The organism is Arthrobacter sp. PvP103 (genome assembly GCF_017833075.1).
Lineage (GTDB): Bacteria > Actinomycetota > Actinomycetes > Actinomycetales > Micrococcaceae > Arthrobacter.
This window is the reverse complement of record NZ_JAFIBQ010000001.1, coordinates 1,086,971-1,199,741: the sequence shown is the minus strand read 5'-3', so window position 1 is coordinate 1,199,741 and position 112,771 is coordinate 1,086,971. Positions and strand designations below refer to the sequence as shown.

Annotated in this window: 107 protein-coding genes, 4 tRNA genes and 1 pseudogene (2 of these 112 cut by a window edge); 72 read left to right on the top strand and 40 right to left on the bottom strand. The window is 65.9% G+C overall.

The annotated features are described in order from the left end of the window. Together gabT and JOE41_RS05520 are read left to right on the top strand one after the other, a co-directional pair. On the top strand, positions 1 to 1,175 hold the 3' portion of the coding sequence (gabT, locus tag JOE41_RS05525) for a 4-aminobutyrate--2-oxoglutarate transaminase (RefSeq protein WP_043430919.1). Its footprint begins 181 nt before the window's first position; only the last 1,175 of its 1,356 coding nucleotides appear in the window; its start codon lies off the left edge, out of view; the stop codon is at positions 1,173 to 1,175. Between the two features lie 297 nt (positions 1,176 to 1,472). Beyond that, a complete protein-coding gene (locus tag JOE41_RS05520; RefSeq protein ID WP_011692923.1) occupies positions 1,473 to 2,342 on the top strand; it encodes a universal stress protein in 870 nt (289 codons plus the stop codon). Between the two features lie 44 nt (positions 2,343 to 2,386). Here the strand turns inward: JOE41_RS05520 and rarD are convergent, their stop codons facing one another. Beyond that, complete coding sequence (rarD, locus tag JOE41_RS05515; RefSeq protein ID WP_245200634.1) at positions 2,387 to 3,451, bottom strand: EamA family transporter RarD; 1,065 nt, start codon at positions 3,449 to 3,451, stop codon at positions 2,387 to 2,389. A 123-nt stretch (positions 3,452 to 3,574) separates the two neighbouring features. On the opposite strand from rarD, the gene JOE41_RS05510 reads away from it, so the two are divergent. The 12 genes from JOE41_RS05510 to JOE41_RS05455 all read left to right on the top strand — a co-directional run bounded on the left by JOE41_RS05510 (position 3,575) and on the right by JOE41_RS05455 (position 16,791). Continuing rightward, complete coding sequence (locus JOE41_RS05510; protein ID WP_209751311.1) at positions 3,575 to 4,585, top strand: DNA topoisomerase IB; 1,011 nt, start codon at positions 3,575 to 3,577, stop codon at positions 4,583 to 4,585. Positions 4,586 to 4,653: 68 nt separating this feature from the next. Next, positions 4,654 to 6,108, top strand: a complete 1,455-nt coding sequence (locus JOE41_RS05505) for an FAD-dependent oxidoreductase (protein ID WP_209751309.1) — start codon at positions 4,654 to 4,656, stop codon at positions 6,106 to 6,108. 101 nt (positions 6,109 to 6,209) lie between these two features. Continuing rightward, positions 6,210 to 7,610: a GAF domain-containing protein gene (locus JOE41_RS05500; RefSeq protein ID WP_011692919.1), complete on the top strand. Its 1,401-nt coding sequence runs from the start codon at positions 6,210 to 6,212 to the stop codon at positions 7,608 to 7,610. Positions 7,611 to 7,733: 123 nt separating this feature from the next. Further along, positions 7,734 to 9,257: an aldehyde dehydrogenase family protein gene (locus JOE41_RS05495; protein WP_209742932.1), complete on the top strand. Its 1,524-nt coding sequence runs from the start codon at positions 7,734 to 7,736 to the stop codon at positions 9,255 to 9,257. 92 nt (positions 9,258 to 9,349) lie between these two features. Beyond that, entirely contained in the window at positions 9,350 to 10,372 is a 1,023-nt protein-coding gene (gene adhP / locus JOE41_RS05490) for an alcohol dehydrogenase AdhP (protein WP_011692917.1), read from the top strand. Further along, positions 10,372 to 10,779, top strand: coding sequence for a DUF779 domain-containing protein (locus tag JOE41_RS05485; RefSeq protein ID WP_011692916.1), 408 nt, complete (start codon positions 10,372 to 10,374; stop codon positions 10,777 to 10,779). Before adhP ends, JOE41_RS05485 begins: the two co-directional genes overlap by 1 nt. Positions 10,780 to 10,954: 175 nt before the next feature. After that, positions 10,955 to 12,502, top strand: coding sequence for an amino acid permease (locus tag JOE41_RS05480; protein ID WP_209751307.1), 1,548 nt, complete (start codon positions 10,955 to 10,957; stop codon positions 12,500 to 12,502). Positions 12,503 to 12,550: 48 nt separating this feature from the next. After that, positions 12,551 to 13,156: a TetR/AcrR family transcriptional regulator gene (locus JOE41_RS05475; RefSeq protein WP_209751305.1), complete on the top strand. Its 606-nt coding sequence runs from the start codon at positions 12,551 to 12,553 to the stop codon at positions 13,154 to 13,156. Positions 13,157 to 13,333: 177 nt separating this feature from the next. Continuing rightward, complete coding sequence (locus JOE41_RS05470) at positions 13,334 to 14,320, top strand: ABC transporter substrate-binding protein (protein ID WP_209751303.1); 987 nt, start codon at positions 13,334 to 13,336, stop codon at positions 14,318 to 14,320. Further along, positions 14,317 to 15,159 (top strand): ABC transporter permease, encoded by an 843-nt coding sequence (locus tag JOE41_RS05465; RefSeq protein WP_209751301.1) that lies wholly within the window; start codon positions 14,317 to 14,319, stop codon positions 15,157 to 15,159. The genes JOE41_RS05470 and JOE41_RS05465 overlap by 4 nt, the downstream gene beginning before the upstream one ends. After that, complete coding sequence (locus JOE41_RS05460) at positions 15,156 to 15,929, top strand: ABC transporter permease (RefSeq protein ID WP_011692911.1); 774 nt, start codon at positions 15,156 to 15,158, stop codon at positions 15,927 to 15,929. Before JOE41_RS05465 ends, JOE41_RS05460 begins: the two co-directional genes overlap by 4 nt. Beyond that, entirely contained in the window at positions 15,919 to 16,791 is an 873-nt protein-coding gene (locus JOE41_RS05455; protein ID WP_209751299.1) for an ABC transporter ATP-binding protein, read from the top strand. Before JOE41_RS05460 ends, JOE41_RS05455 begins: the two co-directional genes overlap by 11 nt. Positions 16,792 to 16,835: 44 nt before the next feature. On the opposite strand, the gene JOE41_RS05450 is transcribed toward JOE41_RS05455, so the two are convergent. The 4 genes from JOE41_RS05450 to JOE41_RS05435 all read right to left on the bottom strand — a co-directional run bounded on the left by JOE41_RS05450 (position 16,836) and on the right by JOE41_RS05435 (position 20,507). Beyond that, complete coding sequence (locus tag JOE41_RS05450) at positions 16,836 to 17,471, bottom strand: DUF2461 domain-containing protein (protein ID WP_209751297.1); 636 nt, start codon at positions 17,469 to 17,471, stop codon at positions 16,836 to 16,838. A gap of 172 nt (positions 17,472 to 17,643) precedes the next feature. Next, positions 17,644 to 19,143, bottom strand: coding sequence for a catalase (locus JOE41_RS05445; protein ID WP_209751295.1), 1,500 nt, complete (start codon positions 19,141 to 19,143; stop codon positions 17,644 to 17,646). A gap of 26 nt (positions 19,144 to 19,169) precedes the next feature. Beyond that, entirely contained in the window at positions 19,170 to 19,637 is a 468-nt protein-coding gene (locus JOE41_RS05440) for a Fur family transcriptional regulator (RefSeq protein ID WP_011692907.1), read from the bottom strand. Positions 19,638 to 19,667: 30 nt separating this feature from the next. Beyond that, positions 19,668 to 20,507, bottom strand: coding sequence for a hypothetical protein (locus tag JOE41_RS05435; RefSeq protein ID WP_209751293.1), 840 nt, complete (start codon positions 20,505 to 20,507; stop codon positions 19,668 to 19,670). A gap of 129 nt (positions 20,508 to 20,636) precedes the next feature. Here JOE41_RS05435 and JOE41_RS05430 point away from each other — a divergent pair, with 129 nt between their 5' ends. Together JOE41_RS05430 and htpX are read left to right on the top strand one after the other, a co-directional pair. Further along, entirely contained in the window at positions 20,637 to 21,908 is a 1,272-nt protein-coding gene (locus JOE41_RS05430; RefSeq protein ID WP_209751291.1) for an MFS transporter, read from the top strand. A 51-nt stretch (positions 21,909 to 21,959) separates the two neighbouring features. Continuing rightward, positions 21,960 to 22,829: a zinc metalloprotease HtpX gene (gene htpX, locus JOE41_RS05425; RefSeq protein WP_011692904.1), complete on the top strand. Its 870-nt coding sequence runs from the start codon at positions 21,960 to 21,962 to the stop codon at positions 22,827 to 22,829. A gap of 133 nt (positions 22,830 to 22,962) precedes the next feature. Here htpX and JOE41_RS05420 read toward each other — a convergent pair whose 3' ends face one another. Then, on the bottom strand, positions 22,963 to 23,454 hold the full coding sequence (locus JOE41_RS05420) for a YajQ family cyclic di-GMP-binding protein (protein ID WP_003804256.1): 492 nt from the start codon (positions 23,452 to 23,454) through the stop codon (positions 22,963 to 22,965). A gap of 239 nt (positions 23,455 to 23,693) precedes the next feature. Between JOE41_RS05420 and JOE41_RS05415 the strand changes: the two genes are divergently transcribed. Next, a complete protein-coding gene (locus JOE41_RS05415; protein WP_011692903.1) occupies positions 23,694 to 23,948 on the top strand; it encodes a hypothetical protein in 255 nt (84 codons plus the stop codon). A gap of 161 nt (positions 23,949 to 24,109) precedes the next feature. Next, positions 24,110 to 24,191: transfer RNA gene (locus JOE41_RS05410), tRNA-Tyr, on the top strand. 134 nt (positions 24,192 to 24,325) lie between these two features. Here the strand turns inward: JOE41_RS05410 and JOE41_RS05405 are convergent. Together JOE41_RS05405 and JOE41_RS05400 are read right to left on the bottom strand one after the other, a co-directional pair. Continuing rightward, positions 24,326 to 25,267, bottom strand: coding sequence for a LysM domain-containing protein (locus JOE41_RS05405; RefSeq protein ID WP_209751289.1), 942 nt, complete (start codon positions 25,265 to 25,267; stop codon positions 24,326 to 24,328). Positions 25,268 to 25,868: 601 nt separating this feature from the next. Beyond that, positions 25,869 to 26,603 carry a potassium channel family protein gene (locus JOE41_RS05400; RefSeq protein ID WP_011692901.1) on the bottom strand — a complete coding sequence of 245 codons (735 nt, stop codon included), beginning with the start codon at positions 26,601 to 26,603 and terminating at the stop codon, positions 25,869 to 25,871. Between the two features lie 60 nt (positions 26,604 to 26,663). Here JOE41_RS05400 and JOE41_RS05395 point away from each other — a divergent pair, with 60 nt between their 5' ends. Next, positions 26,664 to 27,209 (top strand): thioesterase family protein, encoded by a 546-nt coding sequence (locus JOE41_RS05395; protein WP_209751287.1) that lies wholly within the window; start codon positions 26,664 to 26,666, stop codon positions 27,207 to 27,209. An 81-nt stretch (positions 27,210 to 27,290) separates the two neighbouring features. Next, positions 27,291 to 27,704 (top strand): thioredoxin, encoded by a 414-nt coding sequence (gene trxA / locus JOE41_RS05390; RefSeq protein ID WP_209751285.1) that lies wholly within the window; start codon positions 27,291 to 27,293, stop codon positions 27,702 to 27,704. Between the two features lie 108 nt (positions 27,705 to 27,812). Here trxA and JOE41_RS05385 read toward each other — a convergent pair whose 3' ends face one another. After that, positions 27,813 to 28,091 (bottom strand): putative quinol monooxygenase, encoded by a 279-nt coding sequence (locus tag JOE41_RS05385; RefSeq protein WP_011692898.1) that lies wholly within the window; start codon positions 28,089 to 28,091, stop codon positions 27,813 to 27,815. Between the two features lie 102 nt (positions 28,092 to 28,193). On the opposite strand from JOE41_RS05385, the gene JOE41_RS05380 reads away from it, so the two are divergent. Then, complete coding sequence (locus JOE41_RS05380; RefSeq protein ID WP_209751283.1) at positions 28,194 to 29,870, top strand: AMP-binding protein; 1,677 nt, start codon at positions 28,194 to 28,196, stop codon at positions 29,868 to 29,870. Between the two features lie 63 nt (positions 29,871 to 29,933). Here the strand turns inward: JOE41_RS05380 and JOE41_RS05375 are convergent, their stop codons facing one another. Continuing rightward, entirely contained in the window at positions 29,934 to 30,914 is a 981-nt protein-coding gene (locus JOE41_RS05375; protein ID WP_209751281.1) for a DNA-3-methyladenine glycosylase, read from the bottom strand. Between the two features lie 155 nt (positions 30,915 to 31,069). Here JOE41_RS05375 and JOE41_RS05370 point away from each other — a divergent pair, with 155 nt between their 5' ends. Then, positions 31,070 to 31,498, top strand: coding sequence for a VOC family protein (locus JOE41_RS05370; RefSeq protein WP_011692895.1), 429 nt, complete (start codon positions 31,070 to 31,072; stop codon positions 31,496 to 31,498). Positions 31,499 to 31,502: 4 nt separating this feature from the next. Here the strand turns inward: JOE41_RS05370 and JOE41_RS05365 are convergent, their stop codons facing one another. Next, on the bottom strand, positions 31,503 to 32,669 hold the full coding sequence (locus JOE41_RS05365) for an SLC13 family permease (RefSeq protein ID WP_209751279.1): 1,167 nt from the start codon (positions 32,667 to 32,669) through the stop codon (positions 31,503 to 31,505). A 135-nt stretch (positions 32,670 to 32,804) separates the two neighbouring features. Here JOE41_RS05365 and JOE41_RS05360 point away from each other — a divergent pair, with 135 nt between their 5' ends. From JOE41_RS05360 to JOE41_RS05330, 7 genes are all read left to right on the top strand, one after another. After that, positions 32,805 to 34,190: a cystathionine beta-synthase gene (locus JOE41_RS05360; protein WP_209751277.1), complete on the top strand. Its 1,386-nt coding sequence runs from the start codon at positions 32,805 to 32,807 to the stop codon at positions 34,188 to 34,190. 73 nt (positions 34,191 to 34,263) lie between these two features. Next, positions 34,264 to 35,433: a cystathionine gamma-synthase gene (locus JOE41_RS05355; RefSeq protein WP_209751275.1), complete on the top strand. Its 1,170-nt coding sequence runs from the start codon at positions 34,264 to 34,266 to the stop codon at positions 35,431 to 35,433. A 6-nt stretch (positions 35,434 to 35,439) separates the two neighbouring features. Further along, on the top strand, positions 35,440 to 36,744 hold the full coding sequence (locus tag JOE41_RS05350) for a glycosyltransferase family 87 protein (RefSeq protein ID WP_011692891.1): 1,305 nt from the start codon (positions 35,440 to 35,442) through the stop codon (positions 36,742 to 36,744). A 33-nt stretch (positions 36,745 to 36,777) separates the two neighbouring features. After that, positions 36,778 to 37,287 (top strand): helix-turn-helix domain-containing protein, encoded by a 510-nt coding sequence (locus JOE41_RS05345; RefSeq protein ID WP_011692890.1) that lies wholly within the window; start codon positions 36,778 to 36,780, stop codon positions 37,285 to 37,287. Beyond that, positions 37,284 to 38,612, top strand: a complete 1,329-nt coding sequence (locus JOE41_RS05340; RefSeq protein ID WP_209751273.1) for an MFS transporter — start codon at positions 37,284 to 37,286, stop codon at positions 38,610 to 38,612. Before JOE41_RS05345 ends, JOE41_RS05340 begins: the two co-directional genes overlap by 4 nt. 224 nt (positions 38,613 to 38,836) lie before the next feature. Beyond that, the gene (locus JOE41_RS05335) at positions 38,837 to 40,219 is read left to right on the top strand and encodes a glycosyltransferase 87 family protein (RefSeq protein ID WP_245200633.1); all 1,383 of its coding nucleotides are present in this window, start codon (positions 38,837 to 38,839) and stop codon (positions 40,217 to 40,219) included. Then, positions 40,216 to 40,962 carry an SDR family oxidoreductase gene (locus JOE41_RS05330; protein ID WP_011692887.1) on the top strand — a complete coding sequence of 249 codons (747 nt, stop codon included), beginning with the start codon at positions 40,216 to 40,218 and terminating at the stop codon, positions 40,960 to 40,962. The genes JOE41_RS05335 and JOE41_RS05330 overlap by 4 nt, the downstream gene beginning before the upstream one ends. A gap of 18 nt (positions 40,963 to 40,980) precedes the next feature. Here JOE41_RS05330 and JOE41_RS05325 read toward each other — a convergent pair whose 3' ends face one another. Genes JOE41_RS05325 through JOE41_RS05310 form a run of 4 tightly spaced genes read right to left on the bottom strand, consistent with a single transcriptional unit; the run spans position 40,981 to position 45,784 of the window. After that, positions 40,981 to 42,180, bottom strand: a complete 1,200-nt coding sequence (locus JOE41_RS05325) for an acyl-CoA dehydrogenase family protein (RefSeq protein WP_209751269.1) — start codon at positions 42,178 to 42,180, stop codon at positions 40,981 to 40,983. Between the two features lie 48 nt (positions 42,181 to 42,228). Beyond that, complete coding sequence (locus JOE41_RS05320) at positions 42,229 to 43,749, bottom strand: APC family permease (RefSeq protein ID WP_209751267.1); 1,521 nt, start codon at positions 43,747 to 43,749, stop codon at positions 42,229 to 42,231. Then, the gene (locus JOE41_RS05315) at positions 43,746 to 44,966 is read right to left on the bottom strand and encodes a glutathionylspermidine synthase family protein (protein ID WP_209751265.1); all 1,221 of its coding nucleotides are present in this window, start codon (positions 44,964 to 44,966) and stop codon (positions 43,746 to 43,748) included. The genes JOE41_RS05320 and JOE41_RS05315 overlap by 4 nt, the downstream gene beginning before the upstream one ends. Positions 44,967 to 44,968: 2 nt before the next feature. Continuing rightward, a complete protein-coding gene (locus JOE41_RS05310) occupies positions 44,969 to 45,784 on the bottom strand; it encodes a Tat pathway signal protein (protein ID WP_209751263.1) in 816 nt (271 codons plus the stop codon). 175 nt (positions 45,785 to 45,959) lie between these two features. On the opposite strand from JOE41_RS05310, the gene JOE41_RS05305 reads away from it, so the two are divergent. From JOE41_RS05305 to JOE41_RS05255, 11 genes and pseudogenes are all read left to right on the top strand, one after another. Then, on the top strand, positions 45,960 to 47,540 hold the full coding sequence (locus JOE41_RS05305; protein WP_209751261.1) for an ATP-binding protein: 1,581 nt from the start codon (positions 45,960 to 45,962) through the stop codon (positions 47,538 to 47,540). Then, complete coding sequence (locus JOE41_RS05300; RefSeq protein WP_209751259.1) at positions 47,537 to 48,211, top strand: response regulator; 675 nt, start codon at positions 47,537 to 47,539, stop codon at positions 48,209 to 48,211. Before JOE41_RS05305 ends, JOE41_RS05300 begins: the two co-directional genes overlap by 4 nt. Before the next feature lie 94 nt (positions 48,212 to 48,305). Continuing rightward, the gene (locus JOE41_RS05295; protein WP_011692880.1) at positions 48,306 to 48,959 is read left to right on the top strand and encodes an MOSC domain-containing protein; all 654 of its coding nucleotides are present in this window, start codon (positions 48,306 to 48,308) and stop codon (positions 48,957 to 48,959) included. A 433-nt stretch (positions 48,960 to 49,392) separates the two neighbouring features. Next, complete coding sequence (locus JOE41_RS05290) at positions 49,393 to 51,636, top strand: DEAD/DEAH box helicase (RefSeq protein ID WP_011692879.1); 2,244 nt, start codon at positions 49,393 to 49,395, stop codon at positions 51,634 to 51,636. A 248-nt stretch (positions 51,637 to 51,884) separates the two neighbouring features. Beyond that, positions 51,885 to 51,956 (top strand) — tRNA-Thr (locus JOE41_RS05285). A 61-nt stretch (positions 51,957 to 52,017) separates the two neighbouring features. Next, positions 52,018 to 52,094 (top strand) — tRNA-Met (locus tag JOE41_RS05280). A 625-nt stretch (positions 52,095 to 52,719) separates the two neighbouring features. After that, positions 52,720 to 53,523, top strand: a pseudogene (gene yidC / locus JOE41_RS05275) (membrane protein insertase YidC); the annotation flags it as partial. A gap of 127 nt (positions 53,524 to 53,650) precedes the next feature. Next, positions 53,651 to 54,160, top strand: a complete 510-nt coding sequence (locus JOE41_RS05270; RefSeq protein WP_011692877.1) for an RNA polymerase sigma factor — start codon at positions 53,651 to 53,653, stop codon at positions 54,158 to 54,160. Between the two features lies 1 nt (position 54,161). Next, complete coding sequence (locus JOE41_RS05265; RefSeq protein ID WP_209753550.1) at positions 54,162 to 55,091, top strand: hypothetical protein; 930 nt, start codon at positions 54,162 to 54,164, stop codon at positions 55,089 to 55,091. Between the two features lie 120 nt (positions 55,092 to 55,211). After that, on the top strand, positions 55,212 to 55,871 hold the full coding sequence (locus JOE41_RS05260) for an SDR family oxidoreductase (protein ID WP_209751254.1): 660 nt from the start codon (positions 55,212 to 55,214) through the stop codon (positions 55,869 to 55,871). 84 nt (positions 55,872 to 55,955) lie between these two features. Beyond that, complete coding sequence (locus JOE41_RS05255) at positions 55,956 to 57,527, top strand: Na+/H+ antiporter (RefSeq protein WP_209751252.1); 1,572 nt, start codon at positions 55,956 to 55,958, stop codon at positions 57,525 to 57,527. Between the two features lie 76 nt (positions 57,528 to 57,603). On the opposite strand, the gene JOE41_RS05250 is transcribed toward JOE41_RS05255, so the two are convergent. Next, positions 57,604 to 58,806 carry an ROK family transcriptional regulator gene (locus JOE41_RS05250; RefSeq protein WP_209751251.1) on the bottom strand — a complete coding sequence of 401 codons (1,203 nt, stop codon included), beginning with the start codon at positions 58,804 to 58,806 and terminating at the stop codon, positions 57,604 to 57,606. A gap of 385 nt (positions 58,807 to 59,191) precedes the next feature. On the opposite strand from JOE41_RS05250, the gene JOE41_RS05245 reads away from it, so the two are divergent. From JOE41_RS05245 to JOE41_RS05225, 5 genes are all read left to right on the top strand, one after another. Continuing rightward, entirely contained in the window at positions 59,192 to 60,349 is a 1,158-nt protein-coding gene (locus JOE41_RS05245) for an ABC transporter substrate-binding protein (protein WP_245200632.1), read from the top strand. 26 nt (positions 60,350 to 60,375) lie between these two features. After that, positions 60,376 to 61,323 (top strand): carbohydrate ABC transporter permease, encoded by a 948-nt coding sequence (locus tag JOE41_RS05240; RefSeq protein WP_209751246.1) that lies wholly within the window; start codon positions 60,376 to 60,378, stop codon positions 61,321 to 61,323. Next, entirely contained in the window at positions 61,323 to 62,222 is a 900-nt protein-coding gene (locus JOE41_RS05235) for a carbohydrate ABC transporter permease (RefSeq protein WP_209751244.1), read from the top strand. Before JOE41_RS05240 ends, JOE41_RS05235 begins: the two co-directional genes overlap by 1 nt. Before the next feature lie 99 nt (positions 62,223 to 62,321). Beyond that, complete coding sequence (locus JOE41_RS05230) at positions 62,322 to 64,028, top strand: alpha-amylase family glycosyl hydrolase (protein WP_209751242.1); 1,707 nt, start codon at positions 62,322 to 62,324, stop codon at positions 64,026 to 64,028. Between the two features lie 29 nt (positions 64,029 to 64,057). Then, complete coding sequence (locus JOE41_RS05225; RefSeq protein WP_307800666.1) at positions 64,058 to 65,050, top strand: aldo/keto reductase; 993 nt, start codon at positions 64,058 to 64,060, stop codon at positions 65,048 to 65,050. A 3-nt stretch (positions 65,051 to 65,053) separates the two neighbouring features. Here the strand turns inward: JOE41_RS05225 and JOE41_RS05220 are convergent, their stop codons facing one another. The 4 genes from JOE41_RS05220 to JOE41_RS05205 are packed head-to-tail and all read right to left on the bottom strand — an operon-like array spanning position 65,054 to position 68,876. Beyond that, positions 65,054 to 65,974, bottom strand: coding sequence for a TauD/TfdA family dioxygenase (locus tag JOE41_RS05220; RefSeq protein WP_209751240.1), 921 nt, complete (start codon positions 65,972 to 65,974; stop codon positions 65,054 to 65,056). Positions 65,975 to 66,026: 52 nt separating this feature from the next. Continuing rightward, on the bottom strand, positions 66,027 to 66,923 hold the full coding sequence (locus tag JOE41_RS05215; protein WP_209751238.1) for an ABC transporter permease: 897 nt from the start codon (positions 66,921 to 66,923) through the stop codon (positions 66,027 to 66,029). Beyond that, positions 66,923 to 67,801, bottom strand: coding sequence for an ABC transporter ATP-binding protein (locus tag JOE41_RS05210; RefSeq protein ID WP_209751236.1), 879 nt, complete (start codon positions 67,799 to 67,801; stop codon positions 66,923 to 66,925). Before JOE41_RS05210 ends, JOE41_RS05215 begins: the two co-directional genes overlap by 1 nt. Positions 67,802 to 67,844: 43 nt before the next feature. Beyond that, entirely contained in the window at positions 67,845 to 68,876 is a 1,032-nt protein-coding gene (locus JOE41_RS05205) for an ABC transporter substrate-binding protein (protein ID WP_011692864.1), read from the bottom strand. Positions 68,877 to 69,192: 316 nt separating this feature from the next. On the opposite strand from JOE41_RS05205, the gene JOE41_RS05200 reads away from it, so the two are divergent. The 3 genes from JOE41_RS05200 to JOE41_RS05190 are packed head-to-tail and all read left to right on the top strand — an operon-like array spanning position 69,193 to position 71,304. Continuing rightward, positions 69,193 to 70,062 carry a CoA ester lyase gene (locus JOE41_RS05200; RefSeq protein ID WP_011692863.1) on the top strand — a complete coding sequence of 290 codons (870 nt, stop codon included), beginning with the start codon at positions 69,193 to 69,195 and terminating at the stop codon, positions 70,060 to 70,062. Between the two features lie 32 nt (positions 70,063 to 70,094). Next, the gene (locus tag JOE41_RS05195; RefSeq protein WP_209751234.1) at positions 70,095 to 71,057 is read left to right on the top strand and encodes a DUF2797 domain-containing protein; all 963 of its coding nucleotides are present in this window, start codon (positions 70,095 to 70,097) and stop codon (positions 71,055 to 71,057) included. Positions 71,058 to 71,079: 22 nt separating this feature from the next. Beyond that, positions 71,080 to 71,304: a DUF3188 domain-containing protein gene (locus tag JOE41_RS05190; RefSeq protein WP_011692861.1), complete on the top strand. Its 225-nt coding sequence runs from the start codon at positions 71,080 to 71,082 to the stop codon at positions 71,302 to 71,304. Here the strand turns inward: JOE41_RS05190 and JOE41_RS05185 are convergent. Both JOE41_RS05185 and JOE41_RS05180 read right to left on the bottom strand, forming a co-directional pair. Further along, entirely contained in the window at positions 71,294 to 72,943 is a 1,650-nt protein-coding gene (locus JOE41_RS05185) for a SulP family inorganic anion transporter (RefSeq protein ID WP_209753548.1), read from the bottom strand. The two genes, JOE41_RS05190 and JOE41_RS05185, sit on opposite strands and share 11 nt — an antisense overlap. A gap of 5 nt (positions 72,944 to 72,948) precedes the next feature. Continuing rightward, complete coding sequence (locus JOE41_RS05180) at positions 72,949 to 73,326, bottom strand: metalloregulator ArsR/SmtB family transcription factor (protein WP_011692859.1); 378 nt, start codon at positions 73,324 to 73,326, stop codon at positions 72,949 to 72,951. Between the two features lie 195 nt (positions 73,327 to 73,521). On the opposite strand from JOE41_RS05180, the gene JOE41_RS05175 reads away from it, so the two are divergent. Genes JOE41_RS05175 through JOE41_RS05160 form a run of 4 tightly spaced genes read left to right on the top strand, consistent with a single transcriptional unit; the run spans position 73,522 to position 76,847 of the window. Then, complete coding sequence (locus JOE41_RS05175; RefSeq protein ID WP_011692858.1) at positions 73,522 to 73,995, top strand: MaoC family dehydratase N-terminal domain-containing protein; 474 nt, start codon at positions 73,522 to 73,524, stop codon at positions 73,993 to 73,995. A 2-nt stretch (positions 73,996 to 73,997) separates the two neighbouring features. Continuing rightward, positions 73,998 to 74,450 carry a MaoC family dehydratase gene (locus tag JOE41_RS05170; RefSeq protein ID WP_011692857.1) on the top strand — a complete coding sequence of 151 codons (453 nt, stop codon included), beginning with the start codon at positions 73,998 to 74,000 and terminating at the stop codon, positions 74,448 to 74,450. 13 nt (positions 74,451 to 74,463) lie between these two features. Beyond that, entirely contained in the window at positions 74,464 to 75,744 is a 1,281-nt protein-coding gene (locus tag JOE41_RS05165; protein ID WP_209751232.1) for a sugar MFS transporter, read from the top strand. Between the two features lie 35 nt (positions 75,745 to 75,779). Beyond that, on the top strand, positions 75,780 to 76,847 hold the full coding sequence (locus tag JOE41_RS05160; RefSeq protein ID WP_209751230.1) for a UDP-N-acetylmuramate dehydrogenase: 1,068 nt from the start codon (positions 75,780 to 75,782) through the stop codon (positions 76,845 to 76,847). A gap of 25 nt (positions 76,848 to 76,872) precedes the next feature. Here the strand turns inward: JOE41_RS05160 and JOE41_RS05155 are convergent, their stop codons facing one another. Beyond that, positions 76,873 to 77,364: a hypothetical protein gene (locus JOE41_RS05155; protein ID WP_011692854.1), complete on the bottom strand. Its 492-nt coding sequence runs from the start codon at positions 77,362 to 77,364 to the stop codon at positions 76,873 to 76,875. Between the two features lie 116 nt (positions 77,365 to 77,480). On the opposite strand from JOE41_RS05155, the gene JOE41_RS05150 reads away from it, so the two are divergent. Continuing rightward, complete coding sequence (locus JOE41_RS05150) at positions 77,481 to 78,593, top strand: winged helix DNA-binding domain-containing protein (protein ID WP_209751228.1); 1,113 nt, start codon at positions 77,481 to 77,483, stop codon at positions 78,591 to 78,593. Between the two features lie 27 nt (positions 78,594 to 78,620). On the opposite strand, the gene asd is transcribed toward JOE41_RS05150, so the two are convergent. The 10 genes from asd to JOE41_RS05100 all read right to left on the bottom strand — a co-directional run bounded on the left by asd (position 78,621) and on the right by JOE41_RS05100 (position 88,964). Next, the gene (gene asd, locus JOE41_RS05145) at positions 78,621 to 79,751 is read right to left on the bottom strand and encodes an aspartate-semialdehyde dehydrogenase (protein ID WP_209751227.1); all 1,131 of its coding nucleotides are present in this window, start codon (positions 79,749 to 79,751) and stop codon (positions 78,621 to 78,623) included. 135 nt (positions 79,752 to 79,886) lie between these two features. Then, the gene (locus JOE41_RS05140) at positions 79,887 to 80,105 is read right to left on the bottom strand and encodes an NF038396 family protein (RefSeq protein WP_011692851.1); all 219 of its coding nucleotides are present in this window, start codon (positions 80,103 to 80,105) and stop codon (positions 79,887 to 79,889) included. A gap of 4 nt (positions 80,106 to 80,109) precedes the next feature. Then, positions 80,110 to 80,694, bottom strand: coding sequence for a dihydrofolate reductase (locus JOE41_RS05135; protein ID WP_011692850.1), 585 nt, complete (start codon positions 80,692 to 80,694; stop codon positions 80,110 to 80,112). Beyond that, positions 80,691 to 81,494, bottom strand: a complete 804-nt coding sequence (locus JOE41_RS05130) for a thymidylate synthase (protein WP_209751224.1) — start codon at positions 81,492 to 81,494, stop codon at positions 80,691 to 80,693. Before JOE41_RS05130 ends, JOE41_RS05135 begins: the two co-directional genes overlap by 4 nt. A gap of 9 nt (positions 81,495 to 81,503) precedes the next feature. Then, complete coding sequence (locus JOE41_RS05125; protein WP_209751222.1) at positions 81,504 to 81,893, bottom strand: GntR family transcriptional regulator; 390 nt, start codon at positions 81,891 to 81,893, stop codon at positions 81,504 to 81,506. Continuing rightward, positions 81,890 to 83,542, bottom strand: a complete 1,653-nt coding sequence (locus JOE41_RS05120; protein WP_245200630.1) for a hypothetical protein — start codon at positions 83,540 to 83,542, stop codon at positions 81,890 to 81,892. Before JOE41_RS05120 ends, JOE41_RS05125 begins: the two co-directional genes overlap by 4 nt. A gap of 104 nt (positions 83,543 to 83,646) precedes the next feature. Further along, entirely contained in the window at positions 83,647 to 84,597 is a 951-nt protein-coding gene (locus JOE41_RS05115; protein WP_209753546.1) for an NUDIX hydrolase, read from the bottom strand. Between the two features lie 64 nt (positions 84,598 to 84,661). After that, complete coding sequence (locus tag JOE41_RS05110) at positions 84,662 to 86,911, bottom strand: RNA degradosome polyphosphate kinase (protein WP_011692845.1); 2,250 nt, start codon at positions 86,909 to 86,911, stop codon at positions 84,662 to 84,664. 103 nt (positions 86,912 to 87,014) lie between these two features. Further along, positions 87,015 to 87,986 (bottom strand): mycothiol synthase, encoded by a 972-nt coding sequence (gene mshD, locus JOE41_RS05105; protein ID WP_209751221.1) that lies wholly within the window; start codon positions 87,984 to 87,986, stop codon positions 87,015 to 87,017. A 279-nt stretch (positions 87,987 to 88,265) separates the two neighbouring features. After that, entirely contained in the window at positions 88,266 to 88,964 is a 699-nt protein-coding gene (locus JOE41_RS05100) for a response regulator transcription factor (protein WP_011692843.1), read from the bottom strand. Positions 88,965 to 89,240: 276 nt separating this feature from the next. Here JOE41_RS05100 and JOE41_RS05095 point away from each other — a divergent pair, with 276 nt between their 5' ends. From JOE41_RS05095 to JOE41_RS05065, 7 genes are all read left to right on the top strand, one after another. Further along, on the top strand, positions 89,241 to 89,975 hold the full coding sequence (locus tag JOE41_RS05095) for a hypothetical protein (RefSeq protein WP_011692842.1): 735 nt from the start codon (positions 89,241 to 89,243) through the stop codon (positions 89,973 to 89,975). A 169-nt stretch (positions 89,976 to 90,144) separates the two neighbouring features. Continuing rightward, complete coding sequence (locus tag JOE41_RS05090; protein ID WP_011692841.1) at positions 90,145 to 90,759, top strand: FABP family protein; 615 nt, start codon at positions 90,145 to 90,147, stop codon at positions 90,757 to 90,759. Between the two features lie 77 nt (positions 90,760 to 90,836). Then, the gene (locus tag JOE41_RS05085) at positions 90,837 to 91,586 is read left to right on the top strand and encodes a flavodoxin family protein (protein ID WP_209751219.1); all 750 of its coding nucleotides are present in this window, start codon (positions 90,837 to 90,839) and stop codon (positions 91,584 to 91,586) included. 22 nt (positions 91,587 to 91,608) lie between these two features. Continuing rightward, complete coding sequence (locus JOE41_RS05080; RefSeq protein ID WP_209751217.1) at positions 91,609 to 92,694, top strand: folate-binding protein YgfZ; 1,086 nt, start codon at positions 91,609 to 91,611, stop codon at positions 92,692 to 92,694. Further along, entirely contained in the window at positions 92,691 to 93,110 is a 420-nt protein-coding gene (locus JOE41_RS05075; RefSeq protein ID WP_011692838.1) for an ankyrin repeat domain-containing protein, read from the top strand. Before JOE41_RS05080 ends, JOE41_RS05075 begins: the two co-directional genes overlap by 4 nt. Positions 93,111 to 93,263: 153 nt before the next feature. Continuing rightward, on the top strand, positions 93,264 to 93,827 hold the full coding sequence (locus tag JOE41_RS05070) for a PadR family transcriptional regulator (RefSeq protein WP_209751215.1): 564 nt from the start codon (positions 93,264 to 93,266) through the stop codon (positions 93,825 to 93,827). 34 nt (positions 93,828 to 93,861) lie between these two features. Beyond that, positions 93,862 to 95,400, top strand: coding sequence for a DHA2 family efflux MFS transporter permease subunit (locus tag JOE41_RS05065; RefSeq protein WP_209751213.1), 1,539 nt, complete (start codon positions 93,862 to 93,864; stop codon positions 95,398 to 95,400). A 22-nt stretch (positions 95,401 to 95,422) separates the two neighbouring features. On the opposite strand, the gene JOE41_RS05060 is transcribed toward JOE41_RS05065, so the two are convergent. The 5 genes from JOE41_RS05060 to JOE41_RS05040 all read right to left on the bottom strand — a co-directional run bounded on the left by JOE41_RS05060 (position 95,423) and on the right by JOE41_RS05040 (position 99,779). Continuing rightward, entirely contained in the window at positions 95,423 to 96,181 is a 759-nt protein-coding gene (locus JOE41_RS05060; RefSeq protein WP_011692835.1) for a GNAT family N-acetyltransferase, read from the bottom strand. A gap of 130 nt (positions 96,182 to 96,311) precedes the next feature. Then, entirely contained in the window at positions 96,312 to 97,337 is a 1,026-nt protein-coding gene (locus tag JOE41_RS05055) for a 6-phosphofructokinase (RefSeq protein WP_011692834.1), read from the bottom strand. 173 nt (positions 97,338 to 97,510) lie between these two features. Further along, a complete protein-coding gene (locus tag JOE41_RS05050; RefSeq protein ID WP_011692833.1) occupies positions 97,511 to 97,768 on the bottom strand; it encodes a PspC domain-containing protein in 258 nt (85 codons plus the stop codon). Positions 97,769 to 97,771: 3 nt separating this feature from the next. Next, the gene (locus tag JOE41_RS05045; RefSeq protein ID WP_209751211.1) at positions 97,772 to 98,074 is read right to left on the bottom strand and encodes a hypothetical protein; all 303 of its coding nucleotides are present in this window, start codon (positions 98,072 to 98,074) and stop codon (positions 97,772 to 97,774) included. A 1-nt stretch (position 98,075) separates the two neighbouring features. After that, positions 98,076 to 99,779: a PspC domain-containing protein gene (locus JOE41_RS05040; RefSeq protein WP_209751209.1), complete on the bottom strand. Its 1,704-nt coding sequence runs from the start codon at positions 99,777 to 99,779 to the stop codon at positions 98,076 to 98,078. A 124-nt stretch (positions 99,780 to 99,903) separates the two neighbouring features. Between JOE41_RS05040 and JOE41_RS05035 the strand changes: the two genes are divergently transcribed. Continuing rightward, the gene (locus JOE41_RS05035) at positions 99,904 to 101,346 is read left to right on the top strand and encodes an ATP-binding protein (RefSeq protein ID WP_011692830.1); all 1,443 of its coding nucleotides are present in this window, start codon (positions 99,904 to 99,906) and stop codon (positions 101,344 to 101,346) included. Next, positions 101,343 to 102,029: a response regulator transcription factor gene (locus JOE41_RS05030; RefSeq protein WP_307800665.1), complete on the top strand. Its 687-nt coding sequence runs from the start codon at positions 101,343 to 101,345 to the stop codon at positions 102,027 to 102,029. Before JOE41_RS05035 ends, JOE41_RS05030 begins: the two co-directional genes overlap by 4 nt. A 149-nt stretch (positions 102,030 to 102,178) precedes the next feature. On the opposite strand, the gene JOE41_RS05025 is transcribed toward JOE41_RS05030, so the two are convergent. Continuing rightward, positions 102,179 to 103,396 (bottom strand): pyridoxal phosphate-dependent aminotransferase, encoded by a 1,218-nt coding sequence (locus tag JOE41_RS05025; RefSeq protein WP_209751207.1) that lies wholly within the window; start codon positions 103,394 to 103,396, stop codon positions 102,179 to 102,181. A gap of 275 nt (positions 103,397 to 103,671) precedes the next feature. Between JOE41_RS05025 and JOE41_RS05020 the strand changes: the two genes are divergently transcribed. The 10 genes from JOE41_RS05020 (at position 103,672) to JOE41_RS04975 (ending at position 112,297) form a co-directional block, all read left to right on the top strand. Next, positions 103,672 to 103,744, top strand: a tRNA-Trp gene (locus JOE41_RS05020). 81 nt (positions 103,745 to 103,825) lie between these two features. After that, entirely contained in the window at positions 103,826 to 104,110 is a 285-nt protein-coding gene (gene secE / locus JOE41_RS05015; protein WP_043430893.1) for a preprotein translocase subunit SecE, read from the top strand. A 116-nt stretch (positions 104,111 to 104,226) separates the two neighbouring features. Beyond that, positions 104,227 to 105,090: a transcription termination/antitermination protein NusG gene (nusG, locus tag JOE41_RS05010; RefSeq protein WP_011692826.1), complete on the top strand. Its 864-nt coding sequence runs from the start codon at positions 104,227 to 104,229 to the stop codon at positions 105,088 to 105,090. A gap of 131 nt (positions 105,091 to 105,221) precedes the next feature. Continuing rightward, a complete protein-coding gene (gene rplK, locus JOE41_RS05005) occupies positions 105,222 to 105,653 on the top strand; it encodes a 50S ribosomal protein L11 (protein WP_003803853.1) in 432 nt (143 codons plus the stop codon). 176 nt (positions 105,654 to 105,829) lie between these two features. Then, a complete protein-coding gene (gene rplA / locus JOE41_RS05000; protein WP_011692825.1) occupies positions 105,830 to 106,537 on the top strand; it encodes a 50S ribosomal protein L1 in 708 nt (235 codons plus the stop codon). Positions 106,538 to 106,674: 137 nt separating this feature from the next. Beyond that, positions 106,675 to 107,766 (top strand): GNAT family N-acetyltransferase, encoded by a 1,092-nt coding sequence (locus JOE41_RS04995; RefSeq protein ID WP_209751205.1) that lies wholly within the window; start codon positions 106,675 to 106,677, stop codon positions 107,764 to 107,766. A gap of 124 nt (positions 107,767 to 107,890) precedes the next feature. Continuing rightward, a complete protein-coding gene (locus JOE41_RS04990) occupies positions 107,891 to 109,003 on the top strand; it encodes a GNAT family N-acetyltransferase (RefSeq protein WP_043429959.1) in 1,113 nt (370 codons plus the stop codon). Between the two features lie 299 nt (positions 109,004 to 109,302). Next, on the top strand, positions 109,303 to 109,893 hold the full coding sequence (gene rplJ, locus JOE41_RS04985) for a 50S ribosomal protein L10 (protein ID WP_011692822.1): 591 nt from the start codon (positions 109,303 to 109,305) through the stop codon (positions 109,891 to 109,893). A 78-nt stretch (positions 109,894 to 109,971) separates the two neighbouring features. Next, positions 109,972 to 110,343, top strand: a complete 372-nt coding sequence (gene rplL, locus JOE41_RS04980; RefSeq protein WP_011692821.1) for a 50S ribosomal protein L7/L12 — start codon at positions 109,972 to 109,974, stop codon at positions 110,341 to 110,343. Positions 110,344 to 110,515: 172 nt separating this feature from the next. After that, complete coding sequence (locus JOE41_RS04975) at positions 110,516 to 112,297, top strand: 5'-nucleotidase C-terminal domain-containing protein (protein ID WP_307800664.1); 1,782 nt, start codon at positions 110,516 to 110,518, stop codon at positions 112,295 to 112,297. 26 nt (positions 112,298 to 112,323) lie between these two features. Here the strand turns inward: JOE41_RS04975 and JOE41_RS04970 are convergent, their stop codons facing one another. Beyond that, a protein-coding gene (locus JOE41_RS04970; RefSeq protein WP_209751201.1) for an aminoacyl-tRNA deacylase crosses the window boundary here: on the bottom strand, positions 112,324 to 112,771 show its 3' portion. Its footprint extends 68 nt past the window's final position; only the last 448 of its 516 coding nucleotides appear in the window; its start codon lies off the right edge, out of view; the stop codon is at positions 112,324 to 112,326.

Sequence of the window (112,771 nt, the reverse complement as noted above, 5' to 3'; positions counted from 1 at the left end):
TCGACGGCAACTCCTTCATCGACCTCGGCTCCGGCATCGCCGTAACGAGCGTCGGTGCGTCCGATCCCGCCGTCGTCGGCGCCGTGAAGGAAGCCGTGGAGCACTTCACCCACACCTGCTTCATGGTTACCCCGTACGAGGGCTATGTGGCCGTCGCCGAGCAGCTGAACCGCCTCACCCCGGGCGACCACGAGAAGCGCACGGTGCTGTTCAACTCCGGCGCCGAGGCCGTGGAAAACGCCGTCAAGGTGGCCCGCCTGGCCACCGGCCGCGATGCCGTCGTCGCCTTTGACCACGCCTACCACGGGCGCACCAACCTGACCATGGCACTCACCGCTAAGGCCATGCCGTACAAGACCAACTTCGGCCCGTTTGCGCCCGAGGTCTACCGCATGCCGATGAGCTACCCGTTCCGCGAGGAAAACCCGGCGATCACCGGTGCCGAGGCCGCCAAGCGCGCCATCACCGCGATTGAGAAGCAGATCGGCGGCGAGCAGGTTGCTGCCATCATCATCGAACCGATCCAGGGCGAGGGCGGCTTCATTGTCCCGGCCGACGGCTTCCTTCCGGCACTGGCGGCCTGGGCCAAAGAGAAGGGCATTGTCTTCATTGCGGACGAGGTCCAGTCCGGCTTCTGCCGCACGGGCGAATGGTTCGCCGTCAACCACGAGGGTGTAGTCCCGGACATCATCACCATGGCCAAGGGCATCGCCGGCGGTATGCCGCTGTCCGCGATCACCGGCCGCGCCGACCTGCTCGACGCCGTCCACCCGGGCGGCCTCGGCGGTACCTACGGCGGCAACCCGGTTGCCTGCGCCGCGGCACTGGCGTCCATCGGCTCCATGGAAGAATACGACCTCAACGCCCGCGCCAAGCACATTGAAGAACTGGCCACCGGCCGGCTCCGCGAACTGCAGGGTGAAGTGTCCGTCATAGGCGACATCCGCGGCCGCGGCGCCATGCTGGCCATCGAGCTCGTCCAGGCCGGCTCCAAGGAACCGAACCCGGAACTGACCAAGGCCGTTGCCGCCGCCTGCCTCAAGGAGGGTGTCATCATCCTCACCTGCGGCACCTACGGCAACGTCATCCGGCTGCTGCCGCCGCTGGTCATCGGCGATGAGCTGCTGCTGGACGGCCTCGAGGTGCTGGCCGCCGCCATCAAGGCACACGCCTAACACCCCACCAAGACCCGGGACCCCACCAGGGCCCAACCACTGGGACTCCACCCGGGTGCCTGATCCGGGCACCCGGGCGCCAACCGAAGAGCCGCGGACCGACCGTCCGCGGCTCTTCCGTTTGTGCCGCCGGTGCGGGTGTCCATGGATTGTTTTTCGGGCCGAATGTCACCTCTGATTTGAGCCGCTGTGGGCTAGAGTCAGCAGTACCACTGCAGGAACGCAGACCGGCCGACGTCGCCCGGAAACCCCGAGCGAGGCTGGATTCTGCCCCAGACCCAAAGAGGGGTATCACCCATGCGATACGTAGTTGGCTACACACCAAACGAGCGCGGCGCCGATGCAGTTGCCCTGGCGTCCGCGTTGGCCAAGGCACAGGGCGCTCAGCTCGACCTCGTCTATGTGGTGGACAGGGGCCTGCACGTTGCGCACGAGGTGGCGAGCGGCCATGACCTCGCCCGCGAGAAGGCTGTGCAGGACGCGCAGCGCGAAGGGCTTGGCCTGGTCCCGGCCGACGTGCCCGTCGAATTCCACGTTCGCCACGCCGAGTCGTTCGCCGCGGGACTGATCGAGGCCGCCGTCGATATCGAAGCCGGACTCATCGTGGTGGGCGCGGCAAGCAACGGGCTGTTCAAACGCCACACCGTGGGCAGCGTGGCGAACGCGCTCCTGCACGCCTCGCCGGTGCCTGTGGCGCTGGCCCCGCGCGGGTACCGCCGGACCGAGGCCATATCCCGGCTGACACTCGCCGTCGGACAGCGGCCCGGGGCGGATGCCGCCATCGACGTCGCCATCGGATCCGCCGAGCGACGTGGCGTTCCGCTGCGCATGGTCTCCCTGGTGGAGCTGGACGCAGAAGGGGATCCGGGAGAAGTGGTCAACGCGGCCCACATCCACGCCAACACCGTGCTCACCGAAGCCTCGCGCAGGCTCCCCGAAGGACACAAGGTCACGGTGGAAGTGGCCCACGGCCGCACCATCGAGGAGTGCATCGACGACCTCGAGTGGGATGACGGGGAGATCCTGATCGTCGGGTCCTCGCGCCTGGCCGAGCGGAACAAGCTGTTCATCGGCAGCACGGCCAACAAAGTGCTCCGGGCGCTGCCGGTGCCCATGGTGGTTATTCCGCGCGAGTACGAGCGGGTGGACACCGCCATGGCTCCCTGACCCGGCCTGCTCACCACCCCAGCTGAGCGGCCCAGTGGCAGGGCTTAGCTGCCCGTTGGCGCTCCGGCCAGGGCACGCTTCCGCGCCACGGAGTTCCGGCGGGTCGCTGCCAGCATGTCCACGGTCAACACCACCAGCGCAAGCCAGACCACACCGAAGCCGATCCAGCGGTCCAGGGTCATGGTTTCCCTGAACACCACCAGGGCAACGATGAACTGCAGCACCGGGGCAAAGTACTGCAGCAGCCCGATGGTGGTCATGGGCAGGCGGCGCGCGGAGGCTCCGAAGAACAGCAGCGGCACGGCCGTGATCACGCCCGAAGCAACCAGCAGCCAGAAGTGCCCGGGGCCCTGCGTCCCAAGCGTGTTGGTGCCGCTGACTGCCAGGTAGATCATCGTGGCGGCCGCCAAGGGAGTCAGCACCACGGTCTCCATCGTCAGGCTGGTGACGGCATCGGCCTTGGGCCCGATCCGTTTCTTCACGAACCCGTACAGCCCGAAGCTGAAGGCCAGCGTCAGCGCGATCCACGGGAGCTTGCCGTAGGAAATCGTCAGGACCACCACGGCAACAAAGCCGATTCCGACGGCGGCCCATTGGAGCGGACGCAGCGTTTCCTTCAGCACGAACACGCCCAGCAGGACTGAGACGAGCGGGTTGATGAAGTAACCCAGGGACGCCTCCACGGCCTGGCCGGTGGTCACGCCGTAGGTGTACGTCAGCCAGTTGACGGCGATAAGGGCCGCGGCGATGGACAACGGGCCGAGGACGGTCCGGTCCCGGAAGGCAGCCGCCAGGACACGCCATGAACGGGTGACCGTGATCAGCAGTGTGCAGAACACCAGCGACCACACCACCCGGTTGGCCACGATTTCCACCGCACCGGCGGGCTGCAGTACGAAGAAGTACAGGGGCAGAAGCCCCCAGAGCCCGTAAGCGCCGATCCCGAAGAGGACACCCGCCGTCGTGTCCTTGTCCACCGCCTTAAGAACGACGCCGGGGCGGGGCGGCAGTCCGGACGTGCCACCGGAATGCCCGCCGGGAGCGGGCGCACCCGTGGTGGTCAGGGCAGATGCTGGGGCGGTTCCGTCGGGTATAGGCACACGATCCATAACACCACCTCCGTGGACGGTATTCCGCCAACACGGTACAGATTCCCCGCAAGCGGTGTCCCGGGGACTTGCGGTACTCAGTACGCTTACCACTATGAATTCGCATCCTGAGCGGGCCGCACGATGAGGCTCCGCCACAGCAACGCCTCGGGCAGGGGCTACCGGCGCCTGGCCGCGGGAACCGGCTTTACGTACCGCGACCTTGACGGTTCCACGCTTCCGCCGGGCCCCGTGCGGGAGCGGCTGGAAAGCATCGGCATCCCGCCGGCCTGGACCGATGTGTGGATCGCGCCCTACGACAACGGCCACATCCAGGCGACGGGGTTCGACGCCGTGGGCCGCCGGCAGTACATCTACCATCCGGCCTGGCGGGAAAAGAAGGACCGGCTCAAGTTCGACCGTGCCCTTCAGCTCGCCGAATCCCTGCCGACCGCACGCAGGCTGGTCACCCTGGACCTCCGGAGTGAGGGGTTCTCGCGCGAGCGTGTCCTGGCGGGTGCCTTCAGGATGCTGGACAGCGGTTCACTGCGGGTGGGATCGGAGCGGTACACCAACGAGAACGGCAGCCACGGCCTGGCCACCCTGCTGTGCGCCCACGTGAAGGTCAAGCAGGACAGCCTCCGGCTCAGTTTCCCCGCGAAGAGCGGCAAGACCTGGGATTCGGAGATCGACGACGCCGACCTCGCCGCCCTGGTCCGCTCGCTGAAGCGCCGCGGCGGGAACGCCAGGCTGCTGGCGTACAGGAACGGGCGCAGCTGGCACCCTGTAGGCAGCGCGGAAATCAACGAGTACGTCAAGGAACGCACGGGCGCGGACTTCACCGCCAAGGACTTCCGCACCCTCCGCGGCACCGTGGCGGCAGCCGTCAGCCTGGCCCGCACCGGGCCGCAGGCGACGGTGGCTGCGAAGAAGCGCGCCATCAGCCTTGCGATGCAGGACGCTGCCGCGGTGCTGGGGAACACGCCGTCGATCGCCCGGAAGAGCTACGTGGATCCGCGGCTGTTGGACCACTTTTCCGCGGGGGAGACCATCGACCCCCGCCGGACCGGTTCGGCGGAAGCGGAACTGCGCGCCATGCTGTACCGCGAAGGCGACGTCGTATCCATCAACAGCTCCCCGAAGAAAGCCGGCTGAGCAATTAGAATGGGGGAATTGTGCGCTAAGTGACCTGGCGCCGTCTCTCAGTTCCAGAAGGGCTCCCGGTGTCCAATTCGGCCGAAACCACTCCCAAACGTCCCCTCCGCGTCGCGATCGTCGGCGCCGGACCGGCCGGCGTCTATGCCGCGGACATCCTGACCAAGTCCAATGAAGTCAAAGACGGCGACTTCGAGGTCAGCATCGACCTCTTCGAGGCCTATCCCGCCCCGTACGGCCTGATCCGCTACGGCGTGGCCCCGGACCACCCGCGCATCAAGGGCATCGTCAACGCCCTGCACAAGGTCCTGGACCGCGGCGACATCCGCTTCCTCGGCAATGTGACGTACGGCCGCGACCTGAAACTCCACGATTTCCGCGCCTTCTATGATGCCGTGATCTTCTCCACGGGAGCCATCAAGGACGCCGACCTCAACGTACCCGGCGTCGAGCTTGAAGGCTCCTTCGGCGGCGCGGACTTCGTCTCCTGGTACGACGGCCACCCCGACGTGCCGCGCGAATGGCCGCTGGATGCCAAGGAAATCGCCGTGATCGGCAACGGCAACGTGGCCCTGGACGTGGCCCGCATGCTGGTCAAGCACGCCGACGAACTGCTGTCCACGGAAATCCCGGACAACGTCTACCAGGCGCTGAAGAAGTCCCCGGTTACCGACGTCCACGTCTTCGGCCGCCGCGGCCCCGCCCAGGTCAAGTTCACCCCGCTGGAACTGCGTGAACTGAGCCATGCCAAGGACGTTGACATTGTGCTCTACCCGGAGGATTTCGAGTTCGACGAAGCCTCCGAGGAAGCCATCCGGACCAACAACCAGACCAAGACCATGGTCAATACGATGACCAACTGGCTGGTCGAGGAGCACACCGAGGCCGAGGTGCCTTCCTCCCGCCGGCTCCACCTGCACTTCCTGCACAGCCCGGTGGAGATTTACGATGCCGCGGGCAACTCCGCGGGCACGGGCAGGGTTGCGGGCATCAAGTTTGAACGGATGCAGCTGGACGGCACGGGCAACGTCAAGGGCACCGGGGAGTACATCGACTACCCCGTCCAGGCTGTCTACCGGGCCATCGGGTACCACGGTTCCCCGCTGGATGAACTGGAATACGACGCCAAGGCAGGTGTGATCCCCAACGAGGGCGGCCGCGTGCTGGATGAAGCGGGGAATCCCGTCCCGGGGATCTATGCCACCGGCTGGATCAAGCGCGGGCCGGTGGGCCTGATCGGGCACACGAAGGGGGATGCCCTGGAGACCATAGGCTGCCTGCTCGAAGACCGGCTGACCCTGCCGCCCGCGCAGAACCCGGACCCGCACGCCATCATCGCCCTGCTCGAGGAGCGCGGCGTGGAGTACACCACCTGGGAAGGCTGGAACAGGCTCGACGCGCACGAAGCAGCCCTCGGGAAGGCGTGGACCGAAGCGGAAGCGGACACCGGCGTCGTGCGTGAACGCATCAAGGTTGTGCCGCGTGAGGAAATGATCCGCATTTCCCGCAGCGCCGAAGACTAATCCCTGTGGCGGCGGGGCCGGGCGGGAACTAGACTGTCCGGACCAAGCCACTTCGGCATGCCGTCACGCCTGGCACACCGTTGTGCAGGCAGGGGAGTCCAATGAGGAAGATCATGCAGCCGGCTGTCGCGGGCACCGCAGACAGGTACGACGCTGCGGCTCTGCTCCAGCGCGATGCCCTGGCAGGCCACGAGCTGCTGGCCGGACCGGGACCGCTGGGTGCGGGCAGCGCGGGCGGCCCTGCGGGTGTGCGCGTGCCCGGACTGCGCAGCCTGGTGGAGGAATCCTGGCAGCGGTCCGTCCAGTTCCGGGCGAACCCGGACAACCCCGAGGCGCCCCTGGCACTGGACCAGGAAGAGCTCGAGGAATACCGCAGGCAGCACCCCCTGGCCACCATCATGCCAGTCATCCATAAACTCCTGGTCCTCCCCAGCCACGACAGCGGCCTGCTGGTTGCCGTGGGCGACGAAGTGGGCCGGCTCCTGTGGGTGGAGGGCGACGCCGTGATGCAGCGCCGGGCAGAGGGCATGATGTTCGTGGCCGGCGCTGACTGGTCCGAGGCCAGTGTGGGCACCAGTGCCCCGGGCACCGCCCTGGCCGTGGGCCGCAGCATCCAGATTGCCGGCGCCGAACACTACAAGCGTTCCGTCCACCCGTGGAGCTGCACGGCAGTGCCGTTCCACGACCCCGATTCCGGCGCCCTGCTGGGTGTTGTGGACATCACCGGCACCGAGTCAGCCGTCGCGCCCCACACGCTGTCATTAGTGGAGGCCACGGTTGCGGCGGCCCAGGCCCAGTTGCGCGTGGAACGGCTCCAGCTGGCGGCGGCGCGCCAGGCAGCGCCGGCACGACGGCGGACCCAGGCTTCGGCGGCACGGACCGCATCCGCTGCGGAAGGCAGCCTCTACCGCAACAGCCTCCAGCTCCTGGGCCGCGACCAGGCCCTGCTCAGCATCGAAGGCCGCACCGTGGCGCTTTCGGCCCGGCACAGCGAAATCCTGGCACTCCTCAGCGTCCATCCGGACGGGCTCAGCGCGGAGGAACTCTGCACCCTGCTCTACCCGGGAGACGGCTCTTCCATGACGCTGCGCCCGGAGATGGTGCGGCTGCGCAAGGTCCTGCAACAGCTCAGCCCGGAAGCCGTCCCCGGCTCGCGCCCGTACCGGCTGCCCATGGATCTCATGCCGGATTCCAGCCAGGTCCTGAACTGCCTGCAGCGCGGGGCGCACCGCATCGCCCTGGAGATCTACCGCGGCGCTGTGCTGCCGCGGTCCGAAGCTCCGGGCATCGTGGAACTCCGGGACCGCGTTTCCTCGCTGCTGCGCGAAGCGGTGTTGACCGACGGCAGCGCTGATGCGCTGCTGAAGTACGCGGAACTCCCGGAAGCAAAGGACGACGTCGGCGTCCGCCTCGCCGCGCTGAAGCTCCTGCCGCCGCGCTCACCCAAGCGGGCCGCCGTCGTCGCCGATCTCGAACGGCTGGAAACGGAACTCAGCGCCTGACCCGCCAACGTGAGCTGCGTCACTCAGGTTGCAACCTGACTGCAACCTCCCTGCTCCTACGCTGAATGCAACGGCGGCCGCCAGCACAGGCCGCTCATCATCTGCACAGCAAAGGAGCTAGCAATGACTGTCTACGCACAGCCCGGTACCGAAGGTTCGAAGGTTACGTTCAAGGACCGCTACGAGAACTGGATCGGCGGCGAATGGGTGGCTCCCGTCAAGGGCCAGTACTTCGAGAACATCACCCCGGTCACCGGCAAGGCATTCTGCGAGGTGGCCCGCGGCACGGCCGAAGACATCGAGCTGGCCCTGGACGCCGCGCACAAGATCGCACCCTCGTGGGGCAAGACCTCCGTTGCCGAGCGCGCAGCCATCCTGAACAAGATCGCCGACCGCATCGACGAGAACCTCGAGATGCTCGCCGTGGCCGAGTCCTGGGACAACGGCAAGCCGATCCGCGAAACCCTCAACGCGGACATTCCGCTGGCTGCCGACCACTTCCGCTACTTCGCCTCCGCGGTCCGCGCCCAGGAAGGCCGCCTGTCACAGCTTGACGATGACACCACGGCCTACCACTACCACGAGCCGCTCGGCGTCGTGGGCCAGATCATTCCGTGGAACTTCCCCATCCTCATGGCCGTCTGGAAGCTCGCCCCGGCCCTGGCCGCCGGCAACGCCGTGGTCCTCAAGCCGGCCGAGCAGACGCCGTCGTCCATCCTGGTCCTGATGGAGCTCATCGGCGACATCCTTCCCGCCGGTGTCATCAACGTGGTCAACGGCTTCGGCGTCGAAGCCGGCAAGCCGCTGGCCTCCAGCCCCCGGATCCGCAAGATCGCGTTCACCGGTGAAACCACCACCGGCCGCCTGATCAGCCAGTACGCCAGCCAGAACCTGATCCCGGTCACCCTGGAGCTGGGCGGCAAGAGCCCGAACATCTTCTTCAACGACGTTGCCGAAAAGGACGACGCGTTCTACGACAAGGCGCAGGAGGGCTTCGCGCTGTTTGCGTTCAACCAGGGCGAAGTCTGCACCTGCCCGTCCCGCGCCCTGGTCCAGGAGGACATCTACGACTCCTTCATGGCCGATGCCGTGGCGCGCGTGGAGAAGATGATCCAGGGCAACCCGCTGGACACCGAAACCCAGGTGGGCGCCCAGGCCTCCAATGACCAGCTCGAGAAGATCCTCTCCTACATCGACATCGGAAAGCAGGAGGGTGCCAAGGTGCTCACCGGCGGCGCCCGCGCCGAGCTTCCCGGCGACCTGGCCGGCGGCTTCTACGTCCAGCCCACCGTCTTCGAAGGCCACAACAAGATGCGGATCTTCCAGGAGGAGATCTTCGGGCCGGTGGTGTCCGTGACGCGCTTCAGCGACTACAACGACGCCATGGGCATCGCCAACGACACCCTCTACGGCCTCGGCGCCGGCGTCTGGTCCCGCAACGGCAACGTGGCGTACCGCGCCGGGCGTGAGATCCAGGCGGGCCGTGTCTGGGTCAACAACTACCACGCCTACCCGGCCGGTGCCGCGTTCGGCGGCTACAAGTCCTCCGGCATCGGACGTGAGAACCACTCCATGATGCTGGACCACTACCAGCAGACCAAGAACCTCCTGGTCAGCTACAACGAAAACAAACTCGGCTTCTTCTAAGCCGCACTGAACCCGGGCGGGGACTGATTAGCACTGATCCGTCCCCGCCCGCGCCACCCAAGCAATGCTTCAACGACGCAAGGATTTCGCCAATGACGACGACAATGCAAGCTGCCGTAGTAACTGAATTCGGAAAAGACCTCCAGATCCAATCCCTCCCCGTTCCCACTCCGGGCCGTGGCGAGGCGCTGGTCAAGGTCATCACCACCGGGGTCTGCCATACCGACCTTCACGCCGCGGAGGGTGACTGGCCGGTCAAGCCGACACCGCCCTTCATCCCGGGCCACGAAGGCGTGGGCGAAGTGGTCGCCCTCGGCGAGGGTGTCACCGACCTGGCCGTCGGGGACCTAGTGGGCAACGCCTGGCTCTGGTCCGCCTGCGGCGACTGCCAGTACTGCCGCACGGGCTGGGAAACCCTCTGCGAAGCGCAGAAGAACGCCGGCTACAGCGTGGACGGCTCGTTCGGCGAGTACATGCTCGTTGACACCCGCTTCGCCGCCCGGATTCCGGCGGGCTCCGACCCCGTGGAGGTCGCCCCGGTGCTCTGTGCCGGCGTCACGGTCTACAAGGGACTGAAGATGACCGAGGCCAAGCCGGGCCAGTGGGTCACCATTTCGGGTATCGGCGGCCTGGGCCACATCGCCGTGCAGTACGCCGTGGCCATGGGCCTGCGGGTGGCCGCCGTGGATATCGCGGACGACAAACTCGCCCTGGCCAAGAAACACGGCGCTGAGCTCACCGTCAACGCGTTGCACGAAGATCCGGCGGAAGTCATCCAGCGCGAAACCGGAGGTTGCCATGGAGTCCTGGTCACGGCGGTGCACCCGTCAGCTTTCGGACAGGCCATCGGGATGGCCCGCCGCGGCGGGACGATTGTGTTCAACGGCCTGCCGCCGGGCGACTTCCCGGCACCGATCTTCGAGATTGTGCTCAAGGGCCTGACCGTCCGCGGCTCGATCGTGGGCACCCGGCAGGACCTGGAGGAGGCCCTGGATTTCTACGCCCAGGGCAAGATCCACCCCACGGTATCCACCCGTGAACTCTCGGAAGTCAATGCGGTTCTTGACGAGATGAAGCACGCCAAGATCGACGGCCGCGTGGTCATCAAATACTGATGGCAAAGACGAGGCTTGACGCCGCGGTGACGCTGCCCGGGGAGGACTTCTCCCGGGTGGCGCTCACCGAACCGGCTGTGGATCTGCTCAGGAAACTCTGGATCCAGCACGGGCCGCTGATGTTCCACCAGTCCGGCGGCTGCTGTGACGGCTCCTCGCCCATGTGCTATCCGGCGGGGGACTTCATCACCGCCGAAGCGGATGTGCTCCTGGGGCTGTTCGACATCGCCGACGGCGTGGAGCCGAAGACGCTCGAGTTTTGGATGTCCCGGGAGCAGTTCAACTACTGGAGCCACACGCACCTGACCGTGGACGTGGTCCAGGGCCGGGGGAGCGGCTTCTCGGTGGAGGCACCGGAAGGCAAGCGGTTCCTGATCCGGTCAACGCTGATGGACTGGCCGGTCTGAGGGCCTGAGTCCACTAGCGCGGACGTACCGTTGGGGCCCCTCCTGCGAGGGGTCCCAACTGTCCGTCCGCGCTTTTCGCCGTCTCACTATCCGGGATAAATGTGACCGTCCACTGGATGGACACTACTCTTGATAAGTCTGTTTCCAGCAAGCTATCGAGATTGTGGACTTTCCTATGAACCTTTTCCGGACGAAATCCATCGAGCAGTCGATCGCCGACGCCGATGAACCCGGACGCAAGCTGAAGCGTTCCCTGAGCACGTGGGACCTCATGATCATGGGTGTCGCCGTTGCTGTCGGCGCGGGGATCTTTTCCGTCGGAGCCAAGGCCGCTGCGAACTTCGCCGGCCCCGCTGTGACGATCTCCTTCGCCATTGCTGCGGTCACGTGCGCGTTGGCCATCATGTGCTACGCAGAATTTGCCACGGCCATTCCGGTCGCGGGTTCCGCCTACGTCTTCACGTACGCCACCATGGGTGAACTGCTGGCCTGGATTATCGGCTGGAACCTCATCCTGGAGCTCTTCACGGCAGGTGCCGTGATCGCCAAGTACTGGGGCATTTACCTCAGCAAGGTCTTTGCCCTCATGGGCGTGGACATTCCGCCCTCCATCTCGCTCGGCGGAATCGACCTCTACTGGGGCGCATTCCTGATCGTGGCCGTCTTCACCGTCCTGCTGGTGCTCGGGACAAAGCTGTCCGCCCGCGTGGGCAACATCTTCACCCTCATCAAGATCGCCGTGGTGCTGTTCGTGATCGTGGTGGGCTTCAGCTACGTGAAGTTCGAGAACTACTCGCCCTTCGTTCCCGCCTCCGAACCGACTGCAGCCTCCGGCACCGCCGACGTGCTCAAGCAGTCCTTCTTCGGCTTCCTGACCGGAGCCGTCCCGGCGCAATACGGCACGCTGGGCATCTTTGCCGGCGCGGCGCTCGTGTTCTTCGCCTTCATCGGATTCGACGTTGTTGCCACCTCGGCCGAAGAGGTCAAGAACCCGCAGAAGACCCTGCCTCGCGGCATCTTCGGCGGCCTGGCCATTGTCACCGTTCTCTACATCCTCGTGTCGCTCGCCCTGACCGGCATGGTGTCCTACACGCAGCTGGCGGAGGCCAAGAACCCAACCCTCACCACCGCGTTCGAAGCCGTAGGCAACACCGACGCCGCCAAGGTCATCGCCTTCGGCTCCCTGGTGGGCCTCACCACGGTGATCATGGTCCTGCTCATGGGCCTGTCCCGGGTGGTCCTGGCGATGAGCCGCGACGGCCTGCTGCCGCGCTCGCTGTCCAAGACCAGCACCATCCGTGCGACGCCGGTCCGCCTCCAGGTGATCTGCGGCGCGGCAGTGGCCGTCGTGGCCGGCCTGACCAACGTGGATCTGCTCGAGGAAATGATCAACATCGGCACGTTGTCCGCCTTTGTGATGGTGAGCCTGGGCATCCTGGTCCTGCGGAAGAAGCGCCCGGACCTGAAGCCGGCGTTCCGCGTGCCGTTCGGCAAGGTTATCCCGGTGGTGTCCGCCCTCCTGTGCCTGTACCTGATGACAAACCTCGCGGTGGAGACCTGGATTTTCTTCGCCATCTGGCTCGTCATCGGTGTGGCCATCTACTTCGCCTACGGCCAGCGGCACTCCCGGTTGAACGAGAAGTTCGCTGCGGCCAAGGCCGCCGTCAATGGCGTCCCGCAGGCAGTGGCGGATAAGGATGAGGATGCGCTTACCCGCCCCTGACCTCCGGCCCCGGAATTAGCTCTGGCCATGACTCCATAAGATGGAGTCATGGCCAGAGCTGTTAAACCGCAACGCAAGGTGGAGCTGTTGTCTGCCATTCAGGACTACCTGATGGACAAGACCCTGGCCGAGCTCACCTTCCGGAGCCTCGCGGAGGGCCTGGGCATCAGCTCGTACGTGCTGGTCTACCACTTCGGCAACCGGGAACAACTGGTCAATGAGATCATCCGCTCAATCGAATCCAGGCTGGACAGCATGCGCACTACCGACGTGCGTGACATCGACCGGGAAGCGTGGCGGTCCTTCCTGATGGAGTCCTGGCAGTGGACCATGGCCCAGCGCAACCGCCACCTCGCAAGGCTTGAGTTCGAGGCCACGGCGCAGGACGTTGTGGCGGCCTCGCCCCGCGGGACAGCCCAGGACCACTTCCGCATGCTCCACGAAAAAGCACGCGACTGGTTGGTGGTGCAGGGCATCCGGCCGGAGTATGCAGACACTGACGCCCGCCTCTTCACCTCCACTTTCTACGGCTTACAGTTCGATTTTGTGGTGATGAACCAGCCAGAGGAAGCCACCAAGGCCTTCGAACTGATGGTGGCCGTGTTCTTCTCGAACCTTGAACACCGCCTCGCCACGGACGGCCAGCACGTCTGACCTCCCAACAGGGGCAGCCGGCCCTTACCCCGCCGTCTCAGAGCTGTAACAATGAGCCCTAAGCAGATGTGGTTGACCTCACATTCGCTTAGATCCGATTGTTGAACAGCTGTTCGAATGGCGAATGGCTGTGGCTTGGAGTCAGCGCTCCCGGTCAGTGGGCACAAAGGAGTGAACATGAAACGTCGATTTATTGCCGTTCTGGCAGCCGCGTCTGTTCTGGGATTGTCGGCCTGCGGAAGTGGCTCGCCCAGTTCCACGGGAGGCGGAACTGCCTCGGGCACCGCCGGTGGAGGTTCGGACCTGACGAAGGTCAGCGTCGGTGTCATTCCCATCGTCGACTGCGCCCCCATCTACCTCGGAGACAAGCAGGGCTTCTTCAAGGAAGAGGGCCTCCAGCTGGACATCCAGACCGCAACCGGCGGTGCGGCGATCGTCCCCGGTGTCGTCAGTGGCAGTTTCGACTTCGCGTTCTCAAATCTGATCTCGGTGATGGTCGCCAAGGACAAGGGCCTTGACCTGAAATTCGTCGCCAACGGTGCGTCCACCACCGGGGAAAAGGGCAAGGACATCGGCGGCGTCGTCGTGCCGGCAGGCTCAAGCATCCAGTCCGCGAAAGACCTCGCAGGCAAGACCGTTTCGGTGAACAACCTCTCCAACATCGGCGACACCACCATCAAGTCGGTCGTCGAAAAGGACGGCGGTGACCCCAAGAGCGTGAAGTTCGTCGAGGTGGCCTTCCCGGACGCCCCGGCGGCCCTGGCCAACAAGCAGGTGGATGCGGCGTGGATCCTTGAGCCCTTCCTGTCCAAGGCCGTGGCTGAAGGCGGCAAAGTGGTTTCCTGGAACTTCGTCGAGATGAGCCCGGAGCTGGACATCGCCGGCTACTTCACCAAGGGAGACACCATCAAGGGCAAGGCTGAGCTCACGCAGAAGTTCACCCGTGCCATGAACAAATCGCTTGAATATGCGCAGCAGCACCCGCAGGAGGTCCGCGACATCGTGGGCACCTACACGAAGATCGACGAGGCTGCCCGGGCCAAGATTGTGCTGCCGCGGTACCGGGTCGACTTCAACAAGGATGCGTTCAAGACCCTCGGCGACGCCGCCGCCAGCTACGGCACGCTGACCAAGGCTCCGAACGCAGACGAACTCCTCCCGTGAGTTCACAGGCTCCAACCTCCGGTAGTGCCGCTCCCGGCGCGGAGCGGCACTACCGGCGGGTCCGTAAGGTACCAACACAACAACTGCTCGGGGTCGCTGGGATCCTGGGGTTCCTGGGCACCTGGGAGCTGATTCCCCGGCTCGGCATCATCGATGAGCGCTATCTGCCGCCCGCGAGTGAGGTCATCGCCGCGCTCGTTGCCGACTTCGGACTCACCGCCTTCTGGGTTGCGGTCGGCGAGACCATGAAGGCCTGGTTCCTGGGCCTCCTGATAGCCGTGGCGGCGGCCCTGCTGCTCGGCTTCATTATCGGCTCCAGCAACTTCCTCCGGAAGGCCACCAATTCGACCGTTGAATTCCTCCGCCCGATCCCCTCGGTGGCCCTGATCCCGCTGGCCGTTCTGCTCTTCGGCGTGAAGATCGAGTCGTCGCTGCTGCTGATTGTGTACGCGTCCTTCTGGCAGGTCCTGATACAGGTCCTCTACGGCGTGGCCGACGTCGACATGGTCGCCAACAACACGGCCAAGACGTACGGCCTGGGCAGGATGGCCCGCATCCGCTACGTCGTCTTTCCCACGGCCCTGCCATACCTGATGACCGGGGTGCGGCTGGCGGGCGCGGTGGCGCTGGTCCTGGCCATCACGGCCGAACTTGTGATCGGATCCCCGGGACTCGGCCGGGAGATCGCCCTTGCCCAGTCCGGCGGCGCAATCTCCGGCATGTACGCCCTGGTGCTCGCCACCGGGCTGATCGGCGTGCTGATCAACATCCTGATGCGTTTCATTGAGAAGAAGACCCTTGCCTGGCACTCGTCGGTCCGTTCCGAGGTGATCGTATGAAGGTCTTGAAGAACTTCGGCTTCCTGCTGGGACTGCCGGTATTGCTGGTCCTGGTCTGGTGGTCCTCCACCCTGGGGCCGGTCAACTTCTTTGTCCCCACGCCGGCCAGCCTGGTCGGAACGTTTGGCAAGGTCTGGTTCGGCGAGCGTTTCCTCACGGACGTGCTGCCCAGCATAGGACGGCTCGCCGTGGGCGTGATCGCGGCGATCGTGATCGGCGTCGTCGGCGGGGTCCTGATCGGATCGGTCAGATGGCTCCGCGCGCTGCTGGAACCGACGCTGGAGTTTTTCCGCGCCATCCCCCCTCCGGTCCTGGTGCCGGTGCTGATGCTGCTGATGGGCATCACCGACTCCATGAAAGTTGTCGTCATCATCTCCGGGTGCGTCTGGCCGGTCCTGCTGAACACCATTGAGGGCGTCCGCGCCGTCGACCCGGTGCTCTCCGATTCCAGCCATACCTACGGCATCGACGGCTGGGCCCGGGTCCGTTACCTCGTCCTGCCTTCGGCCAGCCCGCAAATCATGGCCGGCGTCCGCCAGTCGATGTCCCTCGGGCTGATCCTGATGGTGATTTCCGAGATGTTCGCCTCGTCCTCGGGCCTGGGTTTCACCATCGTCCAGTTCCAGCGCTCATTCGCCATTCCGGAGATGTGGTCCGGCATTGTGGTCCTGGGCCTGCTGGGTGTTGGCATGTCATTCATCTTCCAGTGGGCCGAGCGGAACATCCTGCGCTGGTACCACGGCCAGAAAGAGGTAGAAAATGCAGCCTGACTCAACTCAAGCGGCCCAGGAAGCGATGCTGTCCGTCCGCGGGGTGAAGAAGGTGTACCAGACCGACGGCGGCGACATCGAGGCCGTGCGGAACCTCACTTTCGACCTGCGCGCCGGCGAGTTGGCGTGCCTCGTTGGCCCCTCGGGCTCCGGCAAGACCACGCTCCTGAAATGCATTTCCGGCCTGATGGCCCCGACTGAGGGAGAAGTCCTGCTCGACGGCAAGCGGGTGACCGGTCCTCCGAAAAAGATGGCCGTGGTGTTCCAGGAATACGGACGCTCGCTGTTCCCGTGGATGCGGGTTCGCGACAACGTGGAACTTCCGCTGAAGAACCAGGGGATGCCGAAGGCCGAGCGCGACAGGCTGGTGGATGAGGCCCTCGAGGCCGTGGGCCTATCCGGCGTTCCGCGGTCCTACCCCTGGCAGCTCTCCGGCGGCATGCAGCAGCGCGTGGCGATCGCCCGGGCCATTGCCTACCAGCCGGAGGTCCTGCTGATGGACGAACCGTTCGCCGCCGTGGATGCCCAGACCCGGGCCGACCTGGAAGACCTGATCCGGGTCGTATGGAAGAAACTCGGCGTAACGGTGCTCTTCGTGACGCACGACATCGATGAATCGGTCTACCTGGGGGAGCGGGTCATCATCCTTTCCAGCTCTCCGACGGTCATCCAGGAAGACATCGTGATCGACCTTCCGGCAGAGCGTGACCAGCTGAACACCCGTTCGCTGCCACGCTTTACCGAGCTGCGGCACCACGTCTATGAGCAGATCCAGCTGGCCAAGAGAGGCCACCGCCCGGCGGCTGCCTCATCAGCGGCGCAGGCTCCAACGACAGCGACCTCCGCCTCCGACACTCCGTAGCCCGCCAGGCGTCGCAAGGCCCGCAGAGCCCGCCGTCACAAAGCTCAGGGTGCGGCGTGGCGGCCCACCCATTCAACGAGCGGCCGGAGCTGTTCCCAGAGCCGGGAAACTTCCTCCGCGGCTGCGGGCGTGGCGAGCCAGTCAGGCTCACCGAGGGCCTTGGCTGCGGACAGCGACTTGTATTTGAGGAGCTCCGCCCGGGGATGGTCCCGCGGAAAGCCCCTTGGCACGGTCTTGAGCCGTTCACCCTCCACAGTGAATCCCGCTTCGCTGACCCTGCGCACGATCTGCGCCAGGGACTCTCCGGTCCCGGTGGCGTCCACCGAGTTCCGGAAGCGGGCCAGCTGGGCGGGCGAGCTCGAATGGCAGCCGCCTCCCACCAGGAGGCCGTCGGCGCTTAGCTGTACGTAGTACCCCACGCCTTCCTGGAAGGACGCGAGCGCTCCCTGGGCCGTCTTGTAGGGGGATTTGTCGGGGGAGAATCGGACGTCCCGGTTCGGCCGGAAGATTTTCGCAGGGCCGAACCTTGGCTCCAGCTGGGCCAGCAGGGCCGCCAGCGGTTCCCGGACGAGCGATTCGTACCGGCGTTTGTGTCCGAGCCACCACTCCCGGTTGTTGTTCTGCTCAAGTTCGGCATAGAAGCCGAATGCTGCGGCGGGGATGCCCTGGAATGTGGTCATGCAGTGAGCCTAGGGCGGCTCCGGCGGCCCGGCCAGTGGCCCGTGGCGCGTATGTGGAAAACAGGGGTAAGAGCCGCACAACGGAAAGAGCAGAACACCCCGCCGCGGATGTCCGCAGCGGGGTGTTCCCATGAATCACAGCCGGGGGCGCCCGGGGCGCCGCCGGAGGAGGCTACAGCTTGTTGGCTGCCTCGGCGTCGGATTCGGTCTGGCCGGCGCCCAGGTTGGCGCGCAGCTTGGCGCCGAGGTCGGCGTCAACGTTGGTCCAGTACTGGATGGCGCGTTCCTTGATTCCGGCGTTCTTCACGCCGCCCACCGCACCGGTGATGGTGTCCAGCAGACGGGCCTTGGCGCCGTCGTCGAACACGTCGCGGTACAGCGTGCCGGCCTGGCCGAAGTCGTTGTCCTCAGCGTGCAGGGAGTGGGCGGAGAGCGTCAGCTCGCCGTCGTTCTCCCAGCCGCCGGCAGGGTTCTGCGGCTCAACAGCAGCGGGGCCGCCAACCGAGTTCGGGGCGTAGACCGGAACGGACGGGGCGTTGAAGTGGTAACGCCCGGCGCCGTCCTGGCTGTAGTTGTTGACCTGGTTCTTCGGCTGGTTCACCGGGATCTGGGCGTGGTTGGTGCCCACGCGGTAGCGGTGTGCATCGGCGTAGGAGAAGATGCGGGCCTGCAGCATCTTGTCCGGGGAAGCGGCGATGCCCGGAACGAAGTTCGACGGCGCGAAGGTGGCCTGCTCGATCTGCGCGAAGTAGTTCTCCGGGTTGCGGTTCAGCTCCATGGTGCCCACCTTGATCAGCGGGTAGTCAGAGTGCGGCCACACCTTGGTGAGGTCGAACGGGTTGAAGCGGTAGGTCTTGGCATCCTCGTACGGCATGACCTGGACGTGCAGGTCCCAGGAGGGGAAGTTGCCGGCGGCAATGTTCTCCTGGAGGTCGCGGATGTAGAAGTCCGCGTCCGAGCCGGCCAGCTCTTCGGCGCGGTCGCCCGTGATGGTCTTGACGCCCTGGTTGGACTTGAAGTGGTACTTGACCCAGAAGCGCTCGCCCTCGGCGTTGATCCACTGGTAGGTGTGCGAGCCGTAGCCCTGCATTTCACGCCAGGAAGCCGGCAGGCCGCGGTCGCCCATGAGCCAGGTCACCTGGTGTGCGGACTCGGGGGACAGGGTCCAGAAATCCCACTGCATGTCGGCGTCGCGCAGGTGGGTGCCCGGCAGGCGCTTCTGGGAGTGGATGAAGTCCGGGAACTTGATGCCGTCGCGGATGAAGAAGACGGGGGTGTTGTTGCCCACGAGGTCGTAGTTGCCCTCGGAGGTGTAGAACTTCACGGCGAAGCCGCGGGGATCGCGCCAGGTGTCGGGGGAGCCGTTCTCGCCGGCCACCGAGGAGAAGCGGATCAGCATTTCGGTTTCCACGCCCGGCTGCAGGAAGGCGGCCTTGGTGTACTTGGAGATGTCCTCGGTGGTGGTGAACTTACCGAACGCGCCGCCGCCCTTGGCGTGGACTACGCGCTCCGGGACACGCTCGCGGTTGAACTGGGCGAGCTTCTCGACCAGGTAGTGGTCGGTCAGGATGATGGCGCCGTCAGCGCCGACAGCCTTCGAGTGAGCATCGGAAGTGACGGGAGCACCGGACTGTGTGGTGGACACAGCGGGCGCAGAGATGTTCAGAGTCATCTTTCTCCTTTGGTTGGGTTTCTTGCTTAGTTTCGTTCGGCGGGTAGCTTTTGGGTGCGCTGGCAGTCCTGGCAGATGCCCTGGTACATGACGTCAGCGATCTGGATGGTCATCGGCTCGGAATTTTCATCCCAGTGCGGCGTGAGGCAGGGCGCATGGCCCACGGCGCAGTCCACGTCCTCCACCCGTCCGCAACTGATGCAGATGGCGTGGTGGTGGTTGTCGCCCACCCGCGTCTCGTACAGCGCGGGGGAATGGGGCGGTTCGAACCGGCGCAGCATATGCAGGTCCGTGAGGTCACCGAGGACCACGTAAACGGACTGTGCGGTCATTTCAGGCAGTTCTTCACGCGCGGCGGCGAGGATGCTTTCGGCCGGCGAGTGCGGGTGGCGTTCGACGGCGGTGAGGACCGCCAGCCGCTGCTTGGTCACCCGGCGGCCGTGGGCGCGCAGGGCGGCTGCCCATGCATCCTGGCCTGCCTCGTGAACTGTCATAGCCCCATTCAAGCACTTATTATGACTAAATCACAATAAGGCTGGGCTAATCTCCGGAGACCGCAGCAACATTTCAAACGGGTTGACGGCTTCACCGGCAGAGCGGCCCAGTGCGTGCAGTTCGAGCCGGCCGGCCGTGACGGCAGTGTCAGGAACCAGGCAGCTGAGGCCGGTCACAGCCTGCCGGAGCGCCAGAGCTTCCAGCGCCGCGGCCAGGGCGAGCAGTTCCCGTGGGGTCACATCCTCCACGGAACCGATGGTCCGTTCCGGTGCGAGGACGGTGTGGTCCGAGCCCGCAGGGGACGACGGCGCCCAGGCCCGGATGGCGGGAAGCGGCGCCTCCTGTTCCTGGGCGGCTTCCGTATCGCCTTCCGCGATGTCTGCCGAACCGGCACCGTCAGCCGCGAAGTCCGGTGTCCCGTCCGCCGTCCCGTCCACCGAGGCAGTTGCCGCTTTCAGCAGCGCGGTGCGGAGCCCGGCGTCGTACTTGTCCAGTTCCTGGTCCGGCGCCGGCTTCCGGCGCTGCGCCGGCAGGGACAGCTGACCGGCGGGGGTGACCGGTTCGCCGTCCCAGCGGCCGAACAGGTGGAACGTGGGGGTGGATGACTCCGCGGCAGGTTCGCCGATAGCGGCGCCGAGCGCATGCCAGCGATGCGCAAAAAGCAGGGTGCAGGTGTCCGCCCCGAGAACATCGGCCAGTGCCCTTCGGGCAGCGTTGTGGCAGCGCAGCCAGTCGGCCGCCGACCTGTGGTCCAGGGTCGTTGCCGGATTGCTCAGGCGGATCATCAGGTGGCCGGCCGTCAGCGGAGTGCGCGGCCGGGTGACCTCCCAGACCGCCGAGCCGAAAAGCAGCCGTCTGGACAACTGCATGTGCATTCCTTCCGCCATAGTGTTTCCCCGCCCGAGACTATCAAGGCCGCGTCCGGCATTCAGGGGCGCCGCAGCATGCAGGCCCCTGAATGGCCCGGATCCCGCTGCCTCCGCCGCTAGAGTTGCCCGGTGGGAAGATTCCTGGCTGACATCACTCCGCTGCGCGAGAGCCCTGACTTCCGCCGGCTCTGGCTTGGATCCGCCGTCTCCAACCTGGGCAGCCAGCTGACCCTGGTGGCGGTGAGCCTTGAGGTGTACCGGCTGACGCAGGACAGCCTCTACGTTGGCTTGCTGAGTATCTTCGCGCTGGTGCCCCTGGTGCTCGGAGGCCTGCTGGGCGGCTCCATCGCCGATGCCCACGACCGCCGCAAGGTTGCCCTGCTGGCGACCACCGTGCTGTGGCTTACCACCGCCGGGCTGGCGGTGCAGGCCTGGCTCGGGCTGGGCAACGTGTGGCTGCTCTACGTGCTGGTGGCCGTGCAGAGCGGCGCCCAGGCCATCAACCAGCCCGCCCGCAGCGCCATCATCCCGGCACTGGTCCGCAAGGAACTCCTGCCGGCCGCCAACGCGCTGAGCATGATCACGTTCGGCCTGGGCATGACAGCCGGTCCGCTGCTGGCCGGCGTGCTGGTGGCCTGGGTGGGCTTCGGCTGGACCTACACGCTGGACGTGGCAAGCTTCGCCTTTGCGTTCTGGGCCCTGCTGAGGCTCCCTCCGATGCCGCCAGGGAAGACCACACACCGGGCCGGGCTGCGTTCGGTGGTGGAGGGTTTCCGCTTCCTGGGTACCAGACCAAATCTGCGCATGACGTTTGTGATCGACCTCGTGGCCATGATCTTCGCGCAGCCGCGGGCCCTGATGCCGGCGATCGGTGCGGTGATGATCGGCGGCGGCGAGGCCACCGTGGGCGTGCTGCTGGCGTCTACAGCAGTGGGCGCGTTCCTGGCCGGGCTCTTCTCCGGACCGCTGGGCGGTATCCGCCGGCAAGGGAGCGCCGTGGTGTGGTCCGTCATGGGGTGGGGTGCCTCCATCGCCGGCTTCGGACTGGTGGTGGTGCTGGCCGGGCGTTCCGGCGCCGACGGTGTGACGTGGTGGCTGCTGCCCGCGGCGCTCTGCTGTGCCCTAGCCGGCATCGCGGACTCCGTGAGTGCCGTTTTCCGGACCACTATCCTCCAGGCGGCGACACCGGACCACCTGCGCGGGCGGCTCCAGGGAGTGTTTGTGGTGGTGGTTGCCGGCGGTCCGCGGATCGGGGACATGCTGGCCGGCGGCGGCACTAAACTTTTGAGTGAAGGTTGGGTTTTGCTGCTGGGCGGGTTGTTGTGCATCGCCGTGGCGTGGACGGTGGCGCGCTGGCAGTCGGGATTCCTGAAGTACGACGCGCGGAATCCCGTTCCGTAGCGGCGCCGCCCAGGCCGTCATTTGAGGGTAGGAACGTCGTGAGGAGGCACAGTGCATAATCACCACAACGGACTGAAGACCGCGGCTCTGTTCGGGGTGCTCTGGGCGGTGCTGCTGGGGCTGGGTGCCGTGATCGGCAGCAGCATGCGGAGCACCACCCCCATCTGGATCATGGCGCTGGTGGGCGTGGGCACCACAGCCTACGGGTACTGGAACAGCGACAAACTCGCGCTCCGCTCCATGCAGGCGTACCCCGTCACCGAGGAGCAGGCGCCCCAGCTCTACCAGATCGTCCGGGAGCTCTCCGCTAAGGCGAACCAGCCCATGCCGCGGATTTACGTCTCGCCCACGCCGGCGCCGAATGCTTTTGCCACCGGCAGGAACCCGCAGAACGCGGCCGTCTGCTGCACGGAAGGCATCCTGCGGCTCCTGAGCCTCAGGGAGCTTCGGGGGGTGCTGGGCCACGAGCTCATGCACGTTTACAACAGGGACATCCTGACCTCGTCCGTGGCCGCGGCAGTAGCCGGCGTGATCACCTCGGTGGGCCAGATGCTGCTGATCTTCGGCGGAGGGGACCGCCGCAATTCAAACCCGCTCGCGGTGATGGCGATGGCGCTTCTCGCTCCGCTCGCGGCGGTGGTGATCCAGTCGGCTATTTCCCGGACCAGGGAGTACGACGCCGACGAGGACGGTTCCGCGCTCACGGGCGATCCGCTGGCGCTCGCCTCAGCCCTGCGCAAGATCCATCAGGGCGTGCAGATGGTGCCGCTCCCGCCGGACCAGAAGCTGGTGAACACCTCGCACCTGATGATCGCCAACCCGTTCCGTGCCGGCGGTGTGACCCGGATGTTTGCAACACACCCGCCGATGCAGGACCGCATCACCCGCCTGGAACTGATGGCGGGCGGCCCGGCCAGCTGAGTTGCCGCCGTCGTACTTCTGACGCGCAAAGTGGTTTCCGACGCGCAAAAAGGCTGGCGACACCCATATACCGGTGTCGCCAGCCTTTTTGAGTAGCGTGTGGATTTTTGCGCGTCGAAAACGGCGGCTCGGTTCAGCTGCGGAAGTTGACGAACTGCAGGTCGGCTTCGTCAAAGTCCTTCAGGAGGGCCATGGTGGCCTGCAGATCGTCGCGGGACTTGGACGTCACGCGAAGTTCATCGCCCTGGATCTGGGATTTGACGGACTTGGGCGCCTCGTCGCGGATCAGCTTGTTGATCTTCTTTGCAAGGTCCTGGGCGATGCCCTCCTTGATGGACGCCTCCAGCCGATATTCCTTGCCGGATGCGTAGGGCTCGCCGGTGTCCAGCGACTTCAGCGAGATTCCGCGGCGGATGAGCTTGGACTGCAGTACGTCCAGGACTGCCAGCACCCGCTCTTCGGAGTTGGCCTTCATTAGGATCTTTTCACCGCTGAAATCGACCTCGGCGCCAACGCCCTTGAAGTCGTAGCGCTGGGCCAGTTCCTTCTGCGCCTGGTTCAGGGCATTGGCAACTTCCTGCTTGTCTACCTTGCTGACGACGTCGAATGTGGATTCGCCTGCCATAACTGTCCTCCTGCTGATCGCCTGGGTACCCCTTCAGGGGCAGTGTTGTCTGCATTCCAGCCTAGTACGGATGGCGGCGAAGTGAAGGCTCAGGGCCCGGGCCGGGTCCGAAGCGAAAACGGCCGCAGCAGACGCGTTCCGGTCGATTCACAGTTACTTCAAAGCGGACGCACGGCGGGAACGAAGTCTTGGCCCCCAGGGTTGGAGGTGTTGGAAGAGTTGTCCCGGAAGGAAAGCACATGCACCAGAAGGCCGTCCGCTACGTCACGCGCTCCACTGCCGCTGCGGCCACCTCCCTCGCCGCTGCGGCCACCTCCGTGGCAGCCGCGGCGGTGGCTGCCTCGATCATCCTTAGCCCCGTGGCCGAGGCTTCCTCCCGCCTGGACGGTGTGCACTCGGATCTAATGCGGGCGGTGCAGTTGAACCAGATCACCGAGGAGCAGGCAGCGAAGTTCGAAGCGAAACTGGCCGGACGCATTCTTGGCGAAGCCTGATTTTTGGCGGATTTCCGGGGTATTCGGAGGCCTTGGCGGCTCGATTCGATTCTTCGGCAGAAGTTCTGTAAAGTTGTCTTGCCCGCGGTTGCTGGAAGCGGAACGGACTGGAAACAGTAGTTCTGACCAAGGAAACCGCGAGTGATCTTCTTTTGAAGTTCGGCAGATTACCCGAGCGGCCAAAGGGGGCTGACTGTAAATCAGCTGGCAACGCCTACGGGGGTTCGAATCCCTCATCTGCCACCCAAAGGAAAAGTCTCCGGAACCATCAGGTTCCGGAGACTTTTTCGTTGTCCGGGACATTCGCCGCCTTTCGCCTGGGCCTTGTGTGCCGTCCCTGGCCTTGCAGGTTCGGCACCTCGGACAAGCTCGGAACGTCAGTTGAGGCCAATCACCAGCATCTGGTTGGTCCCCGGGATGCAGGTCTGCAGGATGACCCGCGGGAAGCCGCCGAAGATCGCGGAGACATTATTGGTGGTGCCGGGGTTTGGCACCTGCCCCCGTCCGACCACCGTGTAGGTCCCGTAGCCGGGAATGCTGACGGTCTCGCCGACGCCGATCCCCGAGAACCGGGCCCATCCTCCGCAGAAGTCATGCTCCGTGATGAAGAGGGCATAGGCATCGGTCGGTGTGAAGTGGATGGGGCCGATGCAGGCGTCCACCATCGACTGTCCGCCGGCACCCGCTACATAGATTGTGCGGACCGCCGGAGCGGGCGCCGGGGCGGGCGCCGGGGCGGGAGCCGCAGCAGGCACCGGTGCCGGGTCGGGTGCCGGAGCGGCGGGTGCCGGGGCGGCGACGGCCGGTCCCGTCAGTTTCAGGACCTGCCCCGGTACGATCGGCGAGTACAGGCCCAGGCCGTTCGCGGCCAGCATGGCGTTCATGTCCACCCCGAAGCGAGCAGCTATTGCCCCCACAGTGTCCCCGGCGACCACCGTGTACAGGTTGGACGCCTCAGGTGCCGGGGCAGGTGCCGGGGCAGGGGCCGGCGCAGGAGCGGGTTCTGCGGCCGGCGCAGGGGCCGGTGCGGCCGGCTCGGGGATGGCGGCTACGGCCGCCTCCGGCGTGCCGGCCCCGGCCGTTGCAGAAGCGGGAGTGTCTGCGGACTTGTCGGCCTCAGGCGCCGGTGCCGGTACCGCCTGCGTGTCGGTGATGCTGGGCGTCTGCGCGGAGGCGGAGTAGCCCACCGCGGCCACGGCGACTGCCGTAACCACAGCTCCCGCGGCCAGGATGGTCCTTAGCCTGGTTCTTCCATTGCGGACCGTTGCAGGTGCCGGGACAGGTGTTCTGTCTTCAAGGTCAAGCTCTTTTTGATCCATCGGTTCCCCCCGAGAGTCAATGCCTTGGGGTCGACAGGACAGCAGGCCCCAGGGCGGCGGTGCGCCGGCATCGGGCGGCCTTGAGGAGCAGCCCGTGGCACGGAGACGCATGAAGTGAACTGCCGAAATGATGAGTAATTTCGGTAGCCCGAATGATTAGACCCGTGCCCATTTAGTGGCCACGGATAATTCCGGAATGCTGCTTGCCCTAGGAATATCGAGTCTATGAATCGGGAGGTAATCACCGCACGAGTAGGAATTACCCGAATATTCGTACATGGCACCCGCGCCTCCGCAGGGTGTACGCAACAGCTTCTTTCCGGGACCGCGGGGACACTCGAAAAAGTGCGGTGGCCTACTCGGCTGGAAGCAGGTAAGAGCCCCAATTTTCGGGTTGGACCGGGCCGGCAGGAGCGCCGCATACGTGGAGATTGGGGACGGTAGTTAATTACGTCATTTCGGAGAAATCCGGGATATTGAGCAAATCTTGATGCTTTTTATAATTCACTCATGTGGATTAATTCCACAAAAAAGGCAGCCATCCGGAAGTAACGACCGGATGGCTGCCTTTTCGAAAATTCTCTTGGGGCTCTGGGGAAGTTTATGGCTCACGTTGGCGGCGCAGCGCCGCCAACTCCTGCCGCAGGGCGGCCACCTCTGCCAGCAGTTCCCGGATGTCCGCGCGAACCGGGACTTCAGCCGACTCGACAGCCGCTTCCGTGTTCTCTTCGACCCTTTGCACCAGCCAGGATGCGATGGACGCCGTGACGACACCCAGGACTGCGATGCCGCTCATCATCAGGGCGGCGGCAACCATCCGGCCAATGGGCGTGACAGGAAAGAGATCCCCATAGCCCACGGTGGTGATGGTGGTGATGGCCCACCACGCGGCGTCGCCGAAGGTGATGATCTTGGCGTCGGGCGCATTTTGTTCGACGTCCAGGACGGCCAGGGCGCCCACAAACACCAGCAGGACGGCCGAGCCGGCCACATAGGTGACCACGCGGCCGCGGAGTGTCTCGCCCACGGTCCGGTGCAGCACGGACAGCAGGGTGACCAGCCGGAGCAGCCTCAGCGGCCGGAAAAACGGCAGGGCAACAATCAGCAGCTCGTGCAGGTTGCGAATGAACCAGCGCTTCCTGTTGTCCGCGAGCCACAGGTTCGCCGCGTAGTCGGCAACGAAGACAGCCCAGGTGATCCACATGACGCTTTCGAGGAATTCGGCCTGCCGTCCTTCGATGTGGCCAATCACCTGCCATGCGTAAGCTGCCAGGAAAATCAGCGCTGTTCCCATCAGAGGCCATTCGGCGATGTCCCTGTAGCGTTGCTGTGTCATGGGGAAATCCTAAAGGGGGCGACCCTTGGCGCTGATGTTACTCGCGGGTAACATGATGGCATGCACCTGCTTTTGCGAACGCTCCTGCTCCTGTTCACGTCCTCGCGCCGGCCACCCCTGAGTATCTGGGACACGTCCTCCCTGCCGCTCCGCGTACTGCCGACCGACATCGACATCGCCATGCATGTCAACAACGGGATGTACTTCTCGCTGATGGACCTGGGCCGGTTTGATCTCATGGCACGGAGCGGGACCTGGAAGAAGATGCGCCGGCAGGGGTGGTCGCCGGTGGCCGCAGGGGAGACCATCGCCTTCCGGAAGTCCCTTCAGCTGTGGCAGCGATACACCATCGAATCCCGGATCATCGGGCTCGACACCAAGGCCATCTATTTCGAGCAGCGCATGGTGGTGGACGGTGAAATCTATGCCCGCGCCCACATCGCAACGCGGCTGGTCAGCAAGGGCAGGCCGGTGAGCCAGGAGGAGATTTTCCGGGAGTTCGGCGAGCCGCCGGCCGGGCTCGAACTGCCGGACTGGATCCATGAGTGGCGCGAGACCAATGCGCTGCCGGGGGCCCGCCGGCCGGCGCCGCACCTCTGGCATTAAGCCGCGGATGCCGGACGGCAAAAGGTGTGCCAAGAGCGAAACGCGCGGGACATCACCGGGCGGCTCGCGTACCGTTGACCCATGGCTACCGTAGACATTACAGGTGAACAGTTCGCATCAACCGTCGAGAACAACGACATCGTCCTCGTTGATTTCTGGGCCGAATGGTGTGGTCCCTGCAAGCAGTTTGGACCCACGTATTCCGCAGTTTCAGAGAAGCACCCGGACGTCGTGTTCTCCAAGGTGGACACCGAGGCCGAGCAGCAGCTGGCCGCCGAAGCAGGCATCACCTCCATCCCCACGCTAATGGCGTTCCGCGAGAAGGTGCTGGTGTTCTCGCAGCCCGGCGCGCTCAATGCCCAGCAACTGGAGCAGGTGGTTGACGCCGTCAAGGCACTGGACATGGAAGAAGTCCATGCGCATGTGGCCAGGTCCCAGGCCGAGGCAGCCGCGGCGCCAGGCGCGCAGGACGGCACGCAGATCCCGGAGGCCTAAGGGTCCGCCAGGCGCCCGTCGCATTAAACACCAACGCGGGGCCACTTCCGCCGACGAACCCAGGTTCGTTCGGGCGGAAGTGGCCCCGCGTCGTTGGTCGGAAAGGGGCTACAGGCGTTCGAGCTGGACGGGTTCGGCCAGCAGGGCGCTCAGCGACTCGTTGAGGTCCTGCACGGCGGTGCCCTTGGAATGCTTGTCCAGGTCCTCTTCGGAAGCCCACTGTTCCGTCAGCACCAGTTTTTCCTCGGTGGCCTCCGTCAGTTCGTACCGGATGCAGCCTGGTTCGTTGACCACCTCGTCGATCGCGATTTCGAGGGCGAGCTTCACGCGGAAGAATTCGCCGTCGTTGGGGATGAACGTTGCCTTCAGGTCAATGGGTGCAGTCATGCGTTTTACAATACCGGCCCGGCCGCCTGCCTCCCCGAATATTTTGTAGGACTTCCTAGTTTTAGGCTTCTATTGCCGGGGCTCTGTTGGTAGCGTGCCAGCATGCGCGCTTATACAGCCGGGGACACTGACGTCCCGCTGCTTGACGAGACAATCGGCCAGAATTTCGAGCGGATGGTGGCCAGGTTCCCGTTCCATGACGCCCTGATCGAGGCGGCTTTGGTACCCGGAGCGGACGCCCGCCGCTGGAGCTACACCAAGCTGAACGACGACGTCGACAGGCTGGCCCGGGCGCTGATCGCCCGCGGCGTCGCCACCGGGGATCGGATCGGCATCTGGAGTCCCAACTGTGCGGAGTGGACCATCCTGCAGTACGCCACGGCCAAGATCGGAGCGATCCTGGTCAACGTGAACCCGTCCTACCGGAGCCACGAACTGGAGTTCGTGGTCAAGCAGAACGGCATGAGGATGCTGGTGGCGGCGCCGTCGGACCGGAGCAGCGACTACACGGCGATGGCCAGGCAGGCCCTCGCCGCATGCCCGGAGTTAAAGGAGCTGGTCTTCCTGCCCGATGGCGGCCAGCCGCAGCTGCAGGCGGGTGATCCTGAAACTGCTGCGGAAATGACGTACGCCGAGCTTCTCAAGCGGGCGGACGACGTCGGGCATTCCGTCCTGAAGGCCCGCCTGGCGGGGCTGGACCCGCAGGACCCCATCAACCTGCAGTACACGTCGGGCACCACAGGGTTCCCCAAAGGTGCCACCCTGACCCACCGCAACATCCTGAACAACGGCTATTCCATCGGCGAGCTGCTGGGCTACACGGAGCATGACCGCGTGGTGATTCCGGTGCCGTTCTACCATTGCTTCGGGATGGTGATCGGGAACCTGAATGCCCTCAGCCACGGCGCCGCGACCATCATTCCGGGACGCACCTTCACTCCGGCGGCAGCGCTCGAAGCGGTCCAGGACTTTGGCGGTACATCGCTGTACGGCGTGCCCACGATGTTCATTGCCGAGCTCGCGCTGCCGGACTTCGCATCCTATGACTTGTCCACGCTGCGCACCGGTGTGATGGCCGGATCCCTGTGCCCTATCGAGGTGATGAACCGGGTCATCTCCGACATGAACATGAAGGATGTGGCCATCTGCTACGGCATGACGGAAACATCCCCGGTATCCACCATGACCCGCGCCGACGACACCCTGCAGCAGCGCACTGAAACCGTGGGACGTACCATGCCGCAGCTGGAGAGCCAGGTGGTGGACCCGGCGACAGGCGAGGTGCTGGAGCGCGGGGAAATCGGCGAGCTGTGCACCCGCGGGTATGCCGTGATGAAGGGATATTGGAACCAGCCGGACAAGACCGCCGAGGCGATCGACCCGGACGGCTGGATGCACACCGGGGATCTTGCCCGGATGGACGCGGACGGCTACGTGGTGATCGAAGGCCGCATCAAGGACATGGTGATCCGCGGCGGCGAGAACATCTACCCGCGGGAGATCGAGGAGTTCCTGTACACCCACCCGTCCATCCAGGACGTGCAAGTGATCGGGGTGCCGGACGCCAAGTACGGCGAGGAGCTTATGGCCTGCATCATCGTCAAACCCGGCGCGGATCCGCTGGACGCGGCCGACGTCGCCGAGTTCTGCCGCGGCAAGCTGGCGCATTACAAGATCCCGCGCTACGTGGAGGTCCGGGACAGCTTCCCGATGACGGTGTCAGGGAAGATCCGGAAAGTGGAGATGCGGCAGGAGGCCGTGGCCCGGCTGGGACTGTAGCCTTCGGGCGTGCCGTGGCCGCACGGGCTTCGCGTTCCCCGGGTGTCCGTTCGCGCTTCCCGCCTAGTGCCGGCGGTGGTCCTGGATGGTCATGCGGGGGCCGAACGTGGGTTTCCGGAAACCGCTGAGGCCGATCATCCGCACCACCCGCTGCCGGTGACCCTGCCACGGCGCGAGCAGCCGCAGCATCCCGGCGTCGTCAGTCCTCCGGCCGGTCAGCGCGGCCCCGACGTAGGCCGCGAGGTGGTAGTCGCCCACCGCGATGGAGTCCGGGCAGCCGTGCGTCCTCTGCACCACCTCCGCCGTGGTCCAGACGCCGATGCCCGGAATGGTCTGCATCCCCGCGGCGGCCTCCGCCGCCGGCGCCGCAGCCAGGCGTTCAAGGGCGACGGCGGAACGCAGCGCACGCATGACCGTGGCGGAACGCTGGGGGCCCACGCCGGCCTTGTGCCACTCCCATGACGGGATGCGCAGCCACTGCTCCGGTGTGGGCTGCAGCCGCAGTCCGGCCGGAGCGGCCGAACCGGCAGCCGGAGCCGGCGCGCCGAAGCGGTACATCAGGTAGCGGTAGCCACGCCGGGCTTCGATGACGGTGACCTTCTGCTCAAGAATGGTGGGCACCAGGGAGTCCACCATCCGGCCGGTGGCGGGGAGCCGCAGCGCCAGGTTCCGACGTCGGGCTTCCACCACCATCCGGGGGAGCGTGGAGTGGAACTCGGGGTGGTCGAACGCGGACCAGTCGTCCCCGCTGCCCAGCAGCCGCGGCGCGCCGGCCACGGCCTCCTCCGACCCCGGTCCCCAGGCCTGAATGTCCACCGCTGGTTCGCCGGGATCCCCGGCGACGGTGAGGCGAAGGGTGGCAGGCCCGCACGGTGTGGTGAAGGCCATCCAGAGCCCGTCCGGTGCGGCGGCGAACGCCGGATCGCCATTGCCGCGCATGAGTGTGGCGAGCGTCTGCAGGAGGTTGAACGGGCCGCCGGGATGCCACCGCAGGGAGGCATCCGCCGCGGCGGCGAGGCCGGCGGGGACGTCTGTGATGGTCATGCCACCATCGTCCCACGCGGGGCTGACAGGTCCGGAAACCGGCAAGGCCGAACGGCCCTGCCGGTCACGGACACCCCGGCCTAGACTCCAGGTGTGGCGTGGACCGCCCGCGCCGGGCCGATTGCGGCCAGAGTGTGGAATGCCAGGTGAAGACAATGGCCGGAGGAGTAGTCCACTTCGAGATCCCTGCCGACGACGAAAACCGCGCGCGGGATTTTTACAGTTCGGCGTTTGGCTGGGAGATGAATCCGCTGCCGGAGATGAGCTACACGCTGATCATGACGACGCCGGTCGATGAAACCGGCATGCCGTCCGCGGCCGGTTCCATCAACGGAGGCATGTTCCGCCGGGAGGGGGAGATGGCGGCACCGGTGGTCACTGTTGACGTGGAGGACATTGACGCCGCCTTGGAGAAGATTGCCGCCGTGGGAGGTTCAGTCTTCCGGGGCAAAATGGAGGTTCCGGGCATGGGGTGGAACGCCTATTTCAAGGACAGCGAAGGGAACATCGTGGGCTTGTGGCAGAACGCCGAACCAGGCCCCGTCGTCAGCCCGGACGCGGCCGAGAACGACATCGGCGCGTAACGACTCAATGCATGCCTGAAGCCACCCACAACGCCACGACGGCCAGGGGAACCGTCAGCGCTGCAGCCACCAGCCCCGCCAGGGCGAATCCGCCCCACCGGATCCGGACGTTCAGCGCCCGCAGCCGCTCGTGCCAAAGCAAGGTCGCCAAGGACGCCCACGGACTCACCAGCGGGCCAAGGTTCACGCCGATAAGTAGGGCGGCCAGCCGGGCCGGCGAGCCCGCCACAGGTTCCAAGGCCAGGTAGGCGGGGAGGTTGTTGGCAGCGTTTGCGGCCCCTGCCCCTAGCCCCGCCAACTGCAGGAGGGCGGGCAGGCTGTCGCCTGATCCGGCCACGCCGGCCAGGAGCAAGGTCAGGCCGTTGGCGTGCAGGGCCTCCACGATCATGAACAGGCCCACCGTCAGCATTAACGGACGCCACGGAACCATGGACCACCGCAGCGCGGCTGGGCGGCGCCGCAGGAAGACCGCCAGCAGGAACGCGGCGGCTGCCATCGCGGGATATTGCACCGGCACTCCGGACACCAAAGCAGGCAGCAGCACCAGCAGCGTGCCGGCTGCGATTATCAGCAGGCCGCGGTCCCGCACGCGGTGGACGGGCTGCGGCCCGTAGGTCCCGCGCAGCTCCCGCCTGAATGCCAGCCACAACAGGGCCAGCGGGACCGCCAATCCCACCAGGGCGGGTGCCCAGACCAAAGCTGCAAAGCCGAGCGGGCTGAGCCCGAGCCTGTCCTGAGCCAAAAGGTTCGTCAGGTTGGACACCGGAAGCAGCAGGGAGGCCGTGTTGGCGAGCCAGATGCTGGTCAGGGCGAACGGCAGGGGCGGAATCCGGGCATGGACGGCCAGGAGCACCACCACGGGAGTCACCAGCACTGCCGTTGTGTCCAGGGACAGGAACACGGTTGAGACGGTGGCCACCGCGATGACCAGGAGCCACAAGGAGAAGACCCGGCCCCGGCCCAGGGCAGCCAGGCGGTCGGTCACCACGCGGAACAGCCCCGCCTCGTCCAGGAGCTCAGTGACCAGTGACATGGCCAGCACGAAGGACAGGATCGGAATGGTGCGGGCCGCCAGATCCCCGAAAGCGGGCCCCGGGAGCGCACCAACCGCCAGTGCGGCCACGCCTGCGGCAAGCATGGCCCCCGGCAGGAGGTAACTCCGTATCTTCATCAGCCACGCGAACCGCTCCACTGCCCAATCGTCCCATCCGCCGCCGTGTGAGTGCGCAAGCGACGCTCGGGTACCTGCACGCAAGGTCTTCCGCCGAGGCAAGGGGAACACGCCGGAGACGGTAACTTTGTACCTATGAAGTACGCCCAGTCCGTCCTGGACCTCATCGGCAACACGCCGCTCGTCAAGCTCAACCACGTCACCGATGGCATCAAAGCCACCGTCCTGGCGAAGGTGGAATACCTGAACCCCGGCGGGTCCATCAAGGACCGGATCGCGGCGAAGATGATCGAGGAGGCCGAGCGGGACGGCAAACTGCTCCCCGGCGGAACCATCGTTGAACCCACCTCGGGGAACACCGGCGTTGGCCTGGCCTTGGTGGCCCAGCAGAAGGGCTACCGCTGCGTTTTCGTGGTGCCGGACAAGGTGGGCGAGGACAAGCGCGCCGTCCTGCAGGCATACGGCGCCGAAGTGGTGGTGACGCCTACCGCCGTCGCACCTGACAGCCCGCAGAGCTACTACAGCGTCTCGGACCGCCTCGTCACCGAGATCCCCGGCGCCTACAAGCCGGACCAGTTCTCCAACCCTGCCGCCCCCGGCAGCCACTACGAAACCACCGGACCCGAAATCTGGCGCGACACCGACGGCCGGATCACGCACTGCGTCATCGGGGCCGGCACCGGCGGCACGATCACCGGAACCGGCCGCTACCTCAAGGAAGTTTCCGCCAACCGCCCCGAAGCCGACGGCGGACGCGTCCGGATCATCGGCGCCGACCCCGAGGGCTCCGTGTACTCCGGCGGAACCGGACGGCCGTATTTCGTCGAGGGCGTCGGCGAGGACATGTGGCCGGCCAACTACGACAAAGCCGTCCCGGACGACGTGATTGCCGTCAGCGACGCCGAGTCCTTCGAGATGACCCGCAGGCTGGCCCGCGAGGAGGGCCTGCTGGTGGGCGGATCCTCCGGCATGGCCGTGGTGGCCGCCCTGAAAGTCGCCAAGGACCTGCCCGAGGGCGCCGTGGTGGTGGTGATCCTGCCCGATTCCGGCCGCGGCTACCTGGCGAAGATCTTCAACGACCAGTGGATGCGGTCCTACGGCTTCCTGTCCGGCGGCGAAGAGTCCTCCGTCGGCGAGGTGCTCAAGTCGAAGACCGGTGAGCTCCCCGAACTGGTGCACATCCACCCGAACGAAACCGTCCGCGACGTCATCAACATCATGAACGAGTTCGGCGTCTCCCACATCCCGGTCCTGTCCCAGGAGCCGCCGGTGGTCATGGGCGAGGTGCTGGGCGCCGTGGACGAGCGAAGCCTTACCTCCAAGCTGTTCCGCGGCGAGGCGAAGCTGACGGACAAGATCTCCGAACACATGGGGGAGCGCCTGCCCGTGATCGGATCGCTGGAAACCATCTCCGCCGCCCGCGAGCTGCTCTCCGACGTCGACACCGTAATGGTCACGTTCGTCGGCGCCCCCGTGGGCATCCTGACCCGCCACGACCTGCTCGCCTACCTCAGCAACTGACCCGGTGGTTGAGCCTGGGCCGGACCAGGATCTCGACAGGCTCGATCACCGGACACCAGCCGAAAGGAACGTCATGTCCAGAGAAAACCAAGGCTTCAACACCCGCGCCGTGCACGCCGGCCAGGCCTTTGAGCCGCGCACCGGCGCAGTGGTGCCGCCCGTGCACTTCTCCACCACGTACGCCCAGGAAGCAATCGGGGTGCTCCGTGCCGGCTATGAATACGGCCGCGGCACGAACCCCACCCGGGACTCCCTGCAGGAACAGCTCGCAGCCCTCGAAGGCGGCTCACACGCGTACTCCTTCAGCTCAGGCCTGGCCGCCGAGGACTCCCTCATCCGGGCCCTCACCCGCCCCGGGGACCACATCGTGCTGGGCAACGACGCCTACGGCGGAACCTACCGCCTGATCAGCCGGGTCCTGGGCGAATGGGGGATCGGCAACACCCCAGTGGACATGGCGGACCTCGAGGCCGTCGGCGCCGCGGTGGCAGCCCACAAGACCCGCCTCGTCTGGGTGGAGACCCCGTCCAACCCGATGATGAAGATCACTGACATCGCGGCCCTCGCCAAGGTCGCGCACGACGCCGGCGCCCTCCTGGTGGTGGACAATACCTTCGCGTCGCCTTATTTGCAGACTCCGCTGGCCCTTGGCGCCGACATCGTGGTGCACTCCACCACCAAGTACATCGGCGGCCACTCCGACGTCGTCGGCGGAGCGATCGTGGTCAACGACGCGGACCTCGCCGAGAAGATCGGCTTCGTCCAGTTCGCCGTTGGCGCCGTCTCCGGGCCAATGGACGCCTTCCTTACCACCCGCGGGCTCAAGACCCTCGGCGTCCGGATGGACCGGCACAGCGACAACGCCCAGGCCGTGGCCGAGTGGCTGCTGCAGCGCCCCGAAGTGGAGGCGGTGCTGTACCCGGGCCTGCCGTCGCACCCGGGCCACGAGCTGGCCAAAAAGCAGATGAAGAAGTTCGGCGGCATGATTTCCGTGCAGTTCAGGGGCGGCGAGGCCGCGGCCCGTACCGTTGCGGAGAACACCTCGGTGTTCACCCTGGCCGAGTCCCTCGGCGGCATTGAATCGCTGATGAACTACCCGTCCGAAATGACGCACGCTTCGGTCAAGGGGACGGAACTGGCAGTGCCGGTCAATCTGATCCGGCTCTCCTGCGGCATCGAGGACGTCGAGGACCTGATTGCGGACCTCGAGCACGCTTTCACCTTCATTGGTACGGGCAGCTAGCAGCCGGTGACCATTTCGCTTCGGGCTATTTCGCCCACCACCCGCGGCTGGCTCGCGACGGCGGCCGGTGCAGTAGTCCTGGCCCTGGCAGTGTGGTTCCTGTACACGGACTACAAACCGTTTCTGAACGATTTCGAGGTCTACTACTACGGCGGCGGCCGTGTCCTGGCAACAGGTGAAGGCGGCGCCCACGAGCTCTACGCACCGCGTGACGGCCTTCCGTTCACGTACCCGCCGTTTGCTGCCCTGCTCTTTGCGTTGCTGGCGACGATGGACTTTGAGGCAAGCAGCCTGGTCTTCATCGTTGCTGCCCTGGCCGGTGCAGCGGTGGTGGCTGGCTGGCTGGCCAGGCACTACTTCGGCATGAAGTCGTGGCGCGCAGCCTTCGCGGATTACCGCTTCCGGACCACTGCCTTGGTGGGAACCGGCGCAATCCTGCTCCTGGGGCCGTGGCGGGACACGTTCGTATTCGGCCAGATCAACATCATCCTGATGGGCGTGATCCTCGCGGACTTCGCCCTGTACGGGAAGTCACGTGCGGGCGAAATCCGGTGGCCCGCCGGCCTGCTGATCGGACTGGCCGCCGGAGTGAAGCTCACCCCGCTCGCGTTCGGCCTGTATTTCCTGGTGCGCCGCGACTTCAAGGCGCTTGGCTGGATGGCCGCAGGCTTCTTCGGTTCCATTGCGCTGTCCTGGGCGATCCTGCCGCAGGCGTCATTGGCTTTCTGGACCAAGATCCTGCCGGACACCGGCCGGATCGGCGGACCGGCTTACGTGGACAACCTTTCCCTGAAAGGGCTGCTGCTGCACGTCGGCATGCCGGACTCGTCCGTGACCAACCTGGCGTGGCTGGTCCTGTCGCTGGCGCTGGTAGTACTCGCTGCGCTGGTCATCAAATGGGCGGTGGACGTGGACGAGAACTTCATTGCCGTGTCCGCCACCGCCGTGCTCATGCTGCTGATCAGCCCGGTTTCCTGGTCCCACCACTGGGTCTGGGTGGCTGTTGCGCTGCCCAGCATGGCTTTTGCGATGCACCGCGTGCCGTCACGCAACGGCAGGATGCGGACTGCCGGCTGGGTCATCGTGGCTTTCTCCACCATCGCCTTCTACATGACGCCGAAGAACCTGGCGGTCTGGGCCGGAGCGGCCGAATGGGGCAAGGACCCGCAGACGCAGTGGCAGCTAACGGTGTCCAGCCTGGGCGTGGTGTGTGGCATCGCGATGCTGGCCTACTGGGCCCTCGCGTACCGTCCTTCGAGGGCCTCGCTCCGCGCGGTTCCGGCCAGGCAATCCGGTATCCGGGCCACCTAGCTTTCTTGAAGAAAGTCAGCTACGGTTGCATGCATGGCACTCCGCTCTGACTGGTCCCAACGCACCTGCGCCATGGCGCGCGGCCTGGACATCCTCGGCGATCCCTGGAGCATGCTGGTGCTCCGAGAGGTCTTCTTCGGCAACGGCCGCTTCGATGCCATGAAACAGCGGCTGATGGTGGCAGACTCCGTGCTCACCAAACGCCTGGCCGGCCTCGTGGACGACGGGCTGCTGGAGCGGAAACCGTACGACGACGGCGGCCGCACCCGCCAGGAGTACGTCCTCACCGGGAAAGGCGAAGACGCGCTGCCGGTGCTGAACGCCGTCGTGATCTGGGCTGAAAAGCATCTCCCGGCGCCGTCCGAGAAAGCGCACATGTTCGTCATCCACTCCACCTGCGGCCAGCGGACGTCCTCCGCGGACACCTGCACGGCCTGCGGTGAGCGCCTCACCGCGGACAACACCAGCTGGCACAGCCTCGCCCGCACCCCGGAACCGGTCCCGCTGGCCACGGCAGCCGCACAGAACGGAACCGCGGCATGAGCGCCCCCAAGACCACCCTGCCTTCCGCTCCCGGGAAAGGGACCCGCCGCCGGCTGCATCCCGCGTGGATCGTAGCCGCCGTCGCCTTCCTTGCCCTGGTGGGCGCAGCCGGCTTCCGTGCAGCCCCAGGGGTACTGATGGTTCCGCTTCAGAACGAATTCGGCTGGTCCACCACCGTCCTGTCCGCCGCCGTCAGCATCAACCTGGTGCTCTTTGGCCTCACCGCACCGTTTGCGGCGGCGCTCATGGAACGGTTCGGCATCCGCGCCGTGACCTCGGTGGCGCTGGTCCTGATCGGCGCCGGCAGTGCCCTGACCGTGCTGGTGAACCAGTCCTGGCAGATCCTGCTGACCTGGGGTCTCCTGATCGGACTGGGCACAGGTTCCATGGCACTGGTCTTCGCCGCCACGATCGCCAACACCTGGTTCGCCAAGAGCCGCGGCCTGGTGATTGGCATCCTGACGGCCGGGAGTGCCGCCGGTCAGCTGGTCTTCCTGCCCTTCATCGCCATGCTGGCGCAGGATCCCGGCTGGCGGCAGGCCTCCCTGCTCATCGCCGCCGGAGCGCTGGCCGTGATGCCGCTGGTGCTTAAATTCCTCAAGAACTCACCCGCCGACGCCGGAGTGCTGCCCTATGGCGCCGACGCCGCAGCTCCGGACGGGAACGCAGCGCCTGGTGGGAACGCCGCCGTCCGGGCGCTGCAGGTGCTCAAGCGAGCCAGCAAGGTCCGGACGTTCTGGGCGCTGGTGGCCGGGTTCGCGATCTGCGGGGCCACCACCAACGGGCTCATCGGCACCCACTTCATCCCCTCCGCGCACGACCACGGCATGGCCGAAACCACCGCCGCCGGGCTGCTCGCCGTCGTCGGGATCTTCGACATCGTGGGCACCATCGCGTCCGGCTGGCTGACGGACCGTTTCAACCCGCGGATCCTGCTGGCGGTGTACTACCAGTTCCGCGGCATCGGACTGCTGGTGCTGCCGCTTCTGCTGAGCGCCACGGTCCAGCCCAGCATGATCGTGTTCGTGGTGATCTACGGACTGGACTGGGTGGCCACCGTCCCGCCCACCGCTGCCATCTGCCGCCAGGTGTTCGGCGCCGACGGCAGCGTGGTGTTCGGCTGGGTCTTCGCGGCCCACCAGCTCGGCGCGGCCGCCGCCGCCCTGGCCGCCGGCGCCATCCGTGACGCCACCGGCCAGTACACCTATGCCTGGTTCGGGGCAGCCGCCATGTGCACCATCGCCGCCGTCATCAGCGCCACCATCCGCAAGGACGCCGCGGCGCGGGAGCCCGTCCTCGTGGAGGCCAGGGCCGCCGAAGGCTGAGCGCAGCCGCGTGCGGCGCCGGACGTGTGCAGCCTGGCAGCTGGTTCCGGGCGGGCTTGTGGTGCCACGCCGGGGGCGCGCAGCAGGGGACAAGGCCGCTGTTTCAGTAGGATGTGAGGACGATGCGCCGGATCCGGCGCGAGTCAGCCGGCACAACTTCGCGATACGCGCGCACCGCGCCTTCAGTGGCGCCGCTCTGCAGGAACAACGTTTGGGGACACGGGATGGCACTGCTCGACGCCGAAAGGGAGCTCGACGCCGGAACGCGCCTACGCGCCGGGACGGAACCACAGCCCGGGGCCGGGACCGCTGGAGCGTGGTACCGCAGCCGGCTGGCGCTAGGCATCTTCGGCGAAATGGTGACGCTGCTGGCCGTCCTCGCCGCAGCCTGGTTCGTCGCCCAACGTCTTGACGCCTGGGCCGGGCACGGCCTCGATTTCAGCGTCTACTGGCACGGCGGCAAGATCCTCAACGACGCCGGCCAGTCGCCGTCGGACCTGTACAGCCTGACCGTGGGCTGGGCCGGAGGACCGGAGTTGCCGTTCACGTACCCTCCGTTCGCCGCGCTGCTGTTCAGCCTGCTGGCCAGGCTGCCGGAGAAATCCGCGTTGATGCTGTTCAACGCCGCCGGGGCGGCCGTTGCCGTGTGGGTCGCCGTGCGCGGCGTGCGCTACTGGAGTGCGAAACAGGACTGGCGCTCCGCCTTCGGGACCTCCGGGTTCCACGCAACACGGAACAAATGGGGCGCCGTGATCCTCCTGCTTGCCGTCCTGAACCTGGGTCCGTGGCGCGAGACCCTGGCGTTTGGCCAGATCAACATCCTGCTGATGGGGATCATGGCGGCCGACCTCCTGGCTCGGAACCAGCGCTGGAACCAGGGTTTTCCGGGCCGGGGCTTCCTGGTGGGGATGGCCGCCGGCATCAAACTGACACCGCTGGTTTTCGGCTTGTACTTCCTGATGCGCAAGGACTGGCGCGGACTGTTCAACATGGCCGGCGGGTTCGCCTTCACTGTGCTGCTGGGCTGGCTGGTCCGCCCGGCGGAATCGTTCCAATTCTGGCTCGAGATCCTCCCGGACACGTCCAGGATCGGCGGCGCAGGCTACGTGGACAACCTCTCACTCAAAGGTGCGCTACTGCATTTCGGTGTTCCCGAAGCCGGCGTCACCGTTCCCTGGCTGCTATTGAGCCTGCTGGTTACAGGCACCGGCGCCATGGTGATCAAGGCCGCCAGCGACCAGGGCGCCCGGGTGGTGGCCATTTCGGCCACAGCCCTCACCATGCTGCTCATCAGCCCCGTTTCGTGGTCCCACCACTGGGTCTGGATGGCGGCAGTCCTCCCCGCCTTCGCCTGGACCCTGCGTGAGACACCGCACCGCCATCGCGCCACCCGCTGGCTGATGGGCGGAGTACTGGGGGCCTCGATCATCGTGTTCTTCTTTTCCCCCAAGAGCATCGGAGAGGCCCTGGGCGCGGAGAACCTGGACTTCCAGACGCCCGAGCCCTGGCTGATGGCCTCCAGCGCCGGAGTGTTCTGCGCGGTGGCCATCCTGGCGTGCTGGCTCGTGGTGCTCCGGCGGGGGTCCCTGGCCGAGGTGCCTGCATGAGCAGGACAGCGCTGGTGACCGGCGTGGGCCGCCTTGCCGGAATCGGTGCCGGCATTGCCCGCCGCCTGGCCGCCGATGGATGGGACCTGGTGCTGACGTACTGGCAGGACTACGACTCCCGGATGCCCTGGGGAATCCAGCCGGAGGACGTTGAACGCCTCACGGCGGAACTTGAAGCAACCGGCGCCCGCGTCTTTGCCGTGCCGGCGGACCTGGAGGATCCGCTGGCCGTGGACCGGCTCATGGCGGAAGTGGCGGAGCAGGCCGGACCGTTGCAGGGGCTGGTGCTCAGCCACGCCGAGTCCGTGGACTCCGGCATCCTGGACACCACCCTGGCCAGCTGGGAACGGCACTTCGCCGTCAACACCCGGGCCAGCTGGCAGCTGATCGCTGCCTTTGCCCGGCAGGCGGCGGACGACGGCGGCGCGATCGTGGCGCTGACCAGTGACCACACGGCGTTCAACCTGCCGTACGGCGCGTCCAAGGGAGCGCTGGACCGGACCGTCATTGCCGCGGCACGGGAGCTGGGGCCGATCGGCATCACCGCGAATGTGCTGAACCCCGGGCCGGTGGACACGGGCTGGATGGACAGGGCCCTGCGGGAGGACCTCACCCGGCAGCAACCCGGCGGAAGGCTCGGCACGCCCGCGGACGTGGCCGGAACCGTGGCGTTCCTGCTCTCACCGGAGGGCCGCTGGGTGTCAGGGCAGCTGATCAAGGCCGACGGCGGCTTCTCGGCCTAGGTTCACCCATCCGCCCGCCTACCGGAAGGCGCCGATGCCGGTGATGTGCTGGCCCAGGATGAGGGTGTGGACCTCGTCGGTCCCCTCATAGGTGCGGACCGACTCGAGGTTTGAGGCGTGCCGCAGCGGCGAGTAGTCCAGGGTGATCCCGTTGCCGCCCAGGATGGTGCGGGCCTCACGGGCAATGGCCAGGGCCTCGCGTACGTTGTTCAGCTTGCCGAGTGAAATCTGTTCCGGCCGCAGGGTGCCTGCGTCCTTGAGCCGGCCCAGGTGGAGCGCCAGCATGGTCCCCTTCTGGATCTCCAGGAGCATGTTCACCAGCTTCTCCTGGGTGAGCTGGTACCCGGCCAGCGGCCGGCCGAACTGGAGGCGGTCCTGCGAGTACTTCAGGGCGGCCTCGTAGGAATCGCGGGCGGCACCCATGGCACCCCAGGCAATCCCGTACCGCGCTTCGTTGAGGCAGGTGAAGGGGCCACGCAGGCCGCGGGCGCCCGGCAGCAGGGCCTCCGGACCCAGCCGCACGCCGTCGAACGCCACGTCGCACTGGATCGAGGCGCGCATCGAAAGTTTCCGGTTGATCGGTGTCGCGGTGACCCCGGGAGTTCCGGCCGGCACCAGGAAACCGCGGACGCCGTCGTCGGTCATGGCCCACACCACCATCACCCCGGCCACGGAAGCCAGCCCGATCCAGCGCTTGACGCCGTCGAGCACCCACCCGGCGTCGTCCCCGGATCCGTCGCGGCGGGCCACCGTGGTCATGGAGGACGGATCTGACCCGGCAGTGGGTTCGGTCAGGGCGAAACAGCCGATTACCTCGCCAGCGGCCATCCGGGGGAGCCACTCCTGTTTCTGGTCCTCGGAACCCCATTTGTGGATGGCGGTCATGGCCAGCGAACCCTGCACCGAAACAAAGGTGCGGATTCCGGAGTCCCCGGCCTCCAGCTCCATGGCCGCCAGACCGTACTCCACTGCGGAGCGTCCGGGACACCGGTAGCCCTCCAGGTGCATGCCGAGCACGCCCAGTTCACCCAGTTCCGGGGCAAGATCGAGCGGAAAGACGGCGTCGTCGTACCAGCGGGCAATGTCCGGTTTGATCCGCTGTTCCGTGAAATCGCGGATCCGCTGCCGGACGGCCAGCTCCTCAGCCGTCAGCAGGGCGTCGAGGCCCAGGACATCGGAGGCGTCGGAGATGGCGGGAAGGTCAGCGGCGTTGCTCATTGGAGCATCCTACGGCGTGCCTGCCCGGACTGCCGGCACCCGTTGTTCCTACAGCTTGCTGGGCTGCGCCTGCCGTGCCATGAAGTAGTCCCGGGTGGCGGGGGAGAAGCGGCACACCACGGCGAGCACCACGCCCAGCGCCAGCAGCACCACGCCGCTGACGAAGGCGCCGCCCACGCCGAAGATCTCCGTATCGCCGTAGGCGGGGTCCCACATCTGAACGGCGGAGATGAAGAACGCCGCGGTCAGCATCAGTGCCCCGAGCAGCGGCAGGATGCCCCGGAACCAGAGATTGCGGGCGGAAACGCGCAAGGTGCCCCGGAAGAACCAGACGCACGCGAAGCCGGTCAGCGCATAGTAGAAAGCAATGAACAGGCTGATGGCGCTGATGGAATCCGAAAGCAGGTTCTGGCTCAGGAAGCTCATGGCCACGTAGTACACGACGGCGGCAGCCCCCATCACCTGCGTGGAGAACCCCGGAGTCTGGTTTCGCGGGTGGACTTCGCCGAACTTGGCCGGCAGGGCGCCGTGGACGCCCATGGACAGCGTTCCGCGGGCGGTGGGCAGGATGGTGGTCTGGGTGGAGGACAGCACCGAGGCCAGCACGGCCACCACGATCAGCCAGCACCACGGCCCGAGCACAACATCCTTCATGGCCAGGAAGACGTCATCCTGGTTTTCCGCATTGCCGAGGCCGATGCCGTCCGTGCCCACGGTGGCATACATCATCACCAAGAGCGCCACGGAAACGTAGATTGCCATCAGGACGAAGGCGGAGATGACGGCCCCGCGGCCGGGCGTCTTGGACGGGTTCTCGGTTTCCTCGTTCACGGCCAGGCAAGTGTCCCAGCCCCAATAGATGAACAGGGCCAATAGGGCACCGTGAACCACTGCGCCGGGATCGGCGAAGGCACCCGCGGGGTTGAACCATTCGAAGTCGAACGCCTGGCCCTCCGGTGCTCCGCCCGTAATCCGGAACACGATGGCCAGCGCGAATATGCCCAGCGAGACATACTGCACGTAGGTCAGCACCCGCTGGACGTGCTCGCCGAGCCGGATGCCGCGGTAATTCACCAAGGTCATGAAAATGATGAACACGACGCCGGTGGCCGTCACCAAAAGGTCGTTTTCGGCCAGCGAACCGTCGCCAACCAGCAGCCACAGGTATTGCCCTGCCACTTGGGCCAGGTTGGCGAGCACCACGATGCCGGCCAGGGCGACGCCCCAGCCGCCCAGCCAGCCCGCCCATGGCCCGAATGCCCGGCGTGCCCAGATGAAGGTGGTGCCGCAGTCCGGCATGGCGGTGTTCAGTTCCCGGAAGGCGTAGGCGATGAAGAGCACCGGCACAAAGCCCAGGAGAAGGATCAGCGGGGTGTAGTTGCCGTTGACCGCCACGATCAGGCCCAGCGTGGCGGCGAGTGAATAGACGGGGGCGGTGGACGCGAGCCCCAGCATGACCGAGTCGCCCAGGTCCAGGATGCCGGCGCGCAGCCCCTTGGACGGGACCTCCGGTCCCGGGCCGCCGGAGCTTCCCCCGGGTCCTCCCGCCGTCGTCGTCCCTGTGCTCATAGTGCGATACCTGCTTTGCTGGAGGAGGCCGAGGCGGCCTGGACTGAAAGAGGAGCCGGGGCGTCGATTGTGTTGGGGACGAACCGGCAGAAATAGTCGGTGATGGGGCCGTCGGATTCGCGGATGCCGCAGCCCACGGACTCGCCATCCACCACCCAGAGGCCCAGCACGGGGTGGTTGCCGTCGAAATCGGGCAGGGAATGGAACTGCTGGTAGCACCAGCCTTCGCGCCCGTAGCCGCCCGGCTGCTCCATATTGACGCCGGCGGCGTGGATCTTGATGTTGTCCCCCTCACGGCCGTGCAGCGGCTTCGCCACCCAATCCTTCAGCGGCCCGGGCTCGTTGAGGTAGGCCGGGAGGAGGTTGGGGTGGTCAGGGTACAGGTGCCACAACGCGGCCAGGAGTGCCTTGTTGGACAGGAGCATCTTCCAGGCCGGCTCCACCCAGCGCGGGTTGTGGGCACGCTGCAGCAGCCGCTGGCCGAAGGGTTCCTTCATCATCAGCTCCCACGGATAGAGCTTGAAGATGGTGCTGATCATGAAGTTGTCCAGGTCCACGAAGCGGTTCAGGTTGGGGTCCCAGCCGATGTCGGACATGTTGATGCCGATGGTGGTCCAGCCGCCCTGGCCGGCGACGTCCCGCATGTAGGCCGCCGTCATCCAGTCCTCGCCGGACTGTTCGGCTTCCGAGTGCGCAATGTGCAGGGTGCTCATGCCGGTGCGGTACTGGAGTTTCTTCCACTGCCGAATCAGGGCCTCATGGATGCCGTTCCACTGGTCCTTTCCCGGGAACACGTCCTGCAGCCAGAACCACTGCGCCACGGAGGCCTCGATCAGCCCGGTGGGCGTGTCCGCGTTGTACTCGAGCATCTTGGCGGGGCCGCCGCGCCCGTCGTAGACGAAGTCGAAACGGCCGTAGACGTCCATGTCCCCGGCCTGCAGTGATTCCGCCGCCAGCTCCAGCGCCTGCGGACCGATCCCGATGTTGCCCATGGCCCCGGTGGCCAAGTACTTGGCCGCCTCAAGGCACATCAGGTGCATGTCCTCGGCGGTCTTCTCGAGGGTTTCCACCTCGTCCATGGTGAATTCGTAGTATGCGGACTCGTTCCAGTACTCGATCTTCTTGCCGTCCGGCATGGTGGTGGTGGAAAAGACCAGCCCCTGCTCCTCGATCTTCTGCTTCCAGTCGGGCCTGGGGGTTGCAGTCAGTCTCTTCATGCCTAGCCTCCCGTGCTTCCGCCCTTGGAGCTGCTGCCGAAGCCGCCCCTGCTGACCGTACCGCCCTTGGTGCTGTAGCCCTTGGACGTTTTCGCCCCCTGCGGCACGGTCTTGGTGGAGCCGGTGTATTGCGAGCGGTTCTGCCCAACCGGCGGAACACTGGCGCCGCGCGAGTAGAAGTACCAGGCGTAGATGCCGGAGCTCCGCCCGGCACTGCTGCTGTTGTCGCACCGGGTGTCGTCCACGCGCTCGCCGGTTTCATCGTTGAAGCAGACCTGGGCGTAGTCGGCCTCCGCCTCGTTGCTGGCCACGATGGCGGTGATGGTGCCTGCCAGCAGGGCAGTGACGCCGAGGCCGACGACGACGGTACGGCGCTGCGAGCGCTTCTTCCGTGCCGCTGCCTCCCTCTCACGTTCGCGTTCGAAGGGATCGATGACTGGACCCGGTCCTGCCGCGGGGGACGGAACGGGACCTGCCCCCGGCGCTGCACCCGGCCCGCCGGCCTGGCCCTTCTGCCGCCGTCCGGCCTTCCTGCCCGGGTTACCCGATTCGGGCGCCCCTCTGTCCGCGGCCGAGTCGTTAAGCAGGTCCGGGCGAAGCTCCGGTTTCGGGACCTGCCAGGGCGGCAGCTGCCCCGTCGCCGGATCGTGGGGCTGCGGCGTGAAGTCCCCGGGTGCGGTCATCCACCCGGGTTCGGAGGCGCCGGGACCACCGGCGCCGGCCGGCCCGCCATCCGGGCGCTGTTGGCCGGGGCGGCTGTCCTTTGGATCCTTCTTTGGATCCTTTGTAGGGTCCTGGTTCGGGTCCTGCGGTTCCATGGGTCCCCCTTGGTTGTCCATGCTCAAACTGTGATCCTCCACGCGCACGCCTGAGGCCGCGCGGCGACGCCGACGCGGCAAGACACTGGTGCGTAAACCTGAAGTCAGCCTAGTGCCTGACAGCAGGAGCTGTTAACGGAAAACGGGGGAGAACTGCCCATGCCAAGATGGAGCCATGGCAGCAGTTGAATCCGCCCGTGGCGGCGCCGCCCGATCCGGACCCGGGCGGTCGGGGACGGCACGCCCGGAGCTCCAGGGCATCGGGCGGAGCCGCTTTATCGTCGGCATGGTGCTTGCCGTCGTCCTGCCGCCCGCAGTGGAAGTACTAGTGACCCTGGCGGGCTACCGGAACTTCGCCATCATCATGCTGCTCCATCTCGCCGTCGCTGTGGCGGTGGCTGCCATCGGGGGATTCTGGCCGGCCGTCGTGGCGGCTGTCCTGGGCACAACGCTCCTCAACTACTTCTCAGCCGATCCCGTGGGCACGCTGTCCATCGCCGATCCCTCCACCCTGTTCACCCTGCTGGTGTTCCTGGCTGTGGCCTGCAGCGTGGCACTGGCCGTGGGCCTGGCCACCCGCCGGGCGCAGGAAGCCGCCAGGTCCGGGGCCGAAGCCACGGCCTTGAGCGAGCTCTCCCTGCGGATCCTCAGTTCCGACGGCAGCCTGGAGACGTTCCTCGAGAAGGTCCGCAGCAGGTTGGGAGTCGAAGCCGTAACCCTGGTGGCCGGCAGCTCACCTGGCAGCCCGCACGCTGCGGGATCTGCTGCCGGAAGCGGTCCGGGGCGGGCCCCCGGCAGCAACCCCGGGTGGGTCGCGCTGGCGAGCGCCGGGACGAGCGCGCCGGTGACGCACGCGGCCGCCGACCACGCCGTCGTCGTCGATTCCCGCTACACGCTGCTGATCAACGGCGGACCGCCCGCCGGTCAGCCGTTTTCCGGCCAGCACCAGCGCATGCTGGCCGCTTTCGGGGCGTTCCTGGTGGCGATCCTGGAGCGGCGCCAATTGGCGGCGAGCATGGAGGACAACCAGCGGCTTTCCGAGGGCAACAAGATGCGCACGTCCATCCTGAGGGCCGTCAGCCATGACCTGCGCACCCCGCTGGCCGGGATCAAGCTGGCCGTCAGCAGCCTGCGCCAGGAGGATGTGCGGTTCTCCCCGGAGGACGAACGCGAACTGCTCGCCACCATCGAGGACTCGGCCGACCGGCTGGACCACCTGATCGGCAACCTGCTGGACATGTCCCGGATCACGGCTGACTCGGTCAACCCGCTCCTGCGCGGGCTGGGCTGGGCGGACGTGCTGCCCGATGCGCTCAAAGGGCTGCCCGCGGCGCGGATCCGCGTGGAACTGCCGCCCAACCTGCCCCGCGTGGAGGCCGACGCCGGGATGCTGGAGCGCGTGGTGGCGAACCTGGTGGAGAACGCACTCAAATACGCGCCCGAAGCCGATGTGGTGCTGACAGCGCGGGCGGGGGAGGGAATCGCGCTGGCCGGCCGGCCCGCCAGCGAATTCCGCGTGGTGGACCATGGCTCCGGGGTTGCCCCGGCGGCGGTGCTGGACATGTTTCAGCCGTTCCAGCGGCTCAACGATTCCCAGCGCACCGGCGGCGGCCGCACCGTGGGGATCGGGCTGGGCCTGGCCGTTGCCAACGGCTTCACCGAAGCCATGGGAGGAACCCTTGCGGCCGAGCCGACGCCGGGCGGCGGGCTGACGATGGTGGTCACCCTGCCGCTGTGGGAGGGACCGCTGCCGTGACCCTGGTTCTGATTATCGAAGACGAGGCCCAGCTGGCCCGGGCCATGCAGATCAACCTCCGCGCCCACGGCTACCAGGCAATCACCGCGGGCCTGGGAGCGGACGGGCTGAAACTGGCCGCCCAGCATCCGGTGGACATCGTGGTGCTGGACCTCGGGCTGCCGGACATGGACGGAGTGGACGTGATCCGGGGGATCCGCGGCTGGAGCTCCGTTCCCGTCATCGTGCTTTCCGCCCGACACGCCTCGGAGGACAAAGTGGAAGCGCTCGACGCCGGGGCTGACGACTACGTGACCAAGCCGTTCGGCCTCGACGAGCTGCTGGCGCGGCTGCGCGCAGCCTCCCGGCGCTCGCCGGCCCAACGTGAGGCTCCTACCGTGGAAACTGCCGACTTCGTGGTGGACCTGGCGGCCCGCAAGGTGGTCCGTGACGGACATGAAATCCGCCTCACCCCCACCGAATGGAACATCCTCGAACTGCTGGTGCGCAACCAGGGGAAGCTGGTCAGCCAGCAACAGCTGCTCACCCAGGTCTGGGGCCAGGCGTACGCCAAAGAGACCCAGTACCTGCGCGTCTACCTGGCCCAGCTGCGGCGCAAGCTGGAGCAGGACCCGGCGAGGCCACGCCATCTGCACACGGAAGCCGGCATGGGGTACCGCTTCGATCCCTGAGGCTGCCCGCCGGAGGTGGGCGGGCAAATCGGCCGCGGAAGTTGCCCGCGGAAGTTGCCCGGGCAATCAGGGCCGAAGAACCTAGACTGTAGCCATGGAAACCGCATCTGTGCTTGCCGTATGCCGGGTACACCAGCTTCTGAGCGATGAAGGGAGCGTGGGCGTCACGGCCATCGATAAGCGTGCCGTCGATGGTCCGGTCAAGGTCCATAAACTCGGGCTCCACGGCGACGTCCAGGCGAACCGCATCCACCACGGCGGTGCGGACCAGGCGCTGTACGCCTACTCGCAGGACGACGCCGACTACTGGGTGGGGGAGCTGCAGCGGGAACTGCCGCCGGGAGTTTTCGGCGAGAACCTGCGGGTCGCCGGAATAGGAACCACCACTGCGGTGATCGGCGAACGGTGGAAGATCGGCCTCGACGTAGAAGTCGAAGTGACATCGCCCCGCGTTCCCTGCGCCACCTTCCAGCGGCGTATGGACGAGGCCCGGTGGGTCAAGCGGTTCACCGAGGCAGGTCGGGTGGGCACCTACCTTCGCGTCATCAAGACGGGGACCATCCAGGCCGGCGACCATATCCACCGGCTGTTCGTTCCGAACCATGGCGTGACGATCGGCAGCTGGTTCAGCGCTCCCACCATCGAGGACATGGACGCGTTGCGGGACGCGGACGCGGACGGCGAGATCCGCCTGCAGCCGGAGTACCACGAGGAATTCGAGAAGATCCAGCGGCGCCTGGGCGTCTAGCGACACAGGGCCCCGGGTGGCCGCAGAGGCTCGCAAGTGCTGTCCCGAGGGGCCGGTGTGCCCAACGTCACCGCCCGCTTGCGGCCGGCGGGTTAGTGCAGGGAGGAACCATGCCTTACACTTGAAATATCCCCCACTCCGGAAATCCCTTATTCCTGCCCAATTTTTGAGGCAGGACTGGCAAGTGTTGGGGCCCGCACAAGCGATGCGGGCATTTTCATAGGGAGAGCCGGCTAAAGAAAACGCTGTACAGACTGCTGGGATAGCAGCCAAGAGATGCAGCGGGAAGTCCTGCCACGGGATTGCGAAAGCGCCGGACTTCTACGTGACCGGCCGGTCAATGTCTGCCCGGCGTCCAAACGGCACATGCACTGCGGCTCCGCTCACCTCGGGTTGTGCCGCCTGGCCCCCTATGGATGAGGAAAACTTCCCTATGCCCGAAAATCACAACGACGCCACCAACGAAACGGCAGCTGCCGAGACCACCGAGATGGCCGTAGAAACCCCCGAGACCGCCGCTCCCGTAGCCGGCTCCGCCCCCGTTTTCACCGAGGCACCGGCACCCGCTGAGGCGCCCGCCGCTGAAGAACGTCCGGCCGCCGAGGCGTCCGCCACTGAAGCCCCGAAGACTGAAGCGCCGAAGACCGAAGCCCCCAAGGCCGATCCCACCAGCGGCGAGGCTGACACTGAAGCTGAAGGCATCCGTTTCGCCGATCTCGGCATCGACGGCCGCGTCCTCGCCGCACTGCAGGACGTCGGCTACGAGAAGCCGTCCCCCATCCAGGCAGCAACCATCCCGCTGCTGCTCGAAGGCCGCGACGTCGTGGGCCTGGCCCAGACCGGCACCGGTAAGACTGCAGCATTCGCAGTACCGGCACTGTCCCGCCTGGCCGAGCTCCACGACCTCAACGGCCCGTCTCGCAAGACGCAGGCCCTGGTCCTCGCCCCGACCCGCGAACTGGCGCTCCAGGTTGCCGAGGCCTTCACCTCGTATGCCAAGCACATTGACGACTTCACGGTCCTCCCGGTCTACGGCGGCTCCGCCTACGGCCCCCAGCTCGCCGGCCTGCGCCGCGGTGCCCAGGTTGTCGTCGGTACCCCCGGCCGTGTGATCGACCACATCTCCAAGGGTTCCCTGGACCTGTCCGAACTCCAGTACCTGGTACTGGACGAGGCCGACGAAATGCTGCGCATGGGCTTCGCCGAAGACGTGGAGCAGATCTTCCAGCAGACTCCTTCGGACCGTCAGGTTGCGCTGTTCTCGGCCACCATGCCGAGCCAGATCCGCCGGATGTCCAAGCAGTACCTGAACAACCCGGCCGAGATCTCGGTGAAATCCAAGACCACCACCGGTGCGAACACCCGCCAGCGCTACTTGCAGGTCATGGGCCCGCACAAGCTCGACGCGCTCACCCGCATCCTCGAGGTTGAAGAGTTCGACGGCGTCATCGCCTTCGTACGCACCAAGATGGCCACCGAGGACCTCGCTGACAAGCTGAAGTCCCGCGGTTTCCAGGCTGCCGCGATCAACGGTGACATCCCGCAGCAGCAGCGTGAGCGCACCGTGGACGCGCTGAAGGAAGGCCGCATCGACATCCTGGTGGCCACCGACGTCGCCGCCCGGGGCCTTGACGTGGAGCGCATCAGCCACGTGGTCAACTACGACATCCCCCACGACACCGAGTCCTACGTCCACCGCATCGGCCGCACCGGCCGTGCAGGCCGTTCCGGCGACGCCATCCTGTTCATGACGCCGCGCGAGAAGTACCTGCTGCGTTCCATCGAGAAGGCCACCCGCCAGCCGGTGGAGCAGATGCACCTCCCCACGGCCGAGACTGTGAACACGCTGCGCCTGGGCAAGTTTGCCGAGCGCATCACCGAGACCCTCGCGTCCGAGGATGTTGCACCGTTCCGCGACCTGATCTCCTCCTACGAGGAAGAGCACAACGTCCCGGCCTCGGAGATCGCTGCAGCACTGGCCATCATGGCGCAGGGCGGCCAGCCACTCCTGGTCAAGGAACTGCCCGCAGCTCCCGAGTTCCAGAAGCGCGAACGGTCCAAGGACGGCTTTGGCTCACGCGGCCCGACCCGCACACTGACCGAGGGCAACGCCACCTACCGGATCGCCGTCGGACGCCGCCAGCGCGTCATGCCGGGTTCCATCGTTGGCGCCATTGCCAACGAGGGCGGTATTTCCTCGGCCCAGATCGGCGGCATCGACATCCGCTCGGACCACTCCCTCGTGGAGCTTCCGGCGGACCTCAGCCCCGAGCAGCTGCGTGCACTGTCCCGCACCCGGATCGGCGGCGAGCTGATCCACCTCGAGCTGGACAACGGCCGCAAGCCCTCCGGTGGCGCCGGTGAGCGTGGCGGTTACCAGGGAAACCGTGGCGGCGACCGCGGCGGGTACTCCGGCGGCGGAGACCGTGGCGGCAACTTCAAGGGCAACGGCGGGTTCAAGAAGGAATTCCGCAAGAACGACGGCGAGCGGTCCTCCGCTGACCGTGGCGGCCGCTCCTTCAGCGACCGTTCGGAGCGCAGCGTAGGCGCTGACAGCGGCGCCAGCCGCGGCCAGGCCAGCGACTCCCGCTTCGGCGGCCACGGCGACGGTGCACGCAAGCCGCGCCATGGCAACGAAGGCGGACACCGCGACTTCAACCGCAAGGGCAAGTGGTAAGCCCTAGCAGCATCAGGCACTGAAAACGGGCCGGCTTTCGAGCCGGCCCGTTTTCGTTTAACCCGTCCATCCGCACGCGGCCCCATGTATGCTTCGTCACACGGAGCCTGCAACGCTGCTGCAGGAGCTTCTGCCAAGGCGTTCGGCGGCGTTTTTAGGCCCGGTTTTCCGGGGTTTTTGGCCAGTTGGGACCTATCCTGCCGTCGATTTGTTGGGAGCGGAATCTTCCGGTAGAGTATTTACTCGTTGCCCCCCTAGCTCAGTGGTAGAGCGCGTTCTTGGTAAGAACGAGGTCACCGGATCGATTCCGGTGGGGGGCTCTGAATGAGAGCCTGTGTCAAGGCGGTTTTTGACCGGCTTGATGCAGGTTTTCTCATTCGTGGCGGTGTAGCTCAGTTGGTTAGAGCGCACGACTCATAATCGTGAGGTCGGGAGATCGAGCCTCCCCACCGCTACCAAAACAGCAGGTCAGAGGCATGTTGCCTCTGACCTGCTTTTGTTTGTGCACACGGTCCAAGGGAAACCCAACTAATTCGACTTCAGTCGGTATCGCCCACCCGGTTCTGGCTTAGGCGTACCGGCTTAGGCGTGCCACCCGGTTGCCGGGACGGCATGGCCGTCAGCACAGGCATAGAGGGCCTGGTGTTCACGGTTGTTGTCCAGATCGGCGCCCCGGAGCGCTGACGCCGCCCTGCTTGATTGCGCTGGCAGGGCGTCTTTAGTGGCGGTGAGACCTTGCGCGGACCGTGGCCGCAGCAAGACCTGCGGCGGCTATCAGGGATCCAACCATGATGGCAACGCCTGAGAGGTATTCAGTGAAAGTCATTTCGGCACACCTTCCATCTAGTAGTGCACCGAAGCTACCCGCCCAGGCGGGGTGTTAGTGGAGGATCGCCGTGTCGGTTGCTCACGATTAGGTATCGGCGTATCGGAAACACAACCCGGAGCTACTGCTAGTGGATCGCCAGCGTGACGGCATCAAGTGTGGCCACGGTCGGGTTGGTGGCCCCTGACGCATGCGGGGACCGTGACAAGGGCCGCCATCCGCAGTAGCTTGGCAGCAACTGGTGGATGGGGATCTCAGTGGACTTCTTTGAAGCAATCATGCTTCCGTTCAAGTGGCTGGTCTCCACCATCATGGTGGGCTTCCACGACGGACTGGCCGCCATGGGCATGCCGGCCGCCGGCGGATGGACCTGGACGCTGTCCATCATCGGGCTGGTGCTGGTCATCCGTGCCGCCCTGATCCCTGTGTTCCTGCAGCAGGTCAACGCCCACCGCCGAATGCGCCGCCTGCAGCCGGACCTGAAGAGCCTGCAGGACAAGTACAAGGGCAAGGCCGACCAACTGTCCCGCCAGGCCATGGCGCAGGAGCAGATGGCCCTCTACAAGAAGCATGGAACCAGCCCGTTCTCCGCCTGCCTGCCCCTGCTGATCCAGGCACCCTTCTTCCTGGCCCTCTTCCAGGTGCTCTCCGGCATCTCCTCCGCGGCCGGGCGCGGCCAGGGCATAGGGACCATGAGTCACGAGCAGGTGGTGCAGTTCGATCAGTCCAGCATCTTCGGAGCCCCGCTGTCCGCGTCGCTGCTGCACGGCTCCGGCGGCGGCGATGCTCTTGCGGTGACGGTGCTGGCCATCGTGATGATCCTGGCCATGACGGCTGCGCAGTTCCTTACCCAGAAGCTGATCATGGCCAGATTCGCGTCCGGAGAGGCCGAAGCCGGTCCGGCGATGATCCAGCAGAAGATGATCCTCTACGTCCTGCCGGTTATCTTCGGAGCCGGCGGCATCGTGTTTCCCATTGGCGTCCTGATCTACTGGACCGTTTCCAACCTGTGGACGCTGGCGCAGCAATTCGTGGTGAGGGACCGGGCAGTCGGCCCCGGCAGGGTGCCTTAATCAACGCCGGGACGGGCATGCGCCGAAAATTTCCCGGGATGTGAGTAACGCCTGGCGGCGGGCCGGAAACAATACAGATAGAACGCGGCTCAGGACTACTCATCAGGGGGATATCGTGCTTTCCGAGCGTGAACTGGAGTTTATAGCCCTACACAAGGACAACTATCCGGCGGTCTTCCGGTATGTGCGCCGAAGGGTGGAATCACCGGAGGTGGCAGAGGAAATCGCCGCCGACGTCTTCCGGGTGGTGTGGCAGAAGTGGGGCGACCAGCCGAGGACCGATATCGCCTGGCTGGTCACCGTAGCGCGGAACATGATCGGCAATGCGTATCGGAGCCGAGACCGCCAGCGCGCGCTGCAGGAGAAGCTGCGCGCCGCGGCCGTCCTCAACTTCGGAGACGGATCCGAAAACCTGGCCGTGCATGATGCCATGGACGGTCTGCGGGAGAAAGACCGGGACATCCTCCAGCTCGCCTACTGGGACGGGCTGGACGCGGCGGAAATCGCTGATGTGCTCCAGTGCAGCGAGTCCGCAGCGAAGGTTCGGCTGCACCGGGCGCGGGCTGCGTTCCGGAAGCAAATGCCTGCAGGAGCAGAAACGATCGCACAGAGAATGGGTGCCTGAAATGGATCAGATCAAGAACATGATTTCCGCGACGGATCCCGTGCGCAACGATCCGTCCACGCCCGACGGCGAAGCGGCCCTTCGCCGTATGCTGTCCGAACCGGCCGCGTTCAGCGACCGGCTCCCGGCCGGTGCAACCTCGCTCGAGGAGCGAAGGCTGCGGCGTGCCCGGCTCGCCGGCGTGATCACCTTGGCCGCTGCGGCCGTCACCGCCGGAGTTCTGGCGGCCACCAACCTCGGCCCGCTGGCGTCCGCGCCAGGTCCGGCCACCACCGTCACCGGATCGATTTCGCCAGCGCCGACGACAACAGCGCCGACGACAACAGCGCCGCCTACAACGGCGCCGCCCCTGGCCGCTTCGGTGCAGACTTTTGTCTTCCCCGACGGACATCTCTCCTTCGCTTACCCCGAAGGGTGGAGCGTCCGGACGGAACAGGGCCCGTACCTGTCTGAAGAGGCGAAGGCCGGATCCGTCGTCGCGGTGGTGGCTGACGACTCCGGCTCCGAGGTGGCCCGGGTCCTCAGCGGGATGTACGGTGACGGGGCGGCGGGCAGCGTCAAACGCACCGTCCTTGACCACACGCCCGTGCCGGGGATCACCGACGCGTCGGGGAACCCCGCGGAGTTCGGTTTCGCCGCAGACCAGATCCTTCCCGTCTCCTACCCGGGAATGCCGGCGCCCACCGAGCCGGCCGACGGCACCGCGCTCTACTATTTCATGGACGTCAGGCTGGCCCAGGAGTTCCTGCCGACGCAGGCCACTTCGGGGACCAACCAGATCCGCCTGCCGAACGGGGTGATGTCGGCCTATGCCGTGTTCGACCTCGAAAAGCAGCCGGCCTTCGCCACACCCGATGCGGCGAGGGACTGGATGGCAAGCGAACGGTACGCGCAGCTGAAGGCTCTCCTCCTCAGCCTGCGCTACTCGTAGCCCGGCCCAGGCTCCGTGCACAAGGTCCTCCCACCCGCGCAGGGCGGGAGGACCTTGTTGCCGGTTAAGCCAAGCGCGAGCGCGGGTGCGGCCACGCCGCCCGTGGGACAGAATGGGTCAATGACGCGCATCGCAATCATCGGCGGCCACGGCAAAGTGGCTTTGGAACTGGCCAGAATCCTCGCGGCGGACGGTGAGGACGTCACGTCCTTCTTCCGCAACCCGGACCACGCGGATGACGTGGCAGCGACCGGCGCCACGCCGTCGGTCCTGGATGTCGAACACTCGACGACGGCGGAACTCGCCGCCGCCCTCAGCGGCCACGACGCCGTGGTGTGGTCCGCGGGTGCCGGCGGCGGCAGCCCCGAACGCACCTATGCCGTGGACCGGGATGCAGCCATCCGTTCCATGGACGCAGCAGCTGAGGCCGGCGTCGGGCGCTATGTCATGGTGTCCTACTTCGGTGCAGGACCGGACCACGGAGTCCCGGCGGACAACAGCTTCCACGCCTATGCCGAGGCGAAGGCCGCCGCGGACCAGTACCTCCGCGGAACGGACCTGGCCTGGACCATCCTGGGCCCGGGAACCTTGACGGACGGCCCCGGCAACGGCCTCATCGACGTCAATCCGGCGGACACGTCGGCTGGCACCGTTACCTCACGGGCCAACGTGGCACTCGTGACGGCCGCCGTCCTGGGCCTGCCGGACACCGCCGGACGGACCATCGAGTTCCGGGACGGCAGCCTGCCGGTCGCAGCGGCCCTGCAGCCCGCCCGATAGGCAGGCTGCCCCGGCGCAACCCGATAATGTGGTGGAGGCGCGGGCGCATGACCGCGGCGCCTCCGCTTCGGGGAAAGTGAGCCTATGGACCAGCTGGCGCTGATTATCGGACTCCTGCTTGCCACAGTCGTGGCGGTGGGTCTGGGGGATAGGCTCCGGCTGCCCTATCCCGTGCTCATGCTGATCCTGGCGGCATCCCTGACGTTCATCCCCGGCTTTCCGGCGATGGATATCTCACCGGAGCTGATCCTGCCCATCTTCCTGCCGCCGCTGCTGTTCGCGACGGCCCAGCGCAGTTCCTGGGCCGTGTTCCGGGTCCGCTGGCGCACGCTGGTCATGCTCGCCGTGGCCCTGGTGGTGGTATCCACGGCAGCAGTCGCCGGGGCGGCCTGGCTCATGATCCCGGGAATCGGGATCCCCGCCGCCATCGCCCTGGGCGCCATGGTGGCTCCGCCGGACCCCGTGGCCGTGGAGTCCGTGGCCGGCCGGGTGCATATGCCGCGGCGGCTCATTACGGTCCTGCAGAGCGAGGGCCTCTTCAATGATGCCGCCGCTATCGTCATCTTCCAGGCTGCCGTGGCGGCGGCCGTCTCCGGCAGCAGGATAGGGCCCGACGTCGTCCTCAAGTTCCTCGTGGGGGCTGCGGTTGCGGTGCTGGTGGGCGTCGCCATGGGCTGGGTCACGGCGCTGATCACCCGGTTGGTGACCTCCATGGTGGCCCGCAGCGCGGTCACCCTGGTTGTACCGTTTGCCGCCTACATCCTCGCCGAGGAAGTGCACGCCTCAGGCGTGATCGCCGTCGTCGTTACCGCCCTGGAGATGCAGCGCCACTCGCGTCCGCAGGACGCCGCCGAACGGGTCACCCGGACGGCCTTCTGGGACGTGGTGGAACTTCTGGTGACCGGCCTGGCCTTCGGGCTGGTGGGGCTGGAAATCCGCCAGGTCATCCACGATGAAGGCACTGAGATCTACGGCATGATCGGCACCGCCGTGGTGGTGTGCGTCATCGTGTTCGCGGTCCGGTTCCTGTGGCTCGGCCTCCTGGCGGCCTCGGCACGCACACGGGAGAACCTGCTGCAGCCCACCTCGGCCAAGGAGGTCCTGATCCTGACCTGGTGCGGGATGCGCGGCCTCGCCACCCTGGCGCTTGCGCTGGCACTGCCCCTCACGCTGGATGACGGAACGCCGTTCCCGGCGCGCGACCACCTGCTGGTCATCGCCTGCGCGGTGCTGCTGGCCACGCTGGTGCTGCCGGGCCTGACACTGCCCTGGCTGATGAAGGTCCTTAAAGCCACCGGAGACGGTTCGGAGGAACGCGACGCCGCCCGGGTGCTCGCCAAGCGGGCGCAGCAGGCTGCCGTCGCCGCGCTGAAGGACAACGACCTCATGAAGGAGCTCCCGCCGGAGAAGGTGGCGCTGGTCAAAGAGAAGATGACGCGCCTGCATGCAGAGCTCCTGGATGGAAGCCTGAAGAACGAATCGGTGGGGGAGAAACGCAAGCGCGGCCGCGAACTCGCCATTGCCGTGCAGACCATCGCGCTCGACGCCGCCCGCCAGGAAGTCGTGGCGGCCCGGAACGAACCGGACATGGACCCGGAAGTCGCGGACCGGGTGCTCCGCCAGCTGGACCTCCGCACCATGATCATGCCGGAGTAGGAACAGTACGAACGGACAGTTGCGGCCCCTGATTCCAGTGCCCCAAGTGTCCGTTCGCGTTCTGGGACGCGGAACCCTAGGCCGAGGCCGCGAGCTCCAGGTCAAGGGTGTTCTTCTCCACGTAGTCCAAGGCGCACCGGACCGCACCCACGGTCACGATTGAGTCACCCAAAGGGGAAGCCGCCACGGTCGGGGGAGTGGCGGTGAACCCGGGAAGCCGTTCGGCGATGGGCTCAAGCAGCACGCCTGCCGAGTTTGCCACGGCGCCTCCGATGACCACCAGCTCAGGGTTAATGATGGTGGCCACGGCCCCGATGACCCTGGCCATGCGGTCAGCCAGCCGCTCCAGGATCTTCAGGGCAACAGCATCCCCGGCGGCGGCAGCGGCGAAAACATGTTCTGCCTCGACGGTGCCGGCCGTGTGCTCCCGGAGCGAGGTTCTGGCCTTCCCGGCCAGGGCCTCCGCAGCCCAGGTGCGGGCCAGGTAGGCGATGCCGAACGTGTCCCCCACACCCTCCACCATGTCAAGGAACGCCAGCTCGCCGGCGCCGCCGCCCCGGCCGTGCAGCAGCCGCCCGCCGTCGATCACTCCCGAGCCGAGGCGTTCACTGGCGAGGATAACGACGACGTCGTCCACGCCGGCCGCCGCACCGCGCCAGCGCTCGCCCAGGGCGGCAAGGTTGGCATCGTTTTCCAGCAGCACCGTCCACCCGCGCAGGTCCCGCAGCGCCGCCTTCAGGCCGACGTCGAACAGTCCCCAGAAGTGCTGGGTCACCAGCACTTCGCCGTTGCGGTCCACAGGGGCCGCGATTCCGGCGCAGACAGCGAGCACCGCGTCAGGGGAGGCCCCCACACTGTGCAGGGCCATCATGGCGGTCCGGTCAACCACGGCGACGCGTTCTTCCGCGGTGATCTCGGCGCCGGCGAACGGCTGGCTGGACCGGCCCAGGGCCTTGCCGCGGAGATCGGACACCACCACAGTGGCCTTGGAGATACCTACGTCCATGCCCAAGACGTATCCGGCACGCTCGTCGAGCTCGAACCGGCGCGCCGGCCTGCCTTTCTGGTAGCCGCCAAAGGCCCGCTGGTTTTCCAGTTCGCGGATCCATCCGCGCTCCATGAGGTCCTCGCAGACGGAAATGGCCGTTGCCCGGGTCAGCCCGGTGGCTTCCATGACTTCCGTGACCGTCACCGCCTGGGAAGCGCGCATGAAGTCGAGCACTGCCCCGGCGCTCACCCGGCGCAGCAGCTGGGGCGTTGCAGCAGTCATTTCCGACATGGTGTTGACCTCTCTGTGCTTTGCACCACATAATACTTGAGGAACTAAATTTAGATTCCAAATAAACGTTGATTGCATATTCACGCAGAGCCTGGCGGGTCGGACGGCCGCCGAACGCCGGCTCTTCTTCCAGCCCTTCACCCGCCTTTTGCAAAGGAGCAACTGTGAACCGCATCCTGAAGCACTGCCCGCCCGCACTGCAGGCACAGCCCCGTCACTCCCGCACGTCAGCCCCTGCCCAGTGAACGCGGCTGTGCCCGCAGCACTGCCCAGCAGGCGTTCCCTGCTCCGGGCCGCCGGACTGGCCGGAGCGGCATTTATGGTTCCCCTTTCCGGCTGTGGCGCCGGGCCCGCTGCACAGAACGGGGTCACCACGCTCCGGTTCATGCAGAACAAACCCGAAGTAGTGGACTACTTCAACCAGGTGATCAAGGATTTTGAGGCGCTGAACCCGGACATCCGGGTGGTCCAGGACTTCAACGAGGGCAACTTTGTTCCGGGCCTCGTCCGCAATGATCCGCCGGATGTGGTGACCCGCGGTTTCGCGCAGGCCACCGCCGACTTCGTCAAGAAGGGCATCTTCGCCGACCTCTCGGACATGCCCGTGGCAAACACCATCGACCCGAAGATGCAGGAGCTCATCAATTCCTGGGGCCAGTACAACGGCACAGAGATCAGTGCCCTGCCGTTCTCGCTTGCGGCAGCCGGCGTCATCTACAACCGTGACATCTTCGAGGCCCAGGGGGTCCCTGTTCCCACCACCTGGGACGGATTCGTTGCGGCCTGCGAGAAGTTCAAGGCGGCCGGCATCGCTCCGATCTATGGAACGTACAAGGACCCCTGGACCCTCGCCCAGGGCATGTTCGATTACGCGTCCGGCGGCACGCTGGACGTTGCGGAATTCTTCATGAAGCTCAAGGCCAGGGGTGCCGGCATCACTAAGGACTCCGCTGAGTCGTTTGCCAACAACTTCGGCCCTGCCCTCCCCAAGATGCTCCAGCTTGCCTCGTTCTCGCAGAACGGAGCGGCCAGCAAGAACTACGCGGACGGCAATGCCGCGTTCGCCAAGGGGCAGGCAGCCATGTATCTGCAGGGCCCGTGGGCACTATCGCAGCTCGTGGCAGCCAACAAGGACATCAGGCTGGGAACGTTCCCGCTGCCGGTGACGAACAACCCGGCGGAGACCAAGGCGCGCGTGAACGTGGATATGGCGCTCTCGATCACCCGCAACACGCCCAACATGGCTGCGGCTCGGCGGTTCGTCAACTACCTGCTGGAACCGTCCGTGGTGAACACGTACAACGAGAAGAATGCTGCGTTCTCGCCGCTCAAGGACGCTCCCGCCGTTAGCAATCCGCAGATCACCGGGTTGAATGCTGCGGTCCAAGAGGCCCGCTACTTCCAGGGCGCCGTTACCTACTTCCCGCCGTCGGTCCCCGTAAACAACTACATCCAGTCCTTCGTGTACGGCAAGAACGGCGATCAGTTCCTTTCCGCGCTCGACGACGAATGGCGCCGGGTCGCCGAGCGTACCGCGGTCTAACCCTCACCCCGAATGCAGGAGCCTCAATGACTACAACATCCCGGGTGGCACAGACAGCCCGTCCCGCAGCCCCCAAGAACCCGACGTCCGCCCCCGCCGGCACGGCCCGGACCAGGAACAGGATCGACCCCACGTATTACTGGATGGTGGTTCCCGTCCTCGCACTGTTCGCCTTTTTCATCACCCTGCCGGCGCTCGTGGGCGTCTTCTTCAGCCTCACGAACTACGCCGGCTACGGTGACTGGAAATTCATCGGACTGATGAACTACGTCAACATCTTCAAAGACCCGGCAATTCTCCAGTCCTACATCTTCACGTTCGTGTTCGCCCTCACCACCACGGTGGTGGTCAACATCGTGGCGCTCGCCATCGCCCTGGGCCTCAACGCGAAGATCAAATGGCGCACCGGCATCCGCACCGTTTTCTTCATCCCCATGGTGCTCTCCGCCCTGATCGTCTCCTTCGTGTTCAACTACCTGTTCTCCAACACGCTTCCGGTGCTGGCTGAACGGTTCGGCGTCACTCCGTTGGCCACGAGCATCCTCGCCAACGAAAACCTTGCCTGGCTCGCCATCGTGCTCGTCACGGTGTGGCAGGCGGCGCCGGGCGCCACCATCATCTACCTGGCAGGCCTCCAGAGCGTGCCGTCCGAGGTCTACGAAGCCGCGGACCTCGATGGTGCGGGCAGTTTCCGGCAGTTCGTCAGCCTGACGCTGCCGTTGATCATGGGGTATCTCGTGATCAACATCATCCTCGGATTCAAAGGCTTCCTGGGTACCTACGAGGTCATCGTGGGCCTTACCGGCGGCGGACCCGGCATGGCAACCCAGTCCGTGGCGATGCGCATCTTCTCCGGCTTCACGGGCGGGGACTATTCCTACCAGATGGCCAACGCCGTCATCTACTTCCTGATCACCTTGCTGATCTCCGTCATCCAGCTGCGCCTTATCCAGCGCCGGGGGGTTTCACTCTAATGACCGCATCCACACTTGCCGCGCGGAAAGCTTCCGGACCGAAGGCCCGTGCCGCCACGACCCGCCGGTCCAACAGCGAAGGCTTCAAGATCAACTGGTGGCTCACCGCGCTAATGCTGGCCGCGTCGCTGACCGTCCTGCTGCCGCTGTACTTCACCGTGGCCATGGCATTGAAGTCCCCGGACCAGATCGGCACCGGCACTGGACTCGCCTGGCCGAACCCGATGAACTGGGAGAACTTTGCCGCCGCCTACGTGGCCACCAACTTTCCGAGGGCCTTCATGTCCACGGCGTTTGTTACGGTGTTGAGCGTCCTGGGCTCGCTGGCCAGCAGCTCCCTGGTGGCCTATGCCATTGCACGGAACTGGAACCACCGTTTCTTCCGGGGATCGTTCGTCTACCTGCTCTCGGCAATGTTCATCCCGTTCCCCGTGATCATCCTGCCCCTGATCAAGCAGACGGCACTGCTCGGCCTGGACAATCCCGCCGGCGTCGTGTTCCTGCACGTCCTCGGCGGGATCTCCTTCAACACCTTGCTTTACATCGCCTTTGTCCGCTCCATCCCGGTGGAGCTCGAGGAATCGGCCCGCATGGACGGCGCCACCACATGGCAGGTATTCCGGAAGATCATCTTCCCGCTGCTGGCCCCCATGAACGCCACCGTGGGGATCTTCGCCTTCCTCGGCTCCTGGAACGACTTCCTGCTGCCGCAGATGATGATTGCCGATCCCGCGCTGCAGACCCTGCCCGTGGTGCAGATGCTCTTCCAGGGCGAATTCAACACCAACTACAGCCTCGCCTTCGCGTCCTACCTGATGGCCATGGCCCCCACCCTGGTGGTTTACATCCTGGCGCAACGTTGGGTACTGTCCGGAGTCATGCGCGGCGCAGTGAAATAGGACCCGTGAAATAGGACGCAGTGAAGCAGGCGCACCAACCGGACGCCTCAGCATTTTTCCAATACCCAAGAACACCCGACACAAGAAAAGGAATCTCCTTTGTCCACCACCGCCACTCTGGCAACCCTGTCCGACTCAAACCTCGCAGCCGATCCCAACTGGTGGCGCCAGGCCTCCGTGTACCAGATCTATCCGCGCAGCTTCTCGGATTCGAACGGTGACGGCCTGGGCGACATCAAGGGCATCACCGCCAAAGTGCCCTACCTGAAGGAACTGGGGATCGACGCCGTGTGGCTCAGCCCGTTCTACCCCTCCGCGCTCGCAGACGGCGGTTACGACGTCGACGACTACCGCAACGTTGACCCCAAGCTGGGCACCCTGGAGGACTTCGCCGAAATGTCCGCCGCGCTGCACGAGGCCGGCATCAAGCTCATCGCGGACATCGTCCCCAACCACTCCTCGAACCGGCACGAATGGTTCAAGGAAGCACTCGCCGCACCGCGGGGCTCCGCCGCCCGCGAACGCTACATCTTCCGTGACGGCCTGGGCGAGAACGGCGAGCTGCCGCCGTCGGACTGGGACTCCGTCTTCGGCGGTCCCGCCTGGGAGCGCATCACCGAACCGGACGGCACGCCGGGCCAGTGGTACATGCACATCTTCGCCAAGGAGCAGCCGGACCTGAACTGGTCCAACCGCGAAATCCGCGATGACTTCCTGAAGACCCTTCGCTTCTGGTCCGACCGCGGCGTGGACGGCTTCCGCGTGGACGTGGCACACGCCCTCACCAAGGACCTCACCGAGCCCCTTCTCTCCAAGGTCGAACTCAGCGAGGCAAACACCGGCACTGACGGTTTCGCCGACGGCTCGCACCCCTTCTGGGACCGCGACGAAGTCCACGAGATCTACGCCGAATGGCGTGAGGTGTTCAACGAGTACAACCCGCCGCGCACCGCCGTCGCCGAAGCCTGGGTGCACGCCACCCGGCGCGCCCGCTACGCCAGCCCGCAGGGCCTGGGCCAGGCGTTCAACTTCGACCTCCTGCAGGCCGATTTTGATGCCGAGGAGTTCCAGGAAATCATCACCCGGAACCTCGCCGAGGCAACGGCTACCGGCGCATCCTCGACGTGGGTCTTCTCCAACCACGACGTCGTCCGGCACGCCACCCGCTATGGCCTCCCGATGGGCGGCGGAGTCCACGCCAAGGGCCAGGACGGCAAGGGCTGGCTGCTGGCCGGCGCGCCGGCTGAGGAACTGGATGTCGAGCTCGGCCTGCGCCGCGCCCGTGCGGCCAGCCTGCTGATGCTTGCCCTCCCGGGCTCGGCCTACCTGTACCAGGGCGAGGAACTTGGCCTGCAGGAAGTGGCCGAGATCCCGGACTCGGAGCGCCAGGACCCGTCCTTCTTCCGAAACAAGGGCGTGGAGATCGGCCGTGACGGCTGCCGCGTGCCGCTGCCGTGGTCCACGGCTGGAACGTCCTTCGGCTTCGGCGCCGGCGATGCCCACCTGCCCCAGCCGGCATGGTTCGCCCGCTACGCAGTGGACGCCCAGGACGGCGTGGAGGGCTCCACCCTGGAGCTGTACCGCAAGGCGCTGAAACTGCGTCGCGAGCTGCAGACGGCCGAAGAGCTGGAATGGGTGGAGACCGGCAACCCCGAGGTCCTGCACTTCAGTCGCCACGGCGGCTGGCAGTCGGTGACCAACTTCGGTGCGGAGCCGGTGGAACTCCCGGCAGGCGAGGTCCTGCTCAGCAGCGCCCCGCTGGACGGAAAGCTGCTGCCCGGCAACACCACTGTCTGGCTGCGGTGAGCGCTCCTTTGAAAGGAAAGGCTGGCCGGGTGCAGGGGGAAACCCCGGCGCCCGGCCAGCCCGGCCAGTCCGGCGTGCCCGGCCAGGAACTGATCTACGGCTGCATGGGCCTGGGCGGCAGCTGGTCCGCCGAGCCGTATGCCACTGAGCACGTGGAGCAGGCTGCCGCTGCGATTGACGCCGCCCTGGACTCAGGCATCTCTTTGTTCGACCACGCGGACATCTACCGCAGCGGCAAGTCCGAGGCCGTCTTCGGTGAAGTCCTCGCGATCACGCCGGGGCTGCGGGAACGGATCCGGCTCCAGACCAAGTGCGGCATCAGGCTCAACGAGCAGGGACTGGAAACCCACTACGACCTGAGCCGCGGCGGGATCCTCGAGCGGGTCAACGGCAGCCTTAAACGGCTGAAGACCGACTATGTGGATGTCCTCCTGCTGCACCGCCCCGACCCGCTGGCGGACCCCGCCGAGGTGGCGTCCGCCGTCGGGCAGCTGATGCGGGAAGGCAAAGTGCGGCAGGTGGGCGTGTCCAACATGTCCGCACCGCAGATCGAGATGCTGCAGGACTACCTGGAAACCCCGGTGGTGGCCAACCAGCTGGAGATGAGCCTGCTGAAACGGGCCTGGCTGGAAAGCACTGTGCTGGTGAACCACGCGGAGGGGCTGGATTACAGCTTCCCGCACGGCACCGTGGAGTACTGCAGCCGGCAGGGGATCACCCTGCAGGCATACGGGGCGCTGGCCCGGGGACACTACAGCGGAGCTCCGCCGGAAAGCCCGACGCCGGCCGAGGCCGCCACTGTGGCGCTTGTTGCCGGCATGGCGAAGGCCAAGGGAACCACGCGTGAGGCCATCCTCCTCGGCTGGCTCATGCGGCACCCGGCCGGGATCGCACCGGTGATCGGAACCGCCAACCCGGACCGCATTCGCGCGTGCGCCGGAGCGGCCCGGGTTGCCGCGGCCATGACCCGCGCCGAGTGGTACCGGCTCTGGGTGACGGCCCGGGGGAGCAACATCCCCTAAGAACTAGAGCGGCGCCACCACCGAGTAGGTGGAGGAGTCGCCCTGCAGGGCCTGGCTCGGCTTGCCGTCGATGCCCACGGGGATGTCGCCGGCAATGGTCACGCGGTTGAGCTTGCGCGGCTGGCCGTCATAGTTGTCCGGGGCGTAGTGCTGGGTGATGCGGTTGTCGAAGAGCACCAGCTGGTTCGGCTCCCAGTTCACCCTCACCACGTTCTCCGGACGCGTGACGTAGGCCTGCAGCAGCCGGATGATGTCCTTGGACTCGGTGTTGGACAGCCCCACGATCCGCAGCCGCTGCGCGAAGCCTCCAATGAACAACCCGCGCTCGCCGGTCAGCGGGTGGACCCGGACCACCGGGTGGGCCGTCTCGAACTTCAGCCGGGTGAACTCCTTGCGGCGCTCCTCCGCGTTTTCGTGCTCCAGGTTTTTCGGCACCGAGTAGTCGTAGTCGTTCGTGTGAATGGCCCAGAGGGTGTCCGCGAAGTTCCGCAGCTCCTCGGGCAGGTCGCGGTAGGCGCCGGCCGAGGACGCGATCAGCGTTTCGCCGCCGTACGCGGGGAGGTCGATGCTGCGCAGGGTGGAGGCCTGCGGCGGGTTGACCACGAACGTGACATCCGTGTGCCAGTTGTTGGCGGAGCCGTTCTCGCTGTCCACCGGCAGGACGTTCTCCTCGCCTTCCACGGAGGCCACGGTGGGGTGCCCCTTCGTGAGCGGACCAAAGTGGCTGGCGAACTTCACCTGTGCCTCGTCCGTGAGGATGTTGGCCTCGCGGAACACCAGCGCCTTGTGCTCGTTGAGTGCGGCCCGGATCTGCGCGACGGTCCCGGCAGAGAGGTCCCCGCTCAAGTCCAGGCCGCGGATTTCAGCCCCGATGCGGGAACCCAGTTTGGCGAATTCGAGCTTGGTTTCGGTGATGGTGGTCATTGCTTTTTCCTTACTGGTTGATCGTGCGGATTGGTGAAACGGTTGGAAGCGGTTAGTTGCCGGATCCGACGGCGGTGCGCCAGCGGGAGAAGTGCCGTTCCAGGGCCACGAGCAGGATGTTGACCGCCAGCCCCAGGATGGAGACTGTGAGGATGCCGGCGTACATGTCCGGGATGAGGAAACTCATCTGCGAATTCACGATCAGGTAGCCCAGCCCGGCCTTGGCACCCACCATTTCGGCCGCGATCAGCACCAGGATGGAGGACGTGCCCGCCATCCGGATGCCGGTGAAGATGGTGGGGACTGCGGAGGGCAGGATGACCTTCTGGAAGAGCCGGAAACTGTTCAACCCCAACGACCGAGCCGCCCGGATCAGCAGCGGATCCACGGTCCGGACGCCGGCGATGGTGTTCAGGAGCACCGGGAAGAACGCCGCGTAGGCCACGATGGTGATCTTCGATTCCTCGCCGATGCCCAGCAGCAGAGTGAATACCGGAAGCAGCGCCAGCGTGGCCGTGTTCCGGAACAGCTCCAGCAGCGGGCTCAGGAAGGAACTCAGCCAGCCGTACCAGGCGATCAGCAGCCCCAGCACGACGGCGGACACCACCGCGATGCTGAAACCGGACACAGAGCGGGTGAGGCTCGCCTGCAGGTGGCTCTGCAGCTGCCCGTTCTCCAGCAGCTTCCCGCCGGCCGCGATGACGTCGTGCAGCGGCGGCAGGAACACCCGGGTGGACGGGCTGGCAAGGTACGTCGGGCCCAGTTCCCAGAGAGCGAGGAACAGCAGCACGGCGAGGGACTTCCAGCCCGCCCGTCCTGCGATCCCGGCCAGGGCAGCGAACCTGCCCGCCGGCGTCGGGCGCTGTCCGTCTTCCGGAGCGGGTCCGGTCTGCCCGGAACGTCCGACGGCGGCAGCCGCCTCGGGCGGCCGGGTCAACACTGCGCTCATCAGGCAGCGCTCCTTTCCTGGGGTTGTTCGTCGGGGGCCGTGCCGTCAGGGAGGATCTTGCGGTGTCCGGAGTCCTGGGCGAGCTTGACCTCATCGTGCAGGAGCGACCAGACCTGGTGCCGGTGTTCCACGAACGCCGGGTGCGAGCGGACGTCGCCGACACCCCCGCGGTCCGGGATGTTGATGTCCACGAACTCCTTGAGCCGGCCCGGGCGTGCGCTGAGGACGGCCACGCGCTGGCCCAGGTAGACGGCCTCGTCGATTCCGTGGGTGATGAAGACGATGGTCTTGCCCGTGGCCTTCCAGATCCGCAGTAGTTCGTCCTGGAGCTGCTCACGGGTCTGCGCGTCCAGGGCCGCGAAAGGTTCGTCCATGAGCAGGATGTCCGGCTCATAGGCGAGGCTCCTGGCGATGGCCACGCGCTGTTTCATACCACCGGACAGTTCGTGCGGGTAGCGATCCTCGAACCCGGCCAGCCCCACGAGGTCCAGGAACTCGCTGGCCTTCGCGGCCCGTTCCTTCCGGGACAGGCCCGAGTTTTCGAGCCCGATGGAGATGTTGGCCGACGCGGTCCGCCAGGGGAAGAGCGCGTACTGCTGAAAGACCACGGCGCGGTCCTGGCCCGGGCCGGTCACCTCCTTGCCGTCCACCAGCAAGCTGCCGGAGGTGGGGCGGGACAGGCCCGCCAGCAGGTCAAGCAGTGTGGTCTTGCCGGAACCGCTGGGGCCCACCAGTGTAAGGAATTCACCGGGGGCGACGTCCAGGCTGAGGTCATCCAAGGCAGTCAGCACGGACGGACCTGCCTGCTTCCGCGTGCCCTTGCCCTGGCGCACCGCGAATTCCTTGGTGACGTTCCGGAGGCTGATTTTCGGCGTCATGGTTGTCCTTTCACGTTGCTGGTGCTGCCGTTGATACGGGCGCTCATCCGGTCACCAGGGCGTTGAACTCGTTGGTGTAGAGCTTCTTCGGGTCCAGTTCGCCCTTGATGATTCCGGTGTCCTTGAGCCACTTGCCCCAGCGGGTGAAATCCTCATCCTTGATCTCGCCCTTGGCGGGTACGCCCACGCTCTTCCAGTACTGCAGCGCTGCCGGGTTCTCGTTGCGGCCGCGTTCCTGCAGGATCCTGGTAAAGCGGGCGATCACTTCCTCGCGGGGCGTGGTCCGCTCCCATTCGATGGCCTTGGCCACCCCGGTGGTGAATGTGCGGGTGGTGTTTGGGTTCTTCGCGATGAAGTCGGTGCGTAGCACGTAGGGGCCGCCGGCGAAGGTGCCGAAAAGTTCGGCGTCACTGAACACCGACCGCAGGCCGCCGTTTGCGATCGCCCTGTCCTGCAGGATGCTGCCCAGCGAACCGGCATCCACCTGGCCGCGGCGGATGGCCTCCTCGGTGTCGTTGGGCGGCACCACCACCAGCTGCACCTGCTTGATTTCCTCGGCGCTCAGACCGTTCTTCTGCAGGTAGGTGTTGATGACGGCGTCCGCGTGTGCTCCGAGGGTGTTCACCGCGATCTTCTTGCCGATGAAGTCCCGGGCCGTGCGGATGGGACTGTCTTCCTTGACGTAGAAGCCGTTGAAGGTCTTCTCGTCTTCGCCGTAGTAGTTGATGACGGCCTTGACCGGGGCGCCGGCTTCCACCAGCTTCACCACCGCTCCGGCGAACGCGCCACCAAAATCCGTCTGCCCTGTGGCCGCGGACTGGATGTCCTGCGGGCCGCTGATGGTGTTGCCCACCCAGTTGAGCTTGACGTCGCCGAAGTAGCCGAGGTCCTGGGCAAGTTCCGGCAGCGTTACCGTGTTGGCCCAGCCCTGGTAGCGGAGCTCCTTCACCTCGGTGGCGCCGCCGGCACTTCCGCCGGCCGAGGTTGCCCCTGCCGCGCCGCCGCCGCAGCCCGACACCGTCATCGCGATGACGACGGCGGCCGCGGCACTCATGATGGTCAGGTGTCGTTTCATTCGGGGTTCCTTTGTGATGCATCGGGGATGTCTTGGACTGAAGCGGCGATGGCCGGTTGCCTGCCGCTGGAACGATGTAAGCGCACGTTCCGGGGCGAGGGGAAGCGTTGCTGTCACGCCGGGAAACCCGCGGAAATGCGGGGAAACAGGGCGAAACGGCGGGTCACAAGACGTCCCGTTTCGCCCGGTAACGGCCCGTGAAGGGAGTTTGACGCGCCTGCCGTGTCGGATTTTGGTCGTATTGTTCGCCGTATTGTTCTCCCGTTGGGAAGCTGTTACTTAGCGTTGGGGGGCTCCGGGCGGATACGGTAGGAGTATGACCACCTCTACCTCCGCTGCCGTCGACACCGTACGGCCCGAACGAAACATCCCCGCCGAAATTGCCCGTTCGTGGCTTTTGGTGAACGCAATGAAGCCTGAGCTTTTTGACGTCTCGGCCGTGTCGCGCGCGGACTCGATCATTCTCGACATCGAGGACGCGGTGGACCCCTCGCAGAAGGACGCCGCCCGCGAACACGTCATCAACTGGCTGACCGCCGGCGGCCAGGCCTGGGTGCGCATCAACGACGCCACCAGCCCGTTCTGGGCTGCTGACCTCGCCGGCCTTCGTGGAACCCCGGGCCTGCTCGGCGTCATGCTGGCCAAGACCGAGTCCGCTGACCAGGTCACCGAGAGCTACCACCGCATGGACGGCAAGACCCCCGTGATTCCGCTGGTGGAATCCGCCGTCGGCATCGAGGAAGCCAACAACATCGCCAAGGCCCAGGGCGCGTTCCGCCTGGCGTTCGGTTCCGGCGATTTCCGCCGCGACACCGGCATGGCGGCCACTCCCGAGGCCATGGCATACCCGCGCGCCAAGCTGGTTGTTGCCAGCCGGGTGGGCAACCTCCCGGGCCCCATCGACGGCCCCACGGTGGGAACCAACCACCCGATCCTGCGCGAACAGACCGGCATCACCGTGATGATGGGCATGACCGGCAAGCTCTGCCTGGCCATCGACCAGACCAACGTCATCAACGAAGTCATCAGCCCCACGCCGTCGGACGTCGCCTGGGCCACGGACTTCATGGCCGACTTCGAAGCCAATGGCCGCGTCATCCGCGACGGCTCCGACCTGCCGCGCCTGGGCCGCGCCGAGAAGATCATGAAACTCGCCGTCGCCTTTGGGGTGCAGCCGGCACTCTAGCGCCGCCGCAGCCCCAGCCAAGAGGAGACCCCGTGACCGATACCCGCTATCTGGTCCACGGGGTCTTTTGGGATGGTGCGCCGCCCGGTTCCCTGGCTGGTCCCGGGTCAGGAAAGCGCGACGGAGGAACTCCGGTCATGCGCCTGCAGGACCCTTCCGGCGGTTTCCGGGAGGTGGGGCTCGACGCCGGCCGCCGGCTGGGTTTCCGGGTCGCCGCCGAAGGCAAGTTCTGCGTTGGACATCACAAGGTGTACGGCCCGGCTGACCGGGACCACGTCCTCTGCCCCGCCAAGGCGCCGGCCGTCAGGGGGAGCCAGTGCGAGCGCTGCTTCGTGGTGGACGATTCCCGGCTCATCCACGACTTCCACCGCGGCGGAGGTGTCCCGCCGGGGCTTCGCGCCTACCTGATGCAGCAGCACTGGCTGTACGTGGCAACGTTCGCCAACGGCGCCAGCAAGGTCGGCACCGCCTCGGACCCACGGAAATGGAACCGGCTGGCCGAGCAGGGAGCCGTGGTGGCACGCTACGTGGCGCGAGCGGACGACGGCCGGGTGGTCCGGATCCTTGAAGAGATGCTGACCCGCGACGCCGGGCTCCCGCAACAGGTCCGGTCGGCAGCCAAGGCCGCCGCCCTGGCGGCACCGGCACCCGCCGTCGAACTTGATGCGCTGAACCGGCAGCTGGCCGGTGATGCACGCGCACTGCTGGTCCGCGGCGGCGGGGAGGGGTTCGGGGTGGTGGACGAACAGTGGGTCCGGCCGGTCCTTGCAGACCGGGCGTGCGCGGCCGCGGTCCGGCACGCTTACCCGCAGGACCTGGGCCGTGGAGCACACGGATTCCGGATTGCCGCGCTGAGCGGAAGTATCGCCGTGGCTGCCCTGGAAGGCACCGAACTTGAGTTCGTGGTGAACCTAGGGCAGCTGAAGGCCCGGAGCGTGGACTTCGGAGACCACCATTCTTCGGAAGTTCCGGCCGTGCAGGAATCGTTGTTCTGAGGCCGGCACATAGAATGGGACGGTGCTGAACGAATTCTGGGCCACCGCATCCACCTCCTACAAGGTGCTCGTTTTCAGCGCCATGGGCCTGATCGCCGTCGGCATTGTCCTCAACCTGGTGGGCAACACTTCCGGCAACCAGGGCCTCGCCGTCGCGTCACTGCCGGTGATCGGCGCTGGCCTGGTCCTGCACGTTGTGGGGATCGTGGTGCGGGGCCAGCAGATCCGGAAGAACCTCAAGCGCTAGCAGCGGCATTCCGCAGCACATGGCTGCGGGCGTGTTCCACGGCCGCCGGCAGTGTGCTGAACAGGTGCTTGTGGTGCCGGAGGGAACGGATCACACCCACGTTGGTCACAAGTTCCAGGTGCTCCGGCTGGACCCCCTTCAGCAGAACGGTGATTCCGCGGAGTTCCAGCGCCGAGATGACTTCCACAAGGGCGTGTGCGCCCGTGGCGTCCAGCATGCGCACCTGGGACAAACGGATGATGGCCACTTGGATGTCCTTTACCTCGTTGATTTCCTGCAGGATCCGTTCCGCCGCCCCGAAGAACATGGCGCCGTCGAGCCTGAAGATGGCGATGTGGGAATCTCCTTCGGCGGGCGCGCCCGTGAGGGCCTCCCGGCGGACGCCGCTCAGTGAGGCAAACTTCCGCAGCGTCAGCAGGGCGGCAGCGGCCAGTCCGATCTGGATGGCGATGATCAGGTCGAAAGCCACGGTGATCAGGGCAGTGAGGATGAAGACTGCCGCATCAGACCGGGTGGAACGGAGAATGGCGCTGACCGTCTGGGTCGAAACCATTCGCGTGGCCGTGACCATCAGGACTCCGCCCAGCACGGCCAGCGGAATCCGTCCGACCAATCCTGCCGCGAGGTAGATGATTGCCAACAGCACCAGGGCGTGGACCACGGCCGCCAGCCGTGTCTTCGCTCCGGACCGGACGTTGACGGCGGACCGGGCGATGGCGCCGGTTGCGGGCATTCCGCCGAACAGTCCGGCCGCAATGGACGCCAGCCCCTGTCCGGTCAGTTCGCGGTCCGGGCTGTAGCGGCCGCCGGGCCTGCCGTCCGGGCCCACCATTCCCGCCGCCACCCGGGCGGAGAGCAGTGACTCAATGGCCGCCAGCGCGGCGATGGACAGTGCCGGCATCATGAGGTCGCCAAGAGCTGCGGGGTCGATCATGGGCACGGCAGGGGCGGGCAGGGAATGCGGCAGCGCGCCGATCCGGGGAATGTCCAGGCGGAGCAGCTCCGCGGCCACGGTGACCAGCAGCACGGCGGTCAGGCTGGCAGGCAGCGACTTGTGAACCTTGGGTACCACAAACATGATGGCCGCGACTGCAACCACTACGGCAAGGGTCTGGATGACGGTGGGAAACGCGGCTCCCGAGGCGGCTTCGATCGCCGCAACGAGGGTGTTGTGACCCGGGATGCCCGCTGTTCCAGTGGCCAGGGGCACCTGCTGGAGGAAGATGATGGCGGCAATGCCGAGGGTAAATCCTTCCACCACAGGCCAGGGGATGAAAGCAACGGCGCGGCCCAGTCCGCTGATGCCGAGTGCGCAGACAATGAGCCCTGCCAGCAGCGAAACAATCGGAATGCTGCCGGCGCCGTGGCTGGCCACCACAGGGGCGAGGACCACCACCATGGCGCCGGTGGGGCCGGAGACCTGGACGTTGGAGCCGCCCATGATGGCCGCCACCAGGCCGGCAACCACCGCAGTGATCAGTCCGGCTTCGGCGCCCACTCCGGAGCTGACGCCGAACGCCAGCGCCAGGGGAAGTGCAACGATCCCCACCGTGATGCCCGCAGTGAGGTCCGTCTTCCACGAGGAGCGCAGCCCGTCGTAATCGCGGCGGGACGGCAGGAATGCCCGCAGCGTCCGCATCCGGCTCACGAGGACGGGCCGGAGAGATGGGCGACCGGCAATTCCTGCGCCAGGCGGAGCTGCTCGTTGGAGTCCGCCAAGGTATCCAGCAGGAACGTCCGGGAAATGGCCAGGAGCTCTGCGATTTTGGGGTGCGCCAGGCGGTACGTCACGGCATTCGCCGACCGCACGGAGGTCACCACCTTGTGCCGGCGCAGCGTTGCCAGGTGCTGGGAGAGGTGGGAAGCCTCCAGCCCGGTTTCGGCCAGGAGGAAGCTGACCGGTGCTGTCGTGTCCGGCGCAGCAGCCAGCAGTTCGAGGATCCTGATGCGCGCCGGGTGGGCGAGGGCCTTGAAGAGGTTGGCCTTGATTTCGTACAAAGGGGCCTGCGCCGCTGAGAGCATGGGGACCTGCTGTCGCCTGGTTCGCGCAGCAGCCGTGCGAAGGGCCGCCGCATGAATTGATGGGATGATGAATCCATCATACCGCGTAGGGGTGTAACCCGCCAGACCCCGCTGCGTAACAGGCCGTGAACCGGCCCGCCTCCCTCCTCGTAACCTGCCGCTGGCCTGACGGCGGGGAGCGATAGGCTTGAGGCCATGACTATCAATCCGGATCTGCAGGGCCGTAGCTACCCTGCCGCAGAGGTGTACGACGTCGGCCGCGAGAAGATCCGCGAGTTCGCCAGGGCGGTCAAGGCAACCCATCCCGCGCACTTCGACCTGGAAGCAGCCCGGGCCCTTGGCCACAGCGACCTCGTGGCCCCTCCCACTTTCGCCATCATCATTGCCCAGCGCGCCGATGCCCAGCTGATCGAGGATCCGGAGTCCGGCATCGACTTCTCCCGCGTGGTTCACGCTGACCAGCGCTTTATCCACCACAGGCCCATCTTCGCCGGTGACCGCCTGGTGGCGGAGCTGCACGTGGACGGTGTCCGTGCCATGGGCGGCGGTGCGATGATCACCACGCGCTCGGAAATCTTCGCCCTCACCGGCGCCGACGACTCCGGTGCTTCCCGGGAGGCCGTCTCCACCACCACCTCGTCCATCCTGGTCCGCGGAGAGGGACAGTAACCATGAGCACTGCATCCATTGCCCCCGTTTTTTCCGATCTTGCCGTCGGCCAGGACCTTGGCAGCCGCAGCATCGCCGTCACCCGCCAGGACCTGGTGAAATATGCCGGCGCGTCCGGCGACTTCAACCCGATCCACTGGAACGAGGCTTTCGCTTCCGGAGTCGGCCTGCCCGGCGTTATTGCCCATGGCATGTTCACGATGGGGGCAGCAGTCCAGCTGGTGACCGACTGGGCGGGCGACCCCGCCGCCGTCGTGGATTTCCAGACCCGCTTCACCAAGCCGGTCCTGGTCGCCGACACCACCGGCACGGACGAGCCTGGGGCCGTCATCGAGGTCAGTGGCGCCATTGGCGCGCTTGACGCGGATGCCGGCACCGCCCGCGTGGACCTCACCGTCGTCTCCGCAGGACAGAAGGTCCTGATGAAGGCCCAGGCTGTCGTCAGGCTTGCGTGACAACGATGCTTCCGTGACCAGGAACGTCTTCACCCCGTCCGCCGAGGTCACGCACTGGCGCAATGCCGTGGTGGTGGCCTACGGGGCAAGTGGAGTCGCGTTTTCCACCTGGGTGTCCCGGCTGCCGGCCATCAGGGACGGGCTGGACCTGACCCCCGGCACGGTAGGACTTCTCCTGCTCTGCATGACGGCCGGTTCGTTTCTTTCCGTCTCCGCCTCGGGGCTGATCGTCCTCCGGCTGGGATCCAAGAGGACCATCCGGATCGGCAGCATCATGGTGGGTGTCGGGCTGTTACTGGCCGGATTCGGCACCTCGGTGCTCGCCAGCCCGGTGGCGGTTGCCGTCGGCCTGGCCGTCATCGGGCTCGGCACCGCCAGCTGGAACACCGCATCCAATGTCGAAGGCGCGGCGGTGGAACGCGCCGTCCGCCGGCACATCATGCCCCGGCTGCACGGCTCCTTCAGCCTGGGAACGGTCGCCGGAGCCGGGCTTGGTGCCTGGGCTGCCGGTGCCGGCATCCCCGTGTTCTGGCATCTTGCGGCGGGAGGGCTTGTGGTGGCCGGCTCGGTGGCAACCGCCGCTTCCTGGTTCCGTGCGGACATTACGCCGGTGCAGGGGGCACGCCCGTTCAAAGCGTCCGGTACAGACACGTTCGAGGACCCGTCCACGGGACCCATTCCCATCGTCCGGCAGACGGACGCCGTCCCGGAACAGCCGCTGGACAACAAGCGTCTGATCGCCCAGGCCTGGCGTGACAAGCGCACGCTGCTGCTGGGCGTCATGGTCCTTGGGCTTGCCCTCGCAGAAGGGGCTGCAGGCGACTGGGTGGCGCTGGCCCTGGCCGACGGCCACGGCCAGACGGATGCTGCCGGGGCGGCGGGCTACGGCCTGTTCGTCACCTTCATGACCATTGGCCGCTTTGCCGGCACCCTGGTCCTGGACCGTTTTGGCAGGGTCCCGGTCATGCGCTGGTGCGCCGCGCTGGCAGTAGCCGGCCTGGGGCTGTTCGTGTTCGCCCCCGTTCCGTGGCTGGCATTCGTGGCGCTGGCTGTCTGGGGCCTCGGTGCTTCGCTGGGGTTCCCGGTTGGCATGTCCGCCGCGGCAGACGATCCGGTCAAGGCAGCCGCCCGCGTGTCCGTGGTGTCCACCATCGGGTACGGTGCGTTCCTGTGCGGTCCGCCGCTGCTGGGGCTGCTGGCCGAACACGTCGGCATCCTCCACTCGCTCCTTGCCGTGATGGTGATGCTCGTGGTCAGCTTCCTGCTGTCCCCGGTGGCCCGGAAGCTCTCCTGATCCGCTCCGATGCCAATGACAGATAGGCTGGACAGGTGACCCAGACTTTGCTTTCCGACCTGACCACTGCCGCCGTCGGCGGTCCCGCCGGCAACTACATCGAGGCCCGCACGGAGGCGGAAATCATCGACGCCGTCCGTTCAGCGGACGCCGCCGGTGAGAAGTTGCTGATCGTCGCGGGCGGGTCCAACCTGCTGATTTCAGATGCCGGTTACCCCGGCACCGTGCTCCGGATCGCCTCTGAAGGGTTCGCCGTCAACTCCGAGGACACCTGCGGCGGCGTCGCCGTGGTGGTCCAGGCAGGGCACAACTGGGACGCCCTCGTGGAACACGCTGTGCGCCACGCGTGGTCCGGAATCGAAGCGCTCTCCGGCATCCCGGGATCCACCGGCGCCACTCCGGTGCAGAACGTGGGAGCCTATGGCGCCGACGTTTCCCAGACCATTGCCGCGGTGCGGACCTGGGACCGGGAAAAGAACGCCGTCCGCACCTTCACGAATTCCGAACTGAAGTTTGGCTACCGGGACTCGATCCTCAAACAGACCACCGTCCAGGGCTCCCCGCGCTTCGTTGTGCTCACTGTCGAGTTCCAGCTGCCGCTGGGCCGGATGAGTGCGCCCATCCGCTATGCCGAGTTGGCGAAGTCTCTGGGCGTCGAAGCCGGTGAAAGGGCGTACGCCAACGATGTGCGCCGTGAGGTCCTGCGGCTCCGTGCCTCCAAGGGCATGGTCCTGGACCCGGAAGACCGTGACACCTATTCCACAGGGTCCTTCTTCACGAATCCGATCGTACCGGCGGAGGCGGCAGAACGGCTCCCCGAAGACGCTCCCCGCTACCCGGCCGGGGCGGACGGGCTCGTCAAGCTGTCTGCCGCCTGGCTGATCGACCATGCCGGCTTCGGTAAGGGATACGGGCTGGAAGCCGGGAGTGTCTCCGGCGGGCGGGCGTCGCTGTCCACCAAGCACACGCTGGCCATCACCAACCGGGGTGCAGCGAGTGCGGCAGACATGGTGGCCGTGGCGCGCGAGGTGAGGCGCGGCGTCGTCGAGCGCTTTGGTATTGAACTGCACCCGGAGCCGCTGCTCATCGGCGTCGAGCTCTAGCCGCTCCGATGTCCAGGCGCCCCGGCTAATTCCGGCGGTGCCGCGGAGTGACCTTGCTGAACAGCATGAACGTGAACCCGGAAGCCGCTGCACCCAGCAGGAAGACCTGGCAAAAGGCCACGGACTGTGCGCTGGGGCCGTTGCGGAGGACCAGCCCGGCACAGGCGAACACCACGGCCCCCGCCAGCAGCGCGAAGGCGGCCAGCAGGAAGCTCTTGATCGTAGGCGGCATGTCGCCGCCTGGATCCTGGGCAGCACGGTTGGCGTCATGGTCAACAGCCCGCCAGCCGCCGTGCCGGGGCTGCAGCAGGGAGGCTGCGAGGAAACTGAGGACAGCCACCCCCATGCTGACCGCCGAAAAGAACTGCAGGGCCTCCACGGTGGGGGAGAGGCTCGTGCCGCCGGCAACCGCGATGGAGAGTCCTGCGGCCATTCCGGCAGCGCTTGTGGCCCAGCCCAGCAGGGCAAGGGCCCGGCACAGGGGCCGCAGGTGCGGCCAGAGCTCTCCGACAGTCATTCAACCAGCGTAGGGACCCCGGCTGTAAACCGGCTGGGAGCATGCCGTGCACTCCCCGTACGGCACTGCCCGGGACTGCGGACCCGCATGGCGGGGGTGCAACCTACGATGGGGGTATGCGAACAGGCGCACGGCCCCGGATCACACGGCACGTCATCGGACGGCTGCGCCTCGCCGCGCAGGGGCTGCTGGCGCCGGCGTTCGATTCTGCGCCGGACGCCGTACGGTGGATGACCGCCATGCAGGCCCAGGACATGCAGGCGGTACTTTGGGCCGTGGGGCTGAGGGTCCGCACCGCCGGCGTTGACACCGTCCGGTCCGCGCTGGATGAAGGGCTGGTTGTCCGCTCGTGGCCCATGCGCGGAACCCTCCACCTGCTGGCTCCGGAGGACCTTCGCTGGATCCTGAACATCACGGCCGACCGCCAGCTCCAGGGAATGGGCGGGCGACACCGGGAGCTGGAGATTGATGCCCGGGACGTGGACGCTGCCCGTGACGCGGCCCTGGAACTGGTCTCGGGCGGCGGCTCGGCCACGCGGCAGCAGCTTTTCGAGGCCTTTGAAGCCGCGGGCCAGTCCACGGTAGGACAGCGCGGCATCCACCTGCTGGGGATCCTGTGCCAGCGGGCCTGGCTCGTGCAGGGACCGCTCGCGGGAAACCAGCAGCTCATCAAGGCCTTTGACGAGTGGATTCCGAAATCCCGCGAGCTGGACCGCGCGGAGGGCATAGCCGAGCTGGTGCTGAGGTACATGACCAGTCACGGCCCTGCGACGGAACGTGACTTTGCATGGTGGTCCAGCACGCGCGTGACGGAGGTCCGCAGCGCCCTGGCCCAGGTGTCGGACCAGCTCGTTGAGCTGGAATTTGAAGGAGCCAGTTACTGGATGTCTCCGGCCACCGCGGCGCTGCTCGACGACGGCGTGCCCGGCCAGCGCTCGCTGTTGGCGCTGCCGGGGTTCGATGAGTTCCTGCTCGGCTACACGGACCGTTCCCTCGTGCTTCCGCCCGAGCACGCCCAGAAAGTGGTTCCGGGCGGCAACGGGATGTTCAAGAAGACAATCGTGGCCGGCGGCGAAGTGATAGGCACCTGGGCACTCAAAGGCGCCGGGCGGACTGCCGCCGTCGTGCCTGAACCCTTTGACACGGTTAACGGACTGCGGCCTGCCGCCCAAAGGTCATTTGAGCTGCAGGCCGCGAGGTACCTGAAGTTCCTCGGCCAGGCGCCGTAGCGCCCGGTGCCTGGAACGGGAACGTCCTTAGAGCGTGCCGGTGGCGATGTTGAGCATGCGGCGCAGCGGTTCGGCGGCGCCCCAGAGGAGCTGGTCACCCACAGTGAAGGCGCTGATGTATTCCGGGCCCATTTCGAGCTTGCGGATACGGCCCACCGGGATGTCCAGCGTCCCTGAGGCGGCCACCGGGGTCAGGCTCGCCATGGAGTCTTCCTTGGTGTTGGGCACCACCTTGGCCCATTCGTTGTCCGCGTCCAGGAGCTTCTCGATCTCGGCCACGGAGAGGTCTTCGCGGAGCTTGAGCGTGAGGGCCTGGGAGTGCGAACGCATCGCGCCGATCCGGATGCACAGGCCGTCCATGATGATGTGGTTTTCGCCGGAGGTTCCGAGGATCTTGTTGGTCTCGACCCCGGCCTTCCACTCTTCCTTGGACTGGCCGTTGCCCAGGTCCGCGTCGATCCAAGGGATCAGCGAGCCGGCCAGCGGGACGCCGAACTGCGTCGCGTCGATGTCGGTGCGCTGGTGTGCCAGGACCTTGCGGTCAATTTCCAGGATGGCCGACGCCGGGTCGTCCAGTTCCGAGCTGACCTCGGCGTTGAGCGTGCCGAACTGGCTGAGCAGCTCGCGCATGTGGCGGGCGCCGCCGCCGGAGGCAGCCTGGTAGGTCATGGAGGTGCCCCACTCGACGAGGCCATTCTTGAACAGGCCGCCCAGGCCCATCAGCATGCAGGACACGGTGCAGTTTCCGCCGATGAAGTCCTTGGTGCCGTTGGCGAGGCCCTTGTCGATGACGTCGCGGTTGATGGGGTCCAGCACGATGATCGAGTCGTCATTCATTCGCAGGGTGGAGGCGGCGTCGATCCAGAGGCCGTCCCAGCCGCGGCTGCGCAGCTCACCGTGGACCTGCTTGGTGTAATCGCCGCCCTGGGCGGTAACAATAATCGGCAGCTTAGCCAGCGTGTCGACGTCGAACGCGTCCTCGAGCTTGCCTGCGCCTTCCGCAAAAGATGGCGCCGCACCTCCGGCGTTGGAGGTGGAGAAGAACACCGGGTTGATGCTGGCGAAGTCGCCTTCATCCTGCATGCGCTGCATCAGGACGGAGCCGACCATGCCGCGCCATCCGACCAGGCCGACGGAGGGGGTAGCTGCTGTAGTCATTCGACCAGTTTAGACTTCGGAACCGGCACGGCGCAGTCGGTTACGTCACGCCCGGGATGCACGCCTGCCGAGGCGCGTTGCCTGGCGCTTTTTGAAGTAGTAGGCCCAGGCTGTGGGAACAATCCGCCTGAGCCGCTATTCGGCGTCGCGCTGTTCGAGCACTGCCGCCTTGCGGAGGCGCAGCGCGTACACGGCACCGAACGCGAACGCCTGCGTCACCACGACGAGCACGATCGCGCCGGCGATCTTGTTGCCGCCCAGGATCATGGTCAGTCCCACGATCGCGGAGAGAAGGGCCAGCAGCGGGAGCAGCATGTAGCCCAGGACAAAGAGTGTTTCCGGCTTCTTCAGCATGGTCCTAGGCCTCCGTCCGGCGCCACATCGTGAACCGGTAACGGGTACCGGTGGCAGACGTCAGCCAGCCGGTGGCCGGCTCGCTGGCGGCCAGCTTCCATTCGTAACCGAGCTCGGGCGCGTACGTGTCGCCGTCGGTCTCGGAGTCGATGAATGTCACCACTGCGACGTCGGCGATGTCCAGGGTCTGCGCGAAGATTTCCCCGCCGCCCAGCACCCACACCGTTTCGTGGCCGGGCGCGAACTGTGATTCCAGCAGCGCGTCGTCGAGCGATTTCACCGCGATGGCGCCCCGGGCGTCGGGAGTGTCGCCCCAGCCCTCCTGGCGCGTCACCACAATGTTGGTGCGCCCGGGCAGCGGACGGTACTTGTCCGGGAACGAGAGCCAGGTTTTGCGCCCCATGATCACCGGGTGCCCGGTGGTGAGCCGGGTGAAGTGCTTCATGTCCTCGGGAAGGTGCCACGGCATGTCGCCGTCCTTGCCGATCACACCTGCCGTGGTCTGGGCCCAGACGAGCCCCACTCCGGTGGTTCCGTCGGCAATTTTTTCAGTGAAGGCCAGGGGATCCATGGCGTTGTCGGTGCTCATACTGCGATCGGCGCCTTAATCGTAGGGTGGTGCTGGTATCCGACCACTTCGAAGTCGTCCAGCGTGTAGTCAAAAATGGAGTCCGGCTTGCGGAGGATCTTCAGCTGCGGGTATTCGTACGGCTCCCGCTTCAGCTGCTTGAGCACCTGGTCCATGTGGTTGTCGTAAATGTGCACGTCGCCGCCGGTCCAGACGAACTCACCGGGCTCCAGGCCCACCTGCTGGGCCAGCATGCAGGTCAGCAGCGCATAGGAAGCGATGTTAAACGGGACGCCAAGGAAGGTGTCCGCGGAGCGCTGGTACAGCTGGCAGGACAGCTTGCCGTCAGCAACGTAGAACTGGAAGAACGCGTGGCACGCCGGCAGGGCCATGTCCTGAAGCTCAGCCACGTTCCAGGCAGAGACGATGTGCCGGCGCGAGTCCGGGTTGGACTTGAGGTTCTCCACCAGCTCGGCGATCTGGTCGATGTGGCCGCCGTCGGGCGTCGGCCAGCTGCGCCACTGCACTCCGTAAACGGGACCCAGTTCGCCGTCGGCGTCGGCCCATTCGTTCCAGATGGTGACGCCCTGGTCCTGCATCCATTTCACGTTGGTTTCGCCGCGCAGGAACCATAGAAGTTCAACTGCCACCGACTTGAAATGAACGCGCTTGGTGGTGATCAGCGGAAAGCTTTGGCTGAGGTCAAAGCGCATCTGCCGCCCGAACACGCTGAGCGTGCCGGTGCCGGTGCGGTCAGATTTGTGCGTGCCGTTGGCAAGGACGTCACGCAGGAGGTCTTCATAGGGCGTTGGAATGCTCACGGTCCCAGTCTACTGAGAATGGAACAGCCGGAGGCGCAGTATGTCCTGGAGCGTGCCGTCGTCCAGGCCCGCGGCGCGGCCTTCGGCGATGTAACGGTCGACGGCGGCGATGAGGTCAGGGGGCACGGAGCCGCCCGTCGGGCGGACGGAGTCGGGCATGCCGACGACGACTGTCCCGTTGCGCCGCCGTGTTTCAATCAGGCCGGCCTGCTCGAGTTCCTTGTAGGCGCGTGCCACCGTCCCCGCTGCGATGCCCAGGTCCGCCGCCAGGCTGCGGACGGTGGGCAGGCGGGTTCCGGCCGCCAGCGAGCCGATGGCGATCAACGAGGAGATCTGGGTGCGGATCTGGTCATAGGGCGGCACGGCCGACCGCAGGTCGACTGCGATCCCGGCCGTCATGTGACGTGGTCCCTGCGGGGCAGGGGAGCGGGCCGGGAACGGGAGCCTGCGAAGGTCCGCACCGGTATCAGGGCTGTGGCGACCGCCGCGCAGGCCAGGATCGTCCCCGCGAGGGAAGCGGGCCACCACGGGATGGAGGGTAGGAATGCCACGCCGAAGACAGCGGCCCACGCCTGGCTGTTCATCAGCAGGACCATCGCTGCCTGCGCCATGAACATGGCCGAGAGCGTTCGCGCCATCCGGTGGAGGGTGATGGCACGCAGCGCTGCGTCGAGCCCGGGCGGAGCACCGGGGATGCCTCGCCGCAGGCGCGTTGCCAGCAAAGCCGGGAGCGCCATCAGCACCCCGGCGGTGCTGAGGAGCGCAGCTGGGATCCACCCTCCGTCCTGGCCAAGCAGGGTGTTCCCGGCGGCTGAGACCACGAGGGTTGTGACGAGGACGAGCAGCGCCAGGATCAGTGTGGTGAGAAGGGCCGCGCCCACCGGCTGCCGGGGCCATGTCCGCGGTTCATCCGGGCTCGTGTAGTTGCGCTGCAGCAACAGCTCGCCGGCGGCGAGGACCACAAGGACCAGCCCCGCAACTAGTGTTATGAAAGCCGCCGGCCCGGACGGCCCCGCTGCGATGATGGCCGGGACCAGGAACGCTCCCGCAAGCACCGGCAGGGCTGCGGCGACGCCGAGTCCGGCGCCGACGGAGACCACAAGTTTGGATGCCGGGTGCGGTCCGGCGCCGAAGTGCCCGGACTTCGCGTTCCGGAGGCCGGCGGCCTTTGCGGTTCCCGTTAGTTTCGGCGGCGCCCAGAGCAGCATGGCCAGCAGGACCGCCATGCCCGCAAAGGCCGCGAAATTAGTCCACGACGTGCTGCCCGCAGCCGGGTCCGGGCGGGCCACATAGTTACCGGCGATGACGGCCAGGCCCGACGCCATCGTGGAGACCGTGCGGAGCAATCTGTTCATGGCGATGGTTCGCAGGATCGAATTGTCGTGGTCCGTCAGCTGCTCGAGCTGCCGTCTGCGGCAGATCAGCAGCAGCACCAGCCAGGTGCACGCAGCCAGGACAACCAGCGCGGCACCCAGCCAGCCGGCCAGTTCAGAACCGGGGATGCGCCCGTCGCCGCCGATGGTCCGGTAGCCCTGCGGGTCCTCCCGGACCGAGCCGTACGTAATTGCTGCGAAGCCCGGGAGCGTAGCGGTCCATGCGGTGAATCCGGCTGCGCCCGTGAAAATGGCCAGTGTTGTCCAGGCCAGCGGACGCGGGAGGAAGTCGCGGATTTTCCGGACGTGGAGGCTGGCCTTGCGGCGGGGTCCCCGGGGGCGCGGATAGCTGAGCTGGCCCAGTGCGTGGACTCCGATAGTTCCGAGGAGGGGCCATGCCAGGGCCGGGATAATGGTGTCCGGGGTGACCAGGAAAGGGCCGATGACGGGGCTGGTGGTTCTGCCCGACGGAATGATGCCGATATTCATGGCCCCCTGGAGGGAGCTTGTCATCCATCCGATGACGCCCACCCAGAGCGCGTGCTGCGAAACAGTTTCGGGCGAGGCGCCCATCCGGGGTTCCCATACCACCCACCTCAGGATGAGGTAGATAACGACGGCGGCGGCCAGCGGTCCCAGCAGAGGTGTCGTAGGCAGTTCGAATTGGACCGGCATAATCCCCCCAGATTTTGCATCAATGTACTGAGTATTTGATACAAAGAGGTCCGGGTCAAGCCGGTTCGTGGCCCGGCAAGCCGGGCCGGGCAGGCCGGCCGCTTTTAGTCGTCGAAGGGCCTGAACTGTTCCACAGCCACAATCTTGTGGTTGTTGCCGCGGGCTACGTGGCACACGATGATCTCTCCGGGCGCCAGGTAGGGGTCGGAGGATGGCAGCAGGGCACGCAGCCGGCCGTTCATGTGCTCCCCGAGCTGCTTGATGACGGTAGGCAGGGCGGGCCGATGGGTGCACAGGGCGATTGCGCGCTGCTTGTCGAAGAGTGCTTCCACAACGGCTGCGGTCTTCTTCGGGCTCCGGGCATGGCGGTGCTCCGTCAGGGCGTCGTGCAGTTTTACCTTGGCGTCGGCGGACTTGGCGTACGGGGCAATCGTGGCCACGCAGCGTTGCCACGGGCTCGAGTGAACGCGAAGGGGCTTCCACACGTGAAGCAACCGTCGGACCGCCTGGGCCTGCCGCAATCCGGTAGCCGCAAGCGGACGGTCCCCTTCCGCCTTGGTCCAGGAGGAGCGCGGCTTGGCCTTGGCGTGGCGCACCACCAGCAGCGGCCACGTGTCCAGCTCCTTGCGGGCGTGGGCTGCCGCCAGGTGCTCAAGCGGCGCAATATCACCGGGGTTGCTCAGCAGGGAGGCGGCTTTTTCCGGTGAACACCACATCACGCTGTCCACTTCCTTGCCGTCCGGACGCAGCGTGGCGCCGTCCACGTCCACGGCCCAGTAGTGGACTACCTTGAGGCCAGCGGACACGTGGTAGTGGATCGGAGGGAGGGGAATACCCAGGGTGGCCTTGAGTCCGATCTCCTCCTCGATCTCACGGACGGCGCACTCCGGAATGGTCTCGCCGGAGTCGATCTTTCCTTTGGGCCACGACCAGTCGTCATAGCTTGGACGGTGTATCAGCAGGACTTCGAGCTTGTCCTTGCTGACACGCCACGGCAGGGCGCCGGCAGCGGTGACCGCTACAGGTTCCCCGGGATGGTCTGTCTGGTCCGCAATAAGCGAGTCGTTCGCCGAGTCGTTAGTGACGTCGCTTTTCGCATCCGTTTTCGGGGCCAGGGTCCTACCGCCTAATCGTCGGGCGCTGGCGGGAACGCGAGGCAAGCAGCCATGACTGGACGTCCTCCAGCGGCTTGCCGTCGTCACCGATGTGGTGCCTGGTCCATTCACCCTGGCTGTCCAGGTGCCAGCTGGACGTTCCCGGGTCCATGTAGCGGCGGAGCATGTCCAGCACGTAGGACGTGTCGTCGCCGCTGGTCAGCTGGACCAGTGCTTCCACCCGCCGGTCAAGGTTGCGGTGCATCATGTCGGCGGAGCCGATGTAGACCACAGGGTCCCCGCCGTTGGCGAAGGCAAACACCCGCGAGTGCTCCAGGAAGCGTCCCAGCACGGAACGCACTGTGATGTTTTCGCTGAGCCCGGGGATGCCGGGACGCAGCGAACAGATGCCGCGGACTATCACGTCAACATTCACGCCGGCCTGCGATGCACGGTAGAGAGAATCGATGATTGCCTCGTCCACCATGGAGTTGACCTTGATCTGGACCCTGGCCGAAATGCCCGCCTTGGCGTTGCGGATTTCCTTCTCAATGCGGTCAATGAGCCCCGACCGCACCGAGCGGGGCGCCACCAGAAGCCGCTTGAAAGTGGATTTGGGAGCGTAGCCCGAGAGCTGGTTGAAGAGCCTGGAAAGGTCCTCGCCCACCTGCTCATTGGCCGTCAGCAGCCCGAGGTCCTCGTAATAGCGGGCGGTGCGCGGGTGGTAGTTGCCCGTGCCGATGTGGCAGTAGCGCCGCAGGCCGTCCACTTCCTGGCGGACCACGAGGGAGAGCTTGCAGTGGGTCTTCAGGCCCACGATGCCGTACACAACATGCACGCCGGCCTGTTCCAGTTTCCGTGCCCAGGAGATGTTGGCCTGTTCATCGAACCGGGCCTTGATCTCCACCAGGGCCAGCACCTGCTTGCCTGCCTCTGCCGCGTCAATGAGGGCATCGACGATAGGGGAGTCGCCCGAGGTGCGGTACAGCGTCTGCTTGATGGCCTGCACCTTGGGGTCCGCCGCAGCCTGCTCCAGGAAGGCCTGGACGGACGTGGAGAACGAATCGTACGGGTGGTGCAGCAGGATGTCCCGCCGGCGCATGGCCGCGAACACGTTGGCTGCCTTCGACGTCTCCGATTCGTTCAGGTACCTCGAGGTGTGCGGGACGTGCTTCGGGTAGTGCAGGTCCGCACGGTCGATCGCGGCAATGACGGACAGGCCGCGGAGGTCCAACGGGGCTGGTACGGAGTAGACCTCGGACTCTTCCACGCCCAGTTCGCGGATCAGCAGCGCCCGGATGTTCGGGTTGATGTCGTTGGTGACTTCGAGCCGCACCGGCGGGCCGAACCGGCGGCGCAGCAGTTCCTTTTCGAGCGCCTGCAGCAGGTTCTCGGCGTCGTCCTCTTCCACCTCAACGTCCTCGTTGCGCGTGACGCGGAACGTGTGGTGCTCCAGAACCTCCATGCCGGCGAACAGCTGGTCCAGGTGGACGGCGATGACTTCTTCCAGGGCGATGAACCGGGCCACCCGGCCCGGGACCGATCCGGCGCGCGGGCCATCGATGGAAATGAGGCGGGGCAGCTGGTCCGGAACCTTGACGCGGGCGAACAGTTCCTTGTCGCTAACAGGGTTGCGGACCACCACGGCCAGGTTAAGCGACAGCCCCGAAATGTAGGGGAACGGGTGGGCGGGATCCACCGCCAGCGGGGTCAGGATGGGGAAGACCTTTTCCGCGAACATCGCGCTGAGCTGGTCCTTGGCCTGGTCGTCAAGCTCGTCCCAGTGCATGAGGTGGATGTGCTCATACGCCAGGGCCGGCCGGATCTGCTCGGCATAGACCCGGGCGTGGCGCTGCGCAAGGCGGTGGGCAGCTTCGCCGATCTGGTCCAGAACCTGCATGGGGCTCAGGCCTGCCGGCGAGGGAACGGCCAGACCGGTGGCGATCCGGCGCTTCAGCCCGGCCACTCGGACCATGAAGAACTCGTCCAGGTTGGAGGCAAAGATGGAGAGGAAGCTGACACGCTCCAGCAGGTGGAGATTGGGGTCCTCGGCAAGTTCCAGCACCCGGGAGTTAAAAGCCAGCCAGCTCAATTCACGGTCCAGGAACCGGTCCGGGCTGATGTCTCCCTCGGGCTCAAGATTTGGCGCGAACTCGGGAATGTCGATCCGGTCCTGCGTGGCACGGGAAGCCGGGACCTCGGAGGACCCGAAGCGGGCGCGCACCGGAAGCACCTTGGCCTCAGACGTGGCGATTCCGGCTGATTCCGGTTGCATGGTCACTCCTTTTGCTGGCGCGGTTTACCTTCAACCTTACAAGCATTCGATTCGCGGGATACTCAGATTTCCTGAACCGCGGCGCATGCGTCTGCCGATTGGATTAACCGCCGTTTTTGGGTCCGTACATCACGTCCGCATCCCACCGCGTAAAGCCGAGTCGGCGGTACAGCGAAACGGCCGGCGTATTGTCCGCATCCGTGTAGAGCATGACCGCGTGAAGGCCCTTGTCCTGCAGGTACTTGATGCCGGCCACGGTGAGGGCCTTACCCAGTCCCATGCCCTGGGCTTCGGGGGTCACACCCACCACGTAGACCTCACCGATGGCGGGATGGCCGCCGTGGCCCGGGTGCACCTTGGTCCAATGGAAGCCGAGGATCCGCCCCGACCGGTCGACCGCGAGGAGGAAGCCGGCGGGATCGAACCAGTCCTCGGCCATCCGGGCGGCCAGATCCTGCCGCGTCATATTCCCTTGCTCCGGATGGTGGCTGAAGGCGGCCTTGTTGGCTGCCAGCCACGCCTCCTCGTCCTGCCCGGGGATGAAGGCCCGCAGGCTCACGTTGTCCGGGAGGGCGGCGTCGGGCAGTTCAGCGTCAGATGCTGTGAGCCGCATCTTCCACAACTCCCGGATGGGGGCGTAACCGTACTTGGCCGCAAGGTCCGCTGCCGCCTCATGGTTCCCGTGGGACCACGCCTTGAGCCCGTCGAAACCCCGTGATGCCTTGAGCGTGGCAACCAGCCTGTCTGCCACGCCCTGGTTCCGGTAGCTCGGATGCACCGCCAGTTCCAGCACACCTGTGCCGTCCGCTTCCTCCACCACCACCGCGAAGCCGGCGAGGTCCTGTGCGGTGGCGGGATCCGATTCCTCATCGGGCGCATAGAGCGCCAGGCTCAGGAGCGAATGGGTTCCCGACTCGCCGGCGCGGAGGGTCACGAAAGTCTGCTCGGACAGGGGAGGGTTTCCGTCCGACTCTTCGGCGGCCGCGGCGAGGGCTGTGAAATCCCTGAGCAGTTCATCGTCCACTCCGCCCTTGACGACGAGCACGGGCCAGTTCTCGGGATGCGCAGGACTCATGGTGTACAGGCTATACGGCCCGTCCGGCTGACGGCGGGATTCGGGTCGATTTGATGCGGCCGGATCCGGCACGTATAGTCATTACCTGTTCCGGCTTCCTGAAGCGGGAACTGAGGGGGATCCACCACTGGGGTGGCCTCGATACGTTCGACCCGTATGTCCTCCACTGCAGGCCCAGAAGCCTAAGAAGAAGCCCCGGACCGTTGGTCCGGGGCTTCTTCTTTTCGCTAAGTTTGCGGGAGTGGTTGAGCCTTAGCCTTCTGCGGCCGCTGCGAAAGCCTATGCCTCCGTCAGCTCCTCTTCGGGCTGCCGCACGAGGGTCAGGCGGTAGCCGACATTGCGCACCGTGCTTATCAGGTTTTCGTGGTCGGCGCCGAGCTTGGCCCGCAGCCGCCGGACGTGGACGTCCACCGTGCGGGTGCCGCCGTAGTAGTCATAGCCCCACACCTCTGTGAGGAGCTGCTGCCGGGTAAACACCCGGCCCGGGTGCTGCGCCAGGTACTTCAGGAGTTCGAATTCCTTGAACGTCAGGTTCAGGGGGGCTCCGTTGACCCTGGCCGTGTAGCTTGCTTCGTCGATGACGACGCCGGCGGCGCGGATCTCGGTGGGAAGATCCTCTTTCTCCGGCACGGCGCGCGCGACAGAGAGTCGAATGCGGGCTTCGACTTCAGCCGGACCCGCGGAGTCCAGCAGGATGTCATCCACGGCCCAGGCCGAGGACACGGCCGCCATGCCGCCTTCGGTGAGGATCAGCATCAACGGTGCACTGAGCCCCGTGGCCTTGAGCAGCTGCGTGAGGGACCGCGCACCGACCAGGTCCTTGCGGGCATCCAGCAGGACGACGTCGCAGGGATCCGTTTCCAGCAGGGCAGTGGGCTCGGCCGGGAGGATATGCACGCGGTGGTTGAGCAATTCCAAGGCAGGCAAAATGTCCACCGATGATCCGGTGCTGTTCGTCAGTAGCAGGATGTGCGACATTGTTCCTCCAAGGGGCTGTCCGCGCATCATCGGGCGTCTGAACCGGGCTTTCACCGGCCGGTACTGGCTGCCCGCGTCGGTCGTGGCCGGCCGAAAATCCGGCCGGGCCCGCATCCTCCGAAGGAAGCGTAGCTGAGCTTTGAGTATACCCAATTGCCCCTTAACAGACACGGATCAGTTCTGTTTCAGTTCGCGTTTTGCGACATAAGCAGGTCACATAAGGCAGGATTGGACGGAGCGAAGAAGATGTCAGCAGAGAGTGAGCGCGGGTAAACAGTGAAGCCGTGGACCATCGGAACCATCGGGCTGGCCGGGCTTGCTGTCTTTATCGGCGGGGCTTACACCTCCCCTGAAGTGCTGCTCGGTGTCGCCATACTCGTCGCCCTGGCCGTCGGTGTCGGCTGGCCCCACTTCCTGGACATCCCCGCCAAGAAGACCCTCGCAGCAATCATCGGACTGCCCGGAGCGGGCTCGGCCGTGGCAGCCACCTACGTCCCGGCGCCCGGCTTCCTCGACTGGACCCCGGCGTTCATTGCGGCAGGCGTGATGGCTGTTTTCCTGATGCAGCTGCTTCGCGGCACGGGCCAGGCGCAGCGCCTGGAATCCACGCTGGGATCGAGCGCAGGTGTGCTGCTGTCCTGTCTTGGTGCAGGGTGGATTGCGGCTTCAAGGTTCAACGGCGTCAAGGAAATGCTCCTCGTGGCCGGTATCAGTGCCGCCTTTGCCCTGCTGGCCGGACTCATCCGCTGGCCGGACCGGATCGTAGCGCCGCTGGGCATCGTGCTGGCAGGCCTCAGTGCTCCGCTGGCAGGGTTGATCTTCTCAAACATCGCCGTAATACCCGCCGCCGTGGTGGGCGTTACGGTGGGCGCAGTTCTCGTGAGCCTGCGCAGACTGGTTATACTCCGCGGGGACCGGATTAACTTTCCAGCCGCGCTCGGCATGGGCCTGGCACCCGTGGCAGCAGTGGGTTCGCTCGCTTACTTCATAGACAAACTACTCATCTACTAACGCGTTAGGATGGCATCATGTCCGTACTTGCATTTGAGATTTTCTTCCTTGTCCTGCTTGGCATTGCCAGTCTTTCCATGGCATGGTTCGCTGGTTTCGTGGTTTACCGCCTCTTCAAGGGCCAGAAGTAATACCAGTCCAGAGCTAGTTGTCTGCGGAGGTAGTTACTGTGCCGATTGAAATTCCTACAGACCTCACGCCCGAGCTCGTCCCGTTGTCCTGGCTCATTGGTGAGTGGGAGGGCAGCGGACGCCTGGGCGCCGGCGAGGAAGATTCCGAGCATTTCTCCCAGCATGTGTCCTTCACGCACAACGGCCTGCCGTACCTCCAGTACCGCGCCGAGAGCTGGCTGACCGACGATGAAGGCACCAGGCTGCGGCCGCTGACGGTGGAGACCGGCTTCTGGGCGTTGGAGCGGAAGCAGCGGGAGGAAGACGGCGGACCGGGGCTGATCCCGGCCGACATCGTCCCGGTGCTGAAAAGCGCCGACGAAGTCGAAGCGTTGCGCAACAGCGACGGCGGCTTCGATATCTCCGTTTCCATCTCACACCCCGGCGGCATCTCCGAGCTGTACTACGGCCAGATCAAGGGCCCCCAGATCCAGCTCAGCACCGACATGGTCATGCGAGGAAGCCACTCCAAGGAGTACACGGCGGCAACCCGGATTTTCGGCCTGGTGGACGGAAAGCTTCTTTGGCGGTGGGACGTGGCCACCGGGGCGGGCTCCACTCAGGGCGGCGGCCTGGAAGCCCACGCTTCGGCCATCCTCAGCAAGATTTCCTAGGCCGGCGGGACTCTGACACCCCGGCCGGCAGGTCTCACTGATTGTTGTTTTTCGCAACGAACGCAGGGAGCAAGACCGTGAACAGCCAGCATCCGGACCCGGGTACGCCAGATCAGGGGACTAAAGCAAACTACGGCGATCTCAAGGCCGTATTCTTCAACGGCACACTCAAGAAATCTCCGGAGACCAGCAACACGGAAGGCCTGATCGAGGTCAGCCGCCTGATCATGGAGAAGCAGGGCGTCGCCACCCGGGTGATCCGGACCGTGGACCACGACATTGCCAGCGGCGTGTATCCGGACATGCGCGAGCACGGCTGGGCAACCGACGAGTGGCCCGAACTGTACCCTGCTGTCCGGGAAGCGGACATCGTAGTGGTGGCCGGCCCCATCTGGCTGGGCGACAATTCCTCCCAGACCAAAAAACTGATCGAACGCCTGTACGCGCACTCCGGGCAATTGAACGACAAAGGCCAGTGGGCCTTCTACCCCAAAGTGGGCGGCTGCCTCATTACCGGCAACGAGGACGGCATTAAGCACTGCTCGATGAACGTCCTTTACAGCCTCCAGCACATCGGCTTCACTATTCCTCCGCAGGCGGACGCCGGCTGGATCGGACCGGTGGGACCGGGTCCGAGCTACCTCGACGAAGGGTCCGGGGGGCCGGAGAGTGACTTTACCAACCGCAACACCACGTTCATGACGTGGAACCTGCTGCACCTGGCACGAATCCTGAAGGACGCCGGCGGGATCCCCGCCTACGGCAACCTGCCGGAGGAATGGAAAGCCGGCACACGGTTCGACTTTGAGAATCCGGAATACCGCTAGCTCGTTAGGACTTCTACTACATATGACTATCAAGAGCCCCCTGTTGTCGCGCCCGGGCGCCGTCGAGGCCGGCGGTGCGGACTCCGGCGTCGCATCGCATTATGGTGAACCGCTGCGGGAGCAGCGGGCGCTGGCAGCCGGCACCGCCGTCGTCGACCTTTCCCACCGCGGCGTGGTCACCGTCTCCGGTCCGGACCGCCTGAACTGGCTCAACACCCTGTCGTCCCAGCAGGTCACCAACCTTGCGCCGGGGGAGTCCAGCGAACTGCTGCTGCTCAGCGTCCAGGGCCGCATTGAGTTTGACGCGCGGGTGATTGACGACGGCGGGACCACCTGGCTGATCGTGGAGGCCGCCGAAGCGGCACCGCTGGCGGAGTGGCTGAACCGGATGAAGTTCATGCTCCGCGTCGAAATTGCGGATGTTTCCGACGACTGGGCCGTCCTCGGGTCCACGCGGCGGGTTGAGGAGTGGTCCGGCCTGAAAGTGTGGGAAGACCCCTGGCCGCATGTGGGAGCCGGTGGCTACGCCTACTCGGTCGTCGCGGAGGAATCACACCCGGGCATGGAGCGGCCATGGTTTGAATACCTGGTACCGGCTGCGGAACTCGAAGCCACCGTGGGTGACCGCCCGCTGGCCGGGGTTTGGGCCGCCGAAGCGCTGCGCATCGCCGCCTGGCGTCCCCGTCTTGGCGCGGAAACGGATGACAAGACTATTCCGCATGAGCTTGACCTCCTGCGCACCGCCGTCCACCTGGCCAAAGGGTGCTACAAGGGCCAGGAGACGGTCGCCCGTGTGCACAACCTGGGCCATCCGCCGCGGCGGCTGGTCTTCCTCCAGCTGGACGGCTCGCAGCACACCCTCCCGGCCGCGGGCAGCGAAGTACGCCTGGGGGAGCGCAAAGTGGGAACGGTGACCTCCGTGGTGCAGCACTACGAGATGGGTCCGATCGCGCTGGCGGTCATAAAGCGTTCGGTCTCTCCGGATGAAATACTGACGGTCGTAGACGGCGACGAACCCTACACGGCCGCGCAGGAAGTCATTGTGGCTCCCGACGCCGGTCAAGTGGTGGGCCGCCAGACCGGATTCCTGAAGGGAACACACCGATGACTGACAATGCGATGCCTGACAACCCGGGAGACACCACAGGCCCCGACGAAGAAACGCTGGCCCTTGCGCACGCCCTCTTTGACGCGGCACGTCAGGGCGACGCTGCGCTCCTGGGCAGCTACCTCGATGCAGGCGCGCCGGCCAACATGGCCAACGCCTCCGGCGACTCCCTGTTGATGCTGGCTGCATACCACGGCCACGCCCCGGCGGTGCAGCTGCTCCTGCAGCATGGTGCCGATGCCAACGCCATCAACGACCGCGGTCAGACGCCGCTCGCCGGCGCGGCCTTCAAGGGCTACACAGACGTCGCCGAGGCGCTCCTGGGAGCAGGCGCCGATCCGGATGCCGGAACGCCGTCCGCACGCGCAGCGGCAGAGATGTTTGCAAGGACCGATATCCAGGCCCTGCTCGGCTGACCCCGGCCGGCAAACCGGACGGCCGGGAGCCCGCGGGTCCTAGGATGCGCGGGCTTTCTTGCGCCCTAATATTCCATGTGGAATAGTTGGAGCCGAATATTAGCCCAGGTGTCGTCGAAAAGTGGGGAGTGAGGCAGGGGAGTGGCCGGAACAATGCCCCGATCGGCCCCGCTGACGCCGCTCGGCATCTCTGCCCTGTCGCTCCTCGTTGAAGAACCGATGCACCCGTACGAGATGTACCAGCTCCTGATGGCCAGGCACGAAGACCGCCTGGTCAAGGTGCGCCCGGGAACGCTCTATCACGCCGTCGGCAGGCTCGAAGAGCGGAGCCTGGTGGAGGCTGCCGGAACGGACCGGGAGGGCAACCGGCCGGAACGGACCACCTACCGGATCACGCCCGCCGGCCGCGAGGCCCTGACGGCCCGCCTGCAGGACATGCTCGCCGAGCCGGTCAACGAATATCCGTCGTTCCCGCTGGCCGTGGCCGAGGCCTACAACTTGCCCGCCGGCGTCGTCCTGGACCTCCTGGACCGACGGCTGGTCCTGCTGCAGGAACAACTGGAGTTCCTGCAGACAGCCGAATCGGCCGTCCGGACGAAGGACGTTGCACGCAAGTACTGGATCGACCTCCAGTACCAACAGACCATGCTGCGGTCCGAGATGGGCTGGATACGCAGCCTGCAGGACCAGCTCCGCTCCGGGGAACTCCCCTGGTAGCAGACCACACCACAACCACACCTGAAGGATTCACATGGAACACGTAGCTAGGCCGTGGCCGGCCCTCTGGTCCCTGGTGATCGGTTTCTTTATGATCCTGATCGACACCACCATCGTCTCGGTGGCCAACCCCCGGATCATGGAAGGCCTGAACGCTGACATCAATTCCGTCATCTGGGTGACCAGCGCCTACCTGCTGGCCTACGCCGTGCCGCTGCTGATCACCGGCCGGCTGGGCGACCGGTTCGGGCCCAAGAGGCTTTACCTCACGGGCCTGGTGGTGTTCACCCTGGCGTCCCTGTGGTGCGGGTTGTCAGGCGACGTCCAGACCCTCATCCTGGCCCGCGTGGTCCAAGGCTTTGGTGCCGCAATCATGACGCCCCAGACCATGGCGGTGATCACCCGGATCTTCCCGCCGGACAGGCGCGGCGCTGCCATGGGGATCTGGGGTGCCACAGCGGGTGTCGCCACGCTGGTGGGGCCGATCCTGGGCGGCGTCCTGGTGGACGGCCTGGGCTGGGAGTGGATCTTCTTCATCAATGTGCCAGTGGGAATCGTCGGGTTCGTCCTGGCACAGCGCTTCGTCCCTACACTGAGCACCCACCCGCACAAGTTCGACATCCCCGGCGTGCTGCTCAGCGCCGTCGGGCTCTTCCTGCTGGTGTTCGGCATCCAGGAAGGCGAGACGTACAACTGGGGCACCATCACCGGCCCCGTTACGGTGTGGAGCCTGATCATCGCCGGGCTTGTGGTCCTGGTGGGTTTTGTGCTGTGGCAGCGGTTCAACAAGGGCGAGCCGCTTCTCCCGCTTTCACTGTTCAAGGACCGAAACTTCTCGCTGGCCAATATAGGTATCACCACCGTGGGCTTCACGGTGACGGCATTCAGCCTCCCGCTGATCTTCTACTACCAGGTGGTCCGGGGCCTGACACCTACGCAGTCGGCCCTGATGATGGTGCCGATGGCACTGATATCGGGTGGGCTGGCGCCGGTTGTCGGGCGGATTATTGACCGGGTCAATCCGAAGTACATCACCGCGGCCGGCCTGGTCCTGATGTCGGTGGCGCTGTTCTGGAATTCTTCCCTGATGCATCCCGACACACCCATCTGGCTGTTCCTGCTGCCCAGTGCCGTGCTGGGGTTCGCCAACGCGGGTATCTGGGCGCCGCTGAGCTCCACAGCCACCCGGAACCTGCCGCCGCGCCAGGCAGGCGCCGGCTCGGGCGTTTACAACACCACCCGACAGATCGGCGCGGTGCTGGGCAGCGCGGCCATTGCGGTATTGATCCAGGCGCGCCTCGCGGCGGAGCTTCCGGCGGCACCGGACGGTTCCGGCGAGGCCAGCCCCATGGCATTCGGCGGCACACTGCCGGAGGCGCTGCATGAAGGGTTCTCGACGGCGATGGGCCAGTCCATCCTGCTGCCGGCGGCGGTGATCCTGCTTGGCGCGGCCGTGGCGCTGTTCTTCGCCAAACCCAAGGCGGTTCAGAACTGGGGTGGGTCCGGTGCCCCCGCGCCGGCGGAAGGCTCAGCGTCAACCGAAGCCGAATCAGCGCAGACCAAGTCCGCCTAAGCGTGTGCCGGGCTGATTCCGGTCAGCCCAGCAGCACGCTGGTGTGGATGCCGCCGGTCGAGAATCCGAGGCTGCGCGCTATTGCCAGTGCGCCCTTGTTGCTGACGTCCGAGCGCCACTGCAAGGTGAGCCCCGCCGCCAGGGCCTCATGGGCGGCTATCGATGCCGCCAGGGAGCCGAGCCCCCGGCGCCGCCAGTCGGGATCCACGAGGACCCCCATCTGGGCCAGGATGCCCTCCCACTCGGAGTAGGCGCCACAGGCAACCGGGACTTTGCGGCCGTTGTCATCGCGCAGGATGGTGAACCGGTGTTCGAGATCGGACAATCTCACTTCGTTGACGTCATCCGGCGGACACAAGCCTTCCAGCTCGATGGCTTCGGGATTCCCGTGCGAGACGGTCAGCTCCTCGGCCGGCTGGCGCAGGGGGAGATCGTCGGCGAAGAAGAGGGCGGCTGCGCCCTCGCCGTGGCCGCCATGCTGCCGCGTGATGGTCAGGAGCGTCACGTGTTGGGCGAGGTCCTCGTCCGGGATATCTTTTGCGGCGTCGATTACCCACTGGGGCCCCACGAGGGCCGATGCGCCGAACAACCGCACAAAATCCACTGATTTCCGGGACTCGTCAGCCCGCGTGATCCGTGCGCCCGCTGCCAGCGAGCCCGCCCCGGAAACCGCCGCATCGGCGTCGAGCTTCCGGACCGCCGCAAAGGCGCCGTCATCGAGGCCCAAATGGCGGGCCCATGCCAGCTGGATGATGTCTGCGGAACCGGGGTCGAGAGTCATGACTCAACCCTACCGAGCCGAGGGAAGCGCGAGCGGACACTTGCGGCCTGACTCTTGAAGCGCGAACGGACAGTCAGGGCACCGACGTGGCGGCCTTAACTGTCCGTTCGCGCTGCTGCGGCTGGTCGCCCTAGCCGAAGAGGACGGCGGCCTCGTCGTAGCGGTGCTGCGGAACGCTCTTGAGGTTGCCCAGAGCGGCGTCGAAGCCGACGTGCACAATGTCCGTGCCGTTGAGGGACACCATGGTGCCCCAGCGCTGGTCCACAACGGAGTCGATGGCGGCCATGCCCAGCCGCGTGGCCAGGACTCGGTCGAATGCGGACGGGACGCCGCCGCGCTGGATGTGACCAAGGACGGTGGCCCGGGTCTCAATACCGGTGCGTGCCTCAAGCTCGGGAGCCAGCATTTCGGCGATGCCGCCCAGCCGCGGGCGTCCGAAGGTGTCCAGGCCGCGCTCGGAGTGCGGCGTTTCCTGGCCTTCCGGAACGAAGCCCTCAGCCACAACCACCAAGGGCGCGCGGCCACGGTCATGGGCTTCCTGCACCCACTCGGTGATCTGGTCCATGGAGGCCTTCTGCTCCGGAATGAGGATGGCGTGCGCGCCGGATGCCATGCCCGCGTGCAGGGCAATCCAGCCCACGTGGCGGCCCATGACTTCGGCGATCATGCAACGGTGGTGCGATTCACCGGTGGTGCGGAGGCGGTCTATGGCCTCGGTGGCGATCTGGACAGCTGTGTCGAAGCCGAACGTGTAGTCCGTCGCGTCAAGGTCGTTGTCCACTGTCTTGGGAACGCCGACGATCTTCAGTCCGGCGTCGGTCAGCCGCTTGGCTGCGGCCAGCGTACCTTCGCCGCCAATGGCGATGATCGCGTCGATGCCGAGCCGGTCCATGTGGCCCTTGATGACATCGGGCCCGCCGCCGTTTTCGAACGGGTTGGTCCGGGACGTGCCGAGGATGGTGCCGCCCTGCTTCGCGATGCCGCGGACCATGGTTCGGGGAATGTCGATCACGTCGCCTTCGACGACGCCGCGCCAGCCGTCGAGGAATCCTACGAATTCGTGGCCGTGGATGGCGATTCCTTTGAGGACGGCACCGCGGATAACGGCGTTCAGTCCGGGGCAGTCGCCACCGCTGGTGAGAATTCCAATTTTCATGTCTCGGCTCAAATCCTGGTGAGGGGGTGTACAGGCAGAGCGCCACGCTGAGCTCACCTAGATTCTAGTGGTGAGTGTGGGTTACGACACAAACCGGTTACAAAGGGCAGCTCATCCATGGCGAACGAAAAAGGCCCCCGCTCCGGAGAGCAGGGGCCTCTTGGTCCTCGTGGTCAGGATCCGTTAATCGATCGTTTGTCCAGGAAAGACTGCAGGATAATGGCGTTTCGCTGGTCGGGGAGGATGAGCCACGCTGCGAGGTAGAACACGAATGCCGGGCCGGGCAGGAGGCTGAGGAGCAGGAACGCGATCCGGACGAACGCGACGTCCACGTTGAGCTTTGCGGCGATGCCGCCGCACACGCCGCCCAACCAACGCTGCGGTCCGCGTTTCAGGCCAAGGCCCCTGACGATGCTGAAGAACTTATCCATGGCTCAAGACTTCCCTGTTGTGGATTCTTTGTCACGTCCGCGGGCTGAGAGGAGCCCGCCAACCACCAGTGCGGCACCGGCGCCGATCATCAGGCCGATGAGCACGTAGGTTCCGTTCAGGACCACGATGCCGAGCTGGCCGATGATGATCAACGCCGCCAGCGCCAGGACGATGAGGCCCCAGACTACTGTGCCCACCCGTGCCGGCGACTGGCCGCCGTGCCGTGCTCCTGCACTACGTGACGGTTCGGCCGGTGAGGCCGCAGGCTGCGGGGCAGTGTCCGGGGCAGGTTCGTAGCTGCTCATGTCAGTTTCCTTCCTGGATGGTGATGTTGCTCATAGTGCCGTCGATCTCGAGGATGAGCGCGGCGCCCGGCTTGTCGGTGTTGTAATTGCTCTGCTTGGTGGTCATGCCACCGTGGTTCTGCGAGCCTTCATTGAGGTTGCCCAAGGTCATGTCCGCGCGGATTTCCACGGGAACGGTGTCCGGAATGATGACGGTCAGGTTGCTGGCAGTGACATCCATGGGAATGACGACGTCGGTGCCCAGCGGCGGGGTAATGTTCAGCCGCGTCAGGTCGGCTGTTCCGCTGCCCCCGGTGATGTCGAAGCCTTCCCGCGCCTGTTCGATACTGGCCGGGTTCCAGTTGGCGTCCTGGAAGCGGAAGCGGTCTCCGTTGGGCACCACGTTGAAAATTCCGCCAACGATGAGGGCCACTACGGCAAAGAATCCAAGGATGCCGGACGTCCGGCCCCTGAGTCCTGCCACCAGGATGCCGAGGCCCAGGACGGCGGCGCCGCTGGCCCACACCACGGCGTTGGTGGCGTCACCGAGGTTGATGACATTGAGGGCTTCGAGGGCTTTGATGCCGCCGCCCACCAGCAGGGCAAGGCCTGCAGTTACCGCCACTGCAGGGGCACCCGGGCCAAGATTCGGCGCCTTGGGGGCGGGAGCGGACGGGCCGCCGTACCCGCCGCCGTAGGGCGGGGTGGCGCCGTAGCCGCCCGAGCCGGGAGCGCCGCCGTCGTAGGGGCCGCCGGCGGAGGGACCGCCGGCGTGGGAGCTGCCGGTGTGCGGGCCGCCGGAGTAGGCGCCGGGCTCGTAGGGCATGCCCGGGGCAGTGGATGAGGTGCCGGCCGGCGACGTGGCTGCAAAGGCGGTTCCGCCGGCGGCCGCCCCGGTGTCTGATGGGGTGTTCATGATGGGCGCTCCGGTGGTGGCCTTGTCGCGTTGCGAGAGGTAGTAGATGAGATAGATGGCGCCGGCTATCCAGAAGACTGTCCAGAAGAAGCCGCCGAATCCGTTCCGCTCCCAGCCCCAGAATCCGCTGCCCAGGCTGGGAAAGCCGATCACCGTGGTGATAAGGGCCCCGGTCATGCCGGTGGACCAGCGTCCGGCGCCGGCTTCCTGCACATGGATGCGGCCATCGGGCTCCGGCAGTAGGGCCCAGGCGATTCCGTAGAGCAGCACTCCGATGCCTGCGAAAATCGACAGGACAATGAAGACGCCCCGCACGATCAGCGGATCGACGCCCAGCCGGTGTGCGATGCCGCTGGCCACCCCGCCTATCCAGCGGTCCCGTCCGCGGTGGATGCCGTGGCTCCGGACCCAGTTGAAGAAGTTCTGGGGCTGGGACTGGGGCTGGGGCTGGGGGTAAGCGTAGGGGGCACCCGCCGGCGGGGAAGGGGGGAGCTGGTCGCCCGGGTACTGGGTGCCGGGAAACTGGGCGCCGGGATACAGCGGTGGCGGACCGCCGGGGAAGCTGCCCTGCGTGGAGTCCGAGCCGGAACCGGAGACTGAGTCGTAACCGGAGCCGGCGCCGGAACCGGAGACTGAGTCGTAGCCGGAGCCGGCGCCGGAACCTGAGCCGGCGCCGGAACCTGAGCCGGAACCGTCCTGGACGGAGGGGGCGCCGCCGTCGGAATCGCCTTCAGCTGGCGTGGCGGAACCGGAACCGGGACGGCCGGACGGCAGCGGATCTTCATCTGGGTGTGCATTGTGCGAGTTCATACTTCGATCCTGCCGTCCGCGCCGGCCGCGCTCCATTGGGGAACACCCTGAGCTACCCCTGACTGAACCCCGGTTCCGTCTGGAATCAGGCATCCGGAACCCTGATCCGTGTTTGGATTGACACATGACAACGGCCTTTACCCGCCCTCCGCTGGTCCGCAGCAGCGACCGCGTTATCGCAGGCGTCTGTGCGGGCCTGGCCGCCCACCTGGGCTGGCCGGTACGGATGGTCCGGATCGGCATGGCGGTGGCGGCGCTCGCCGGCGGGGCAGGGCTGGCGTTCTATGCGTGGCTCTGGATCATGGTTCCTACTGCGGACGAGAACGCGAAGCGGACCGCCCGCCGCCCGACGTCGCCCATTGCGCCGGCCGTCAGCGCACCGGGGCAGCTGCCCGTACCAATGGACTTTGTTGCCGCGCCAATGCCCGGCGTAGCCGCCTTCCCGGGCACGGCCACCCTGCCCGGTGCGCCGGATCAGGGCTTAGCCTCCGGATCCGGCCAGGGGGCCAGCGGTGGGACCACGGCCGGCACCAGCCGGGGGCCCGCCGGTGGGACGGCGGCCACAGCTCCGTGGTTCCGCATGCGGAGCATGCCGTACGGCAAGGAAGTGCTCCTGGGCGCCGGCCTGCTGCTGGCGGGCGGAATCCTGATCGCACGCATGCTGGGTGTGGACGTCCCGCTCGGGACGCTCATCCCGGCCGCGGCGATTCTTGGCGGGGCGGCCATCGCGTGGATCCAGCTGGATGAAACCCGCAGGGCCGGACTCCTCGACAAGACCAAGGCAGATCAAGCAGGCGGCTGGGCCAGGCTGGCCGCCGGGCTGGCCCTGGTAGTGGCGGGCGTACTGGTGATGGTGTCCGGCTCCGGTTCCTGGGAACAGACCTGGCTGGCGCTGCTGGCCTCCGTGGCGGTCCTTGGCGGCGTGGCCCTGGTGCTGCTTCCGTGGGGCCTGAAGTTCTGGCGGGACCTTGAAGCCGAACGCGCAGGCCGCGTCCGGGCGACGGAGCGGGCGGAGATTGCCGCCCACCTGCATGACTCCGTCCTGCAGACGCTCGCGTTGATCCAGCGCCGGGCCGGCAATGAGCACGACGTCTTACGGCTGGCCCGCGCACAGGAACGCGAGTTGCGGGGCTGGCTCTACCGTGATCCCGGCAAGGAGGCCGGGCAGCTCTCGGAGCGCATCAGGGCCGCCGCCGCGGAGGTTGAGGATACCCTGGGCCATGCCGTGGACGTGGTCACCGTGGGAGACACCGCCATGACCCCGAGGCATGAGGCCCTGGTCCAGGCCAGCCGCGAGGCCATGGTGAATGCGTCCCGCCACGGCGGCGGCGCGGTATCCGTGTATCTTGAGGTGGCCGACGGCGGCGCGGAAGTTTACGTGAAGGACCGCGGCCCCGGTTTTGACCCGCAGTCGGTTCCGGAGGACCGCATGGGGGTCCGGGAATCGATTGTCGGTCGGATGAACCGGCACGGTGGAACTGCGGTCATCAGCAGCAGCTCGGACGGCACGGAGGTAAGGCTCAGGCTGCCCTCCGACGCCGCGGACAACGGAGAGGGAAAGTCGTGAACAACGTCGTAGCAGGGAGTGCCGAAGCGGGTGGCACCCCGGCGATCCGGGTGGTCATCGTGGACGATCACGCCATTTTCCGGTCGGGGCTCAAAGCGGACCTGGACGCCCGGGTCACCGTGGTGGGCGAAGCCGGAACGGTTGAACAGGCCATCGCCGTGATCGCGCAGACCCGGCCCGAGGTGGTCCTGCTGGACGTGCACCTCCCCGGCGGGCTGGGCGGCGGCGGCCGCGAGGTGATCGCCGGTTCCGCCGCGCTGCTGGGCACCACCCGATTCCTCGCACTTAGCGTCTCGGACGCCGCTGAAGATGTCGTTTCGGTCATCCGCGCCGGCGCCCGCGGATACGTGACCAAGAGCATCTCCGGCACGGAAATCAGCGACGCCGTATTGCGGGTGGCCGGCGGTGACGCCGTCTTTTCGCCCCGTTTGGCGGGTTTCGTGCTGGATGCGTTCGGCACGGCACCGGCAGATATCGCCGGCGACGAACTGGACCGCCTTTCCGCCCGTGAGCTGGAGGTCATGCGGCTGATCGCGAGGGGCTACAGCTACAAGGAAGTGGCCAAGGAGCTGTTCATTTCCATCAAGACCGTGGAAACCCACGTGTCCGCCGTGCTGCGGAAGCTGCAGCTTTCCAGCCGCCACGAACTGACCAAATGGGCGGCCGAACGCCGGCTCCTCTAGCGCCCCCCGGACGCTCTCTCACTTCCTGTCGCCCAAACACGAACGCTCTCTCACTTCCTGTCGCCCAAACACGAACGCTCTCTCACCGGTGACCAGTTCGCCGGTGAGAGAGCGTCCGTGTTTTTCCTGCCAAACGTGAGAGAGCGTGCCTATTTGGCCTTGCCGAGGAAGCCCTGGAGCCGAGCCACTCCGGTGGCGAGATCGTCGTCGCCAAGGGCGTAGGAGAGCCGCAGGTAGCCTGAGGGTCCGAATGCCTCGCCCGGGACAACCGCAACCTCCACCTCATCCAGGATGAGCGCAGCGAGCTCGGCGGAAGTCTGCGGGCGGACGGTTCCGTTCGCCGTCTCGAATTCCTTGCCCAGCAGGCCACGGACGTCCGCGTAGACGTAAAAGGCGCCCTTCGGCGTCGGGCATTCCACGCCGTCGATGGCGTTCAGGCCGGCGACAATCGCCTTCCGGCGGCGGTCGAAGGCCACCTTCATCTCGTCCACCGCGGTGAGCGGGCCGGAGACGGCGGCGAGGGCCGCGATCTGCATGATGTTGGAGACGTTGGACGTGGCGTGGGACTGCAGGTTGGTGGCCGCCTTGATGACGTCGGCCGGACCGATCATCCAGCCCACCCGCCAGCCGGTCATGGCGTAGGTCTTGGCGACGCCGTTGAGGATGACCACCTTGTCGCCGAGTTCGGGAACCGCCGTGGCAATGGATGTGAAGGGAACGCCGTCATAGGTGAGGTGCTCGTAGATTTCGTCGGTGACCACCCACAGTCCCTTGGACGCGGCCCACAAACCGATTTCGCGGACCTGCTCCGGCGAGTACACGGAACCGGTGGGGTTGGACGGCGAGACGAACAGCAGGATTTTGGTGCGCTCGGTCAGGGCCGCTTCCAGCTGCTCCACGGTGACCAGGTAGTCCTGTTCCGGGCCGGCGAAGACCTCCACCGGCACACCGCCGGCCAGCCGGATGGCTTCCGGGTAGGTGGTCCAGAACGGTGTGGGAACAATGATCTCATCGCCCGGATCGACCAGCGTGGCGAAGGTGTTGTAGACGGCCTGCTTGCCGCCGTTGGTGACCAGGACCTGTGACGCCTGGGCCTTGTAGCCGGAGTCCCGGAACGTCTTATCCGCGATGGCCTGCTTGAGTTCCGGCAGCCCTCCGGCGGGGGAGTAGCGGTGGTACTTCGGCTGGCCGGCGGCCTCAATGGCGGCCTGGACAATGTAGTCAGGGGTCGGGAAGTCGGGTTCCCCGGCGCCGAAGCCGATGACCGGCCGTCCGGCTGCCTTGAGTGCCTTGGCCTTGGCATCGACGGCCAGGGTGGCGGATTCGGCAATAGCGGAAATGCGTTGGGAAACGCGGGCGGCAGGCATGGCGGGGTCCATTCTTCGCTTGCAGCTCGATGGCTGGATGTGGGATTCGACGAGATCTACTCTATGCTGTTCAGCGGATCGTTCAGCGTGACGGCCAGGAATGTGACCGTGTCCCGGTCGGCAGGCACTGGCAGCCGCGAAGAAGGTCCGAAATGAGGCTGGTTCGACGTAAGCGCAGTTGTTGCGTAGACTAGTTCTCCGGTGTTGAAAACACGATGATGCCCTGCGCCCCGTGAAGTCTGCGGGATGTGTGGTGTGTTTGGTTTTCGATCCATAGGGTAGTGGCGCAATTGGTAGCGCAGCGGTCTCCAAAACCGCAGGTTGCAGGTTCGAGTCCTGTCTGCCCTGCGCAAGCGGTTCCGGCGGTTAGCCGGAGCCAGCGCAGCAACCATGGTTCAGTTCAGAGCCGGGTATCCGACATTTGCGAGGATGAGTGAGGACCAGGTGACCGAAACGGCTGCAAGCAGCTCCAAGGGCCGCCCCGCCAAGAATGCCGCCAAATCCGGCTTCTTCGCTCGCATCGCACTCTTCATCCGCCAGGTCATCGGCGAACTGAAGAAGGTCGTAGCACCCACCCGCAAGGAACTGATCAACTACACGCTCGTGGTGCTGGTGTTCGTGATCATCATGATGCTCATTGTTACCGTCCTGGACTTGGCTTTCGGGACCGGAGTGAGCTGGGTCTTCGGCGGCACAGGCCCCACGGACCGCTAAGGCGATCCGTCCGCAGACTGCGTGGCATGCTTCCGATAATCCGGAAGCGTTCACGGAGTGTGCGGAATTGAGCCATTTAAATAGGCATGTTAGGCAATGAGGAAGCAGGAGACCAAGTGTCTGAGCAGGAGCTCGAGGTAACTGAGACTGAGCTGGATGGGTCCACGGACAATACAACAGACGCCGCGGCGGTAGCCGGGGAAGAGTCCGAGGTTGAGTCTGCTGCGCCCGATTCCATCGACGATTCCTCTGAGGCCGACGCTGACGCTGATGCTGACGACGCCGCGCGCGATGAAGTTGCTGACGCCGAAACTGGCGAAGCCGCTGAATCCGACGAAGATGAGGCTGACGCCTTGGCCGCCGCGGCCGCTAAGGCAGAGGTTGATCCGGCTGAGGAATTCAAGGCCAAGCTGCGCCGCCAGGAAGGCGACTGGTACGTCATCCATTCTTACGCAGGTTACGAAAACCGCGTGAAGGCCAACCTTGAAACCCGCATCCAGACCCTGGACATGGAAGATTACATCTTCGAAATCCAGGTTCCCATGGAAGAAGTCGTGGAGATCAAGAACGCCCAGCGCAAGGTCATCAACCGCGTTCGCATCCCCGGCTACGTGCTGGTCCGCATGGACCTTACGGATGCCTCGTGGGGTGCCGTCCGGCACACCCCGGGTGTCACCGGCTTCGTGGGCAACGCCCACAACCCCGTACCGCTCCGCCTCGACGAGGTCTTCTCCATGCTCGCCCCCGTCTTCGAAGAAGAGCAGGCCGAGAAGGGCAAGCCGGTCAAGCACGCTGCGGCTCCCGTGGACGTCGACTTCGAGGTCGGCGAGTCCGTCATCGTCAAGGAAGGTCCGTTCGAGACCCTCCCCGCCACGATCTCCGAGATCAAGGTCGATTCCCAGACCCTCGTGGTACTGGTCTCCATCTTCGAGCGTGAGACCCCGGTCACCCTGGCATTCAACCAGGTCACCAAGATCTAGCAACACCCACAGAATTCGCTCCGGGGCTGCCCGCTTAGCAGCCACGAAGCGGCCGGCCGCCTCGCCATGGCGGCCACCAACCTGAGGCACGCTCCTGTGTCCCAGGACGTAATTGAGAGAAGGACCCTACATTGGCTCCCAAGAAGAAGGTCACCGGCCTCATCAAGCTGCAGATCCAGGCAGGTGCCGCCAACCCGGCCCCGCCGATCGGTCCTGCGCTTGGCCAGCACGGTGTCAACATCATGGAATTCTGCAAGGCGTACAACGCTGCGACGGAAGCCCAGCGCGGCAACGTTATTCCTGTTGAAATCACGGTCTACGAAGACCGCTCGTTCACGTTCATCACCAAGACCCCGCCGGCTGCAGAGCTCATCAAAAAGGCTGCAGGCGTCGCCAAGGGTTCAGCTACCCCGCACACCGTCAAGGTTGCCAAGCTGACCCAGGCCCAGGTCAACGAGATCGCCTCCACCAAGATGGAAGACCTCAACGCCACCAGCCTCGAAGGCGCAGCGAAGATCATCGCCGGCACCGCCCGTTCCATGGGTATCACCGTCGAGGGTTAATTCCCCACCGCTGATGCGGCTCGCGTATTCGGACAACCGACTACGACACCGGACGGCACCGCCGGGAGACCGGCACCACTGAATCATTGAAATGTTGGAGATCCAGCCCGATCATCCAACTGTGGCAGGGCCCAGCGCGGTCCGCAGACCACAACTGCACAAGGAGAATAAGCAGCATGGCAAAGCGCAGCAAAGCATATGAGGCAGCCGCCGCCAAGATCGACGCGGAGAAGTTCTACGCGCCGTTCGAGGCAGTGACGCTGGCCAAGGACACCAACCCGTCCAAGTTCGACGCCACCGTTGAGGTCGCTTTCCGCCTGGGTGTAGACCCGCGTAAGGCCGACCAGATGGTCCGCGGCACCGTTAACCTGCCCCACGGCACCGGTAAGGTTGCCCGCGTCCTCGTCTTCGCAACGGGCGACAAGGCAGAAGCAGCAATCGCTGCCGGCGCCGACTTCGTTGGTTCCGATGACCTGATCGAAAAGATCGCAGCAGGCTGGACCGACTTCGACGCAGCCGTCGCTACCCCTGACCTCATGGGCAAGGTTGGCCGCCTCGGTAAGGTTCTGGGTCCGCGTAACCTGATGCCGAACCCGAAGACCGGCACTGTGACCCCCGACGTCACCAAGGCTGTCAACGACATCAAGGGCGGCAAGATCGACTTCCGCGTCGACAAGCACTCCAACCTGCACTTCATCATCGGCAAGGTTTCGTTCGACGCCATCAAGCTGGCTGAGAACTACGCAGCCGCACTGGAAGAGGTCCTTCGCCTGAAGCCTTCCGCTTCCAAGGGCCGCTACATCCAGAAGGCCACCGTGGCTACCACGTTCGGCCCGGGTATCTCGGTTGACCCCAACGTCACCAAGGTCCTGACCGAGGTCTAATCCTCGCCGGTTCCGCCAGAAAGACCGTCCCGCAGATGTGGGACGGTCTTTCTGCGTCCGGGTCCTTTCGTTTGCCGGCACCGCGTTGGCCGGGACCTTTCGTATGATGCGGTCCGGCAGGCGGTTAGGCTGTCTCCGTGACTGCACTGCCGTACCTCATCGAACCCCTCGTCCTGCCCGCGGCCGTCGACTCTCCGGATGCAGGCGCATTCCGGGAGTTCGGGGAACTCAGCGATGCGCTGGTGCTGGAAACCTGGGGAAATGCGGACCGTTCGTCGCCCCAGGAAGCCCGGCTCCAGTACTGGCGCGACAACCCCTACACGCAGTTGCGGCTCTTCTTCGTGCGGCTGGACGGGCGAATGGTGGCGCGGTCCTGGATCCGCTTCGGGATCCAGGAGAACGTCCACACCGCAGTCCTCCACGTGAACGTCCTGGCGGAGTTCTCCGGACGCGGCATCGGCAGGGCGCTACTGCGCCATGCCGAAGAGCTGGCGGCGGCACGCGGATGCACCACCTTGCAGACGTTCACGGAACACCCGGCGGACTTTGACGCCGGGGGTGCCGGGGTGCTCAAACCCGAAACGGGAACCGGCGGCGTGCCGGCAGCCGCCCGAGGGGTGCGTTTCGCTCTGGCGGCCGGCTACAGGCTGGAACAGGTGGAACGCTTCAGCGCCTTAGAGTTGCCCCTCGCAGGGGATACCCTGGCTGCCCTCGAAACCGAGGCGCTGGAGAAGTCCGGGGAGCAGTACGAACTGCTGCACTGGACAGACCGCTGCCCGGATGGGTTGGCACAACAACTTGCCGTCCTTATGTCGCGCATGAGCACGGACACCCCGGTGGGCGCGCTCAACTACGACGAGGAGTCCTGGGATGTGGCCCGGGTCCGCCACGTGGAGGATACATGGCAGAAGGCGGGCCTGGCATCCCTGGTGGCCGGCGCCCGGCACCGGGCCACGGGAGAACTGGCCGCGTACTCCGTCCTGCAGGTGTCCGACGCGAAGCCCTGGCTGGCAAACCAGGACGATACCCTGGTGGCCAGCCACCACCGGGGGCACCGCCTGGGCATGCTGGTCAAGATACTCAACATCCGCCGTCTGCTCGCCGGCTACCCGGGGGTGGAGCGGATCATCACGTTCAACGCTGCGGAAAACGATCACATGCTGGCCATCAACGTGGCGCTCGGATTCCGCCCGGAGGGGTATGACGGCGAATGGCAGAAGGCGCTGTGACCGGAGTCGGTCATTGCATGGAATGCCAGCGCAAACCGGCATATGCTGGCGATAATTATTCGCTTGGTTTCAAGCCCGCCGGCTTTGAAGGTGAGTGGCAGAAACGACTGGAATGACGCCCTCTATGGTTGAAGACGTACGGATCGAACAACTCTGGATTCCCGATTCCCTCGACGGGCCCGATAGCGCCGATTTCCTGGCCGCCGTCGAAGTTGGCCGGAAGGTACGGATGCAAACGTGGGGGAGTGACGATCTCGCCTACACCCCGCTTGAGAAGCTCCTGGAATTTGCCGATCCCTACGAGCGCCAGGTCATCCTGGTGGCCAGGGTGGAGGGCAACATTGTGGGCACGGTGGACATCGCCCTGCCCTTGGCCGACAACCTCGACCTCGCGGAGTTTACTCTGGACATCCTGCCGGAATTCCAGCGGCAGGGAGTGGGACGCCAGTTGCTGGAAGCAGCCGAGCAGTTTGCCCGGGCAGAAGGCCGGAGCATGATCCTGATCGACACCAACCATCCCGGCGTTTCATTGAGCAGCTCCGCGGACGACCAGTTGGTCCCCGGCTCCGGGCTTGGCTTTGTTCCGATGGGAAGCCGGGAAGTGGAGTTCGCCCGGAAGACCGGCTACACCCTGCAGCATATTGAGCAGTTCAGCTCGTGCCTGCTGCCGCTGGACACCAAGCTGGTCGCAGAACTCTCGGACGAGGCCGAGCAGGCCAACGCGGGCCGCTACCGCCTGCATCACTGGACGGACAGGTGCCCTGACATCTGGCTCGAGGGCGTAGCCGCCCTGGAGAACCAGGCCGGTGGAGATACCGAACCGTCCACCCGGACCGACGAGCAGATGGTGTTCGACGGCGCCATGATCCGGAAGGCGGAGGACGCCACTATCGCGCAGGGACGGCGAACGGTGGTCACCGCCGTCGAACATATCGCCACCGGCACCCTGGTGGGGCTAACGACGATCAGCGTCCTGTCCCAGCGGCAGGACGTGGTGTTCCAGGACGATACCGTGGTGATGCAGGAACACCGGGGCAACAAGCTGGGCCTCCTGATCAAGGTGGCCAACATGGTGCGCCTCACCGAACAGTTCCCCGACGCCAGGGTCATCTACACCTGGAATGCCCCGGAAAACAGATACCTGCTCAAAGTCAACCAGCAGCTGGGCTTCAACACCGCAGGCGTCACGGGGATATGGCAGAAGGACCTCCCGGACCTCGGACCGAGCAGCAGCTGAACAGCGCCGATTTGGAGTACGGGCGGCGTTGCCCGTAAGCTTGAAGGACCAAAGACCGTCGGTTGTTGGAAATCCACTCTCCTGGGCATCGCTCAATTCTGCAGTTGTGCGCGGGAGAGCCAGTGGATTTCCGGACGAAGGACCCTGAACATAGGGCGGCCAGCGCAGGTGAACGAAGTAAAGCTCCACAGTCATGGACCGTGTCGAGCCAAGCCCCGTGCATCTGCCCGGGGCGTTTTTAGTTTTAGCTCACCTGAGCGGGGACCCGGAACACCGGCACTATCCCCGGAAGGAGGGTTATGGCAACGCCTACCAAGGTTTCAGCAGTAGCTGAGATCACTAACGATTTCAAGGAATCGAACGCCGCTGTCCTGACCGAATACCGTGGGCTCACCGTTGCACAGCTCAAGCAGCTGCGCGTTTCTCTCGGCCAGGACACCAAGTTCGCGGTCGTCAAGAACACCCTGACCGCAATTGCAGCCAAGGAAGCTGGTGTCGAAGCATTCGACGGTCAGCTCGCCGGCCCCACTGCAATCGCGTTCATCAAGGGTGACGCAGTTGCAGCTGCCAAGAGCCTGACGGATTTTGCCAAGACCAACAAGCAGCTGGTTATCAAGACCGGTTACTTCGAGGGCAAGGCACTGAACGCCAGCGAAGTTGCTGCCTTGGCAGCACTCGAGTCCCGCGAGCTGCAGCTCGCCAAGGTTGCAGGCATCCTCAAGGCTCCTGCTGCCGCTGCTGCACGCATCATCGACGCCCTGCGCCTCAAGCTTGAAGAAGAGAACGGTGCACCGGCAGCTGCCGAAGCGCCCGCCGCTGAAGAAGCCCCGGCCGCAGAAGCAGCAGAGACCGAAGCTCCGGCCGAAGCCGCAGCCACCGAAGAGAACTAACTCTCTTTCAAACCAGACTCCGGTGTGAAGACAACGGCCCAGGCCGCCAAGCACCACCTATAGGAAGGACGCCACACCATGGCGAAGCTCACCAACGAAGAGCTCATTGAAGCTTTCAAGGAACTGACCATCATCGAGCTCTCCGAGTTCGTCAAGCTCTTCGAAGAGACCTTCGAAGTTACCGCTGCTGCCGTTGCCGTTGCCGGCCCGGCTGCCGCTGCTGAAGAAGCTGAAGAGAAGACCGACTTCGACGTCGTCCTCGAAGCTGCTGGCGACAAGAAGATCGCAGTGATCAAGGAAGTTCGCGCCATCACTTCCCTGGGCCTCAAGGAAGCCAAGGACCTGGTTGACAGCGCTCCGAAGGCCGTCCTCGAAGGCGCAACCAAGGAAGCTGCCGAGAAGGCAAAGGAGCAGCTCGAAGCTGCCGGCGCCACCGTTACCCTCAAGTAACACTTCGAGCTCCGGGAAGCGTTCAGCTTTCCTTTCTGCTCCGGGAAACCCCGTCCACTCCGGTGGGCGGGGTTTCCTGCATCCGGGGCATGCACCGACAGCCGGTGGAGTTCTGAAAAAGATGGTGGGCTCTCCTTCTCATGCTCTTCAGACAGCCCTAGACTTTGGATTTGTGCCTACCCCCGCGGCCACCCCGGCCGGAGCCCCCGCTGCCCAGGCCCTGCCGGCGCCACAGTCCGGAGGGAAGAAGCAGTTCACCCTGACAGTGCTCGGCACGACCGACCTGCATAACAACGTCTTCAACTGGGACTACTTCACGGACACCGCCTACGCGGATGCGGCGGGCAACAAAATCGGGATCGCCCAGGCGGCCACGCTGATCAAGGCCATGCGGGCCGAGCGGGGCGAACAATGCACCCTGACCATCGACGCGGGCGACACTATCCAGGGCACGCCGCTGGCCTACTACTTCGCCAAAATCCGCCCTATCTCCGACTCGGTCACACACCCCATGGCCCTCGCCATGAACGCGGTGGGCTACGACGCCGCCGCGCTTGGCAACCACGAGTTCAATTACGGCATCCCGCTGCTTCGCACCTGGGAGAGGCAACTTGGTTTCCCGCTCCTCGGTGCCAATATCCACGATGCCGTGACCGGGGAGCGCGCCTTCACCCCGTACGTGCTCAAGCGCGTGAAGACGGACAACGGCTGGCTGACGGCGGGACTGGTCGGCTTCGTAACACCCGGTTGCGTGCTGTGGGACCGCGACAACGTCCAGGGAAAACTCGACTTCAACGGGATCGTCGAGGAAGCCGGTATCGTCATCCCGCAAATGAAGGCTGCCGGAGCCGACGTCGTGATCGTCTGCAGCCATTCAGGCGCGACGCCGGGATCCTCCTACGGCGACGCTCTTCCGTTCCCGGAAAACGTCTCCACACAGCTTGCCGAGGACGTGCCGGGGATCGATGCCATCCTGGTCGGTCACGCCCATGTGGAGATCCCGGAACGATTCGTCCGGAACAGGGCCACCGGCAGGCAGGTGCTCCTGACAGAACCACTGAAGTGGGGCATGCGGGTTGCCGTGATGGACCTCCAGGTGGCCAAGGCGAATGGGCGCTGGAGCGTCACTGCGGCCTCCTCCCAGCTGCTGGACGCGAAGACCGCCGAGGCGGATCCCGCCGTCGTCCGCGCTGTTCAGGCCGGGCACGAGGCCACGGTGGCGTACGTGAACGAGGTGATCGGAACGTCCACGGCCCCGCTCAGTACGGCCACCGCCTGCTGGGAGGACTCCGCGGCCATCGACGCCATCAACTACGTCCAGGCCCGCACCATCAAGGCAGAGCTGGCCACTGGTCCGGCAGCGGGTCTTCCGGTGCTGTCCATTGCCGCGGCGTTTTCCCGCGCCGTGGACGTCAAAGCCGGCCCCCTGACCATCCGTGATGTCGCGGGGCTCTACATTTTCGACAACACGTTGTTGTCCATCAAGGTCACCGGTATGCAGCTGAAGGCCTACCTCGAATGGTCCGCGCAGTACTTCAAGCCGGTCGGTTCCGCTACGGCCCGCGCGGCTGACGTCACCAATGCCAGCACCGCGATGGCACCGAACGGAACCCCGGACTACAACTACGACGTCGTGTACGGCCTTGACGCCCCGCTGACCTATGACATCGACCTGGCACGGCCCGTGGGCGAGCGTATCGTCGGCCTCAGCTACGGGGGAGAGGCGCTGCGGGTGGACCAGGAATTCGCCATGGCCATCAACAACTACCGCCAGAGCGGCGGCGGGAACTTCCCGGCAGTCAGAACAGCACCCGTCCTGTCGAACAGCCAGCAGGAGATCCGGCAGCGCATCATTGACTACGTTGTTGACAACGGCACCCTTGATGCAGCCCTCTTCAGCCGGAATGACTGGCGGCTTGTGGTCAACGGCCAGCCGCTGGCGGTCACACCCTAGGGGTAGCGGCCGGGCGGCGCGGGGAACTAGACGGCGTCGCTGATGTCCGCGACCACGGCGTCCAGCGCCGCGGTCAGGGCATCGGCGTCCACGAAGGCACTGTAGCCGTGCTGCCCGGCCCCCATGGAAATCCGCCGCCCTGTGATGGCCACGTCCGCGTAGACCGGCCAGGGCGTGGTGCTGCCCAGCGGGGTGATCGTGCCGCGCTCGTAACCGGTGGCCTCGAGCGCGACGTCGGCGGGCGGCAGGGAAAGTTTGTTGACGCCCAGAAGGCTGCGGAGCTTCGGCCAGGAAATCTGGCGGTCTCCCGGCACCAGGGCGAACAGGAAGCTGCCGTCCTTGTGCTTGACCACCAAGGACTTCACAATGTCCGACGGCTGGATACCCAGGATCCGGGCGGCTTCTTCGAGGCTGTTCGCGGCGAGGCGCTCCACGAGCTGCACCTCCAGCCCGCGGGCGGCGGCATCGGCAAGG

Excerpts from the sequence above, each read along its gene's own strand:
- adhP (WP_011692917.1), top strand. The coding sequence starts at position 9,350 with ATGACGACGACAATGCAAGCTGCCGTAGTAACTGAATTCGGAAAAGAC.
- JOE41_RS05260 (WP_209751254.1), top strand. The coding sequence starts at position 55,212 with ATGACGCGCATCGCAATCATCGGCGGCCACGGCAAAGTGGCTTTGGAA.
- JOE41_RS05400 (WP_011692901.1), bottom strand. The coding sequence starts at position 26,603 with ATGACACAGCAACGCTACAGGGACATCGCCGAATGGCCTCTGATGGGA.
- JOE41_RS05055 (WP_011692834.1), bottom strand. The coding sequence starts at position 97,337 with ATGAAAATTGGAATTCTCACCAGCGGTGGCGACTGCCCCGGACTGAAC.
- JOE41_RS05395 (WP_209751287.1), top strand. The coding sequence starts at position 26,664 with ATGCACCTGCTTTTGCGAACGCTCCTGCTCCTGTTCACGTCCTCGCGC.
- JOE41_RS05420 (WP_003804256.1), bottom strand. The coding sequence starts at position 23,454 with ATGGCAGGCGAATCCACATTCGACGTCGTCAGCAAGGTAGACAAGCAG.
- JOE41_RS05500 (WP_011692919.1), top strand. The coding sequence starts at position 6,210 with ATGAGGAAGATCATGCAGCCGGCTGTCGCGGGCACCGCAGACAGGTAC.
- JOE41_RS05025 (WP_209751207.1), bottom strand. The coding sequence starts at position 103,396 with ATGCCTGCCGCCCGCGTTTCCCAACGCATTTCCGCTATTGCCGAATCC.
- JOE41_RS05255 (WP_209751252.1), top strand. The coding sequence starts at position 55,956 with ATGGACCAGCTGGCGCTGATTATCGGACTCCTGCTTGCCACAGTCGTG.
- JOE41_RS05060 (WP_011692835.1), bottom strand. The coding sequence starts at position 96,181 with ATGACTCTCGACCCCGGTTCCGCAGACATCATCCAGCTGGCATGGGCC.
- JOE41_RS05070 (WP_209751215.1), top strand. The coding sequence starts at position 93,264 with ATGCCCCGATCGGCCCCGCTGACGCCGCTCGGCATCTCTGCCCTGTCG.
- JOE41_RS05480 (WP_209751307.1), top strand. The coding sequence starts at position 10,955 with ATGAACCTTTTCCGGACGAAATCCATCGAGCAGTCGATCGCCGACGCC.
- rarD (WP_245200634.1), bottom strand. The coding sequence starts at position 3,451 with ATGGATCGTGTGCCTATACCCGACGGAACCGCCCCAGCATCTGCCCTG.
- rplL (WP_011692821.1), top strand. The coding sequence starts at position 109,972 with ATGGCGAAGCTCACCAACGAAGAGCTCATTGAAGCTTTCAAGGAACTG.
- JOE41_RS05510 (WP_209751311.1), top strand. The coding sequence starts at position 3,575 with ATGAGGCTCCGCCACAGCAACGCCTCGGGCAGGGGCTACCGGCGCCTG.
- JOE41_RS05445 (WP_209751295.1), bottom strand. The coding sequence starts at position 19,143 with ATGACTCTGAACATCTCTGCGCCCGCTGTGTCCACCACACAGTCCGGT.
- JOE41_RS05330 (WP_011692887.1), top strand. The coding sequence starts at position 40,216 with ATGAGCAGGACAGCGCTGGTGACCGGCGTGGGCCGCCTTGCCGGAATC.
- JOE41_RS05250 (WP_209751251.1), bottom strand. The coding sequence starts at position 58,806 with ATGTCGGAAATGACTGCTGCAACGCCCCAGCTGCTGCGCCGGGTGAGC.
- JOE41_RS05520 (WP_011692923.1), top strand. The coding sequence starts at position 1,473 with ATGCGATACGTAGTTGGCTACACACCAAACGAGCGCGGCGCCGATGCA.
- JOE41_RS05335 (WP_245200633.1), top strand. The coding sequence starts at position 38,837 with ATGGCACTGCTCGACGCCGAAAGGGAGCTCGACGCCGGAACGCGCCTA.
- JOE41_RS05220 (WP_209751240.1), bottom strand. The coding sequence starts at position 65,974 with ATGACCACCATCACCGAAACCAAGCTCGAATTCGCCAAACTGGGTTCC.
- JOE41_RS05295 (WP_011692880.1), top strand. The coding sequence starts at position 48,306 with ATGGAAACCGCATCTGTGCTTGCCGTATGCCGGGTACACCAGCTTCTG.
- JOE41_RS05170 (WP_011692857.1), top strand. The coding sequence starts at position 73,998 with ATGAGCACTGCATCCATTGCCCCCGTTTTTTCCGATCTTGCCGTCGGC.
- JOE41_RS05240 (WP_209751246.1), top strand. The coding sequence starts at position 60,376 with ATGACTACAACATCCCGGGTGGCACAGACAGCCCGTCCCGCAGCCCCC.
- JOE41_RS05150 (WP_209751228.1), top strand. The coding sequence starts at position 77,481 with ATGCGAACAGGCGCACGGCCCCGGATCACACGGCACGTCATCGGACGG.
- JOE41_RS05110 (WP_011692845.1), bottom strand. The coding sequence starts at position 86,911 with ATGCAACCGGAATCAGCCGGAATCGCCACGTCTGAGGCCAAGGTGCTT.
- JOE41_RS05120 (WP_245200630.1), bottom strand. The coding sequence starts at position 83,542 with ATGCCGGTCCAATTCGAACTGCCTACGACACCTCTGCTGGGACCGCTG.
- JOE41_RS05045 (WP_209751211.1), bottom strand. The coding sequence starts at position 98,074 with ATGAGCAGCTACGAACCTGCCCCGGACACTGCCCCGCAGCCTGCGGCC.
- JOE41_RS05365 (WP_209751279.1), bottom strand. The coding sequence starts at position 32,669 with ATGAAGATACGGAGTTACCTCCTGCCGGGGGCCATGCTTGCCGCAGGC.
- JOE41_RS05215 (WP_209751238.1), bottom strand. The coding sequence starts at position 66,923 with ATGAGCGCAGTGTTGACCCGGCCGCCCGAGGCGGCTGCCGCCGTCGGA.
- JOE41_RS05080 (WP_209751217.1), top strand. The coding sequence starts at position 91,609 with ATGACTATCAAGAGCCCCCTGTTGTCGCGCCCGGGCGCCGTCGAGGCC.
- JOE41_RS05185 (WP_209753548.1), bottom strand. The coding sequence starts at position 72,943 with ATGCGGACGCTGCGGGCATTCCTGCCGTCCCGCCGCGATTACGACGGG.
- JOE41_RS05265 (WP_209753550.1), top strand. The coding sequence starts at position 54,162 with ATGGATCAGATCAAGAACATGATTTCCGCGACGGATCCCGTGCGCAAC.
- JOE41_RS05035 (WP_011692830.1), top strand. The coding sequence starts at position 99,904 with ATGACAACGGCCTTTACCCGCCCTCCGCTGGTCCGCAGCAGCGACCGC.
- trxA (WP_209751285.1), top strand. The coding sequence starts at position 27,291 with ATGGCTACCGTAGACATTACAGGTGAACAGTTCGCATCAACCGTCGAG.
- JOE41_RS05135 (WP_011692850.1), bottom strand. The coding sequence starts at position 80,694 with ATGAGCACCGACAACGCCATGGATCCCCTGGCCTTCACTGAAAAAATT.
- JOE41_RS05375 (WP_209751281.1), bottom strand. The coding sequence starts at position 30,914 with ATGACCATCACAGACGTCCCCGCCGGCCTCGCCGCCGCGGCGGATGCC.
- JOE41_RS05040 (WP_209751209.1), bottom strand. The coding sequence starts at position 99,779 with ATGAACTCGCACAATGCACACCCAGATGAAGATCCGCTGCCGTCCGGC.
- JOE41_RS05440 (WP_011692907.1), bottom strand. The coding sequence starts at position 19,637 with ATGACAGTTCACGAGGCAGGCCAGGATGCATGGGCAGCCGCCCTGCGC.
- JOE41_RS05405 (WP_209751289.1), bottom strand. The coding sequence starts at position 25,267 with ATGGATCAAAAAGAGCTTGACCTTGAAGACAGAACACCTGTCCCGGCA.
- JOE41_RS05460 (WP_011692911.1), top strand. The coding sequence starts at position 15,156 with ATGAAGGTCTTGAAGAACTTCGGCTTCCTGCTGGGACTGCCGGTATTG.
- JOE41_RS05355 (WP_209751275.1), top strand. The coding sequence starts at position 34,264 with ATGTCCAGAGAAAACCAAGGCTTCAACACCCGCGCCGTGCACGCCGGC.
- JOE41_RS05100 (WP_011692843.1), bottom strand. The coding sequence starts at position 88,964 with ATGTCGCACATCCTGCTACTGACGAACAGCACCGGATCATCGGTGGAC.
- JOE41_RS05325 (WP_209751269.1), bottom strand. The coding sequence starts at position 42,180 with ATGAGCAACGCCGCTGACCTTCCCGCCATCTCCGACGCCTCCGATGTC.
- JOE41_RS05305 (WP_209751261.1), top strand. The coding sequence starts at position 45,960 with ATGGCAGCAGTTGAATCCGCCCGTGGCGGCGCCGCCCGATCCGGACCC.
- JOE41_RS05360 (WP_209751277.1), top strand. The coding sequence starts at position 32,805 with ATGAAGTACGCCCAGTCCGTCCTGGACCTCATCGGCAACACGCCGCTC.
- JOE41_RS05385 (WP_011692898.1), bottom strand. The coding sequence starts at position 28,091 with ATGACTGCACCCATTGACCTGAAGGCAACGTTCATCCCCAACGACGGC.
- JOE41_RS05340 (WP_209751273.1), top strand. The coding sequence starts at position 37,284 with ATGAGCGCCCCCAAGACCACCCTGCCTTCCGCTCCCGGGAAAGGGACC.
- JOE41_RS05345 (WP_011692890.1), top strand. The coding sequence starts at position 36,778 with ATGGCACTCCGCTCTGACTGGTCCCAACGCACCTGCGCCATGGCGCGC.
- JOE41_RS05210 (WP_209751236.1), bottom strand. The coding sequence starts at position 67,801 with ATGACGCCGAAAATCAGCCTCCGGAACGTCACCAAGGAATTCGCGGTG.
- JOE41_RS05320 (WP_209751267.1), bottom strand. The coding sequence starts at position 43,749 with ATGAGCACAGGGACGACGACGGCGGGAGGACCCGGGGGAAGCTCCGGC.
- JOE41_RS05310 (WP_209751263.1), bottom strand. The coding sequence starts at position 45,784 with ATGGAACCGCAGGACCCGAACCAGGACCCTACAAAGGATCCAAAGAAG.
- JOE41_RS05495 (WP_209742932.1), top strand. The coding sequence starts at position 7,734 with ATGACTGTCTACGCACAGCCCGGTACCGAAGGTTCGAAGGTTACGTTC.
- mshD (WP_209751221.1), bottom strand. The coding sequence starts at position 87,986 with ATGAGTCCTGCGCATCCCGAGAACTGGCCCGTGCTCGTCGTCAAGGGC.
- JOE41_RS05050 (WP_011692833.1), bottom strand. The coding sequence starts at position 97,768 with ATGGATAAGTTCTTCAGCATCGTCAGGGGCCTTGGCCTGAAACGCGGA.
- JOE41_RS05125 (WP_209751222.1), bottom strand. The coding sequence starts at position 81,893 with ATGACGGCCGGGATCGCAGTCGACCTGCGGTCGGCCGTGCCGCCCTAT.
- JOE41_RS05380 (WP_209751283.1), top strand. The coding sequence starts at position 28,194 with ATGCGCGCTTATACAGCCGGGGACACTGACGTCCCGCTGCTTGACGAG.
- JOE41_RS05450 (WP_209751297.1), bottom strand. The coding sequence starts at position 17,471 with ATGACCACATTCCAGGGCATCCCCGCCGCAGCATTCGGCTTCTATGCC.
- JOE41_RS05155 (WP_011692854.1), bottom strand. The coding sequence starts at position 77,364 with ATGACTGTCGGAGAGCTCTGGCCGCACCTGCGGCCCCTGTGCCGGGCC.
- JOE41_RS05485 (WP_011692916.1), top strand. The coding sequence starts at position 10,372 with ATGGCAAAGACGAGGCTTGACGCCGCGGTGACGCTGCCCGGGGAGGAC.
- JOE41_RS05065 (WP_209751213.1), top strand. The coding sequence starts at position 93,862 with ATGGAACACGTAGCTAGGCCGTGGCCGGCCCTCTGGTCCCTGGTGATC.
- JOE41_RS04990 (WP_043429959.1), top strand. The coding sequence starts at position 107,891 with ATGGTTGAAGACGTACGGATCGAACAACTCTGGATTCCCGATTCCCTC.
- JOE41_RS05415 (WP_011692903.1), top strand. The coding sequence starts at position 23,694 with ATGCACCAGAAGGCCGTCCGCTACGTCACGCGCTCCACTGCCGCTGCG.
- JOE41_RS05205 (WP_011692864.1), bottom strand. The coding sequence starts at position 68,876 with ATGAAACGACACCTGACCATCATGAGTGCCGCGGCCGCCGTCGTCATC.
- rplA (WP_011692825.1), top strand. The coding sequence starts at position 105,830 with ATGGCAAAGCGCAGCAAAGCATATGAGGCAGCCGCCGCCAAGATCGAC.
- JOE41_RS05475 (WP_209751305.1), top strand. The coding sequence starts at position 12,551 with ATGGCCAGAGCTGTTAAACCGCAACGCAAGGTGGAGCTGTTGTCTGCC.
- JOE41_RS05235 (WP_209751244.1), top strand. The coding sequence starts at position 61,323 with ATGACCGCATCCACACTTGCCGCGCGGAAAGCTTCCGGACCGAAGGCC.
- JOE41_RS05200 (WP_011692863.1), top strand. The coding sequence starts at position 69,193 with ATGACCACCTCTACCTCCGCTGCCGTCGACACCGTACGGCCCGAACGA.
- rplJ (WP_011692822.1), top strand. The coding sequence starts at position 109,303 with ATGGCAACGCCTACCAAGGTTTCAGCAGTAGCTGAGATCACTAACGAT.
- JOE41_RS05315 (WP_209751265.1), bottom strand. The coding sequence starts at position 44,966 with ATGAAGAGACTGACTGCAACCCCCAGGCCCGACTGGAAGCAGAAGATC.
- JOE41_RS05435 (WP_209751293.1), bottom strand. The coding sequence starts at position 20,507 with ATGCAGTTGTCCAGACGGCTGCTTTTCGGCTCGGCGGTCTGGGAGGTC.
- JOE41_RS05245 (WP_245200632.1), top strand. The coding sequence starts at position 59,192 with ATGCAGAACAAACCCGAAGTAGTGGACTACTTCAACCAGGTGATCAAG.
- JOE41_RS05140 (WP_011692851.1), bottom strand. The coding sequence starts at position 80,105 with ATGCTGAAGAAGCCGGAAACACTCTTTGTCCTGGGCTACATGCTGCTC.
- JOE41_RS05455 (WP_209751299.1), top strand. The coding sequence starts at position 15,919 with ATGCAGCCTGACTCAACTCAAGCGGCCCAGGAAGCGATGCTGTCCGTC.
- JOE41_RS05180 (WP_011692859.1), bottom strand. The coding sequence starts at position 73,326 with ATGCTCTCAGCGGCGCAGGCCCCTTTGTACGAAATCAAGGCCAACCTC.
- JOE41_RS05290 (WP_011692879.1), top strand. The coding sequence starts at position 49,393 with ATGCCCGAAAATCACAACGACGCCACCAACGAAACGGCAGCTGCCGAG.
- JOE41_RS05075 (WP_011692838.1), top strand. The coding sequence starts at position 92,691 with ATGACTGACAATGCGATGCCTGACAACCCGGGAGACACCACAGGCCCC.
- JOE41_RS05175 (WP_011692858.1), top strand. The coding sequence starts at position 73,522 with ATGACTATCAATCCGGATCTGCAGGGCCGTAGCTACCCTGCCGCAGAG.
- JOE41_RS05370 (WP_011692895.1), top strand. The coding sequence starts at position 31,070 with ATGGCCGGAGGAGTAGTCCACTTCGAGATCCCTGCCGACGACGAAAAC.
- secE (WP_043430893.1), top strand. The coding sequence starts at position 103,826 with ATGAGTGAGGACCAGGTGACCGAAACGGCTGCAAGCAGCTCCAAGGGC.
- JOE41_RS05470 (WP_209751303.1), top strand. The coding sequence starts at position 13,334 with ATGAAACGTCGATTTATTGCCGTTCTGGCAGCCGCGTCTGTTCTGGGA.
- asd (WP_209751227.1), bottom strand. The coding sequence starts at position 79,751 with ATGACTACAGCAGCTACCCCCTCCGTCGGCCTGGTCGGATGGCGCGGC.